Origin of the sequence: Brachybacterium sp. (assembly GCF_036379615.1) — a bacterium.
Taxonomy (GTDB): Bacteria; Actinomycetota; Actinomycetes; order Actinomycetales; family Dermabacteraceae; genus Brachybacterium.
Window position 1 is genome coordinate 56,118 of record NZ_DASVGJ010000036.1, and the last position, 94,334, is coordinate 150,451.

91 protein-coding genes (1 of these 91 only partly in view) are annotated in these 94,334 nt (G+C 70.8%); 43 read left to right on the forward strand and 48 right to left on the reverse strand.

The window, feature by feature from the left end; genetic code table 11:
- From VF289_RS06780 to VF289_RS06810, 7 genes are all read left to right on the forward strand, one after another.
- Positions 1–1,429 carry the 3' portion of a glycoside hydrolase family 65 protein gene (locus tag VF289_RS06780; protein ID WP_330882387.1) on the forward strand. The gene continues 1,118 nt to the left of window position 1, outside the view, so the window shows 1,429 of its 2,547 coding nt (coding positions 1,119–2,547); its start codon lies beyond the left edge, outside the window; its stop codon occupies positions 1,427–1,429.
- A 98-nt stretch (positions 1,430–1,527) separates the two neighbouring features.
- A complete protein-coding gene (locus tag VF289_RS06785; RefSeq protein ID WP_330882389.1) occupies positions 1,528–2,727 on the forward strand; it encodes a YihY/virulence factor BrkB family protein in 1,200 nt (399 codons plus the stop codon).
- The gene (def, locus tag VF289_RS06790; RefSeq protein ID WP_330882391.1) at positions 2,724–3,290 is read left to right on the forward strand and encodes a peptide deformylase; all 567 of its coding nucleotides are present in this window, start codon (positions 2,724–2,726) and stop codon (positions 3,288–3,290) included. Before VF289_RS06785 ends, def begins: the two co-directional genes overlap by 4 nt.
- Positions 3,291–3,434: 144 nt before the next feature.
- Positions 3,435–3,860 carry a Rieske (2Fe-2S) protein gene (locus VF289_RS06795; RefSeq protein ID WP_330882393.1) on the forward strand — a complete coding sequence of 142 codons (426 nt, stop codon included), beginning with the start codon at positions 3,435–3,437 and terminating at the stop codon, positions 3,858–3,860.
- Between the two features lie 7 nt (positions 3,861–3,867).
- Positions 3,868–4,749, forward strand: coding sequence for a tRNA (guanosine(46)-N7)-methyltransferase TrmB (gene trmB, locus VF289_RS06800; RefSeq protein WP_330882394.1), 882 nt, complete (start codon positions 3,868–3,870; stop codon positions 4,747–4,749).
- A gap of 34 nt (positions 4,750–4,783) precedes the next feature.
- Complete coding sequence (locus tag VF289_RS06805; RefSeq protein ID WP_330882396.1) at positions 4,784–5,833, forward strand: LCP family protein; 1,050 nt, start codon at positions 4,784–4,786, stop codon at positions 5,831–5,833.
- A gap of 58 nt (positions 5,834–5,891) precedes the next feature.
- Positions 5,892–6,257, forward strand: coding sequence for a DUF4235 domain-containing protein (locus VF289_RS06810; protein ID WP_330882397.1), 366 nt, complete (start codon positions 5,892–5,894; stop codon positions 6,255–6,257).
- Positions 6,258–6,352: 95 nt separating this feature from the next.
- Here VF289_RS06810 and phoU read toward each other — a convergent pair whose 3' ends face one another.
- Complete coding sequence (phoU, locus tag VF289_RS06815; RefSeq protein WP_330882398.1) at positions 6,353–7,033, reverse strand: phosphate signaling complex protein PhoU; 681 nt, start codon at positions 7,031–7,033, stop codon at positions 6,353–6,355.
- A gap of 173 nt (positions 7,034–7,206) precedes the next feature.
- Here phoU and VF289_RS06820 point away from each other — a divergent pair, with 173 nt between their 5' ends.
- Entirely contained in the window at positions 7,207–8,562 is a 1,356-nt protein-coding gene (locus tag VF289_RS06820; protein WP_330882400.1) for a sensor histidine kinase, read from the forward strand.
- Between the two features lies 1 nt (position 8,563).
- Positions 8,564–9,253 carry a response regulator transcription factor gene (locus VF289_RS06825; RefSeq protein WP_330882402.1) on the forward strand — a complete coding sequence of 230 codons (690 nt, stop codon included), beginning with the start codon at positions 8,564–8,566 and terminating at the stop codon, positions 9,251–9,253.
- A 111-nt stretch (positions 9,254–9,364) separates the two neighbouring features.
- Here VF289_RS06825 and VF289_RS06830 read toward each other — a convergent pair whose 3' ends face one another.
- Positions 9,365–9,865, reverse strand: a complete 501-nt coding sequence (locus VF289_RS06830; protein ID WP_330882404.1) for a hypothetical protein — start codon at positions 9,863–9,865, stop codon at positions 9,365–9,367.
- A 293-nt stretch (positions 9,866–10,158) separates the two neighbouring features.
- On the opposite strand from VF289_RS06830, the gene VF289_RS06835 reads away from it, so the two are divergent.
- Both VF289_RS06835 and VF289_RS06840 read left to right on the forward strand, forming a co-directional pair.
- A complete protein-coding gene (locus VF289_RS06835; protein ID WP_330882406.1) occupies positions 10,159–10,641 on the forward strand; it encodes a CarD family transcriptional regulator in 483 nt (160 codons plus the stop codon).
- A gap of 14 nt (positions 10,642–10,655) precedes the next feature.
- Positions 10,656–11,408, forward strand: coding sequence for a 2-C-methyl-D-erythritol 4-phosphate cytidylyltransferase (locus tag VF289_RS06840; protein WP_330882407.1), 753 nt, complete (start codon positions 10,656–10,658; stop codon positions 11,406–11,408).
- 58 nt (positions 11,409–11,466) lie between these two features.
- Here the strand turns inward: VF289_RS06840 and VF289_RS06845 are convergent, their stop codons facing one another.
- Together VF289_RS06845 and VF289_RS06850 are read right to left on the reverse strand one after the other, a co-directional pair.
- Positions 11,467–11,778, reverse strand: a complete 312-nt coding sequence (locus VF289_RS06845; RefSeq protein WP_330882409.1) for a hypothetical protein — start codon at positions 11,776–11,778, stop codon at positions 11,467–11,469.
- Between the two features lie 10 nt (positions 11,779–11,788).
- On the reverse strand, positions 11,789–12,544 hold the full coding sequence (locus VF289_RS06850; protein ID WP_330882411.1) for an IspD/TarI family cytidylyltransferase: 756 nt from the start codon (positions 12,542–12,544) through the stop codon (positions 11,789–11,791).
- Between the two features lie 177 nt (positions 12,545–12,721).
- Here VF289_RS06850 and VF289_RS06855 point away from each other — a divergent pair, with 177 nt between their 5' ends.
- The 3 genes from VF289_RS06855 to ilvA are packed head-to-tail and all read left to right on the forward strand — an operon-like array spanning position 12,722 to position 14,912.
- The gene (locus VF289_RS06855; RefSeq protein WP_330882413.1) at positions 12,722–13,039 is read left to right on the forward strand and encodes a PTS lactose transporter subunit IIB; all 318 of its coding nucleotides are present in this window, start codon (positions 12,722–12,724) and stop codon (positions 13,037–13,039) included.
- Positions 13,036–13,593, forward strand: a complete 558-nt coding sequence (gene ispF / locus VF289_RS06860; RefSeq protein WP_330882415.1) for a 2-C-methyl-D-erythritol 2,4-cyclodiphosphate synthase — start codon at positions 13,036–13,038, stop codon at positions 13,591–13,593. The genes VF289_RS06855 and ispF overlap by 4 nt, the downstream gene beginning before the upstream one ends.
- Positions 13,590–14,912, forward strand: coding sequence for a threonine ammonia-lyase IlvA (gene ilvA / locus VF289_RS06865; RefSeq protein ID WP_330882417.1), 1,323 nt, complete (start codon positions 13,590–13,592; stop codon positions 14,910–14,912). The genes ispF and ilvA overlap by 4 nt, the downstream gene beginning before the upstream one ends.
- A 117-nt stretch (positions 14,913–15,029) precedes the next feature.
- On the opposite strand, the gene galE is transcribed toward ilvA, so the two are convergent.
- Together galE and VF289_RS06875 are read right to left on the reverse strand one after the other, a co-directional pair.
- Positions 15,030–16,034, reverse strand: coding sequence for a UDP-glucose 4-epimerase GalE (gene galE, locus VF289_RS06870; protein WP_330882419.1), 1,005 nt, complete (start codon positions 16,032–16,034; stop codon positions 15,030–15,032).
- 81 nt (positions 16,035–16,115) lie between these two features.
- A complete protein-coding gene (locus VF289_RS06875) occupies positions 16,116–17,576 on the reverse strand; it encodes a GuaB1 family IMP dehydrogenase-related protein (protein ID WP_330882421.1) in 1,461 nt (486 codons plus the stop codon).
- A gap of 1,172 nt (positions 17,577–18,748) precedes the next feature.
- Between VF289_RS06875 and VF289_RS06880 the strand changes: the two genes are divergently transcribed.
- A complete protein-coding gene (locus VF289_RS06880; protein ID WP_330882423.1) occupies positions 18,749–20,281 on the forward strand; it encodes an LCP family protein in 1,533 nt (510 codons plus the stop codon).
- A 72-nt stretch (positions 20,282–20,353) separates the two neighbouring features.
- Here the strand turns inward: VF289_RS06880 and VF289_RS06885 are convergent, their stop codons facing one another.
- Positions 20,354–21,781, reverse strand: a complete 1,428-nt coding sequence (locus VF289_RS06885) for a mycothione reductase (RefSeq protein WP_330882425.1) — start codon at positions 21,779–21,781, stop codon at positions 20,354–20,356.
- Between the two features lie 204 nt (positions 21,782–21,985).
- On the opposite strand from VF289_RS06885, the gene VF289_RS06890 reads away from it, so the two are divergent.
- The 3 genes from VF289_RS06890 to VF289_RS06900 all read left to right on the forward strand — a co-directional run bounded on the left by VF289_RS06890 (position 21,986) and on the right by VF289_RS06900 (position 26,187).
- Positions 21,986–24,361 (forward strand): excinuclease ABC subunit UvrA, encoded by a 2,376-nt coding sequence (locus tag VF289_RS06890; RefSeq protein ID WP_330882427.1) that lies wholly within the window; start codon positions 21,986–21,988, stop codon positions 24,359–24,361.
- Positions 24,362–24,422: 61 nt separating this feature from the next.
- Positions 24,423–25,265, forward strand: a complete 843-nt coding sequence (locus VF289_RS06895) for a putative RNA methyltransferase (protein ID WP_330882429.1) — start codon at positions 24,423–24,425, stop codon at positions 25,263–25,265.
- A gap of 103 nt (positions 25,266–25,368) precedes the next feature.
- Positions 25,369–26,187, forward strand: a complete 819-nt coding sequence (locus VF289_RS06900; protein ID WP_330882431.1) for an HAD family hydrolase — start codon at positions 25,369–25,371, stop codon at positions 26,185–26,187.
- A gap of 63 nt (positions 26,188–26,250) precedes the next feature.
- Here the strand turns inward: VF289_RS06900 and VF289_RS06905 are convergent, their stop codons facing one another.
- From VF289_RS06905 to sucC, 6 genes are all read right to left on the reverse strand, one after another.
- A complete protein-coding gene (locus tag VF289_RS06905; protein WP_330882433.1) occupies positions 26,251–27,069 on the reverse strand; it encodes a hypothetical protein in 819 nt (272 codons plus the stop codon).
- Positions 27,070–27,242: 173 nt separating this feature from the next.
- Positions 27,243–28,133, reverse strand: coding sequence for a C40 family peptidase (locus tag VF289_RS06910; protein ID WP_330882435.1), 891 nt, complete (start codon positions 28,131–28,133; stop codon positions 27,243–27,245).
- A 189-nt stretch (positions 28,134–28,322) separates the two neighbouring features.
- Positions 28,323–29,042 (reverse strand): metal-dependent transcriptional regulator, encoded by a 720-nt coding sequence (locus VF289_RS06915; RefSeq protein ID WP_330882437.1) that lies wholly within the window; start codon positions 29,040–29,042, stop codon positions 28,323–28,325.
- 74 nt (positions 29,043–29,116) lie between these two features.
- Positions 29,117–29,899 (reverse strand): CPBP family intramembrane glutamic endopeptidase, encoded by a 783-nt coding sequence (locus tag VF289_RS06920; RefSeq protein ID WP_330882439.1) that lies wholly within the window; start codon positions 29,897–29,899, stop codon positions 29,117–29,119.
- A 416-nt stretch (positions 29,900–30,315) separates the two neighbouring features.
- Positions 30,316–31,206 carry a succinate--CoA ligase subunit alpha gene (gene sucD / locus VF289_RS06925; protein ID WP_330882441.1) on the reverse strand — a complete coding sequence of 297 codons (891 nt, stop codon included), beginning with the start codon at positions 31,204–31,206 and terminating at the stop codon, positions 30,316–30,318.
- Positions 31,207–31,218: 12 nt separating this feature from the next.
- Positions 31,219–32,388 (reverse strand): ADP-forming succinate--CoA ligase subunit beta, encoded by a 1,170-nt coding sequence (sucC, locus tag VF289_RS06930; RefSeq protein WP_330882443.1) that lies wholly within the window; start codon positions 32,386–32,388, stop codon positions 31,219–31,221.
- A 270-nt stretch (positions 32,389–32,658) separates the two neighbouring features.
- On the opposite strand from sucC, the gene VF289_RS06935 reads away from it, so the two are divergent.
- The 3 genes from VF289_RS06935 to VF289_RS06945 all read left to right on the forward strand — a co-directional run bounded on the left by VF289_RS06935 (position 32,659) and on the right by VF289_RS06945 (position 34,113).
- Complete coding sequence (locus VF289_RS06935) at positions 32,659–33,024, forward strand: hypothetical protein (protein ID WP_330882445.1); 366 nt, start codon at positions 32,659–32,661, stop codon at positions 33,022–33,024.
- A 14-nt stretch (positions 33,025–33,038) separates the two neighbouring features.
- Positions 33,039–33,578, forward strand: coding sequence for a hypothetical protein (locus VF289_RS06940; protein ID WP_330882447.1), 540 nt, complete (start codon positions 33,039–33,041; stop codon positions 33,576–33,578).
- Between the two features lie 115 nt (positions 33,579–33,693).
- On the forward strand, positions 33,694–34,113 hold the full coding sequence (locus tag VF289_RS06945; RefSeq protein ID WP_330882449.1) for a VOC family protein: 420 nt from the start codon (positions 33,694–33,696) through the stop codon (positions 34,111–34,113).
- Between the two features lie 26 nt (positions 34,114–34,139).
- Here VF289_RS06945 and VF289_RS06950 read toward each other — a convergent pair whose 3' ends face one another.
- Positions 34,140–37,031, reverse strand: a complete 2,892-nt coding sequence (locus VF289_RS06950; RefSeq protein WP_330882451.1) for a UvrD-helicase domain-containing protein — start codon at positions 37,029–37,031, stop codon at positions 34,140–34,142.
- Positions 37,032–37,126: 95 nt separating this feature from the next.
- On the reverse strand, positions 37,127–37,462 hold the full coding sequence (locus VF289_RS06955; protein WP_330882453.1) for a hypothetical protein: 336 nt from the start codon (positions 37,460–37,462) through the stop codon (positions 37,127–37,129).
- A 61-nt stretch (positions 37,463–37,523) separates the two neighbouring features.
- On the opposite strand from VF289_RS06955, the gene VF289_RS06960 reads away from it, so the two are divergent.
- On the forward strand, positions 37,524–38,684 hold the full coding sequence (locus tag VF289_RS06960; RefSeq protein ID WP_330882455.1) for a lysylphosphatidylglycerol synthase transmembrane domain-containing protein: 1,161 nt from the start codon (positions 37,524–37,526) through the stop codon (positions 38,682–38,684).
- 56 nt (positions 38,685–38,740) lie between these two features.
- Here the strand turns inward: VF289_RS06960 and VF289_RS06965 are convergent, their stop codons facing one another.
- Genes VF289_RS06965 through VF289_RS06975 form a run of 3 tightly spaced genes read right to left on the reverse strand, consistent with a single transcriptional unit; the run spans position 38,741 to position 40,495 of the window.
- Positions 38,741–39,217, reverse strand: coding sequence for a hypothetical protein (locus VF289_RS06965; RefSeq protein WP_330882457.1), 477 nt, complete (start codon positions 39,215–39,217; stop codon positions 38,741–38,743).
- The gene (locus VF289_RS06970; RefSeq protein ID WP_330882459.1) at positions 39,207–40,280 is read right to left on the reverse strand and encodes an alpha/beta hydrolase; all 1,074 of its coding nucleotides are present in this window, start codon (positions 40,278–40,280) and stop codon (positions 39,207–39,209) included. The genes VF289_RS06965 and VF289_RS06970 overlap by 11 nt, the downstream gene beginning before the upstream one ends.
- Entirely contained in the window at positions 40,277–40,495 is a 219-nt protein-coding gene (locus VF289_RS06975; RefSeq protein ID WP_330882460.1) for a BldC family transcriptional regulator, read from the reverse strand. The genes VF289_RS06970 and VF289_RS06975 overlap by 4 nt, the downstream gene beginning before the upstream one ends.
- A gap of 324 nt (positions 40,496–40,819) precedes the next feature.
- On the opposite strand from VF289_RS06975, the gene VF289_RS06980 reads away from it, so the two are divergent.
- Positions 40,820–41,020 (forward strand): DUF3073 domain-containing protein, encoded by a 201-nt coding sequence (locus VF289_RS06980; RefSeq protein ID WP_330882462.1) that lies wholly within the window; start codon positions 40,820–40,822, stop codon positions 41,018–41,020.
- Between the two features lie 142 nt (positions 41,021–41,162).
- On the opposite strand, the gene purM is transcribed toward VF289_RS06980, so the two are convergent.
- The 7 genes from purM to VF289_RS07015 all read right to left on the reverse strand — a co-directional run bounded on the left by purM (position 41,163) and on the right by VF289_RS07015 (position 47,397).
- Entirely contained in the window at positions 41,163–42,326 is a 1,164-nt protein-coding gene (purM, locus tag VF289_RS06985; RefSeq protein ID WP_330882464.1) for a phosphoribosylformylglycinamidine cyclo-ligase, read from the reverse strand.
- Entirely contained in the window at positions 42,323–43,813 is a 1,491-nt protein-coding gene (gene purF, locus VF289_RS06990; protein ID WP_330882466.1) for an amidophosphoribosyltransferase, read from the reverse strand. Before purF ends, purM begins: the two co-directional genes overlap by 4 nt.
- Before the next feature lie 53 nt (positions 43,814–43,866).
- Entirely contained in the window at positions 43,867–44,280 is a 414-nt protein-coding gene (locus VF289_RS06995) for a hypothetical protein (protein ID WP_330882468.1), read from the reverse strand.
- A 5-nt stretch (positions 44,281–44,285) separates the two neighbouring features.
- Positions 44,286–45,083, reverse strand: a complete 798-nt coding sequence (locus VF289_RS07000) for a copper homeostasis protein CutC (protein ID WP_330882470.1) — start codon at positions 45,081–45,083, stop codon at positions 44,286–44,288.
- Complete coding sequence (locus VF289_RS07005) at positions 45,080–45,511, reverse strand: sterol carrier family protein (RefSeq protein WP_330882472.1); 432 nt, start codon at positions 45,509–45,511, stop codon at positions 45,080–45,082. The genes VF289_RS07000 and VF289_RS07005 overlap by 4 nt, the downstream gene beginning before the upstream one ends.
- 1 nt (position 45,512) lies before the next feature.
- Positions 45,513–46,811: an adenylosuccinate synthase gene (locus VF289_RS07010; RefSeq protein ID WP_330882474.1), complete on the reverse strand. Its 1,299-nt coding sequence runs from the start codon at positions 46,809–46,811 to the stop codon at positions 45,513–45,515.
- 160 nt (positions 46,812–46,971) lie between these two features.
- Positions 46,972–47,397 carry a DUF3151 domain-containing protein gene (locus VF289_RS07015; RefSeq protein ID WP_330882476.1) on the reverse strand — a complete coding sequence of 142 codons (426 nt, stop codon included), beginning with the start codon at positions 47,395–47,397 and terminating at the stop codon, positions 46,972–46,974.
- 54 nt (positions 47,398–47,451) lie between these two features.
- Between VF289_RS07015 and VF289_RS07020 the strand changes: the two genes are divergently transcribed.
- Positions 47,452–49,314 (forward strand): phosphotransferase, encoded by a 1,863-nt coding sequence (locus VF289_RS07020; protein WP_330882478.1) that lies wholly within the window; start codon positions 47,452–47,454, stop codon positions 49,312–49,314.
- Positions 49,315–49,377: 63 nt separating this feature from the next.
- Positions 49,378–49,803: a D-aminoacyl-tRNA deacylase gene (dtd, locus tag VF289_RS07025; RefSeq protein WP_330882480.1), complete on the forward strand. Its 426-nt coding sequence runs from the start codon at positions 49,378–49,380 to the stop codon at positions 49,801–49,803.
- A gap of 16 nt (positions 49,804–49,819) precedes the next feature.
- Here dtd and VF289_RS07030 read toward each other — a convergent pair whose 3' ends face one another.
- Complete coding sequence (locus tag VF289_RS07030) at positions 49,820–50,503, reverse strand: HAD hydrolase-like protein (RefSeq protein ID WP_330882481.1); 684 nt, start codon at positions 50,501–50,503, stop codon at positions 49,820–49,822.
- Between the two features lie 115 nt (positions 50,504–50,618).
- On the opposite strand from VF289_RS07030, the gene VF289_RS07035 reads away from it, so the two are divergent.
- Both VF289_RS07035 and VF289_RS07040 read left to right on the forward strand, forming a co-directional pair.
- Positions 50,619–51,365: a phosphoglyceromutase gene (locus VF289_RS07035; protein WP_330882483.1), complete on the forward strand. Its 747-nt coding sequence runs from the start codon at positions 50,619–50,621 to the stop codon at positions 51,363–51,365.
- Positions 51,366–51,586: 221 nt separating this feature from the next.
- On the forward strand, positions 51,587–52,213 hold the full coding sequence (locus tag VF289_RS07040; protein ID WP_330882485.1) for a C39 family peptidase: 627 nt from the start codon (positions 51,587–51,589) through the stop codon (positions 52,211–52,213).
- Between the two features lie 67 nt (positions 52,214–52,280).
- Here VF289_RS07040 and VF289_RS07045 read toward each other — a convergent pair whose 3' ends face one another.
- On the reverse strand, positions 52,281–53,903 hold the full coding sequence (locus VF289_RS07045) for a helicase HerA-like domain-containing protein (RefSeq protein WP_330882487.1): 1,623 nt from the start codon (positions 53,901–53,903) through the stop codon (positions 52,281–52,283).
- Positions 53,904–54,011: 108 nt separating this feature from the next.
- On the opposite strand from VF289_RS07045, the gene VF289_RS07050 reads away from it, so the two are divergent.
- Entirely contained in the window at positions 54,012–55,052 is a 1,041-nt protein-coding gene (locus tag VF289_RS07050) for an acyltransferase domain-containing protein (RefSeq protein WP_330882489.1), read from the forward strand.
- 9 nt (positions 55,053–55,061) lie between these two features.
- Here the strand turns inward: VF289_RS07050 and VF289_RS07055 are convergent, their stop codons facing one another.
- Positions 55,062–55,673 carry a helix-turn-helix domain-containing protein gene (locus tag VF289_RS07055; protein ID WP_330882491.1) on the reverse strand — a complete coding sequence of 204 codons (612 nt, stop codon included), beginning with the start codon at positions 55,671–55,673 and terminating at the stop codon, positions 55,062–55,064.
- A gap of 173 nt (positions 55,674–55,846) precedes the next feature.
- Here VF289_RS07055 and VF289_RS07060 point away from each other — a divergent pair, with 173 nt between their 5' ends.
- On the forward strand, positions 55,847–57,634 hold the full coding sequence (locus VF289_RS07060) for an MDR family MFS transporter (protein ID WP_330882493.1): 1,788 nt from the start codon (positions 55,847–55,849) through the stop codon (positions 57,632–57,634).
- Positions 57,635–57,641: 7 nt separating this feature from the next.
- Positions 57,642–58,739 carry a GNAT family N-acetyltransferase gene (locus VF289_RS07065; RefSeq protein ID WP_330882495.1) on the forward strand — a complete coding sequence of 366 codons (1,098 nt, stop codon included), beginning with the start codon at positions 57,642–57,644 and terminating at the stop codon, positions 58,737–58,739.
- 177 nt (positions 58,740–58,916) lie between these two features.
- Here the strand turns inward: VF289_RS07065 and guaA are convergent, their stop codons facing one another.
- The 3 genes from guaA to VF289_RS07080 form a co-directional block, all read right to left on the reverse strand.
- The gene (gene guaA / locus VF289_RS07070) at positions 58,917–60,527 is read right to left on the reverse strand and encodes a glutamine-hydrolyzing GMP synthase (RefSeq protein ID WP_330882497.1); all 1,611 of its coding nucleotides are present in this window, start codon (positions 60,525–60,527) and stop codon (positions 58,917–58,919) included.
- A gap of 125 nt (positions 60,528–60,652) precedes the next feature.
- The gene (locus VF289_RS07075; RefSeq protein ID WP_330882499.1) at positions 60,653–61,072 is read right to left on the reverse strand and encodes a DUF3817 domain-containing protein; all 420 of its coding nucleotides are present in this window, start codon (positions 61,070–61,072) and stop codon (positions 60,653–60,655) included.
- 3 nt (positions 61,073–61,075) lie between these two features.
- Entirely contained in the window at positions 61,076–61,993 is a 918-nt protein-coding gene (locus tag VF289_RS07080; RefSeq protein WP_330882501.1) for an SURF1 family protein, read from the reverse strand.
- 188 nt (positions 61,994–62,181) lie between these two features.
- On the opposite strand from VF289_RS07080, the gene pta reads away from it, so the two are divergent.
- From pta to VF289_RS07095, 3 genes are all read left to right on the forward strand, one after another.
- Entirely contained in the window at positions 62,182–64,290 is a 2,109-nt protein-coding gene (pta, locus tag VF289_RS07085; RefSeq protein ID WP_330882502.1) for a phosphate acetyltransferase, read from the forward strand.
- Positions 64,287–65,612 (forward strand): acetate kinase, encoded by a 1,326-nt coding sequence (locus tag VF289_RS07090; protein WP_330882503.1) that lies wholly within the window; start codon positions 64,287–64,289, stop codon positions 65,610–65,612. Before pta ends, VF289_RS07090 begins: the two co-directional genes overlap by 4 nt.
- Positions 65,613–65,886: 274 nt before the next feature.
- Positions 65,887–66,453, forward strand: a complete 567-nt coding sequence (locus VF289_RS07095) for a hypothetical protein (RefSeq protein WP_330882504.1) — start codon at positions 65,887–65,889, stop codon at positions 66,451–66,453.
- A 31-nt stretch (positions 66,454–66,484) separates the two neighbouring features.
- Here the strand turns inward: VF289_RS07095 and VF289_RS07100 are convergent, their stop codons facing one another.
- The 4 genes from VF289_RS07100 to VF289_RS07115 form a co-directional block, all read right to left on the reverse strand.
- The gene (locus VF289_RS07100) at positions 66,485–67,234 is read right to left on the reverse strand and encodes a hypothetical protein (protein ID WP_330882506.1); all 750 of its coding nucleotides are present in this window, start codon (positions 67,232–67,234) and stop codon (positions 66,485–66,487) included.
- A gap of 144 nt (positions 67,235–67,378) precedes the next feature.
- Positions 67,379–67,912, reverse strand: coding sequence for a hypothetical protein (locus VF289_RS07105; RefSeq protein WP_330882508.1), 534 nt, complete (start codon positions 67,910–67,912; stop codon positions 67,379–67,381).
- A complete protein-coding gene (locus VF289_RS07110; RefSeq protein WP_330882510.1) occupies positions 67,909–68,904 on the reverse strand; it encodes a hypothetical protein in 996 nt (331 codons plus the stop codon). Before VF289_RS07110 ends, VF289_RS07105 begins: the two co-directional genes overlap by 4 nt.
- A gap of 16 nt (positions 68,905–68,920) precedes the next feature.
- On the reverse strand, positions 68,921–70,030 hold the full coding sequence (locus tag VF289_RS07115; protein ID WP_330882512.1) for a GuaB3 family IMP dehydrogenase-related protein: 1,110 nt from the start codon (positions 70,028–70,030) through the stop codon (positions 68,921–68,923).
- Positions 70,031–70,110: 80 nt separating this feature from the next.
- Here VF289_RS07115 and VF289_RS07120 point away from each other — a divergent pair, with 80 nt between their 5' ends.
- A complete protein-coding gene (locus VF289_RS07120; RefSeq protein ID WP_330882514.1) occupies positions 70,111–70,725 on the forward strand; it encodes a hypothetical protein in 615 nt (204 codons plus the stop codon).
- A 74-nt stretch (positions 70,726–70,799) separates the two neighbouring features.
- Here VF289_RS07120 and VF289_RS07125 read toward each other — a convergent pair whose 3' ends face one another.
- Entirely contained in the window at positions 70,800–71,516 is a 717-nt protein-coding gene (locus VF289_RS07125) for an exonuclease domain-containing protein (protein WP_330882516.1), read from the reverse strand.
- Positions 71,517–71,700: 184 nt separating this feature from the next.
- Between VF289_RS07125 and VF289_RS07130 the strand changes: the two genes are divergently transcribed.
- The gene (locus tag VF289_RS07130) at positions 71,701–72,135 is read left to right on the forward strand and encodes a VOC family protein (RefSeq protein ID WP_330882518.1); all 435 of its coding nucleotides are present in this window, start codon (positions 71,701–71,703) and stop codon (positions 72,133–72,135) included.
- Between the two features lie 51 nt (positions 72,136–72,186).
- Here VF289_RS07130 and guaB read toward each other — a convergent pair whose 3' ends face one another.
- Positions 72,187–73,686 (reverse strand): IMP dehydrogenase, encoded by a 1,500-nt coding sequence (gene guaB, locus VF289_RS07135; RefSeq protein WP_330882520.1) that lies wholly within the window; start codon positions 73,684–73,686, stop codon positions 72,187–72,189.
- Between the two features lie 297 nt (positions 73,687–73,983).
- On the opposite strand from guaB, the gene VF289_RS07140 reads away from it, so the two are divergent.
- Entirely contained in the window at positions 73,984–75,624 is a 1,641-nt protein-coding gene (locus VF289_RS07140; RefSeq protein ID WP_330882522.1) for an inorganic phosphate transporter, read from the forward strand.
- 67 nt (positions 75,625–75,691) lie between these two features.
- Here the strand turns inward: VF289_RS07140 and VF289_RS07145 are convergent, their stop codons facing one another.
- From VF289_RS07145 to groES, 5 genes are all read right to left on the reverse strand, one after another.
- Positions 75,692–76,513, reverse strand: coding sequence for a hypothetical protein (locus VF289_RS07145; RefSeq protein ID WP_330882524.1), 822 nt, complete (start codon positions 76,511–76,513; stop codon positions 75,692–75,694).
- Positions 76,510–77,505 (reverse strand): pseudouridine synthase, encoded by a 996-nt coding sequence (locus VF289_RS07150; RefSeq protein WP_330882526.1) that lies wholly within the window; start codon positions 77,503–77,505, stop codon positions 76,510–76,512. Before VF289_RS07150 ends, VF289_RS07145 begins: the two co-directional genes overlap by 4 nt.
- The gene (locus VF289_RS07155; protein WP_330882528.1) at positions 77,502–78,203 is read right to left on the reverse strand and encodes a hypothetical protein; all 702 of its coding nucleotides are present in this window, start codon (positions 78,201–78,203) and stop codon (positions 77,502–77,504) included. Before VF289_RS07155 ends, VF289_RS07150 begins: the two co-directional genes overlap by 4 nt.
- A 345-nt stretch (positions 78,204–78,548) precedes the next feature.
- Positions 78,549–80,135, reverse strand: coding sequence for a chaperonin GroEL (groL, locus tag VF289_RS07160; RefSeq protein WP_330882530.1), 1,587 nt, complete (start codon positions 80,133–80,135; stop codon positions 78,549–78,551).
- Positions 80,136–80,140: 5 nt separating this feature from the next.
- Positions 80,141–80,437 carry a co-chaperone GroES gene (gene groES / locus VF289_RS07165; RefSeq protein ID WP_330882532.1) on the reverse strand — a complete coding sequence of 99 codons (297 nt, stop codon included), beginning with the start codon at positions 80,435–80,437 and terminating at the stop codon, positions 80,141–80,143.
- 576 nt (positions 80,438–81,013) lie between these two features.
- Between groES and VF289_RS07170 the strand changes: the two genes are divergently transcribed.
- The gene (locus VF289_RS07170; RefSeq protein ID WP_330882534.1) at positions 81,014–81,187 is read left to right on the forward strand and encodes a hypothetical protein; all 174 of its coding nucleotides are present in this window, start codon (positions 81,014–81,016) and stop codon (positions 81,185–81,187) included.
- Positions 81,188–81,256: 69 nt separating this feature from the next.
- On the opposite strand, the gene VF289_RS07175 is transcribed toward VF289_RS07170, so the two are convergent.
- From VF289_RS07175 to VF289_RS07195, 5 genes are all read right to left on the reverse strand, one after another.
- Complete coding sequence (locus VF289_RS07175; RefSeq protein ID WP_330882536.1) at positions 81,257–82,111, reverse strand: metallophosphoesterase family protein; 855 nt, start codon at positions 82,109–82,111, stop codon at positions 81,257–81,259.
- Positions 82,112–82,271: 160 nt separating this feature from the next.
- Positions 82,272–82,844 (reverse strand): molybdenum cofactor biosynthesis protein MoaE, encoded by a 573-nt coding sequence (locus VF289_RS07180; RefSeq protein ID WP_330882538.1) that lies wholly within the window; start codon positions 82,842–82,844, stop codon positions 82,272–82,274.
- Positions 82,841–83,389: a MogA/MoaB family molybdenum cofactor biosynthesis protein gene (locus VF289_RS07185; RefSeq protein WP_330882540.1), complete on the reverse strand. Its 549-nt coding sequence runs from the start codon at positions 83,387–83,389 to the stop codon at positions 82,841–82,843. The genes VF289_RS07180 and VF289_RS07185 overlap by 4 nt, the downstream gene beginning before the upstream one ends.
- Complete coding sequence (gene moaC / locus VF289_RS07190) at positions 83,386–83,934, reverse strand: cyclic pyranopterin monophosphate synthase MoaC (protein ID WP_330882542.1); 549 nt, start codon at positions 83,932–83,934, stop codon at positions 83,386–83,388. Before moaC ends, VF289_RS07185 begins: the two co-directional genes overlap by 4 nt.
- A complete protein-coding gene (locus tag VF289_RS07195) occupies positions 83,931–85,238 on the reverse strand; it encodes a molybdopterin molybdotransferase MoeA (protein ID WP_330882544.1) in 1,308 nt (435 codons plus the stop codon). The genes moaC and VF289_RS07195 overlap by 4 nt, the downstream gene beginning before the upstream one ends.
- A 191-nt stretch (positions 85,239–85,429) precedes the next feature.
- On the opposite strand from VF289_RS07195, the gene moaA reads away from it, so the two are divergent.
- Both moaA and VF289_RS07205 read left to right on the forward strand, forming a co-directional pair.
- Positions 85,430–86,530, forward strand: coding sequence for a GTP 3',8-cyclase MoaA (moaA, locus tag VF289_RS07200; protein WP_330882546.1), 1,101 nt, complete (start codon positions 85,430–85,432; stop codon positions 86,528–86,530).
- Positions 86,531–86,591: 61 nt separating this feature from the next.
- Positions 86,592–86,876 carry a MoaD/ThiS family protein gene (locus VF289_RS07205; protein WP_330882548.1) on the forward strand — a complete coding sequence of 95 codons (285 nt, stop codon included), beginning with the start codon at positions 86,592–86,594 and terminating at the stop codon, positions 86,874–86,876.
- 2 nt (positions 86,877–86,878) lie between these two features.
- Here the strand turns inward: VF289_RS07205 and VF289_RS07210 are convergent, their stop codons facing one another.
- The gene (locus VF289_RS07210; RefSeq protein WP_330882550.1) at positions 86,879–88,069 is read right to left on the reverse strand and encodes a ThiF family adenylyltransferase; all 1,191 of its coding nucleotides are present in this window, start codon (positions 88,067–88,069) and stop codon (positions 86,879–86,881) included.
- 319 nt (positions 88,070–88,388) lie between these two features.
- Here VF289_RS07210 and VF289_RS07215 point away from each other — a divergent pair, with 319 nt between their 5' ends.
- The 4 genes from VF289_RS07215 to VF289_RS07230 all read left to right on the forward strand — a co-directional run bounded on the left by VF289_RS07215 (position 88,389) and on the right by VF289_RS07230 (position 94,304).
- On the forward strand, positions 88,389–89,378 hold the full coding sequence (locus VF289_RS07215; RefSeq protein ID WP_330882552.1) for an ABC transporter permease: 990 nt from the start codon (positions 88,389–88,391) through the stop codon (positions 89,376–89,378).
- A gap of 7 nt (positions 89,379–89,385) precedes the next feature.
- Positions 89,386–90,402 carry an ABC transporter permease gene (locus VF289_RS07220; RefSeq protein WP_330882554.1) on the forward strand — a complete coding sequence of 339 codons (1,017 nt, stop codon included), beginning with the start codon at positions 89,386–89,388 and terminating at the stop codon, positions 90,400–90,402.
- Positions 90,395–92,494: an ABC transporter ATP-binding protein gene (locus VF289_RS07225; RefSeq protein ID WP_330882556.1), complete on the forward strand. Its 2,100-nt coding sequence runs from the start codon at positions 90,395–90,397 to the stop codon at positions 92,492–92,494. Before VF289_RS07220 ends, VF289_RS07225 begins: the two co-directional genes overlap by 8 nt.
- Before the next feature lie 91 nt (positions 92,495–92,585).
- A complete protein-coding gene (locus tag VF289_RS07230) occupies positions 92,586–94,304 on the forward strand; it encodes an ABC transporter family substrate-binding protein (RefSeq protein WP_330882558.1) in 1,719 nt (572 codons plus the stop codon).
- The last annotated feature ends 30 nt before the right edge of the window (positions 94,305–94,334 follow it).

Here is a 94,334-nt window from a genome sequence, read left to right on the forward strand (position 1 = left end):
CGGATCGGGCTACGAGGGGCACTACTTCTGGGACAGCGAGATCTACGTGGTCCCGTTCCTCACCTTCACGCAGCCGCGCTGGGCGCGCAATGCGCTGCGCTTCCGCACGAACCTGCTGCCCAAGGCTCGGGAGCGGGCGCGGGAGCTGAACCAGCGCGGGGCCCTGTACCCCTGGCGCACGATCAACGGCGACGAGGCCTCGGCCTATTACGCCGCGGGCACCGCGCAGTACCACATCGATGCCGATGTCGCCTACGCCTTCGCCCAGTACGCCGACGTCACCGGCGACCTCGACTTCCAGCACCGCGACGGGGTGCAGGTGCTGGTGGAGACCGCCCGGATGTGGGCGGATCTCGGCTTCTGGCGGCTGCGGACAGATGGTGGCGCGAGCTTCCACATCAACGGCGTGACCGGCCCCGACGAGTACACGACCGTGGTGAACAACAACATGTTCACCAACGTCATGGCCCGCTTCAACCTGCGCCGCGCGGCCCGGGCGGTGCGCGAGCTGCGGGAGGCTGACGCGAGCGCCTACGACGTGCTGCGGGTCGAGCTGGGTCTGGACGAGATGGAGCTCGAGCAGTGGGAGGACTGCGCGGAGGGCATGCACGTGGCCAAGGACTCCTCGCTGGGGATCCATCTCCAGGAGGATCGCTTCCTGGAACGGGAGATCTGGGACCTCTCCAGCACTCCTGAGGAGGCCTTCCCCCTGCTGCTGAACTTCCATCCGCTGGTGATCTACCGCTTCCAGGTGCTCAAGCAGGCGGATGTGGTGCTGGCGCTGTTCCTGCGCGGCAGCGAGTTCACCGCCGAGGAGAAGCGGGCGGACTTCGAGTACTACGACCCGATCACCACCGGTGACTCCTCGCTCTCCGCCGTGGTCCAGTCGATCATGGCGGCGGAGGTCGGGCACCAGAAGGCGGCGCTGGACTACTTCCGCGCCGGACTCTTCGTAGACCTCGGGAACCTCCACCACAACACCTCGGACGGCGTGCACATCGCGTCCGCCGGCGGGGTCTGGAACGCGCTCGTCCACGGCTTTGGCGGCATGCGCCACGACGAGGGACGCCTCTCCTTCGATCCGCGCCTGCCGGCCGACTGGCCCGAGCTGTCCTTCCCGCTCACGGTGCGCGCCTCCCGTTTCCGCGTGCGCCTGGTGCGCGAGGAGATCTCCTTCACCCTCGAGTCCGGGGACGAGATCGAGGTCACGGTGCGAGGCGAAGCCGTCACGGTGGGTGCCGCGGGCGTCTCGGTCGCTCTCGCCGACCAGGGCCCGCTGCTCGATGATGCGGTGCTGGCCAGGCCGGTCGGTCTGGGCGATGAGCGCGCCGACGGCTCGATCATGACCTCCTTCGTGCCGACCGACCCCGACGATCCGTGGGCGTACCCGGTCGCGGACGACCCCGACGACATCATCGAACGGAGCTGACGGCGCGGTGCCGCACCCTCACCGCGCCCGCCTGGTGGAATAGGCTCCACCCGCGCCCGTCCCGGGCGTCCCGCCCCTGATCCCGGAGCAAAAGCACGGTGAGAGCCTCCCGCCCGCCCAGGCCGCAGCCGGTGGTCGAGATCTCCCGACCCCGGCTGAGCATCCTCCATGTCCTGAACCGGGTGCGGATGCGGCTGCTGGACATCCAGGTGTGGGACGTGGCCGGGACGATGACGTTCTATCTCCTGCTCTCGCTGTTCCCGGGGGCGGTCGCCGTGGTGTCCCTGATGTCGCTGATCGGCATCGAGGTCGAGACCCTCACAGCGCTGTCCGGGATGATCACCGAGATCTTCCCGACCCTGGACCCTCGCCCCTTCCTGTCCGCGATCCGCGCGGTCTCCTCCACCAGCGGTGGTGTGCTGGGGCTGCTGCTGGGCACCCTCGGATCGCTGCTGTCGGCCTCGAACGGGGTCGCCGCCTTCCATCGTGCGCTGCATCGGGTCTTCGACACCCGGGAGGGCCGCCCCTTCCTCTGGTTCCGCACGATCGTGTTCGGAGAGACGATGCTGATCGTCTCGGTGGTGCTGCTGGCGGTCGGAATGATCATCGTGGGGGGCGAGGCCTCGCAGCGGATCGGTGAGGTCGTCGGCATCCCGCGGATCGCCTTCGCCGCCTGGAACCTCGTGAAGTGGCCGATCCTCCTGGTGATCCTGATCATCGGGGTCTCCCTGGCCTACTACCTGTTCCCCAACGTGCGGCTGCCCCGCTACCGGCTGATGACCCTCGGCTCCATCGTGAGCGTGCTGGTGCTCTTCGGCACCGCGCTCGTGGCCGGGCAGCTGCTGGTCTATGCGACCCGCTTCGCGGAGATCCTCACGGCGCTCAACGGTCTCATCGCGATCCTGATCCTGATGTGGCTGGCGAACATCGTGGTGATCTCCGGAGCAGCACTGGACGCGGAGTTCCTGCGCGCCCGCCAGATCGCACTCGGCCTGGACGCCTGGCACCATCTGGAGCTCGCCCCCCACGCCACCCACACCCTGGACTTCCTGGCCGGCGACGCGGCCCGGGCCGAGGAGCTGGGACGTCTGGTGGCCGACGCCGCGCGCAACGGGCGATCCCTGGAGCAGCGACGCGGACCGTGGATCGTCGACGCCCGCCATCCGCTCGCGGTCAATCCGCCCGCGCGCCGCCGCCTCGTCGAGGAGGCCGCCCCCACCGCCCCCAACCACCCCGACGGTCCGGACGGTCCCGACGGCCCCGACGGCCCGCCCCGCACAGGAGAGACCCACGAATGACCATCCGCCCGATCACGATCGTCGGCCATCGTGCCCTGGCCCAGCGCACCCGACGGGTCCGCGAGGTCACCGACGAGCTCCGCTCCCTGGTGGCGGACATGTTCGAGACGAACGATGCCGCCTCCGGCGCCGGTCTCGCCGCACCGCAGGTCGGCTCCCGCTGGCGCCTGTTCGTCTACTCCTGCCCGGATGCGGGGGGAACGCTGCAGCGCGGGGTCGTGCTGAATCCCGTGCTCGAGCGCTTCGGCGGGATCGCCCTGGACGCGGAGACCCTCGAGGGCTGCCTCTCCGTGCCCGGCGAGGGCTATCCCACCGCTCGTCATCGCGGCGCCCGGGTCACCGGCACCGACCTGGAAGGGACGGAGGTCGTCGTCGAGGACGAGGGCGGGGTGCTCGCCCGCGCGCTGCAGCACGAGGTCGATCACCTCGAGGGCTCGCTCTACCTCGATCGGCTGTCGCCCGCGCGCAAGCGCGAGGCGCTGGATGCGGTGCGGGACCGGGGGTGGCGTGCTCGCGGCATCCTCACCTGGGATCCCCGAGAGCTCGAGGCCGCCGACGTGTGAGTCCACTCCCCGGCGCGGACCACCAGCGCGGGCCGTCGGAGGCCGCGCGCTCCGAGGGCATCCGCGCAGCCCACCGGCGTCCGAGCGGTCACACCGGTCCAGCGCCCACAGCTCGCTCACCGATGAGCTGGCTATCCTGGCGGCATGGAACGTCCGTGCCTCTCCCGCCGCCATGCCCTCCTGCTCCCCGCCACCGCGGCCGGGGTCGGTGGTCTCGCAGCCTGTGCGCCCGAGGACGAGGGCTTCGGCACCGCGGAGCCGCTGCGGGCTGACGACGGCGCGATCCCGCTGGACGACATCCCCGAGAACGAGAGCACCCTGGTGAACTTCGGCGGCGAGCAGCCCTTCGTGCTGCTGGTGCGCGGCACCGGGGACGAGCTGGCCGGATATTCCGGCTACTGCACCCACAACGGCTGCGCCCTGCGTCAGGAGCAGACCCAGCTCGACTGCCCGTGCCACGGTTCGCGCTTCGATGCGACGAACGGGGAGGTCCTGGTGGGCCCCGCCACGCGCCACCTGCCCGAGGTCGCCGTGTCCGTGCAGGACGGCCTCGTGCGCCGTGAGCGGTGAGCCGTCGATGACCCCCGCATCGACGCCCTCCTCTCCGGGATCGGCGCCCTCCTCCCCGGGGCCGAAACCCGCGCAGACCCATCGAGACGTCGTCTCGTTCGTCCGTCGTGGCGAGCGGCTCAGCCAGGGCCGGCAGAACGCCTGGGACCGGCTCTCGCCGACCTATGTGATCGACCCGCCGCGCGGGCACCGCGACACCCTGCCGGCGAAGGGCAGCCGTCTCGACCTGGAGCAGGTCTTCGGCAGGCGCGCGGAGCTCGTGGTCGAGGTGGGCAGCGGCACCGGCGACAACATCGTCGCCGCCGCGCTCTCCCATCCCGAGCGCGACCATCTCGGCGTCGAGGTGTACCTCCCGGGGCTGGCGCAGACCCTCAGCCGGGTCGAGCGCGAGGGGTGCCCGCCGAACCTGCGCATGCTCCCCCTGGACGCGCAGGGAGCGCTTCCCGCGATGCTGCCCGAGGAGTCGATCGACCAGCTGTGGGTGTACTTCGCCGATCCATGGCCCAAGCAGCGCCACCACAAGCGCCGTCTGATCAATCCTCCGTTCCTCGACGCGGTGCTGCCGCTGCTCGCCGACGGCGCCGCCTTCCGCCTCGCCACCGACTGGGCCCAGTACGCCCATCACATGCGCTCCCACCTGGACGTACGCTCCGAGCTCGCCCTGCTTCATCCCGACGGCCCGGCCCCCTCGGGGATTTCCTCCGATGCGATCCCGCCGAACATCCCGAGCACCGGGTGGGCACCACGATTCGAGGGTCGTGTGAAGACCGGCTTCGAGAACAAGGGCCGGGCCGCGGGACGCTTAATATGGGACCTTGCGTACACCCGCGTGCCCCGGCGCCCGGTGACGGACTGGGCCCCGGGCATCGGGGCGCCGACGGCACCGTGAGAGTCTTCGTCGGCACCGTGAGAGAGGGACACGAATGACCGACCCCGCCGATGTCGATCTCCCCGCCGACTGGGAGGACGACGACCAGCCCGAGCCCGGGCGCCGACGCGGGCGCCGCGCCGCCCTCATCGCCCTGGGCCTCGTCGCCGTGCTGGTCCTCGGCGTCGGCCTGGTCATCGGGAACTATCTCCGAGGCCTCAACGACTCCTACGAGAAGCGCACCGTCGTGGAGATCACCCGCGGAGCCTCCGACGGCGAGCGCCCCGAGTCGATCGACGGGGCGGGCCGCAACTTCCTGCTGCTGGGCTCCGACAAGCGCTCCTCCGAGGACGCCGCCTCGGAGGGGGTCAGCGGTGAGCGCTCCGACGTCATGATGCTCGTGCACGTCTCCGACGACAACGAGAGCGTCTACATCACGTCCTTCCCCCGCGATCTCTACGTCGACGTCCCGGGGCACGGCAAGGACCGCATCAACTCGGCCCTGGCCTATGGCGGTGTAGGACTCGCGGTGACCACGGTCGAGAACTACACCGGGGTCCCCATCGACCATGTCGCGCTCATCGACTTCGACGGCATCGAGGGACTCGTCGACGCTCTCGGCGGGGTCGACGTCGACGTGCCGGTCTCCTTCGAGGCGGGCGGTCACCAGTACACCGAGGGCACCCAGAGCATGAACGGCGAGGAGGCGCTGACCTTCGTCCGCGAGCGCAAGCAGTTCGCCGAGGGCGACTTCCAGCGCAACCGGAATCAGCAGGCGGTCCTCAAGGGCATCGTCGACAAGCTGATCAGCGCCGATACCCTCAGCGACCCGGGCCGGCTCGCCGAGACGATCGACACGATCTCCCCGTTCCTCACCACGGACTCGGGACTCAGCTCCTCGGCGATGGTCGAACTGGGCCTGTCCCTGCGCAGCGTCCGCAGCGGCGACCTCTACTACCTCGCGGTCCCCCACAGCGGCCCGACCACGACCAGCGGCGGCGCCAGCGTGGTCGGCACCGACGAGGAGGGGATGGACGTGCTGCGGGAGGCGCTGCGCACCGACGACATGGGAACCTACTACGCTCAGCACGCAGGAACCTTCTGATCATCCCGATCTCCTGCACCGGCTGGACCGCCGGTCACCCCGACGCCTGGAGGAAACAGTGGCAAATCCGCTCGTGAGCATCGCCGTCCCCGTGGCCGGAATCCTCGCCGCCACGGTCGGCAACAAGGCCGCCGCGGCGGCCTGGGGTGCCGTCTTCGGCGAGGACGCCCCCACCGTCAAGGCGCAGAAGTCCGCACAGAAGGACGTCGTCAAGCGGCGGAAGCAGGCGAAGAAGGACGGCGCCTCGAAGGCCGAGATCGCCGCCATCAAGGATCCAGACGACGACCAGCCGGTCTGGAAGATGATGCTGTGGGCCACGGTCTCCGGCGTCATCCTGCAGGGCCTGCGCGTCGCCGCCAAGCGCGGGGCGAAGGCTGGGACCGAGCGGCTGACCACGCGGCGTCCCCGCCCCAACCGCGGCTGAGCGGTCCTCGCCACCGCCTCACACAGGAGGGCGCCCCGCATCGCTGCGGGGCGCCCTCCTGCGCGTCAGAGCCTGCGAGCCAGGGGTGATGCGGCTCAGAACTCCGGGACGTCCACGCCTTCGCTGAGCGTGTCCAGAGAGTCGCCGGTGACCAGGAAGCCCACGCGGCGCACCAGCGAGACCGCATGATCGCCGATCCGCTCGTAGAAGCGGATCAGCAGCGTCAGGTCGATGACCTGGGCGTGGGTGTAGAGCTCGTCGGGGCTGCTGGAGATCTCGCGCGAGATCTGGAGCATCAGGGCGTCGAGCTCGTCGTCCTGCTTCTCGACCTGCGCCGCGAGCGCCAGATCTCGGTTCTCGATCACCTGGGAGGCGCCCTGGAGCGCGGTCAGGCCGAGCTCGGACATCCGGGCGATCTGCGCGCGGTGCTGCTCGGGCACCGCGATGTCCGGGTGCGCGCGTCGTGCGACCAGCGCGACGTGCGCGGCGAGATCGCCCATGCGCTCGAGCGAGGAGCTCATGCGCAGCGTGGCGACCAGCAGGCGCAGATCGGTGGCCACCGGCGACTGCCGGGCCAGCAGCTCGACGGCCTTCGCGTCGAGCTCCACCTGACGCTCGTCGAGGTGCGGATCGGCCGTGACGACGCGCTCCGCCCGTGCCAGGTCTCCTTCGAGCAGGGACGCCGTCGCCCCCTCGAGGGCCGTCCCGACCATCTCGGCCATGTCGAGCAGATCGTCGACGATGTGCCGCAGGTCGCTCTGGTACGCCTCGCGCATGGTGTGTGCTCCTCAATCAGTTGATACCTTCGCCCTGATCATCGCAATCCCGGGTGAACAGACAGCGGCGATCGGTGAACTCGAAGCGTAGTCCCCGTGAACTCCTCGACCCATTGTCGCCGCTCCCGGGGGTCCGTGCGGCCTGTTCGCCTCCTGGGGCCTAGGCTGTGCAGGTGACCCCGACTGCTCTTCTCGTGCTCGCCGGCGCGATCGGTCTGGTGATCGGCGTCGCCGCGACGCTGGCCCTCGCCCGCCCCGCGCGGCAGGAGCCGGCGACACCGGCGTCCCTCGGGCCCGCGATCCCGGACGCGACCTCGGAGGTGCTGGCGATCCTCTCCTCCGCGTACGTCGTGCTCGACGGCAGCGGGGACGTGCTGCGGGCCTCTCCCCTGGCCTACTCCTACGGGATCGTCCGCGCGGCCGAGGGCGACTACCCGCGGCTGGCGAGCGCCGAGCTGGTGGACCTCGCAGCGGACGTCGGCCGCAACGGCGGATTCCGCGACGAGCGCCTGACCCTGCACCGCTCGAGCCAGAGCGATGCCGAATCCGTGATCGACGTGCGCATCGGCGCGCTCGGCGAGCACGGAGCCCTGCTGCTGGCCGATGACCTCACCCGTGCCGTCCGGGTCGAGGAGACCCGACGCGACTTCGTGGCCAATGTGTCCCATGAGCTGAAGACGCCGGTCGGCGCGATCACCCTGCTGGCCGAGACGATGGAGGACGCCGCCGAGGACCCCGACGCCGTGCGCCGCTTCGCCGAACGCATGCAGAGCGAGACGCGCCGCCTCTCCCATCTGGTGCAGGAGATCATCGAGCTCTCCCGGGTCCAGGGCAACTCCGCACTGCCCGATGCCGAACCGGTCGACATCGACGACGTCGTCGAGAGCGCCGTCTCCCTGAACCGAAACTTCGCTCTCGGCTCGAAGATCGAGGTCAGCGTCGGCGGCGCGGCCGGGCTGCAGGTCTTCGGCTCCGCCGCCATGCTCACCACGGCGCTGTCGAACCTGATCTCCAACGCGATCTCCTACTCCGATCCCCGCACCCGGGTGGGGGTGTCGGTGCGCCGCGAGGGCGGGATGGTCGAGATCTCCGTCAAGGACCAGGGGATCGGCATCTCCAAGGAGAACCTCGAGCGCGTCTTCGAACGCTTCTTCCGGGTGGACCGGGCCCGCTCCCGAGCCACCGGCGGATCCGGTCTGGGCCTCGCGATCGTGAAGCACATCGCGAGCGACCACGGCGGGGAGGTCACCGCCTGGTCGATGCCCTCCCAGGGATCCACGTTCACGCTCCGGCTGCCCGAGATGGGCCGCACCGAGACCATCACCGTGGGCGCGCGCCAGGCAGCCGCGGCGGAGGCCGCCGAGTCGGCACGCAACGCGCGACCGGGCACTGCCGAGGCGCCTGACGCTGCGGCGCAGCCGGACACCGGCCCGACTCCGGACCGCGCCACGGCTCCGGACGCTGCCACAGCGCCCTCGCGGGACGCACATACCATGACGACCGAAGACCGGTCCGGGAAGGGACACTGACATGACACGCATCCTGATCGTGGAGGACGAGGAGTCGTTCTCGGACCCGCTGTCCTACTCGCTGCGGAAGGAGGGGTACGAGGTCGCCGTCGCCGACAACGGCACCGACGGACTGCGGATCTTCTCCGCCCACGGTGCGGATCTGGTGCTGCTGGACCTCATGCTCCCCGGGATGAGCGGCACCGAGGTGTGCCGGGAGATCCGCCGCACCTCGACGGTCCCGGTCATCATGCTCACCGCGAAGGACGACGAGTTCGACAAGGTGCTGGGCCTCGAGCTCGGTGCGGATGACTACGTCACCAAGCCCTATTCCTCGCGCGAGCTGCTCGCCCGTATCAAGGCCGTGCTCCGCCGCGGTCAGGACTCCGCGGAGTCGGAGGAGAACTCCACCCTGAGCACGGGGAACATCATGATGGACGTGGAACGTCACGTGGTCGAGGTGCGCGGCGAGGAGATCGCGCTGCCGCTGAAGGAGTTCGAGCTGCTGGAGATGCTGCTGCGCAACGTGGACCGCGTGCTCACCCGCGGCCAGCTCATCGACAGGGTCTGGGGCGCCAACTACGTGGGCGATACGAAGACCCTCGACGTGCACGTCAAGCGTCTGCGCGCGAAGATCGAGGCCGATCCCAAGAACCCGGTGCACCTGGTCACCGTGCGCGGCCTGGGGTACAAGTTCGAATCCGGCAGCTGACCGGCGGAGGAGGCGGACGCGGACAGGGCCTCGCCGGATCTCCGATGCGCAGAACGCCCCGCAGCCGAGCTGCGGGGCGTTCTGCGTGGCACGTGGTGCGGCGGTGAGCACTCAGCTCGCGGCCGGCTCCTCGAACTGGTAGTGCTCGAGGGTGGTCTCCAGCGTGGGCAGGGAGATCGTGGTGACGTAGCCCGCGGCGGTGAGGTCCAGCTCCAGGATCGCTCCGGGGACCACGTCGGCCGCGCCGACCGGGACCAGCTCGCGACCCTCACCCGGGCCGAGCTCCACGGTTCCCTGCGCCGGGACCTGCACCTCGGTGGCGAAGAGGGTGTCGCCCTCGCCGGTCCTGCCCTCCACCTGGACGGCGATCTCCTCGTCGGAGTAGTTCACGACCGTCGCGGAGAAGACCGGGGTGCCGTCCTCCTCGAAGATCAGGACGGCGTTCCGCACCCCGGCGTAGAGGCTGTCCTCCACCATGATGTTCCCGTTGGTGCCGTCGGCCGCCTGATAGAACGCCTTGGTCTGCACCGGGGACAGGTACGTGCAGCCGGTGGCCGCGAGCGCCAGGCCCAGGGCTGCGGCGGAGAGCACGAGACGGCGGGAACGGCGCACTGGGGACTCCTGTTCGATGCCGCTGAGCGGCGGGGACGTTCAGAGAAAGCACTGACAGGGTACCGCACCGCCGACCCCCTTCCGGCGACCGCGGCACCGCGGCGTGACCCGGTCGACGCGCACCATCGCCGCCGCCCCGCACGACGGTTCCCCCGCGGGACGCCGGGAGGTGCTGCAGGTGCCCCGCAGACGCTCTCCCGGTAAGCGCTCGACCGGGGTGAGCCACCAGGTCGGCGCGCATTTTACCACGACCCCTCGGTGCTAGACTGATCGGCGGAAAGGGGACCCACCACATGAACTTTGCCGTCGGCGAGACCGTCGTCTACCCGCACCATGGTGCCGCGCTCATCGAAGAGGTCAAGACCCGCACCATCAAGGGCGAGGACCGCACCTACCTCAAGCTGAAGGTCGCCCAGGGTGATCTGACCATCGAGGTCCCTGCTGCGAACGTCGACCTCGTCGGCGTGCGCGATGTCGTGGACAAGGAGGGCCTCGAGGAGGTCTTCGAGGTGCTCCGTCAGCCCTACACGGAGGAGCCTACGAACTGGTCCCGCCGCTACAAGGCGAACGTCGAGAAGCTCGCCTCGGGGGATGTCAAGAAGGTGGCCGAGGTCGTCCGCGATCTGTGGCGCCGTGATCAGGACCGCGGCCTGTCCGCCGGGGAGAAGCGGATGCTGGCCAAGGCACGGCAGATCCTGGTCTCCGAGCTCGCCCTCGCGGAGAAGACCGACGAGGCCAGCGCCGAGACCATCCTCGACGAGGTCCTCGCCTCCTGAGCACGCCCCTCCCCATGTTGTCCGCACCGATCCGGTCCGCCGCCGTGCGGCCCGTCGTCCTCGCCCTCGCGCCGCGTGCTGCGGGCCTGTCCCCCGGCCTCTCGACGCCGAGCCTCGAACGGCTCGGCGGATCGCGGCTCGTCGATCGCCTGCTGAGCACCCTGCAGGGTGCGGGCCTGCCGACGCCGCTGGTGGTAACCTCGCGGGCCTCCGCACCCCAGCTCCGCGAGGCGCTGGGGCCCGAGGTTCCCGTGGACGCCGTCGCCGGCGATCGTCGTGCGGCGCTGCGTGCAGCTCTCGACCGCACCGAGGAGGAGCTGCTGCTGGTCCACGACGCCGAACGCGCCCTCACCCCGGTCGATGTCGTCCTCGGCGTGCTCTCCGGGCTGCATGACGAGGTCGAGGCCGTGGTGCCGGTGGTCGCGATGACGGACTCCGTCAAGGAGGTCCGCCCCGAGGGCCTGCGCAACATCGACCGCGCCACCCTGACCGGGCTGCAGAGTCCGCGACTGCTGCGCCGAGAGCTGCTGGAGTCGGTGCTCGCGGACGAGAGACCGACCACCGCGCGGGCGGCCGCCGTCGGCGGCGATTTCGGAGGCTTCGACGAGATCCGCACCGCGCTCGAGATCGGCGCGCGCGTGGGGACGGTGCACGGCTCCCATGCCGGTTTCGCGGTGCTGGACCGGCTCAGCCTGTGGCAGGCTCAGATTTCCCTCGGGCTGGCACGGGACACCTCGCATCGCCACGGCCTGGCCCGCCGCAGCTGACTGCCCCGTCAGGGCGCGGCAGACCGCCGTGGCAGGCACAGCGGGCAGCGGGCCCGGCTCAGCGATCCCGTCGGCTCCGCCACACCGTGCGGAACTCCTCCGCCATCCGGCCGGGCTTGGACAGCGTGCGCACGGGCAGGCTGGTCGCGAGCTCACCGGGGTCACGTCGGAGGCGCCGCATCAGGCGCCGGGGCTTGCTGGAGATGCGCTGGCGAAGGTCCGGCAGATACGCCTCGGAGACGTCGAGCCTGGTCACGGCACCGCAACCCGTGCACTGGATCTGGGACACGAAGCGCCCTGCATAGACGACCACGTGCTCCGCCTCCTGATCGCAGGCGGTGCAGCGCAGGAAGCTCTCCTCGATGCTCATCGTCTCCTCCTCACCCGGTCCTCAAACCTAGCGCGCTGACCACGTCCTGGGCCAGGAGCAGATCCTGTGCGTAGGTGATCTTGAAGTTGGTCTCCTCGCCGCGGACCCAGGTCACGGGGATGTCCGTGTACTCCTCGGCGCAGGAGGCGGTGTCGGTGCCCACGAAGCCGTCGCGGGCCGCCGCCTCGTAGGCGTCGAGGATCGTCGCCCCGTGGAAGCCCTGTGGGGTCTGCACTCGCACCAGGGCGCCTCCCCCGAGGTCGCCGCCGGCGGATAGGGTGTCGCCCTCCCCCGCCCCGGCGATGTCGGTCGCGGGGATCCCCGGCACCGCACCACCGCACTCCCTGGCGGCATGCAGCACCGCGGAGACCAGGCCGTGGGAGACCAGGGGGCGAGCGGCGTCATGGATGAGGACCGTGTCGATCGCTCCGCTGTCGATGCGGTCGGCGAGATGCCGCAGCGCCAGCAGCTCCGACTCCTGCCGGGTCTCCCCGCCGGTGATGATCTCCAGCGGGGAGTCGGTCTCGCGGGACTCCACGAAGCGTGCATGCTCGAGGTCCTCCGGGCGGACCACGAACACCAGCAGCCCGATGCCCTCGACGGCGGCGAGCGTGTTCAGACCCCAGCCGGCGATGCTCCGCCCGGCCAGCGGCAGGAAGGCCTTGTTGATCCCGGCCCCGACCCGTGTGCCGGATCCGCCGGCGAGCACCACGCCGGCGGCCCGGCCGTGCAGGCGGCGGGCGCGGGGGCGGCGGGGCTGGTTCACGCGGGCAATCGTAGACGTCCCGTGGTCACTCGTGGATCGTCCAGCGAGGACGTGACAGAATCGACCTCCGCCGGTGCCACCGACGGGCACCGTCCGAGCTGGTGCGGCGCCCGCGGCCCGAGCGCCGCTGACCCCGGTCCCGACCGGCCCCACCCTCTTCACAGCCCAGGAGATCGAATGCTCACCATCGCCATCGTGTGCGGCGCAGGGATCGCCACCTCCGCACTGATCGCTGAGCAGGTGCGCGACCACATCGCCTCCCGCGGCCGCGAGACGCATGTCGTCCAGGCCACGGTCATGGATCTGCTCTCGCCCGACTTCCACGCCGATCTGGTGGTCAGCACCGTGGATCTGCCGGACGCCCTGGGCGTCCCGCAGGTCTCCGGGATGCCGCTGCTGCTCGGCACGAATCCTCAGGTGACGTTCGACGACATCGACCGCCTGCTGGTGCGGATCGAGGGCGGAGGCTCGGACACGAGCAGCGAGGGACGATGACCGTGCCCGCACCCCTGCCGCGGGTGGGCATCGGAGTGGACGTGCACGCCTTCGCCCCTGCCGAGGCCGGGCGCGAGCTGTGGGTGGCCGGTCTGCGCTGGGAGGACGGGCCCGGACTGGCCGGCCACTCGGATGCGGACGTCGCCTGTCATGCCGCCTGCGACGCCCTGTTCTCCGCCGCCGGGATCGGCGACCTGGGGTCGCACTTCGGAGTGGACCGCCCCGAGTGGGCAGGAGCCTCCGGGGCGCGCCTGCTGGGCGAGGCCGCGCGACGGGTGCGGGAGGCCGGCTTCGAGATCGGCAACATCGCAGTGCAGGTGATCGGCAACCGGCCTCGGCTCTCCCGCCGACGCGACGAGGCCTGCGCCGCCATGAGCACAGCAGCCGGTGCACCGGTCACCGTCTCGGGCAGCACCACCGACGCCCTGGGCCTCACGGGACGCGGCGAGGGCGTGGCGGCGATGGCGACGGCGCTCGTCCTGCCGACGAGCCCGGCGGGGGCGAGCTCCCGGATCACAGAGGAAGGCCTGACCGCAGCGGAAGGAACGTCATGACCGAGCCCGCGCACGGCACCGACCTCCCGGTCCGGGCCCCGGATGTGGAGGCCGCCGCCGAGCGTCTCGCTGCGGTGCTGCACCGCTCTCCCCTCCAGCTCAGCGAGCGGCTCAGCGAGCTGGCCGGGGTCCCGGTCTGGCTGAAGCGGGAGGACCTCCAGTCCGTGCGCTCGTACAAGCTGCGCGGTGCGCACCTCTTCCTCGACTCCCTCGACCAGGCGTCACGGGAGGCGGGGGTGGTCGCCGCGAGCGCGGGCAACCATGCCCAGGGCGTCGCCCAGGCGTGCCGCGCCCTCGGCGTGCACGGGCGGATCTACGTTCCCGGCACGACACCGCGGCAGAAGCGTGAGCGGATCACGGCGATCGGCGGTGACCTGGTCGAGCTGATCCTGATCGGGGACACCTTCGACGATGCCGCCGAAGCCGCGGCCGACGATGCCGAGCGGACCGGCGCCACCCAGGTCCCACCCTTCGACCATCCGATCATCATGGCCGGCCAGGGCACCGTCGCCCTCGAGGCGGCCGAGCAGCTCCGCGTCGAGCATGGTCGCGAGCTGGGGACCATGGTGGTGCCCGTGGGCGGGGGCGGTCTGCTGGGGGGAAGCGGTGCCTGGCTGCGGGAGCGGAGCCCGGCGACGCGTATCATCGGGGTCGAGCCCGCCGGCGCGGTCTCGATGGCCGCGGCGCTGCGGGCCGGACGCCCGGTCACCCTCCATGAGATGGACCGCTTCGTCGACGGCGCCGCCGTGCGCCGGGTGGGCGCCGGTCCGCTGCGGATGGTGCAGGCCATCGACCCCGAGCTGGTCTCGGTGGAGGAGGGCGCGATCTGCACGGAGATGCTCGAGCTGTACCAGGTCGAGGGGATCATCGCCGAGCCCGCGGGGGCGCTGGCCGCCGCCGCGGTCGCGACCGGCATCATCGAGCACCTGGGGCGTGGCGGGCTCGATGCCGCCGATCCGGCGGAGGAGACCGGTGATGTGGTGGTGGTCGTCTCCGGTGGCAACAATGACGTCTCGAGGTATCACGAGGTGGTGGAGCGCTCCCTCGTGCACGAGGGGCTCAAGCACTACTTCCTGGTGACCTTCCCGCAGGAGCCGGGCGCGCTGCGTCGATTCCTGGACCGGGTGCTGGGACCGAATGACGACATCGTGCTGTTCGACTACATCAAGCGCAACAACCGCGAGGAGGGTCCTGCCCTGGTGGGTCTCGAGATCGGCGACCGCGAGGACCTCGAGCCGCTGATGTCGCGGATGGCCGCCTCGAACATGGAGATCGAGCGGATCGACCCCCATGACCCGATCTATCGCTATCTCACCTGAGCTCACCTGGACGGGTCCCTCGCGACCGCGCCGGAGGCGGGTGAGGGTTGCTGGCGCCGAGGAGACGTCCGGGCGCGAGCGGCCGGTCCCCGCGCGAGGGACCGAGCCGTCGCCGGATCAGGCCTCCGGGTACGCCTCGACGTCCGGAGTGATCGCGGCTGCGGCCTCCCGTGCCTCGACGGCGGAACGGACGATGTCGTCCAGTCCGTGCTCGGACTTCCACCCCAGCGTGCCGGCGATGCGGTCCCCGGAGCAGACCAGCCGGGCCGGATCCCCGGCGCGGCGCTCCCCGATCTCCGGGGTGATCTCGATGCCCTTGGCGCGGGCGATCGCGTCGATCACCTCGAGCACGCTCGATCCCTCGCCGGTGCCGACGTTGAAGGTGCGGTGGGGACGCTCCTCGCCGCGCAGGTAGTCCAGCGCCGCGATGTGGGCGTGGGCGAGGTCGAGGACGTGCACGTAGTCGCGGATGCAGGTGCCGTCGGGGGTGTCGTAGTCGTCGCCGAACACGATCGGGGACTTCCCCTGCTCGAGACGGTCCAGGACGATCGGCACCAGGTTCATCACGGCGGTGTCGGCCAGCTCGGGCCATCCGGCTCCGGCGACGTTGAAGTACCGCAGAGCGACGCTGCGCATGCCGTGGGCCCGCTCGGCATCGGCGAGCATCCACTCCCCCACGTACTTGGTCGCCCCGTAGGGGTTGATCGGCTGCGGGGAGAGGTCCTCGGTGACGAGGTCGACGTCCGGCACACCGTAGACGGCGGCGGAGGAGGAGAACACCACGTCGCGCACCCCGGCGCTCGCGCAGGCGGAGAGCACATTGGCGAGCCCGCCGATGTTGTCGTGCCAGTACATCTCGGGGTTCTCGACGGACTCCCCCACCTGCTTGTGAGCGGCGAAGTGGATGACCGAATCTGCGCCGGAGGCCCGCATGGCGAAGGCCAGCTTCTCGCGCGCGTCCGGCTGCGTCACGTCGAGCTCGAGAAGCTCGGCCCCTTCTGTGCGATGGAGCAGGCCCGTGGCGAGGTTGTCGACCACGATCACCTTCTGCCCCTGCTCCACGAGGAGTCGCACCACGTGCGATCCGATGTATCCGGCGCCACCTATCACGAGAGTCGTCATGCGCGGGATCCTACCGGGAGCCGGATGCGCCGCAGCACCGGACCGCGCCGCCGGAGCGGTCAGGTCAGCGGCGCGGTCCCGTCAGGTCCAGGAGCTGGCGACGGGGCGGCCCTCGTTGTAGCCGGCCGCGCCCTGCAGTCCGATCACCGCACGCTCACGGAATTCGGCGGTGTCGGAGGCACCGGCGTAGGTGTAGGAGGAGCGAACCCCGGCGGTGATCTCGTCGAGCAGGTCCTCGACCCCGCCCTTCCCCTCGGAGAGGTACATGCGCGAGGTGGAGATGCCCTCCTCGAACAGTCCCTTGCGGGCGCGGGCGAAGGCATCCTCGTGCGCGGTGCGGTGGGAGACGGCCCGCTTGGAGGCCATGCCGAAGGACTCCTTGTAGCGGCGGCCGCTCTCGTCGGTGCGCATCTGTCCTGGCGACTCGTAGGTGCCGGCGAACCAGGAGCCGATCATCACGTTCGAGGCGCCGGCGGCGAGCGCGAGCGCGACGTCGCGGGGGTGGCGCACGCCGCCGTCGGCCCAGACGTGACCGCCCAGTCGACGGGCCTCGGCAGCGCACTCGAGCACGGCGGAGAACTGGGGGCGTCCCACTCCGGTCATCATCCGGGTGGTGCACATGGCGCCCGGCCCGACGCCGACCTTGACGATGTCGGCACCGGCCTCGATGAGCTCCCGGGTGCCCTCGGCGGTGACGATGTTCCCGGCCACCAGGCGCACGGCGGTGCCTTCGCGGGGGCCCAGCACCGCACGCGCGCCGCGTAGCGCCTCGAGCATCTTGTCCTGGTGCCCATGGGCGGTGTCCAGCACGATCACGTCGGCGCCGACCTCGACCAGGTCCCGCACCCGGGCGGTGACGTCCGCATTGACTCCGACGGCGACCGCGACGCGCAGTCGGCCCTCGGCGTCGGTCGCGGGCCGGTAGATGGTCGAGCGCAGCACTCCGGTGGCGGTGAGGATGCCGCGCAGCACGCCCTCGTCGTCGACGACGATCGCGGCGTCATGGTGGGTGGCGGCGATCCGTGCGTGCAGCCGTGCGGGCTCGACGGCGAGGTCCGACGGGCGCAGCACCGGCACGTCCTCGCTGAGCACCTCGCCGACCTCGGAGAACGAGTCACGGCCGGCGATCTCCTCGGCGGAGACGGTGCCGAGCGGGCGGCGCTGATCGTCGACGACCACCACGATGCCGTGCGGGCGCTTGGGCAGCAGATCCGCGGCCTGGCCGAGCGTCCCGGAGACGGTGAGGGTGAGCGGATGGTCGACCAGCAGATCCCGGGCCTTCACCGAGCGGACGATCGAGTCGATCCGTTCCGGGGAGAGGTCCTGCGGGAGCACGGCCAGGCCCCCACGACGAGCCATCACCTCGGCCATCCGTCGACCGGTCACGGCCGTCATATTGGCCGCGACCAGCGGGATCGTGGTGCCTGTGCCGTCATCGCTGCCGAGGTCCACATCGAAGCGGGAGGTGACGGCGGAACGATTGGGGAGGAAGAAGCATTCGTCGTAGGTGAGGTCCGTCGACGGAGTGTGAAGAAGACGCATACAGCCAGGATACGGATTCTCGGCGTGCTCCCTGCGACGCACCTCCACGAGGCCCTCACAGGCTGATGCGGGATGTCCGGGAGGGAGAATCTAGGATGGGGCGCATGACGGACCCCACCCCGGACACTCCCCGCAGGCGCCGTCGGTCCGGCAGACACCAGCAGCCGGCCCGGCGTCCGCAGACGCCGCCGCTGCCTCCGGAAGAAGCACGCCGGAATCGCGACGCCGCGTTCGGGGGATCGAATCCCAAGCGCACCTGGCTCGGCGGCGGTTCGGCGGAGTCCGCTCCTTCGGCCTCCTCCGCCTCCTCGGCCGCAGAACCTGCCGCTGAGGTGACCTCCACGATCGTGCCTGCTCCGGCTGAGCGCCCTGCGGCAGCGCCCAGCGCTCCGAAGCCCACGACCCCGGAACACACCGCGGCCCCGACGCCGGGCCCGGGCAGCGACGCACAGCGCCCGGTGGCCCCGCAGCGCCCGCGCGGGCGACGCGCCGCCTTCCCGGTCGAGCAGCTCGGCGGGACGGCCGCCGGTGCGTCGCGCAGTGCGTCCTCCCCCGGCCCGGCCTTCCCTGGCTCCCCGGGTGCGGCCCCTGAGCGGGAGTCATCCACCCTCGGCACGGAGCATGCCGGCGCGGCAGGATCGTCCGACGGCGTCGCGGCCGCCTCGGCGTCCCGGGGGCGGCGCCGCGCGGCCCTGCACCCCGAGCCTCCCACCGAGCAGAACCTCTGGTCGGTGGGCTCACCCGATTCCCCCGCACAGGACGCCGCCCAGGAGGAAGCGATCGGCGCGCGCGATGGTGCCGTCACCGCGGAGCAAGAGACGGCCGCACGCTCGACGCCCGGGGAGACCGACCGCGCAGACCGTGCTCGGCCGGCGGCCGCCGCCGGTGTCGGCGCGGCTGCCGGCGTCGGGGCGACTGCGGGGGCGGCTGCCGGCACCGCAGCCACAGCGGGTGCCCCTGCCGGAGCCGGGCGCTCCGGCGCCTCACGTTCGAGCGGCCACAGCTCCGGCGGTTCCAGCTCCGGCGCCTCCGGTTCCGGCGGTTCCAGCGGTTCCAGCGGTTCCGGCGGTTCCGGCGGTTCCGGCGGTTCCGGCTCCGACGGCTCCGGCAGTTCCCGCTCAGGCAGCCGTCAGGACCGTTCAGGGTCACTGCCGGCTGTCGCGTTCTGGACCGTGCTCACCTCACTCGTGCCGGGCTCGGGCCTGGTGACGACCCGGATGCGCCGAGTCGGCCTTGCACTGCTGGCGGTGCTCGCCCTCGTCCTCGTGGCCGGCGGCGCGTTCCTGCTGCTCGGTGAGCCCCTGCGCACCGGCGTGATGCTCGCGTCGCGGCGAGGTGTGCTGATCGCTGCGATGGTCACGGTCACGGTCGTGGGGATCGTGTGGGCGCTGCAGATCGTGCTGGCGAACCTCGCGCACTCGACCCGGGAGCGCCTCGCCGGGGCCAAGCGCTATGTGGCACTGGCACTGGCAGCACTCATGGTGGTCGGCGTCGCACTGCCGTTCGGGCGCGGGGTCCAGTCGCTGTGGGCGCTGCAGGGACTGATGGGCTCCGAGTCGGTCTTCGGCGGCGACGCGCGCGGGGACCATCCGTTCACCTCCAGCAAGGATCCGTGGGCGAACACCGGACGTCTGAACATCCTGCTGCTGGGCCAGGACGCCGGTGCGGACCGCACAGGCACCCGTCCCGACACCCTCATGGTGGCCTCGATCGACACCGCGACCGGACAGACCGCACTGTTCTCCATCCCGCGGAACCTCGAAGGGGTCGAGTTTCCCGAGGGCACGGCGGCAGCCGAGGTGTTCCCCGACGGCTTCGACTACTTCGGCCGGAATCAGAACCTGATCAACGCGGTGTGGACCTGGGCGGAGGATCGTCCGGACCTCTTCCCGAATGATCCGGAGCCGGGCCTGACGGCCACGCGGTGGGCCGTCGAGGAGACCCTCGGCCTCGAGATGGACTACTACGCGATGGTGAACCTCCAGGGCTTCGAGGATCTCGTCGACGCCCTCGGTGGGGTCGAGATGGTCGTCGAGCGCCGAATCCCCATCGGCGGCGGCGCCTCCGAGGTCGAGGGCTACATCGAGCCGGGAGAGCAGACCCTCGACGGCTTCCACGCGCTCTGGTACGCCCGCTCCCGCGAGGGGTCCAACGACTTCAACCGCATGTGCCGCCAGCAGCGCATCGTGCGAGCCGTCTCCGAGGAGGCAGATCCGACCACTCTCGCCCTCTCCATCCCCCGACTGGTCAACGCCACCGAGGACAACATCGTCACGGACATCCCGGTCTCCAACCTGGATGCCTTCGTCGATCTCGCCCTGCGGGTCAAGGACGGCGGCTTCACCTCCTACCCGATCACGCAGGATGTCACCTTCTCCGGGAATCCGGATTGGGAGTACCTCGAGGAGTGGACCGCCGCCTCCATCGAGGACTCGATGGAGCAGGACTCGCCGGAGTCCGTGCTCGGGGACACCGAGCCGGGCTCGACCGAGCCTGCGGAGACGGGCACGCCGCCGGAGGACGAGGAGGAGACCGGCTCCGAGGGGGCCGGGTCCGAGGAGACCTCGGGCGAGGAGGAGCCCGGCTCCGGATCGGAGGAGGGGGAGGACTCCGAGAAGACCCCTGGTGACGGTGAGAAGTCGAACGCGAAGCCCGAGATCGAGAAGGACCCGCTGAAGTCCTGCCTCCCCGGCTACGAGGAGTGATCCCGGGATCCGACTGATCCCGGAGCCCGGCTGATCCCGGGATCTGCCAGCGGCTGCTGACCCCTCCGGCTGTCAGTCCACGAGCTGCAGCAGAGCGTTCTCGATCAGCTCGGGCATCGCAGGGTGGATCCAGTACTGCGCGGCGGCGATGTCGCGCGCCGTCTGCCCGGTGCTCATCGCCTGGATCAGCAGCTGGACCAGGGTGGTGGCCTCGGGACCGATCAGATGCGCGCCGAGGATCTCGGTGGTCTGCGCATCGGCGATCAGCTTCACGAACCCCGTGGAGTCCTCCATCGCCCAGCCGTAGGCGATCGAGCCGTACTCCTGGACGGCGACCGCCACCTCGCGACCGCTGCGGCGGGCCTCCTCCTCGTCCATGCCCACCCAGGCGACCTGCGGGTGGGTGAACACCCCGCTGGGAATCGGCATGGTGTCGGAGCGGCGCAGCTGCTCGGGGTGGAGGATGTTGTGCCGCACGATGCGCTGCTCGTGGTTGGCGACGTGCTTGAGCTGATGCGGGCTGGAGATGTCGCCGAAGGCCCACAGCCCCTCGAGCGCCGCTCCCCCACCGAGCACCCGCTGCTGGGCGTCGACCAGCACCCGGCCGTCCTCGGAGATGTCGATCCCGGCGGCGGTGACGTCCAGGAGGTCGGAGTTGGGGCGGCGGCCGACGGCGACCAGCAGCTCCTCCGCCTGCACGAGGCCCTCTTCGCCGTCGCGCTCTCCCCTCAGCTCGACGCCCTCCGCGGTGCGTCGCACCGCGGTGGTGGAGAAGTGCGTCTCCAGGGTGAGGCGCTGGCCGAGGAGCTCGGTGAGCCGTGCGGAGATGTCCGCGTCCGCCGCGCGCAGCACTCGCCCGGAGCGGGCGATCAGCGTGACCTCGACGCCGAGCGAGGAGAAGATGTGGGCCATCTCCACGGCCACCACCCCGGAGCCGAGGATCGCGAGCGAGGCAGGCAGCTTCTCGATCCGCATGATGGTGTCCGAGGTGTGGGCGGCGACCTCGGCGAGGCCGTCGATGGGCGGCAGCACCGGACGGGACCCGGCACCCAGGACGATCGTGTCGGCGGTGAGGGTCCGCTCGCTCCCATCGTGCCCGAGCACCCGCAGCCGGCGCTCGCCCACGAAGCTCGCGGTCCCGCGCAGCAGGGTGAGGTGGGCATTGTCCGGGTGCTCCCGGCGGTACTCCTCGCCCCCGGCGGAGATCGGGTCGATGCGGCCGAAGATCCGGTCCCGGATCGCCGGCCAGTCCACGTGCTGCAGCTCCTCGGTGAGACCGAAGCGGGCGGAGTCCTCGGGGGTGTGCGCGAGGTTCGCGGTGTGCACGAACATCTTGGTGGGGATGCAGCCGAGGTTCAGGCACGTGCCGCCGAACACATGGTCCGGGCCCACCCCCCGGTCGATGTACACGATGCTGCGGTCCGCGAACTCTGGGCCGGGGAAGGAGTTGCCTGATCCGGAGCCGATCAGAGCGATGTCGTAATGCGTCGAGTCGTCCATCGGCCCAGGCTAGCCGCCTCCGGGAGCGGGTGGCAGAATGACGCGGGCGCACGTGACCGCCGTCCCTGACCCGCGCCCCAGTGCCAGGTCCAGTGCCCCGTCCATGAGCCATGTCCCTGAGCGCCTTGCCCGTGCCGCGTCCCCGCGTCACACCCCGAGCCGCGTCCCTGGTCCGGGTCGCCGTCCCCGATGAGGAGTCCGCTGATGTCCTCCCCCGCCCATCCCGCCGATGCCCACGACCTGATCCGGGTGCGCGGCGCCCGGGAGAACAATCTGCGCGACGTCTCGCTGGACATCCCCAAGCGTCGTCTCACCGTCTTCACGGGAGTCTCCGGCTCCGGCAAGAGCTCGCTGGTCTTCGCGACCATCGCCGCCGAGTCCCAGCGCATGATCGACGAGACATATCCGGCGTTCGTGCAGGGCTTCATGCCGTCCCTGGCCCGGCCGGACGTGGACGAGCTGCAGGGCCTGACCACCGCGATCATCGTGGACCAGGAGCGGATGGGGGCGAACGTGCGCTCCACCGTCGGCACCGTCACCGATGCCAGCTCCTACCTGCGCACCCTGTTCTCGCTGCTCGCCACCCCGCATGTCGGCGGGCCGGGCGCCTACTCCTTCAACGTCCCCAGCGTCACCGCCTCCGGGGCGATGACGGTGCAGAAGGGCGCGAAGACCATCGCGGAGAAGGCCACGTACTCCCGCGTGGGCGGCATGTGCCCGCGCTGCGAGGGCATGGGGCGCGTCTCCGACGTCGACCTCGCCGAGCTGTACGACGAGGAGAAGACGCTCGAGGAGGGCCCCTTCACGATCCCGAACTACGCCCCCGGCGGCTGGTACGTGAAGATCTTCTCGCAGTCCGGCTTCTACCCCGCGGACAAGCCCATCAGGTCCTTCACGAAGCGGCAGCTGCACGACTTCCTGTACAAGGAGCCCACGAAGATCTCGATCGAGGGCATGAACATGACCTACGAGGGTCTGATCCCGAAGATCCAGAAGTCCATGCTGAACAAGGACCGCGAGTCGATGCAGCCGCATGTGCGCGCCTTCGTGGACCGGGCGGTCAGGTTCATCACCTGTCCCGAGTGCGAGGGCACCCGCCTGGCCGAGCACGCGCGCACCTCGTTGATCGACGGGGTCTCGATCGCTGAGGCGACCGCCCTGCAGATCACGGAGCTCGCGCAGTGGGTCGAGGCGCTGTGCGCCCAGCACAGCGGCCCGACGGTCGCACCGCTGCTGACGAACCTCTCCGCCCTGCTGGACTCGTTCGTGCGGATCGGACTGGGCTACCTCTCCCTGGACCGTCCCTCCGGGACGCTCTCGGGGGGCGAGTCGCAGCGCACCCGGATGATCCGCCACCTCGGCTCCGCCCTGACCGATGTCACCTACGTCTTCGACGAGCCCACCATCGGTCTGCACCCCCACGACATCACGACCATGAACGAGCTGCTGCTGGCGCTGCGGGACAAGGGCAACACGGTCCTCGTCGTCGAGCACAAGCCCGAGACGATCGCGATCGCGGACCATGTCGTCGATCTCGGACCGCGCGCCGGCACCCACGGCGGTCAGCTGCAGTTCGAGGGCGACGTCGCGGGACTGCGCGCCTCCGACACGCTGACCGGACGGCACCTCGATACGCGCATCGCGCTCAAGGAGCAGGTCCGCGAGCGCACCGGTGCGCTCGAGGTGCGGGGCGCGGACCAGCACAACCTGCAGGACGTCGACGTCGACATCCCGCTCGGGGTGCTCAGCGTGATCACGGGCGTGGCCGGCTCCGGCAAGAGCTCGCTCGTGCACGGCTCGCTGCCCCACGGTGCCGACGTCACGGTCGTGGACCAGTCCGCGATCCGCGGCTCGCGACGCTCGAACCCCGCGACCTACACCGGGCTGCTCGACCCGATCCGCAAGGCCTTCGCGAAGGCGAACGGGGTCAAGCCCTCCCTGTTCTCGCCGAACTCGGAGGGTGCCTGCCCGGTCTGCAAGGGTGCCGGCGTCATCTATACCGAGCTGGGTTTCATGGAGACCGTCACCACCCCCTGCGAGGAGTGCGAGGGGCGCCGCTTCCAGGCCTCCGTGCTCGAGCACACCCTGGGAGGCAAGCACATCGCCGAGGTGCTGCTGATGTCGGTGGAGGAGGCGCGCGCGCACTTCACCTCCGAGGGGGCGAAGGTGCCGGCCGCCGCGAAGCTGCTGGGCCACATGGATGACGTGGGGCTCGGCTATCTCACGATCGGCCAGCCCCTGACCTCGCTCTCCGGCGGGGAGCGCCAGCGGCTCAAGCTCGCCACCCATCTGGGAGACAAGGGCGGGATCTTCGTGCTCGACGAGCCCACCACCGGACTGCACCTGTCCGATGTCGAGAACCTGCTCGCCCTGCTGGACCGGCTGGTGGACACGGGCCGGACGGTGATCGTCATCGAGCATCACCAGGCGGTCATGGCCCACGCCGACTGGATCATCGACCTCGGGCCCGGTGCCGGGGCCGAGGGCGGTCGGGTCGTGTTCGAGGGCACACCCGCGACGCTGGTCGCGGAGGCCGAGACCCTGACCGGACGGCATCTGAGGGAGTACGTGGGCGGCTGAGCACGTCGGGGGTGTGCCGCCTGGGCCGCACCCTGCGGGCGGCGGACGTACCCTGACTGCTGTGTCCCGTCCGCAGCCCGTGCTCCCCCTCGCCCTGTCTCCCTGGCTCGAGGCCCTGGCCTGCCCGTTGTGCCGACAGCCGCTGCGCCTCGAGGAGCGGACGCTGCGCTGCCCGGGCCGGCACAGCTTCGACCTGGCCCGGGCCGGCTACGCCTCGCTGCTCACCGGCGCCCGCGCCACCAGCGGGGACGATGACGACATGGCCCGGGCCCGGGACTCCTTCCTCGCCACCGGCGCCTATGAGGGGCTGCGGGAGGCGCTCTGCGAGCTCGCCCCCGGGGCCGCACGTCGGATCCTCGACATCGGCGGCGGCACGGGCTATTACCTCTCGGGCCTGCTGGACCACCTGCCTGCCGCGCAGGGCATGGTGGTGGACACCTCGGTGCGTGCGCTGCGCTTCGCCGCCCGCGCGCATGAACGGGCGGCCGCAGCCGCCTGGGATGTGTTCTCCCCGTTCCCGCTGCGGGACGGGACGGTCGATCTGGTGCTCGACGTGTTCGCGCCCCGCAATCCGGCCGAGTTCGCGCGGGTGCTCGCCCCGGGCGGCCATCTGCTCGTGATCCGGCCTGCCGCGGACCATCTCGCCGAATTGCGGGCGCTCGTTCCGGGGATGGTGGGACTGGACCCGCACAAGGAGGAGCGGCTGCACACCTCCCTGGACCCGCTGTTCAGCACCGAGGAGCGCCGGGAGACGCGCTTCCCGCTCACGCTCTCGGCCCGATCCGCCAGGGATCTGGTGGCGATGACGCCGAGCGCGCGGCACGTGGACGAGGCGTCCCTCCAGGGGATTCTCGCCGGGACGGTCACCATCTCGGTGGTGGCGAGCCTGCACCGGCGTCGCTGAACCGAGCCTGCACCGGCGTCGCTGGGCCGGCCCGGCAGCACCCACCCCGCGCGGCCGCTTAGGCTGGAGCCTTCCCGTGCCCTCTCGCCCTGAAGGAGCGTCCGTGGCTGATCGCCGCTGCGTGTTCATCGACTTCGACGGAACCTTCGCCCATCAGGGCGTCGCCCCTCTCGCCCATGCCGCGGCGGTCAGTGCCGCTCGGGAGAACGGCCATGCGGTGCTGCTGTGCACCGGGCGGCCGGCCTCCATCGTGGCCGACGAGGTGGCCGCGCTGTTCGATGGCGTCGTGGCCTCGGCAGGTGCCTGGGTGCGGATCGGCGACCAGCAGCTGGAGGACCGCCGCTTCCCCACCGAGCTCGGCCGGCGCGCGGTCGAGGTGCTGCTCGGCCACGACGTCACCTTCGTGCTCGAGACCCCCGAGGCGCTGCTGTGCACCCCTGGCTCCGCCGAGGAGCTGCGCAGCAGGGTGCGACCCGCCCCGCCCGAGGGGGTCGGCCGCGGGTTGCAGGACCTGCTGGACGCGATCGCCCTGCCCGAGGAGCTCGCATCGCATTCCTTCGCGAAGATCTCCGTGTGGGGCTCCCCGGTGCCGGTGGAGGATCTCGCAGCGGAGATCGGTCCCGAGGTGGGGGCCCTGCCGAACTCGATCAGCGCGGGGGTGAGCTCCGGGGAGCTGCATCTGACCAGCATCGACAAGGCCGACGGCGTGCGTCGGGTCGCCGCCCACCTGGGGATGGATCTCGCGGCGACCGTGGGGATCGGCGACGGGATGAACGATCTGGGGATGCTGCGGGCCACCGGCACCTCGATCGCGATCGCAGGAGCTCCGGCAGCGGTGCTGGAGGCGGCCGACGGCGAGGCGGTGCCCGGGCCCCAGGAACATGGGATCGTCGTCGCCTTCGAGCGTCTCGGCCTGCTCTGAGCCGCTCCAGCCCCTGCTCACCCTCCACGCCACCACCGCGTCACCCGCGCCCATGGCGAGCAGTCAGCGGCGGTGCAGCCCCATCAGCACCACCCCGAGGGACATCACCAGCGCTCCGGCACCGAGCAGGATGACACCCTGCGGTGTCAGCGCAGCCTGGAACTGCCCCTGGAACTGCTGCACGATCGGGCCGAGGAACACCGCCTGATCCACGGCATCGGGCACCACCTGCTCGATCCGCGCCGCGAGCCACCACACACCGGCTCCGGCCAGGATGCCGCAGAGGCCTGCGAAGGCGAGCAGCGTGCGGCGGTGCGCTCCGATCAGCAGCGCCGCCACCACCAGCACCGCAGCGGCGGGACCGGCCCAGGCAGCCCATGGTGTCACCGACGAGACTGCGGTGAGCAGGGGCACATCCGGGATGGTGGCCAGGGTGACGGTGGCGTCATCGGGGCGAGGGATGGCGATCGGGAGGTGCTCCTCGACCGGGGTGAGTATCCGATCGATCGCCGGGGCCAGGTCGACGTCGAGGTCGGAGGGCCCCGGCGTGAACAGGGCGTGGTGCAGCTCGACCATGGCGGCCTCCCAGAGGGTCCCGTAGACCTCGGTCCCGGTGAGGTTCTCCGCCTGCTCCTCGGCCAGCGGCGTCAGCTGCTCCTGAACCCATCCCGGGACCCTCTCGTCCCCCAGGATCTCCTCGACCGCGCTGTCGCTCATGGTGCGCTGGAACTCGGGATCATCGGCGAGCGGCACGGTGACCGCCAGGAAGCCGTCGCGCTCGACAACGTGGTCGTGGAGCCAGACGGCGGGCAGCCAGATGGCGCCGAGCACGGCGGCGGCCAGCAGCAGGGCGACGGCGAGGAGATCACGGACGGAATGCACCCGCTCACGGTACCGGGCCTCCGCGGTGCCGGCCTGCCCCACAGGCAGGCCTCCACAGGAACCTCACGGTTCGCGGTGGTCACTCCAGGAGACGTCCCCCGGGAGTCGTCCCCGGGAATGGGAGCGGCCCCGCTCCCTCGAGGAGGGGGCGGGGCCGTGAGCGAGCGGGACGATCAGCCGACGCGGATGAAGGTCCAGCTGCCGGAGTAGATGTTGCGCTCGGAGGTGTCCACGCGGCTGTTGCCGGCGTCGACGAACTGGTTGCCACCGGCGTAGATGCCGATGTGACCGGGCTTGTAGACCAGGTCGCCGGGCTGCGCCTGCGAGCGGGGGATGACGGTGCCGACGGCGGCCTGGTCGCCTGCACCGCGGGGCAGGTTCACACCGTGCTGGGCGTAGACCCACTGGACGAAGCCGGAGCAGTCCCAGCCAGAGGTGGAGGTGCCGCCGTAGACGTACGGAGTGCCGATCCCGGAACGGGCGGTGGCCAGGATCGAGCTGCCCTTGCCGGCGGACGGCGCCGGGGCGGACTCCTGCGAGGAGGACTCCTGCTGGGACTCGTCGGAGGACGAGGAGGTCTCGCCCTCGGAGTCGTCGGCCTGGGTGCTGTCGCCCTCGGTGCTGGAGCGCTCCGAGGAGCGGCTGGAGCCGTCGTCCTCGCGGGTCTCGGTGCCGGTCTCCTCCTGCGCAGCCGCTTCCTCGGCGGCCTGGCGCTCGGCGGCCTCGGCAGCCTCAGCGGCCTCCGCTGCGGCGATCTCCTCCTCCGTGGGGCCGACCTCGATCGAGATGGCGCCTGCGACGGGGGCGAGAGCGGGCTCGGCCTTCGCGTCCGCACCCTTCTCGGTCGCGGGGAGGCCGACGGCCGGAGCGACGGCGGGTGCCAGCATCGCCGGAGCGGCATCCGCCTGGGGGGCGTCGGCCTGGGGCTCGGCGGTGGCGGCGGAGGCGCCGCCGAACAGCATCGCGGCGGCCATCGCGGCGCCGGCACCGGCGCGACCTGCGCGGGACACCGGGGTCACGGCGCGCACCGGGCGACGGTGGGTGGAGTGAGCAGTCTTGGTCACGTATGGCTCCCAGCCCCGGGGCACTGCCCTCGCGCGAGTGGACGTCTCGCATCCCGATCCGGTGCGCGACGGGGCTCTCCGGGGGGAATGCCGGGACTCTTCGCGTCCTGGCACGCCCTCGACAGTAGGGGGTGCGAGGGCCGAACGTCAGGGTGACTGGAAGGTTCTGGGGAGAGCTTGACGGAGCCTTTACCCGGCGTCGAGCGCGGTGACGTGGAGCTGATCGGCGACGACCTCGGTCACTGCGACCTCGCCCCCCTCCGGGCTGCTGAGGACGATGCTCCCGCCGACTCGCTCCACACCCACCTCGGTTCCCGGAAAAATGCCGTGACGTGCGAGTTCGCCGAGCAGCTCGACGTCGCTCTGCACGCGTTCGCCGATCCTCTCCAGGCGCACACGCAGGTGCTGCCCGTCGGCGACGGCCTCGCTCAGCTCCTGGCCGGGGTTGGACAGGGCTTTACCCATCTCGGTGGCCTGAGTCTCCTCGATGCCGAGCGCTGCGAGCCCGGGGATCGGGTTGCCGTAGGGGTCGACGTACGGGGGTGCCATCTGCAGCGCGAGGCGCTTCTCGACCTCGAGGCTCATGACGTGCTCCCAGCGGCATGCCTCCTCGTGGACATGGGCGTAGTCCAGCCCGATGACGTCCAGCAGGTGCCGTTCGGCGAGCCGGTGCTTGCGCATCACGTCGGTGGCGACCGCGTTGCCCTGTTCGGTGAGCCGGATCCGTCGCTGGTCGTCGAGGTGCAGCAATCCGTCCCGCTCCATCCGAGCGACCGTCTGGGAGACCGTGGGGCCTGAGTGGCCCAGTCGCTCGGCGATCCGGGCCCGCATCGGGGCGACGCCGGCTTCGTGGAGCTCGAACACCGTCTTCAAGTACATCTCGGTGGTGTCGATGAGATCTCCGGACACAGGGTCCCCTCCTTGGTCGGGCGCACAGCAGGCTGAGAACAGTTTAGTCGCCCGCCTGACAGACCGGTCCCGATTCAGCCCAGGGCACCCAGCAGGTGGAGACCGACGAGAAGCCCGTTGAGGAGCACATGAGCCAGCACACAGGCCCAGAGCCGCCGCCAACGACTCCAGATCACCCCGAGGGCGATCCCTGTGGTCCCCTGCAGTGCGATCGCCTGCAGGGCGTTCGCCCACAGAGGCCCCTCTCCGTGGGAGCCGGAGTGCATGAGGCCGAAGAGGAGGGAGGCGCAGAGGATGCCGGTCCAGGGACCGGCGAGAGCCTCCAGGCGGGTCTGCAGCAACCTGCGGAACAGGACCTCCTCGCCGAGTCCGGCGGTGACCGCCGTCGCCGTCGCCGCGATGATCAGCATCGCCGCAGGGGGCCAGGTGCTAGGCGGTGCCGGCGCGAAGGGGCCGAGGTTCGAGAGCACCCCGAGCACGAGCACCGGCGCCAGAATGATCCAGGGCGCCGCCCGAGGCCGGCTCACCTCCACGCTGTGCCCGCCTCGACGACCCAGCACGCCGAACACGAGCACCGGCACCACGACGAACATGGCGAACTTCAGCAGCACGTAGTCCTCGGGCAGGGGCAGCAACGGCACCAGGAGCGTGAAGCCGATGGCCAGAGCGGCCAGCCCTCCGGTCTCTCCGAGAGCGCGTGCTCGGCGGCGCACCGTGACCGAGCTGCCACCTCGCCCAGTCGGCAGCAGCAGCGTCAGCACGATCGTGAGAGCGGCCGGGACCAGCAGCAGCGGCAGGGCCCTCGGCGCGTACCCGGGATCGGCCGAGACGACGACGCCCTCGGGGGTGCGGAGCATCGTCACCGTGAACGCGAGTGCGAAGAGTCCGAGCAGGCATCCGAGAACGACAGGGTGATCGGTGCGTGCGCCGGATGACGGGCGCGAGATCGGATCCGAGGAAGCGGGACTCATGAGCCAACGGCGCTGCGGCAGAGTGCCGAGCCCGAGTCCGAGCCGGAGACCGATACAGAGGCAGAGGGGGAACCGCGCATGAGGATATCCTGCACGGCGCTCGAGGCCAGCGCCTCCGCCATCAGGAGGAGATGCCGCCGCAGCAGTGCACGGACGCCACAGACGCCACAGACGCCACAGACGCCACAGACGCACGATGCCCCGGATCCTGAGCGGATCCGGGGCATCGCCGAGGGGTCCTGTCGCCAGGTCCCGCCATCGGACTCGTCGGCCTCAACCGGCCGAGCCGCACATGCCGGCTCTCAGGCCTGGCCCTTCATGATCTCGCGCATGAGATCGGCGGTCTCGGTGGGGGTCTTGCCCACCTTGACGCCGGCGGCCTCGAGGGCCTCCTTCTTGGCCTGCGCGGTGCCCGCGGAGCCGGAGACGATGGCGCCGGCGTGGCCCATGGTCTTGCCCTCGGGGGCGGTGAAGCCCGCGACGTAGCCGACGACCGGCTTGGTGACGTTGGCCTTGATGTACTCGGCCGCACGCTCCTCGGCGTCGCCGCCGATCTCGCCGATCATCACGATGCCAGCGGTCTCCGGATCGTTCTCGAACGCCTCGAGGGCGTCGATGTGGGTGGTGCCGATGACCGGGTCGCCGCCGATGCCGATGGCCGTGGTGAAGCCGATGTCGGAGAGCTCGTACATCATCTGGTAGGTCAGGGTGCCGGACTTGGAGACCAGGCCCAGCTTGCCCGCACCGGTGATGTTCGAGGGGGTGATGCCCGCGTTGGACTTGCCGGGGCTGATCAGGCCCGGGCAGTTCGGCCCGATGATCCGGGTGGTGCCCTTGGCCTGCGAGTAGTTGAAGAACTCGGCGGAGTCCTTGACCGGGATGCCCTCGGTGATGACGACCAGGAGCTCGATCGCCGCATCGATGGCTTCGAGTGCGGCGTCCTTGGCGAACTTCGGCGGCACGAAGACCACCGAGACGTTCGCACCGGTGGCCTCCATGGCCTCGGCGACGGTCCCGAAGACCGGGACCTCCGCGCCGCCCTCGAAGGACACGGACTGGCCGGCCTTGCGCGGGTTCACGCCGCCGACGATGTTCGTGCCCGAGTCGAGCATGCGCTGGGAGTGCTTCATGCCCTCCGAGCCCGTCATGCCCTGGACGATGACCTTGCTGTTCTCATCGAGAAAGATAGACATGTCGGGTGCTGCTCACTTTCCTGCGGCGGCGAGCTCGGCGACCTTCGCGGCGCCGCCGTCCATGGTGTCGGCCTGGGTGACGAGGGGGTGGGCGAAGTCGGCGAGGATCTTGCGACCCTCCTCGACGTTGTTGCCATCGAGACGGACCACGAGCGGCTTGGTCGCGGCGTCGCCGAGCTTCTTCAGCGCGCCGACGATGCCGTTGGCGACCGCGTCGCAGGCGGTGATGCCGCCGAACACGTTGACGAACACGGCAGAGACCTGCTCGTCGCCGAGAATGACGTCGAGGCCGTTGGCCATCACCTCGGCGGAGGCGCCGCCGCCGATGTCGAGGAAGTTCGCGGGCTTGACCGTGTGCTTCTCACCGGCGTAGGCGACCACGTCGAGGGTGGACATGACCAGGCCCGCGCCGTTGCCGATGATGCCGACCTCGCCGTCGAGCTTGACGTAGTTGAGGTCCAGGGCCTTGGCCTTAGTCTCCAGCGGGTCCTCGGAGGAGACGTCGACGAGCTCGGCGTGATCCTCGTGGCGGAACTCAGCGTTGTCGTCGAGGGTGATCTTGCCGTCCAGGGCCACGATGTCCCCGGCACCGGTCTTCACCAGCGGGTTCACCTCGACCAGGGTGGCGTCCTCGTTCTTGTAGACGTCCCAGAGCTTCTGCAGCACCGGGGCGACCTTGTGCGCGGTCTCTTCGTCGAAGTTCGCGGCCTGCACGATCTCCGCAGCCTTGGCCTCGTCGATGCCGATGGTGGGGTCCACGGCCACACGGGCGAGCGCCTCGGGGCGCTCGACGGCGAGCTGCTCGATCTCCACGCCGCCCTCGACCGAGCACATGGCCAGGTAGTTGCGGTTCGCTCGGTCCAGCAGCAGCGAGAAGTAGTACTCCTCGGCGATGTCGGCCCCGGCCGCGATCATGACGCGGTGCACGGTGTGGCCCTTGATGTCCATACCGAGGATCTCGGAGGCCTTCTGCTCCGCCTCCTCAGGGGACTTGGCGATCTTGACGCCGCCGGCCTTGCCACGACCACCGGTCTTCACCTGCGCCTTGACGACGACGACCGGCGTGCCGAGCTTCTCTGCTCCGGCCTTGGCGGCTGCCGGATCCTCCGCGACGACTCCTCCGAGCACGGGCACGCCGTGCTTCTCGAAGAGATCGCGGGCCTGGTACTCATACAGGTCCACGGGGTGCGTTTCCTCTCGATGTCGGCAGTGGGCGGCAGGCCGCACTGGCCTCGATGCCACCCCTGGGAACAGGCTCAGGGTATCGCTTCTGCCTCGCCCCTCGGGCCACCGCGCCCGGTGTGCGGGGAGTCTCACTCCGTCGGCCGTGCACCGGCCCGACGGGTGTCGGCTGACTCGGCGCTCGGGCCCGCCCACCCGCGCCGACCCGCGGCGACCGGGCGCCACCAGACGGAACGGGGCGCGCCCAGGCGGGGCGACTACCATGACGGGATGAGTCGACGACCCCGCAGCCTGGTCCAGCGCGTGCGCGATCACATCGGGTTCAGTGTGGTCGCGATCGGCGTGCTGTTCATCGTGCTGCGCCTGCTCGGGGTGCGCTCGACCTTTGCCGGCTTCGCGATGTCCGTGGCCATCACGCTGGCCCTGAACGTGGGGCTGTCCTACTACCAGGAGCACCGGGCACGGAACCCGCGACCGCAGCGACAGGTGCGAGGCGGCGGTGACATCCGCTTTCGCGAGGACGACCGACGCCACGATCCCCGGGACGTCGATCACAGGGACATCCGCACCCGGGACGTCGATGACCGGGAGCGCACCACACCGCGGCGCCGCGCCCCGCGCGACGAGATCCGCTGAGCCGAGGAGACGTCATGGCCGACTGGAAGACCTACGCGAAGGCCGCACGGAACACCGCGCGCAGGCAGGCCCCCGGAGCGAAGGACGCCGCCCGTCGAGCCTCCGACCGGGCAGGCGACTACGCGCGCGCCGCCGGGAAGGCGGTCGACGGGGGGCGGCGCAGCGACGAGGCACCGCGACGCACGACCAGCGACGACTCCGGCTCCCCGACCTCGTCGCCGTCGAGTTCGACGACCTCGGCCCCGCGACCCGCCGTGGACGGCGCGCACCTGCGCAAGGAGGCCGCTGCCTATTACACGGTGGCCAGTCGGCGCATGACCGCGGCGAACATCGGCCCGCGGATCATGCGGTCCCTGCGCGATGCGCTGCTCATCGGGCTCTCCCTCTTCGTGATCTGGGCAGTGCTCGCCGCCGCAGGAATCCCGATCCCCTTCACGACGGTGCTGATCATCGTGGGGTTGATCGTGGTGGTCAGCTTCGGCACCGGGCTGTACGCGCAGTGGCACCGCTCCCGCGACGCTCTCGAGAACACCGAGGATCCGCGCGAACGCTGAGCGGTGAGAGCGGGTGCAGGCCCACCTGGGACGTTTTGCCTCCCCCGGCCCGCAGCCCGGTGGTGCACCGGAGCGGTCACCGCCTCGAGGGGTCCCGGCCGGGTACCGTCACCCCATGACCTCGACCCCGTCCTCCGGCGCCGGCCTGCACCACCTCGAGCTGTGGACCGCGGACCTCACCGTCTCCGAGCCCGCCTGGGACTGGTTGCTGACCTCGCTGGGGTGGGCGCCCGAACGGGTCGAGGGCTGGGAGCTGGGACGCATCTGGCGCCATCCCGACGACGCCTATCTGGTGCTCGAGCAGTCCGCGGACGTGCTCGGCGAGCGCGCCGAGCGTCGCTCCCCCGGAATGAACCACCTGGCCCTGCGGGTCGCCGACCGGAGCACGCTGGACGCGATACGGGCCGCGGCGCCCCGCCACGGCTGGCAGGAGCTGTTCGGTGACCGATACCCGCACGCCGGCGGCGAGAACCACACGGCCTGGTACGGCGAGGACCCCCACGGCCTCGAGGTGGAGCTCGTCGCGCCGCTCTGATCCGAACGGGGAGCAGAGCCCGACGGTCAGAGTTTGGTGATCGCGGCGTACCGCAGCACCAGGCGCTTCGTGCCGTGCGGGGCCTTGAACTGCACCTCGATCTGGGTCTTCTCGCCCTGACCGGCGACCTCGGTGACGGTCCCCATCCCGAAGGAGTCGTGGGTGATCCGATCCCCGACGGCGAGCTGCGGCAGCTTGTCCACCGGGGTGGCCTTGCGACCCGACCCCATGCTGGGGCGCTTGATGTCGCTGCGCCCGCCGCCGATCCCGCCGCTGAAGGAGGGCCCACGACCGGTGCCGGGTCCGCCGCCCCCGTAGCCACCTGAGCCTCCCCCCGAGAAGCCGGAGCCGCGGTGGCCGCCGCCGAACCCGGCACCGCTGAGCGTGGACCCGGCGCGCGCGACGTCCAGCACCGCCTCGGGGACCTCGTCGAGGAATCGACTGGCGGGCATGTACTGGGTCTGCCCCCACAGAGCGCGCATCTGGGCCCGGGTCAGATAGAGCTTCTCGCGGGCACGGGTGATGCCCACGTAGGCCAGGCGCCGTTCCTCCTCGAGCTCGTCGGGATCGCTCAGCGTGCGGTTGTGCGGGAAGGTGCCGTCCTCCATCCCGGTGAGGAACACGACGGGGAACTCGAGCCCCTTGGCGGTGTGGAGGGTCATCAGGGTGACGAACTGATCCTCCTCGCCGGGGATCTGGTCTGCATCGGCCACCAGGGAGACCTTCTCCAGAAAACGGTCCACGAGGCTCGCCTCGGGGTCATCGGGAGCAGCCAGCGCCGCCTCCGGTGCGATATCGGCACCGGGAACCTGCGCGACGGTCGTGGTCGCACCGGGGCCGACCCCAGCGCTGTCGTTCTCCGTCGACCCATCGGTCCCCGCAGCGCTGTCCGTCCCCGCAGCGCTGTCAGCCTCCTCAGCGCCGCCGGTCCCGCTCACCCCGCCGGTCTCCCTCTCGTCCTCGTACTCACTGGCGACGGCGTCGGCCTCCTCCATCTGCGCCTCGAACTCGGCGGCGACGCTGATCAGCTCGGCGAGGTTCTCCAGGCGGGACTCGTCCTGCGGATCGTCACTGCCCTGCAGCTCGGCGTCATAGCCGGAGCGCCGCAGGATCGCCTCGAGCAGGTCCGCAGGACCGGTGCCGTCGGCCGCGAGCTGCTGGAGGTCCTCGAGCATCGCCACGAAGGTGCGCACGGCGTTCAGCGAGCGGGTGGCGATGCCGGGGGCCTCCTCGGCGCGGCGCAGGGCCTCGCCGAAGCCGATCCGCTCCCGTTCGGCGAGCATCGCGATCGCCGCCTCGGCCCGATCTCCGATGCCGCGCTTGGGGACGTTGAGGATGCGGCGCAGGTTGATCTCGTCGGCCGGGTTGGTGAGCACCTGCAGGTAGGCGATCGCGTCCTTGATCTCGCGGCGCTCGTAGAAGCGGGTGCCGCCGACCACCTTGTACGGCAGGCCGACACGGATCAGCTGGTCCTCGAGCGCGCGGGACTGAGCGTTGGCGCGGTAGAAGATCGCAATGTCGCCGGCACGACGGCCGTCGTCGACCAGGGCATCGATCTGCCGGCCGATGTACCGCGCCTCCTCCCGCTCGTCGTCCGCGACGTAGAGCGTGATCTTCTCGCCCTGCCCCTGGTCGGTCCACAGGTTCTTCTTGCGACGCCCCTCGTTCTCCTCGATCACCGAGTTCGCGGCGGACAGGATGTTCTGGGTGGAGCGGTAGTTCTGCTCCAGCACGATGGTGCGCGCGGTGGGAAAGTCCTGTTCGAACTCGACGATGTTCCGGATCGTCGCGCCGCGGAAGGCGTAGATCGACTGGTCGGAGTCGCCCACCACGGTGAGGTCGGCGTGGGGGTCCTCCCCCACCAGTTCCCGCACCAGCTGGTACTGGGCGGTGTTGGTGTCCTGGTACTCGTCCACCAGCAGGTGGCGGAAGCGGCGGCGGTAGCCCTCCCGGATCGCAGGGTTCTCCCGCAGCAGCGTGACGGTCAGGCCGATGAGGTCGTCGAAGTCCACCGCATTGGCCTGGCGCAGCCTCTCGGTGTAGTTCGTATAGATCTTCGCGAGGGTCCGCTCGAAGGGGTTCTTCGCACTCTCGGCCTGGTCGGCGAAGTCGATCGGGTCCGTCAGGTCGTTCTTCAGCGTGGAGATGCGAGAGGCCAGCGCCCGCGGGGCGTGCTTCTTGGTGTCGAGCTCGAGGTCCTTGGCGATGGTGGTGATCAGCCGCAGCGAGTCGGCGCTGTCGTAGATCGTGAAGGAGCTCTTCAGCCCGGCCGCCACGGCATCCCGGCGCAGGATCCGCACGCAGGCGCTGTGGAAGGTGGACACCCACATGCTGCGGGCGACCGGTCCCACCAGCTCGCCCACCCGCTCGCGCATCTCGGCGGCGGCCTTGTTGGTGAAGGTGATGGCGAGGATCTCTCCGGGCAGCGCCTCCCCGGAGCGCAGCAGGTGGGCGATGCGCCGGGTGAGCACTCGGGTCTTGCCGGAGCCGGCGCCGGCGACGATCAGCAGCGGGCTGCCTCGGTGCTCGACCGCTTCACGCTGCGCAGGGTTCAGCCCCTCGGTGAGCTCACCGAGGTGCGGACGCTCCCGCTGCGCGTCTCCCCCTGCCCACGACGGAGCACCGGCGGCCGCGCGCTCCGCCGGGTGCGGTGCATCGGACAGCTCGGCCAGGGGCTGCGGCACCCGGTCGCTCTCCGGCGGCGGGGCATCATCCTCGGGCGCCTCGTCGTGGGGCGGCTCGTCATACGGCGGTTCATCGTAGGGGGGCTCCTCGAGCGGCGGCCGGTCCTGCGTCGCCCCTCCCGGCCCGGGCGCTCCCCCGGACCCCGCCCGGTCATGGGCGGACGGGGTCACCGAGACCCCGTCGAGGCGGCGGAAGGCATCGGGCAGCGAAAGATCGTCGAAGAGAGAGCTCATGGGGTTCCAGGATAGGGCCGGGCCCGACAGCACGGATGCTGTCGGGCCCGGTGTGGACGGAGCAGAGGTGAGGAGGGCCCGTTCGGGCAGGTGTCTCAGACGAACACGGCGATGACGATGTTCGCGATGATCGCGGTGGGGATGCCGAACCACACCGGCGACGGGGTCTCGGTGCCCTTCTTGTGCGCGACGAAGGCCAGCGCCACGGCGACCAGTGCGACCACGAGCTTGATCCCGAGCTTCATATGGTTCGGGTCCCCGCCGATCGAGACCAGCGCGGCCAGGACGATGCCGAAGACGAGCGCGCCCGCGGTGGCGTGCGCCATGCCCTTGTTCGGCTGGCGGGTACGGGCAGCTGCCACCCAGGTGCCGAGCGCCACGGCCCAGCAGATCATGTGCAGCACGACGAAGAGGGAGATCAGAAAGGACATGACACCATGTTAGATCCTTCCGCCTGAGAGGTCTCTGCTCGCCCCGTGCGAGAATCACCGCATGTCAGCGGCCCCCTCCGACTCTCCCGATCCGTCCGACGGCTCCGCCTCCGACCGTCGTGACGCGGCGGGCGGCACCCACGAGCCGGAGCACCTCGGATGGCTGCCGCAGGACCTCGCCCAGCTCGACGCCGAGCACCCCCCTCGGCTCCCCCGGGGCCGTCTCCTGGCCGGCCTGCTCTCCGCCGCTCTGGTGATCGCCCTGCTCGCCTGGGCCCTGCCGTGGGCCACCGGAGCGAGCTGGACGCAGATCCTCGGCACGCTCGGCGACCTCCCCGCCTGGGCGGTTCCCGCCATGGTGGCGCTGGGGGTGGGAGCCCTGCTGCTGGAGGCGGTGACGGTGCGCACGGCGCTGCCCGGTGCCCGCTGGTCCGGAGCCCTGTGGGGGCACTCCGCGGCCGGGGCCACCGCCCTCGCGCTGCCCGGCGGGACCGCTCTCGGACTGGGTCTGATGGCGTGGATCCTCCGCCGTACAGGGCTGGCGCTGCCGGTGATCCTCACCGGCATCGTCGCCGCCTCCCTGGTGGAGATGGTGCTCACCTCGGTGCTGGTCCCGGTCCTCGGTCTCGGGGCCTACGCGCTGAGCTCGGCGATGGCCCCCGCCGGGATCTCCCTGCCCGGGGCCCTCTGGGCGGCGCTGCTGGCCGTGCTCGGCGCGGCGCTGTCCCTGGTCCTGACGGCCGTGCTGCTGCGCAGAAGAGTGCTGACCTCCGTCCTCGCACAGCTCGGCGCGGTGGTTCCCGAGCACCTCCGCGAGGGGATCCTCCTCCAGCGGGACGCCCTGGTGCGGATGCTCCGCCGACGCCCGCTGCCCCTGCTGGTCCCGACGCTCGGCGCCCGGGTGCTGCAGTGGCTCGCCCTGGTCATCGCGATCGAGGCGGTCGGCGCCGAGGTCCCGCTGCTGCTGACCATCGCGATCTTCGCCCTCGGCCGCGTGCTGTCCCTGGTGCCGCTCACGCCCGGCGGCGCAGGCATCACCGAGGCGGTCGGCGCGGCGGCGCTGGTGGGTCTGGGCGTGGCATCGGCCGACGCCGCCGGTGCGATGCTCCTGCTGCTCGTGACGATGCTCGTGGTGCCGCTGGTGGCCGGTGCGCTCGGGATCATCGCGGCGTTCACCCGCTCTGTGGACGGGCACCCCGCGCAGATCCGCCGCCGGCGGTGATCATGCTGGCGGGCATGCTCGCCCGGTCACGACGGGCCTCGTCGTGACGGGCCCGGTCACTCGCCCTCGTCATAGTCGGGGGTCTCGATGCCGAGGGAGTGCGAGGGGTGTGCGAGGAAGCCCTCGTCGGTGCCGGGGAGCAGCGGATACCCGCCGATGCTCGCACCATGCTCGGTGCCCACGAACGCGGCGACATCCGCGACATGGAGATGCGCCTCATCCCCCTTGCCGAGGAACCCGGCGCCGGCGTAACCGCCCAGGCGCCGACCGCTGCTCCGCTCTGCGGCCAGAGCCGCCTCGTCCAGCCGACGTGCGCTCGCCCGCAGGCCGCTCGCGATGCGCCCGAGCTCGGGGTACTGCTCGAGCGTCCAGCGCTCATGCACCTGCTCACCCAGATCCCGGGTCCCAGGGTCCTCCGCCCGGGAGAGCTCCACGAGGGAGTTGGCCAGGCGGAGCCGCAGGATCGTGAGTCGGTCGGCGGCATGGCGCAGCGAGTCCGCCTGCCCGCGCATCGAACGCGGCTCAGAGGTCATCGAGGTTCTCCTTCGCACTGCGGGCCGATGCCGACGTGTCAGGATGCTCGGCGTCTCGGGGCGACCTCATCGTAGGCGCTGCCTGGACGGAGGTCATCAGCCAGTCGTCCAGGAGCGCGACCGCCCGGGAGCGGGCATCGGCGTCGGAGAGGAAGACATCGTGGCGGGCTCCTGCGATCGCCTCCCTCCGCACGTGCGGCCCCAGGCGGGCGGCCGCCGCGGCGAGCGAGTGCACGTCCAGCACCGAGTCCGCGCGGCGCATCTCCTCGGTGAACCTCCGCCCGAACCGGGACCGCTCCGCATGGAGCACGAGGACCGGGATCGGGAGGGGACCGGCGGTGGCCAGACGGCGCTGGCCATCGATGATGGCGCTGAGCGTGACGGCCGGGAAGGGATGGCCCCCAGGAGGCTTCAGGGCGAGGTCGTACTCGTAGCGGCCCCCGAAGTCACGGTGGGTGGAGCGGGCGTAGTGGGTGGTGCCCGAGGGGAAGATCGGGCGCCGATGCAGGCGTTCGGACAGCAGCCGCACGGGCGCCTGCGCGAGTGTGCGGGTCACCGGACCCAGATGCATCTCGAGCCATGGCGAGTTCAGAGCCAGTGCCCGCACCGTCCCGGGATGGCGCTGTGCCCACAGGGCCGCGGTGAGTCCCCCGGTCGAATGGGCCAGCAGCACCGGCGGTCGCTCCCGCCCGATGATCCTCAGGGACGCGTCGATCTCGGCGTCATAGCGGTTGAGATGGTCGATCTCGGTGGCGGTCTGGCCGGGCAGCAGGCTGCGCCCGTGCTTGCGCAGGTCCAGCCCCCAGACGTCGTGCCCACGACTGCCCAGATGCTCCATGAGCTCCCGGTCGAGGACGTAGTCGGACCAGCCATGCATCAGCAGGATCGGCGGCGGCGCGCTCGTGGCAGGACCGGCAGCTCGGGCGGGATCGACAGCTCGGACGGCACCCGCCTCCCCCGAGTCGCGGTGAATCAGCGTGGCGACCAGCGGGCCCTCGTCGTCGGAGCCCAGCTCGATCCGGTGCGTCCGATACCCCTCCCCCAGGAGCGGGTCCGTGCTCACACGTCCTTGGAGCTGTCCCGCAGCAGCTCGACGACCTCGTCCCGTCGGTAGCGGCGGTGACCGCCGAGCGTGCGCATGTAGGTGAGCTTGCCGGCCTGCGCCCAGCGCGTGACCGTCTTCGGGTCGACATGGAACATCTTGGCGACCTCGGCGGGAGTCAGCAGCTCAATGGTTTCCTCGTCACCCGGTGACGGGTACTCCGTGGATCCGTTCATGGGGCGTGTGACCTTTCACTGCGGGCAACGGCGCACCTGCCCAACCCCGACCGGTCTCGGGCAGGCACCGGGATACAGACTAGTCGGTAAGAAGGGGTTGCACGTGACCATCCCGCCCCAAGAGAAGGGTATTCGCTGAACCGCTCGGACGAGCCCCTGCCGCCTCGGGCCGGGTGCTCAGCAGTCCAAAGGGATGTCCGGCACGTCTCGCGCCTCGGAGTTCGCCGGACGGCGGGCCGCTCATGTACCCTGAGTCCACGAAACTAATGCCATCTTCCGGGTCGACAAGAACACCGGGCAGCCGACGCACAGGGGGTCAGATCCATGGGTCGCGGCCGACAGAAAGCCAAGCACACCAAGGTGGCTCGGGACCTCAAGTACTACAGCCCGCCGACCGACCTCACGGCTCTGCAGCGCGAGCTGCAGTCCCAGCGTGACGAGGTCTCCCGCGCCGGCGGAGACGACCGGGCCGAGGACAGCGACGACTGGGCCGACGAGGACGCTCCGTCCGCACATCGCCGCTGAGGACGCACCGGCATCACGCCGGGACCACCGTGACACCGCACGAGGGCCGACCTGATGGTCGGCCCTCGTGCTGTCTGCGGAGGAGCTGAGCACAGCGGCTCCGGCGGGTCCAGCCGGGACGGGCAGGACCCGCCGGAGTCGGTCAGGACCAGCCGGGGTGCTGGCCGGTGAGCATCACGGCGCCGCCGTCGACGCCCTTGGCGCCCGCGACCACGTGCTCGAGCGCGGCGCCCGGTTCCGGCAGCGAATCCTCGCCGACGACCTCGCCGATCACCCGGGCGCCGAGTCCTCGCTCGGACAGCACCGCGAGCGTCGCGTCCGCCCGTTCGGGGTCGACCAGTGCGACCATCCCGATCCCCATGTTCAACGTGCCCTCGAGATCCAGCTGGGGCACCGAGCCCCAGTGCGCGACCTGCGAGAACACTGATCCCGGCTCCCACCGGGAGCGGTCGACCCGGGCGGCGAGCCCGCGCGGCATCACGCGGGCGAGGTTCGCGGCCAGTCCCCCACCGGTGACATGGCTCAGCGCGTGGACGGCTCCGACGGTGCGGACATCCTTCAGCACCGCGAGCAGGTCGGCGGTGTAGATCCGGGTGGGCTCGAGGAGCTCCTCGCCCAGGCTGCGACCGAAGTCCGCGACCTGCGCGTCCAGCGCGAGCCCTGCCGCCGAGACCACGGCGCGGACCAGGGAGTAGCCGTTGGAGTGCAGGCCCGAGGCGTCCATCCCGATCACCACGTCGCCGGCCCGGACCCGGTCGGGGCCGAGCAGCGCGTCCGCCTCGACCACGCCCACTGCGGCGCCGGCCACGTCATAGTCCTCGGGGGCCATCAGACCGGGGTGCTCGGCCGTCTCGCCGCCCACCAGCGCGCAGCCTGCCAGGCGGCAGCCCTCCGCGATCCCACGGACGATATCGGCGATCCGCTCGGGCTCCACCTGACCACAGGCGATGTAATCGGTCATGGCCAGCGGCTCGGCGCCGACGACGATGATGTCGTCGACGACCATGCCCACCAGGTCCCGACCGATGGTGTCGTGGATATCCAGCTCGCGGGCGATCGCGATCTTGGTGCCCACGCCGTCGGTCGAGGAGGCCAGCAGCGGGCGGCGGTAGTCCTTCAGCGCGCTGACGTCGACCAGGCCGGCGAAGGCACCGATCCCGCCGAGCACCTGCGGGCCGTGCGTCGCCGCGACCGCTTCCTTCATCAGCTCGACGGCACGATCACCGGCGGCGGTGTCCACCCCGGAGTCGGCATAGGTGATCCCGGCGGGGCGGGAGTCCTGAGGGCTGGGGCTGGTGGTGTTCATGCATCCTTCTCGGCGACGGCGGCTCCGGGCTGAGGAGCCTGGATGATGCCCTGGGCGCGGGCCACGGGCTCGGGCAGGGTGACGGGGTATTTCCCCGAGAAGCAGGCGGTGCACAGCGCGGACTCCGGCTGCCCGGTGGCGGCGACCATCCCCTCCTCGGTGATGTAGCCGAGCGAATCGGCGCCGAGAGAGCGGGCGATCTCCTCGATCCCGAGGCCGTTGGCGATCAGCTCCGCCCGGGAGGCGAAATCGATTCCGTAGAAGCAGGGCCAGCGCACCGGCGGGGAGGAGATCCGCACGTGGACCTCGGCGGCTCCGGCCTCCCGCAGCATCCGCACCACGGCCCGCTGCGTGTTGCCGCGCACGATCGAGTCGTCGACGACCACCAGGCGCTTGCCCTCGATGACGTCTCGCAACGGGTTGAGCTTGAGACGGATGCCGAGCTGGCGGATGGTCTGGGAGGGCTGGATGAAGGTGCGGCCCACGTACGCGTTCTTCACCATTCCCTGGCCGTAGGGGATGCCCGACTCCTGGGCGTAGCCGATCGCGGCGGGCGTGCCGGACTCCGGGGTCGGGATCACCAGATCCGCCTCGACGGGATGCTCGCGGGCCAGCTGACGGCCCATCTCCGTGCGGGCCTCGTTCACGCTGCGCCCGGCGATGTGGGTATCGGGACGGGCGAGGTAGGCGTACTCGAACACGCAGCCCTTGGGCTCGGGCGGCATCACCTGCTCGGAGCGCAGGCCCTGCTCGTCGATGACGATCATCTCGCCGGGGGCGACCTCGCGCACGAAGCTCGCACCGCAGATGTCCAGGGCAGCGGTCTCCGAGGCGACGACCCATCCACGGTCCAGCCGTCCCAGCACCAGCGGCCGGATCCCCTGCGGATCCCTCGCGGCGTAGAGCGTGGTCTCCGTCATCAGGGTGAAGCAGTAGGCGCCGTGGAGGCGCGGCATCAGCTCACGCAGGGAGTCCGCGAGGGACCCCTCGGTGTTCAGCAGCGCGGTGACCAGGGCGGTGTCGGTGGTGTTGCCGCGAGCTATCTCCCCGGTGCGCGGGGTGCCGTGGCGCTCTTCGATGAGATCCAGCAGCTCCTCGGTGTTGACCAGGTTGCCGTTGTGGGCGAGCGCCACAGTGCCCTCGGGTCGGGGGCCGAGCGCCGGCTGGGCGTTGGACCAGACAGAGCCGCCGGTGGTCGAGTACCGGGTGTGACCGATCGCCATGTGACCCTGGAGGCCGCTGAGCGCGGCCTCGTCGAAGACCTGCGAGACCAGCCCCATGTCCTTGTAGACCAGGATCTGAGAGCCGTCGCTGGTCGCGATGCCGGCGGATTCCTGCCCGCGGTGCTGCAGCGCATACAGCCCGTAGTAGGTCAGTTTCGAGACGTCCTCGCCGGGGGCGAAGACACCGAAGACTCCGCAGGCATCCTGCGGACCCTTCTCCCCGGGGAGCAGGTCATGGGAGAGTTTTCCGTCGCCGCGAGCCACCGGACCATAGTGCCACAGGCGGATCCTCGGCCGTCATTCCGTCCGCTGTGGGATCAGCGACGTCGCGAGCCGGAGCCGCGATGCTTCAGCGAGTCCACGAGCGCCGCGATCGCCGCGAGCGGCAGGCCGACGAACACGGCGGCGAGCAGCACGTAGTTGAGCACCCCGCCGATGTCCGCGAAGGCGAACAGAGGCGCACTGAGCAGCGCCGCGAGCGCGGGCACCGCGATCGCGAGGGCGACCCAGAAGCCCAGGGTGGGGGTGCGCCCGCGACGGACGTACAGGCTGGTGCCCCCGTCCTCGGGCCGGGCCTCCTCGCCCCCCGGGACGTCGTCGGCCGGCGCGGCGTCGTCCGCCGTCCCGGCGTCGTCCGCCGTCTCGGCCTCGTCCGACGATTCGGCGTCGCCCGGCATGTCGACTTCGTCCGGCGTCTCGGCGTTCTTCTCAGGGACGTTCACAGCGCTCACAGCTCTCAGAGTTCTCCAGCGGCATCGACCGCCGCGGCGACGATCGCCGGGTCGGTACGGGTCTCAGGGGCTCCGGCCTCGACCGGGGCACCGGGGCGCCGGCGGGCGGACAGGTGGATGTCGGCGACTCCGGTGCGGCCCACGAGGTCACCGAGATCGGCGGGCCGCACCCCGCCCCCGGCGCAGATGTCCAGCAGGCCTTCGGCGGCGTCGACCATCGCGGCCAGGTCCTCGGCGCCGTCGAGGGCTCGGGGGGCGCCTCCGGAGCTGAGCACCCGGTGGGTCCCGAGGCCGAGCAGGGTCCGCACGGCCTGCTCCCGCTGCGAGCGGTCCGCGAGGGCGTCGACCGCACGATGCACGGTGAGGGTGACGCCTCGCAGCGCGCTGCTGCCGGCGGTGAGGGCTCCATCGCGGACGGTCTCGAGCGCCGCGATGTCCAGCTCTCCCGCTTCCGTGAGCGCCCCGAACACCACGCCGGCGGCCCCGGCGGTGACCGCCTCCCCCGCCTGGCGGGCCATCAGGGCGATCTCCTCGGCGCCGTAGGCGAACTCCTCGGGACGGTCCAGGAAGTCGCCGTGCTCGGCGCGGGAGCGGATCAGCACGTGCACATCGAAGTGCGGCTTGGCATCGCGCGCGGCCACCAGGGCGGCGGCTCGGGAGGTGCAGGCCTCGACCAGCTCGGCAGGCGGGGTGAGGCCCCCGCGGGCGAGGTCCACGCACAGCTCCACCCGATCGGCGCCGGCGTGTGCGGCGACCTCGAGGCCGGCCAGGTCCTCGACGGCGATCTCGACGTTGATGCTCATGACTTCTCGGTTCCCGCGTCGGTCCCCGCGCCGCCGCGCTCCCGGGCGGTGCGCACGATCCAACGCGGACCGAGCAGCGGCAGCAGCTCGCTCAGGTCGCTGCGCTCCCCGCTGGCGCGGACGCGCCCGTCGGCCGCCGCCTGCTCCCAGTCGAGATCGCCGCTCACCAGCGCGAGCCAGGTCGCGGCGTCGGTCTCGACCACTGCGGGCGGGGTACCGCGAGTATGGCGGGTGCCCGCGATGGCCTGCACCGCCGCGTAGGGCGGGACCCTCAGCTCGACGGCGCCGCCGGGATGCTCCTCGGCGAACATCTCCAGGGTGTGCCGGACGGCTGGGGCGAGGACGGCTCGGCCGGCGTCCTCGGGCGAGCTGGCCCACGAGCCGAGGGCGCTGCGCCCCGCCTCGCGATCGGTACGACGGGTCACCACGTCAGCCTGCCACCGCCGGCAGCAGGTCGTGGACGGCGATGGTCGCGGCGCGGTCGGGGCCCACCCCGATGGCGCTGATCCGGCAGCCTGCGAGCTCCTCGAGACGACGGACATAGGCGCGGGCGTTCTCGGGCAGCTCCTCGAAGGTGCGGGCCTCGGAGAGGTCCTCGGTCCAGCCCGGGAGCGTCTCGTAGACGGGGGTGGCGTGGTGGAAGTCGGTCTGCGTCATCGGCATCTCGCGATGGATCACGCCGTCGACGTCGTAGCCGGTGCAGATCGGCACCTCGTCGATGCCGGTGAGCACGTCGAGCTTGGTCAGCACGATGTCGGTGAAACCGTTGATGCGCACCGCGTGGCGGATCATCAGCGCGTCGTACCAGCCGCAGCGGCGCGGGCGCCCGGTGTTCACGCCCACCTCGCCGCCGACCCGCTGCAGGTACTCGCCCCACTTGTCCTCGAGCTCGGTGGGGAACGGTCCGGCACCCACCCGGGTGGTGTACGCCTTGACGATCCCGATCACCCTGTCGATCCGGGTGGGGCCGATGCCGGTGCCCGTGCAGGCACCGCCCGCAGTGGGGTTGGAGCTGGTGACGAAGGGGTAGGTGCCGTGGTCGACGTCGAGGTAGGTCGCCTGGCCGCCCTCCATGAGGACCACCTCGTCACGGTCCAGGGCCTCGTTGAGCAGCAGCGTGGTGTCCACCACCATCGGCCGCAGCCGCTCCGCGTACGAGAGCAGGTTCTCGACGATCTCCTCGACCTCGACCGCTCGACGGTTATAGAGCTTGACCAGCAGCTCGTTCTTCTGACGCAGGGCGCCCTCGATCTTCTGGCGCAGTATCGACTCGTCGTAGAGGTCCTGGACGCGGATGCCGAGGCGGCCGATCTTGTCCATGTAGGCGGGGCCGATGCCGCGCCCGGTGGTGCCGATGGCGCGCTTGCCCAGGAAACGCTCGGTGACCTTGTCGAGGGTCTGGTGGTACGGGGCCACGATGTGCGCATTGGCGCTGATGCGCAGCCGCGAGGTGTCCACCCCGCGGGAGGTGAGCATCTCGATCTCCTCGAACAGCGCACCGAGGTGCACCACCACACCGTTGCCGATCACGGGCGTGACCTGCGGGGAGAGGATGCCCGCGGGAAGGAGCTTGAGCTCGAACTTCTCTCCGTCGACGACCACGGTGTGGCCGGCGTTGTTGCCTCCATTGGGCTTGACCACGTAGTCGACCCGCTCTCCGAGGAGGTCGGTGGCCTTGCCCTTCCCTTCGTCACCCCACTGGGCTCCGACGATTACGACGGCGGGCATGGCGACTCCTGGGAACGGGAACAGAGAAGAACAGGACTGTCCTTCGGTCGGGCGGGCGGCGCCGCGCAGTGCACGGGCCGCGAGGATCCTACCAAGCAGTCCAGCACACGCTCTGGACGTGCAGCCGTCGGCCCTGACGCCCCCGGCTGCTCGAGCCTCTTCAGCCCAGCAGGCTCGGGTCGGCCTCGCGCAGGAAGGCGGTCACACGATCGGCCTCGGCCTGGTCACCGAGCCGACGGGAGGTCTCCCCCAGCATCGCCAGCGCGCGCAGGAAGCCGCGATTGGGAGCGTGGGAGGCGGGGATCGGGCCCTGGCCGCGCCAGCCGGACTTGCGCAGGGCGTCCAGGCCGCGGTGATAGCCGGTGCGGGCGTAGGCGTAGGCGGCGACCTCCTCACCATCGCCCAGCGCATCCTCGGCGAGCGTCGCCCACGCGAGAGGGGAGTCGAGATGGCGGGCGACGACGTCCGTCGGATCGCCGTCGACCAGCTCTTCGGCCACCTGGGTGTCGACGAAGTCGTCGGGCAGTCGGGTCTCGGGAATGCCCAGGAGGTTCCCGCTGGTGAGGTTATCGGTACGATCAGCCATGACAGCATCGTAGGCGGTGTCGCCCGATGACCACATGACCAGAATGATTCATCCATGTCACACACGCAGGACGGCTCCGAGCTCCTCACCGGGCCCGGTGCGGGAGGGCTGCTCCGCTCGGCCGTCGGGAACTCCGGTGGAGTGCTGCACAGCTGGCAGCTCGATCATGTCGACCACCGGCCGGGACGCAGCACCAAGGCGCTGTACCGGACGCAGGTGTCCTGGCCCGAGCTGGATGGCCCGCAGGCCCCGGCCCGCGAGGAGCTCTTCGGCGCGAGCGCCCATATCGGCGAGCGCGAGAAGAATCTCTACGTCGCCGAGCAGACCCTGGTGATGACCGACGGCGACATCAACGTGCGCGTGTGGCGCTACCCCCACGATCCCTGGCTGCCGATGCTCCCGCAGGTCTGCTACCCGGACATCGTCGGACGCACCCTCCATGATCTGGGAGTCTCGATCGGGACGGACCCCTCCGTGCCGATCGCCATCGATGTCGTCTCCTACCGCCCCGGCCGCCGTGCAGTGCTGCGCGTCTCCCAGGGAGACCGGGCCCTGTACCTCAAGGTCATGCAGCCCCATCGCAGCGGCGAGATCGTGGACCGCCACCACCGTCTGCTCGCGGCGGGCGTGCCTGTGCCCGAGGTGGTCGCCCACCACAACGGGCTGGTCGTCCTCGCGGAGCTGCCGGGCCGTCCGCTCGCCCGTGCCGTGATCGACGAGGGCGTGGACTCCTGCCGCGCCGAGGACCTGGTGGCCCTGCTGGACCGGCTCCCGGCCTCCATGTACTCGTTGTCGCTGCGCCCGCCGTGGACGGATTCCGTCGAGTTCTACGCCGGGATCGTCAGCTCCTCCGTCCCCTCGCTCGGACCGCGGCTGGATTCCCTGGTGCGCGCGATCCGCGACGGTCTGGCCGCCCTGGAGCAGCGGATGGACATGCGCCCGCACGACGTGGTCCACGGGGACTTCTACGAGGCACAGGTCTTCGTCGAGCACGGGAAGGTGGTGGGCCTGCTCGACATCGACACCGTGGGCCCGGGCCGCCGGGCCGACGACCTCGCCTGTCTGCTCGCCCACCTCAGCGTCCTGGCCGACTACGGCAATGCCGGCCGCATCGACCGCGCCATGCAGGAGCGCGTCGAGGAGGCGACCGGCACCTGGCACGAGATGTTCTCCGAGCGTGTCGATCCCACCGAGCTGGCCCTGCGCTCCGCGGGCGTGGTGCTGTCCCTGGCGACCGGCCCCCACCGCCAGCAGGAGGCGTCCTGGGAGGCCGCGACCGAGGCGATCGTGCGCGTCGCCGAGGAGTGGGTCGCCCAGGCCCGTCTGGCCGAGACGCGACGGCGCGAGGCCGCGGTCGCCGCGCAGGCGGCGAACGGCCCGGTCACCGGCTCACGTCCCGTCGAGCAGCCTGCTCCGGCGCTGGAGCCGACGGGGGTGCGTCAGGCGCCGCCGTCCACCGCACCTCCCGCCGTGCGTCCCTCGGTCGCCCCGCAGCACGGGGCCTCGGCACCCGCGCAGCAGTCCGCACCGCCGGTCCGGTCCGCGCCTCAGCAGTCCGCACCGCCGGTGCAGTCGAATCTCACGCAGGCCGCGCCGGCGCAGTCGGCTCCGCCGCAGGGCGCACCACTGCGCTCTGCGCCGACGCAGCCGCCGGCCCCGCCGCCCGCACCGCATCGCCACGGGCCGGTGCAGCACCCGGCCGCGCCCCAGCAGTCGGCACCTTCGCTGCAGTCCGCTCCGCAGCCGTTCTCGGCACCGCCCGAGCACACCGGGCCCCCGCCCCAGCCGGCCGCGGATCGCGAACCGACGCCGGTCACCCAGCCGCTGCCGCCCCAGGGAGCAACCGGCAGTGACCTCGACGACGGCGACGACTCCCCCACCCAGGAACGACGGATCGACTCGATCCTGCCCCGCTGACCACCGGCGGACCTGTCACCGGCTCGTCGCTGCCCACTCCACTGGCTGTGTCACCATCAGGGCATGCGTGCAGTGCTCCAGAGAGTCGACGGTGCCCAGGTCGAGGTCGACGGCGAGGTGATCGGGGCCGTCGAGGGCGAAGGGCTCCTGGCCCTGGTGGGCGTGACCCACGAGGACGGTCCCGAGCAGGTCGCGACGATCGCCCGCAAGATCTGCGAGCTGCGGATCCTGGACGGCGAGCGATCCGTCCTGGACGCTGGCGCTCACGTGCTGGTGGTCTCCCAGTTCACCCTCTACGGCGACGCCCGCAAGGGACGTCGGCCGTCATGGAGCGGCGCCGCTCCCGGTGCCGTCGCCGAGCCGCTCGTGGACGAGGTCGTCGACGCGATCCGTGCACGCGGGGTCACCGTCTCGACCGGCCGCTTCGGCGCCACGATGCGTGTGGGGCTCACCAACGACGGACCCTTCACGATCCTGCTCGAGGCCTGATCCCCGGCGGGAGCGCTCAGCCCAGCATCAGCGCAGACAGCTCGGCCACGGTCGCGACCCGCGGAAGGTCGGCCGCCTGCTCGAGCGGACCGCCGTATCCCCAGCCGACCAGCAGCGCGAGGATCCCGTGCTCTGCGGCACCCTCGGCGTCGTGGATCCTGTCCCCGATCATCACGGTCCCGGTCCTGCTCTGCGGAGCATTGGCGAGGTCCAGGCGCTCGAGAACGCTGCCGATCACCGCCGACTTGTCGTTCCTGCCCGAGGCGCGGTCGGTGCCGCCGATCACCGCGAAGCGGTCCGCGAGACCCTGGTGCTCGAGCAGGCGGCGCGCCGTCGTCTCGGGCTTGTTGGTCGCGATCGCGAGGGTGCGCCCTGCCTCGGCGAGCTCGTCCAGCAGCTCTGGGATCCCCGGGTAGGGCGGGGCGTCGAGCAGGCCGTGGGCCCGGTAGTGCGCGGCGTACGCCAGGCGCAGCTGCTCGGAGCGCTCGGCGCTCAGCCCGAGGGTCCCGCGGAAGGAGCTCGACAGCGGAGGCCCGATGAACGTGCGCAGCACCTCCGGCTCCGGGAGCGGCTCGCCGCAGATGGCGAAGGCGTGGGCGAGACCGTCGAGAATGCCGGGACCGGAGTCCACGAGCGTCCCGTCCAGATCGAGCAGGACCACGGGGATGTCGACGAGGGAGCCGGGAGCTGTGCTGAGCATGGGGCGACCCTAGCCCGGCGCATGGGGCGACCTCAGCCCGGCCGCCGCGGCCGGCGAGCTCGACAACCAATGAGCAGGGAGCGCATCCGTCCTCCTGCGACGTTAGGCTGGGGCCATGACCTACACACTCGTGCTGCTCCGCCACGGCGAGAGCGACTGGAATGCGAAGAACCTGTTCACCGGCTGGGTCGATGTGGCCCTCACCGAGAAGGGCCGCCTGGAGGCGACCGAGGGCGGTGACCTCCTGAAGGAGGCCGGGATCCTCCCCGATGTTGTGCACACCTCGCTGCAGCGCCGCGCCATCATGACCGCGAACCTCGCCCTCGACGCCGCGGACCGCCACTGGATCCCCGTCAAGCGCGACTGGCGCCTGAACGAGCGTCACTACGGTGCCCTGCAGGGCATGGACAAGGCCGAGATCCGGGAGAAGTACGGCGAGGAGCAGTTCATGGCCTGGCGCCGCTCCTACGACACCCCGCCGCCGGAGATCGAGTTCGGCAGTGAGTTCAGCCAGGACCAGGACCCGCAGTATGCGGACCTCGGCGACCAGCTGCCGAGGTCCGAGTGCCTCAAGGACGTCGTCGAGCGCTTCCTGCCGTACTGGGAGGAGGGCGTCAAGCCCGACCTCACCGCAGGGAGGACCGTGCTGATCGCCGCGCACGGCAACTCGCTGCGCGCGCTGGTGAAGTACCTCGACGGCATCTCCGACGAGGAGATCTCCGGCCTGAACATCCCCACCGGCCAGCCGCTGGTCTACGAGCTGGACGAGGACTTCCAGCCCGTCGAGAAGGGCGGTCGCTACCTCGACCCGGTCGCCGCGAAGGCCGCCGCCGAGGCCGTCGCGAATCAGGGCAAGAAGTGAGCTGAGCCCGTCGCTCCACGTCGGCGCCCCCTCCCTGCGGAGGGGGCGCCGACGTGTTCTCCCGTCCTCTCGCGCCGGCCCGCGGGTCCGAGCCGCCGGGTGCGTGTCAATGGGCAGACCTCCCCATCCGTCGCCCTTCCCCCAGGCGTCCATCCCTGCATAGCGTCGGGGCGCCGGTGAACCGGCAGCACTGTCCCCGAAGCACGGACGAGGTACTCCCCATGACGACCATCGCTCCCGACCGCAGGACGTTCCTGAAGACACTGGGGGTGACCGCTGCGGCCGGCCTCGGCACGCTCACCCTCGCCCCCCGCGCCTCCGCCGCCGGCGAAGTGGTTCTCCCCACCACCTACCAGCAGCAGCCGAACGTCTTCTACTGCGGGCCGACAGCTGTCGCGATCGCCCTGAGCGCGACGGTGCGACCCCCAGGCCTGGACACGCTCGCCGCCGAGCTCGGCACCACCGACAACGGCACGAACTTCGGCGCCGTCTCCCCCGTGCTCACCGGTCGGCTGGCCGACGCGACCTACCGCGACCAGTGGATCGCGGGCACGAACGCCACCCAGGCCGATGCGGATCTGCTGTGGGAGCGCGCCACGACCAACGTCGACACCGGCTATGCGACCGTCTGCAACTGGTGGGTCGTGGCCGGGGACTACCCGAACTGGGGTGGCAACACGAGCGACATCTTCCACTTCGTGACCATCGACGGCTACGACTCCGCTCACCGGACCCTGCGCATCGCAGATCCTGCAGGTTCCACGCTCACCGATGCGCTGCCCAGCCACCACTGGCTCACCGTGGAGCAGGTGGCGACCTACTGCGCCGGTCGCGGCTACTTCTGGTGAGCCGCCGTCGCCCATGACGCATCGGCCCCGAGGTCAGCTCCTCGGGGCCGGTGCCGGCCGCCGGAGCTCAGCGCCGCTTGCGGGTGCCGAACAGTCCGCGGGTGATCTCGCGGCCCAGCACGGTGCCGGCCGAACGGAGGAAGGACTTCACAGCGGGCTTCTCGAAGAACCCCGGGTCCTCCTTCTTCGTCCTGGTCGTCGGCACCTTCTCCGCCGAGCCTCCCGAGGCGGCGGACTTCTCCGCCTCGGCGTCCTCGAGCGCCGCCGCATCCTTCTCGGCCCGCGCGGCGAGGATCTCGTAGGCGGATTCGTTGTCGACCGCCGTGCCGTATTCCTCCTGCAGCGGCGAGGCGGCGACGGCGGCGGAGATGACCTCGGTGCCCGCGGGATCCATCGAGGATTCCGGGGCGCGCACCGCGGTGATCGCGACCGGGGTCGGGGCGCCGTCCTCGCTCATCACCGTGACGATCGCCTCGCCGGTGCCGAGCGCGGGGATCACCTCGACCAGGGCGTGCTCAGAGGTGGGGAAGGTCGACGCCGTCGCCTTGAGCGCCTTGGCGTCGTCGGGCGTGAAGGCGCGCAGCGCATGCTGGACGCGATTGCCGAGCTGGGCGAGCACGTCGCCGGGGATGTCCTTCGGGGTCTGGGTGATGAAGAAGATGCCCACGCCCTTGGAGCGGATCAGGCGCACTGTCTGGACCACCTGGTCCAGGAACGCCTTGGAGGCGTCCTTGAACAGCAGGTGGGCCTCGTCGAGGAAGAAGACGAGCTTCGGCACCTCGGCGTCGCCCACCTCGGGCAGGTCCTGGTAGAGCTCGGCCAGCATCCACATCATGAAGGTGGAGAACAGCGCCGGGCGGGAGGCGACCCCGGGCAGCTCCAGGCAGGAGATGATCCCGGTGCCGTCCTCGGCCTTCCGCAGCAGCTGCTGCGGGTCGAAGGCGGGCTCGCCGAAGAAGTCGTCCGCCCCGGAGGCCTCGAAGGCGGTGAGGCTGCGCAGGATCACCCCGGCGGTGGCGGTGGAGATCCCACCGATGCCCTTGAGCTCGTCCTTGCCCTCGTCGGAGGTGAGGAACTGGATCAGGGCGCGCAGGTCCTTGAGGTCCAGCAGCGCCAGGCCCTGGGCGTCCGCGTAGTGGAAGATCAGCCCGAGCGAGGACTCCTGGGTCTCGTTGAGCTCGAGCACCTTGGACAGCAGCACCGGACCGAAGTCGCTCACGGTGGTGCGGATCGGCACGCCCTCGCCCTGTCCCCCGAGCGTGAAGAACTCGGTCGGAGCGGCGCGGGAGACCCACTCCTGGCCCCGGGCGGCGGCGCGTGCGGTGAGCTCCTCGGAGGGCTCGCCGGGCACTGCGATGCCGGAGAGGTCGCCCTTCATGTCCGCGACGAAGACGGACGCCCCGGCGTGCGCCGCCTGCTCGGCGATCACCTGCAGGGTGCGGGTCTTGCCGGTGCCGGTGGCGCCGGCGATCAGGCCATGGCGATTCAGCATTCCCACCGCCAGGTTCACCGGGACGGCGGCGTTGGGCTCCTCGCCCTCGATCATCGCGCCGAGGTGGATCCGGCCGCCCTCGAAGGCGTAGGCATCGCGCACCGCGAGGGCTGAGGGGCTGAGCTCGCCCTCCGAGGGCGCAGCGGGGGCGGCCGGTGCCTCGGGGGTGGGGGCGGTGTCGTCGTTGTTCGTGCTCATTTTCGGGCTCCTCCTGCGTCGGCGCAGGCCGACGTGTGCGTGGTCTCGACCCTGGAATCGTAGCGGCCCAGCTCACATCCGGCGGCCGACGGGCGCTACCGTGTGCGCATGACCGATCGTCGTGATGCCCAGCTCGAGGTCCTCGGCGATCCGCCGCAGGCCCTCCGCGCCCTGTCCCCGCTCTCCCCCGCCGAGGTGCGGGTGATGCTCACCGCGCCGTCACGGCCCGCGCTGCTCGAGCAGCTCGGGATCACCGGCGCCGACGCCGCGGAGCTCGGCCCGCTCGCCGACGCCGCCGCGGCCGACCACGAGCTGCTCGCGGAGATCACCGAGATCGCCGATGCGCTGCGGTCGGCGGCAGGGCTCGAGGTGCCGGCGCTCGACCTCGCCGCGCAGAAGGAGCACCACGACGCCCTCCAGCAGCGGCTCGCTCCGGGCGAGGGGCTGCTGCCGATCCTCGCCTTCCTGGTCTCGACCTCGACGGTGCGCGCGTGGCATGCCGCTCGAGGCCTCGACGAGCAGCTCTCCTGGCGGGTGCTCGCCGATCTGGGCCAGCAGATGCGGGTGCACCGGCGCGGCACCGAGCAGCTCGGGCTCCATCAGCTGAACTGGGTCACCGGCAACTGGGCCGGCCGCCTGGTGCACCTGGGCCGCCTGCAGTTCGACCTCAGTCGTCGGCGCGTGGCACGACTGGAGCAGGGCGCCGAGCGGACGGGACCGGACGAGCCGCAGCGCTGGGTGATCGGCACCCACATCCCTGCCACCGGGCCGCTGGATCCGAAGTCCGTCGAGGAGTCCTTCGCGGCGGCCACCGCGTACTTCACCGCGCACTACCCCGACCTGGGGCTGGACCGGCCCGCCGGGGCACCTGCCTTCGGCCACGAGTTCACCTGCGACTCCTGGCTGCTCAGCGACGAGTTCGCGGAGATCGCCGGCCCGGAGTCGAACCTCGCCCGTTTCGCCTCCCTCTGGGAGCGGATCGGCAGCGATCCGCACGGCGGCGACGGCGCGCTCTTCTTCGTCTTCGGGAAGCGGCCGCCGTTCGATCCGGCCGCACTCCCCCGTCGTACCCGTCTGGAGGCCGGAGTGGCCGAGCGCCTGGCCGATGGCCGCGGCTGGACGACGGGCAGCGGGCGACTGGTGCGCTGAGGGCTCGGCTCAGAACACCGAATCACCCTCGTCGTAGCGGTCGAGCACCTCGTCGAAGGCGCTGCCCAGGTCGATGCCACGGGCCATGGACACGGCGAATGCGGTGCGGGTGACGGCGAAGCCGATCTGGACCGAGAGCGTCGCCTGCTCCTGCGCATGCTCCTCGTCGAGGGCGGCGGCGAGGGTCTCGACCATCTCCGTCTGCACCGACAGGAGATTGCCCGAGGAGAGGGTGTGCAGCTTCGGCTCCGAGGCCATCACCTGCTTCTTCAGCTCCCGCAGCTCCGGGTCCACGGGTGCGGCCGCGAGCGCCTCGCGCATCACCGAGCGCAGCGCCTCCCGGGGGCCGAGCTCCGCGATCCTCGCCCGCAGCTTCTCGGAGATCCCCTCGCCGCTCTGCAGGAGCACCCCGATGATCGCGGATTCCTTGGTGGTCCAGTGGTTGAAGAAGGTACGGGTGGAGACCCCCGCCCGCTGCGCGATGGCCTCCACGGTGACTCCGGCCAGTCCGTGCTCGTGGACGAGTTCGAGGGCGGCTCGATGCATGGCCAGGCGGGACTGGCGCTTCTTCAGCTCGCGCAGTCCGAGACTCTCCTCTGGCGGTGTCTTCTCGTCGGTCACGCCCCCATCGTAGGTCCGACAGATCACAGAACCTGCATTCACTGAAATAGTGCAGTCACTGCAACAGTTCGTTAGCATGTCATGCCGAGGCCCACTGGCGCGCCTCGACCACGGGACGCCCGGAAGGGCCCTCCCACCCGTCACCTCCGCACCCCGCTCTCCCGAGGAGTTCAGTGAGCACGCCACCGTCCAGCGCGTCGTCCGCGGCACCGTCGACCGCGCAGTCCGCAGCACCGTCCGCCGCGCCATCCACCGCCCCGTCCGCCGACGCCCCCGCCTTCACGGGCCTGGACCGTCAGGGCACGCTCGTCTTCGTCGGCCTCATGCTGGGCATGTTCGTCGCCTCCCTCTCGCAGACCATCGTCGGCCCCGCGATGCCCCGCATCGTCGGCGAGCTCGGCGGGATCGAGCACTACAGCTGGATCGCGACCGCTGCCATGCTGGTCTCCGCCGTCTCGGTCCCTGTGGTCGGCAAGCTCTCCGACCTCTACGGACGGCGCTGGTTCTACCTTGGCGGCCTGGCGATCTTCATGCTCGGCTCGGTCCTGGCCGGCATGGCCCAGGGCTTCTGGTTCCTGGTCTTCGCCCGCGCCGTGCAGGGCCTCGGCATGGGCACCCTGATGCCGCTGAGCCAGACCATCATCGGCGACATCATCCCGCCCCGTCAGCGCGGCAAGTATCAGGGCATCATGGGCGCCGTCTTCGGCGTGACCTCGATCGCCGGGCCGCTCATCGGCGGCCTGGTCACCGATCACCTCGGCTGGCGCTGGCTGTTCTACCTGACCCTGCCGATCGGTGTCGCGGCCTTCGCCTTCATCCTGAGGTTCCTGCACCTGGAGAAGGCCGATCAGCACGGCAGGGTCGACTTCGCCGGCATCCTCACCCTCACCCCGGGGCTCGTCCTCGGGCTGCTCGCGACCACCTGGGGCGGCGGCGACTTCGCCTGGACCTCCCCCGTGATCCTCGGGATGTATGCGCTGGCCGCTGCCTTCCTGATCGCCTTCGTGATCATCGAGACCAGGGTCGAGGAGCCTCTGCTGCCGATGCACCTGCTGCTGCGACCCATCGTCGCCCTGTCGGTCGCAGCATCGTTCGCGATCGCGGTCGCCATGTTCGGCGCGATCATCTACATCCCCGTCTACGCGCAGGGCGTCATGGGCGTCTCCGCCACCCGGTCCGGCATGATCCTGGTCCCCCAGTCGGTCGCCATGATCCTCACCTCGATCATCGTGGGCCTGCTGATCTCGAGGACGGGGCGCTACCGACCGTTCCTCATCGCCGGCGGCATCGTCATGGTGATCGGCTACGGCCTGCTGGTCGCCCTCGAGCACGGGGACTCCCAGTGGCATCTCACCCTGGCGATGATCGTGATCGGCCTGGGCCTGGGCCTGTCGATGCAGGTGTACACACTGATCGTGCAGAACGCGGTCGCGCGGCGAGAGCTCGGCACGGCCACCGCGGCGATCCAGTTCTTCCGCAACATCGGCTCGACCGTGGGCACCGCGGTGCTCGGCACCGTGATGACCGCCTCGATGTCCACCTCGATCACCACGCAGATCCAGGCGCTGCCCGCGAAGGAGCTCGCCGCCCTGCAGGCCTCCGGCGGCGCCGACGTCTCGGGCCTGGAGAACGCGGCGCTGGACCCCTCCGCCCTCTCCGATCTGCCCCCGATCCTCGTCGAGCCGATCCGGATGGGCATGGGCGAGGCGATGCACATGGTGTTCCTCACCGCCGTGCCCTTCGCCGTCGTGGCGCTGGTGCTCTCGCTGTTCATCAAGCACGTGCCGCTGCGCGAGACCGTCGAATCCGCCGACGAGCTCGCCGTCCGGCCGGGTGCCGACGCGGCTGCGGAGCTCGGCGGCACCGGCACCGAGCCGGAGGACCTCCACCCCCGCACCGGCCCGATCCCGGTGGTCGAGGCGGAGGAGCCCGAGAGTGCGGCTGAGGTCGGCGTGAAATAATTGGCGGATGCTGCTGACCGATCACGTCCCGCCCACGATGCCCACCTCCCTGGAGGGCCGGCTGACCACCAGGGTGCCCATCGAGGCGGACGTCGACGCGGTCGTCGCGCTGGTCACCGCGGACATCCGCCGACACACCCCGGACGGGGCGGCCGACGAGGCCGGGGTGCGCTCGCGGATGGTGGGGCTGAAGTCCTGGGCCCGTCGACAAGTCGTGGTGGTGCCCGTCTCCGACGACGGCTCCCCCTCGCTCGACCAGGCCCCCGTCGGCTGGATCGCCCTGGAGGACCGGGCCACCGGCCGCACCAACGTCCAGTTCGTGATCGCCGAGGACGCCCCTGAACGGGACGCCCTCGCCGCCGCGCTGCTGGACTGGGCGGTCGAGGTGGGCGGCTCTTTCGCCCGGGCCCGCGGGGTGGAGCGCACCCAGCTGGACGCCGATGCGAACGAGCTCGACACCGACCGCGGCCGCCTTCTCCAGGCGGCGGGCTACTCGATGGTGCGCACCTGGCTGCACATGCGGCGGCCCGTCGATCCCGCCGAGGCCGACCAGCTGCCCGCACCGCGCGCGGGCACCCGGGTGCGGCAGGTGCACCGCCACGAGTCCGGGCTCCCCATCGCCCAGGACGTGCGCACCGTGCACCGGATGCTCGAGGAGTCCTTCGCCGACCACTTCAACTCCTACCGGGAGTCCTTCGCCGAGTTCGTCCAGCGTCTCATCGAGAACCCCGAGGAGGCGGGCTGGGACCACTGGTGGATCGCCGAGATCGACCGGGGCGGCGTCTGGCTGCCCGCCGGAGGCCTGGTCGCCGCCGTGGTCCCGAGGACCGAGACCCTGGGCGAGGGCACCTACCTCGAGTACCTGGGCGTGCATCGCTCCGCCCGCGGGCACGGGATCGCGAAGGCGCTGCTGAACGCCTCGATCCTGGACGCCATCGAGCGGGGCCGCACCCACGTGGACCTCGAGGTCGACGACGACTCCCCCACCGGCGCCGACGGACTCTACGGTGCGATGGGCTGGGAGTCCTTCGAGCGCACCCGGTCCTGGCACTCCTCGGCACCGACGCACCCCTCGCGCCTGCTCGAGCCGCCGCCCCAGCACTGAGCGGCCCCGCAGCTCCGGCTAGCGTGTCGTGCCCGGCCAGCGTGACGAAGCGGGGGGAATCCCGGCCGGATTCCCCCCGCTTCGTCACACTCGCGAGCTCTGTGGGCGATGCTCTGTGGGCGAGCTCTGCGGGCGATGCTCGGCGACTCAGCGCGCCTCACGCCCGGTGGGTGCGCCTCACTCCCACTCGATGGTGCCGGGGGGCTTGGAGGTGATGTCGAGGGTGACGCGGTTGATCTCGCTGACCTCGTTGGTGATGCGGGTGGAGATCTTCGAGAGCACGTCGTAGGGCACCTTGGCCCAGTCCGCGGTCATCGCGTCGTCGCTGGTGACGGGGCGCAGCACGATCGGGTGTCCGTACGTGCGGCCGTCGCCCTGGACGCCCACGGAGCGCACGTCCGCCAGCAGCACGACGGGGCACTGCCAGATGGTGCGATCCAGGCCCGCGGCGGTCAGCTCGGCGCGGGCGATCGCGTCGGCCGCGCGCAGGATGTCCAGGCGCGCCTTGGTGACCTCGCCGATGCTGCGGATGCCGAGGCCCGGGCCGGGGAACGGCTGGCGCCAGACGATCTCGTCGGGCAGGCCGAGCTCGGAGCCGACGGCACGGACCTCGTCCTTGAACAGGGCGCGCAGCGGCTCGACCAGTTCGAAGGAGAGGTCCTCGGGCAGGCCGCCCACATTGTGGTGGCTCTTGATGTTCGCCGCGCCCTCGCCGCCGCCGGACTCGACGACGTCCGGGTAGAGGGTGCCCTGGACCAGGAAGGTCTTCGGTGCGGAGGCCGCGGTGTGGGCTGCCTCCCCCATCCCCTCGACGACACCCTGCTCGCGCAGGATGTCCGCCTGGGCCTGCTCGAAGCTGCGGATGAACTCGCGGCCGATGATCTTGCGCTTGGTCTCGGGATCGGTGACCCCGGCGAGCGCGGTGAGGAACTGCTCCTCTGCATCGACCATGACCAGCTTCGCACCGCCGGTGGAGTCGCCGAAGGCCTGCTCGATCTGCGCGGACTCGTCCTGGCGCATGAGGCCGTGGTTCACGTACACGCAGGTGAGGCGGTCACCGATCGCGCGCTGCACGAGCGCGGCGGCGACGGCGGAGTCCACGCCGCCGGAGAGGCCGCAGATCGCGGTGCCCTCGCCCACCTGGGCGCGGATCCGCTCGAGCTGCTCCTCGATGACGTTGCCCGTGGTCCAGGCCGCCTCGATGCCCGCGCCGCGGTGCAGGAAGTTCTCGAGCACCTCCTGGCCGCGGTCGGAGTGGCCCACCTCGGGGTGCCACTGCACGCCGTAGAGCCGCTTCTCGGTGTTCTCGAAGGCGGCGACGGGGCTGCCGGACGAGGTCGCGACCACCTCGAAGCCCGCGGGGGCCGCAGTGACGGAGTCACCGTGGCTCATCCACACGTTCTGCTCGAGATCCTGGCTGCTGAGCAGCTGCGAGGTGCCGTCGATGCTCTCCAGTCGGGTGGCGCCGTATTCACGCACCCCCGTCGGTGCGACGGTGCCGTCCAGCGCCGCGGCCATGGACTGGAAGCCGTAGCAGAGCCCGAGGACCGGCACGCCGGCCTCGAGCAGCGCCGGGTCCAGGCGCGGGGCGCCCTCGGCGTAGACGGAGCTGGGCCCGCCGGAGAGGATGATCGCGCGAGGCTGCTTGGCCAGGATCTTCTCGGCGGGCATCGAATGCGGGACGACCTCGGAGTAGACCCGGGCCTCCCGCACGCGGCGGGCGATGAGCTGTGCGTACTGGGCGCCGAAGTCGACGACGAGGACGGGGCGCTGGTCGGTGTCGTTCACCCGGCCGAGTCTACGTGCGAGGCCACCCCGCGGGCGCTCGCGTCCGGCCCGCGAGGGCGCAATCCTCGTCACGCTCCGCGTCGTGCGTCGTGCGTCGGCTTCCCGCTTCCGCGCGGCCGGTGCGCTCAGGAGCGGGCGTCGTCGGCCGACCGGGCCTCGTCCTGCAGGGTGGGCCGACGGGCGAGGTCCGACTCGACCTTCTGATGGGTCCAGCGCTCCCCGAAGAAGGACAGCACCGGGATCACGCCGAAGAACATCAGCAGCAGCATCCGCGGCAGGCCCCAGCGCATCTTGATCCACAGGTCGAAGGCGAGGACCACGTAGACCATGTAGATGAGGCCGTGGATCGGGGACCAGGTCTTGGAGATCTGGGTCCAGGTGTCGGAGGTCGTGGTGAACGGTCCCTCGCCGCCGAACACGACGTAGCGCATGATCATGATCGCCACCAGCACCAGCAGCGCGATGCCCTCCACGATGGAGGCCACTCGGAAGCGGGCGAACGAGGTCCTGGCGGCGGTTTCGTCGAGGGGGCGGGGTGCGGGCACGGGTCACACGTCCTTGTCGGTGGGAGAGGGAGCGGCCGACGGGGCGGCCGGGGAGCGAGAGGAGCCGACGCCGGCCGGCGCAGGCTCGGTGGACACGTCGACAGGCTCGTGCGAGTGGTCGTCGGGCTCAGCGGCGCCGCCGTCGGGCTCGTGGAGCATCTCCTCCATCGCCTCGCGGCGATCGGCGACCTCGTCGAGGTGCGCGGCACGGACCGAGCGCCACCACAGGTAGAGGAAGAAGCCGCCGAACAGCACCCACTGCAGGGAGTAGCCGATGTTCTGCCAGTTCAGTCCACGGGAGAACTCCGACTCCGCGGCGGGCAGGGGCTGCAGGGCACCGGCCGGATCCTCGAGCGCGACATAGCCGGCGAACATCGGCGAGCCCCACTCGTTGACCAGCAGAGGAGTCGCGATCTCGGCGGCGACGCCCTGGTCCACACCGCTGGAGGCTGCCTCGCTGGCCTCGAGCCGGCCACTGATCTCGACCTCGCCCTGCGGGGGCGCGGGAGCCATCGAGGGATCCACCTCGCCGTCGGCACCGGTGAGCTCCGCCGCAGGGAGCCAGCCACGGGCGACCGGGAGGCGGGCCTGCGTGCCGTCCTCGAGGTCCAGCAGCAGGGAGGAGACGACGAGCACCGCCTCGGTGCCCCCGATGTTCCTGGCGGGCACGACCACCTGTTCACCGGGCACATAGCGGCCGGTCGCGGTGACGGTGTCGCCCACGATCGAGTTGGTGACGGCATCTCCCACCCCGACCACGTCACGGATGTCGCCGAGCTGCTGGGAGCCGGCGGCGTCGGCCGTGATCGCCTGGTGGGCGCGGTCCCACTGCCAGGTGGCGAGCAGACCGCACACCACGGTCGCCACCACCATCAGGGCGAGCAGCCCCAGGAATCGGGGGCGGAGGGCGACGCGGAGCATCCCCCCATGGTACGAGCCGCCGCTGGGACGGACCCCGGGCAGCGACCTCTCTCACACCCTTTCCCGTCAGCTCGCGCACCCGTCCCCGTCAGCCTCCCCGATGCCATCCCTCGACCACCTCGCCCCCGGTGGAGATCCGCACCCACTGGTCCCGTCCCACCGGCCGATCCCGCCTCTATGCTGGAGCCGTGTCCCAGAGTGTGTATATCGCCAGCCCGGAGGGAATGACCGGCAAGTCGATGGTGGCTTTCGGTCTCCTCGAAGCCCTCGCCTCGCGGTCCGACCGCGTCGGGGTGTTCCGCCCCGTCGTCCAGTCCGATCGCTCCCGTGACTACGCCGTCAACCTGCTGACCAGCCACCCCGCGGTCGACCAGGCCTACGAGGACGCGATCGGGGTGGACCATCAGCTGGTGCTCTCCGATCCCGACACCGCGCACGAGCGGATCCTGGCCCGTCATCGCGAGCTCGCCGAGCGCTACTCGGTGCTGGTGGTCCTGGGCTCGGACTACGACGACCTCGCCAACCCCACCGAGCTCGCCTTCAACGCCGAGGTGGCCGCCAACATGGGCGCCCCCGTGGTGGTGGTGCTGTCCGGCCTGGATCGCAGTCCGGACCAGATCGCGGCGCTGGCCGCCGTCTCCGTGGGCGAGTTCGGAGGCCATCACGCGCTGCCGATCGCCGTGGTCGTCAACCGGGCCGAGACCGGATCGCTCGATGCGATCCGGGACGCGGTCTCCGCGAAGGTCCCCGGCCCGCTGGTGGCCGCGATCCCTGAGAACCCGGTGATCCTCGCCCCCTCGGTGCAGGAGCTGAAGGACTCCGTGGGCGGCACCCTGCTGCAGGGGAATCCCGAATGGCTGGAGCGTGTCGCGGTGGGCACGGTCATCGCCGCGATGAGCCTGCCCAACGTGCTCAGCCGCCTCACCGAGAACTGCACGGTCATCGCGCCCGGCGATCGCTACGACCTGCTCCCCGGCCTGGTCATGGCGCAGCAGTCCGGCACCTTCCCGGCCCTGTCCTCGATCGTGCTGACCGGCGGCTACGACGTGCCCGAGGAGGTGAGCCGATTGATCTCCGGCGTCCAGCAGGACCTGCCGGTGCTGGCCACCGACCTCTCCACCTTCGAGACCGCGGTGAAGGTCGCGAAGTCCCGCGGCCGGCTCGACGTGGCCAGCCCGCAGAAGATGGATGCTGCCCGCCGCGCCGTCGCCGAGCACCTGCCGATCCCGGAGATGCTCAGCGCCCTCGAGGTGAGCCGCAGCGAGGTCGTCACGCCCATGATGTTCGAGTTCGAGCTGCTGGCCCGGGCCCGAGGGGCGAAGAAGACCATCGTGCTGCCCGAGGGGGACGAGCCGCGGATCATCGCCGCCGCCGAGGCGATCCTCGCCCGCGGTGTCGCCGATCTGGTGCTGCTGGGCGAGGAGAACTCCATCCGCGCGAAGGCCTCCCAGCTCGGTCACGACATCTCCGAGGCCCGCGTGGTCTCCCCCCAGGACGAGGAGCACGTGGAGCGCTACGCCGCGGAGTACGCGCGGCTGCGGGCGAAGAAGGGCGTCACCCTCGAGCAGGCCCGGGAGAAGGTCCAGGACGTCTCCTACTTCGGCACCATGATGGTGCAGCTGGGAGAGGCCGACGGCATGGTCTCCGGCGCGGTCCACTCCACCGCCCACACCATCCGGCCCTCCTTCGAGATCATCAAGACCAAGCCGGGCGCGAAGATCGTCTCCTCGGTGTTCCTGATGGCGCTCGAGGACCGTGTGCTGGTCTACGGCGACTGCGCGGTGAACCCCGATCCGACGGCCGAGCAGCTGGCGGACATCGCGGTGCAGTCCGCCGCGACCGCCGAGCAGTTCGGGATCGACCCCCGCATCGCGATGCTGTCCTACTCGACCGGCACCTCCGGCACCGGCGCGGACGTCGACAAGGTCCGCGAGGCCACCTCCCTGGTGCGCGCCGACGCGCCGCAGCTGGACGTCGAGGGCCCGATCCAGTACGACGCGGCGGTGGACGCCTCGGTGGCGAAGACCAAGCTGCCGGACTCCTCGGTCGCCGGCCGCGCGACCGTGTTCGTCTTCCCGGACCTGAACACCGGCAACAACACCTACAAGGCCGTCCAGCGCTCGGCCGGGGCGATCGCCATCGGCCCTGTCCTGCAGGGGCTGAACAAGCCGGTCAACGACCTCTCCCGCGGAGCGCTCGTCGACGACATCATCAACACCGTGGTGATCACCGCCATCCAGGCCCAGGCGGCCGATGCCGAGACGGCCGCGACGAACGAGACGAAGGAGAACGCATGACCTCCCCCTCCCCCGCCGGTGCTGCCAGCTCGTCGTCCGTCGGCACCGCGTCCGACGGCACCGCGTCCGACGGCACTGCGTCCGACGGCGCCGAGCACGTCCCGGGCCTGCCGGACGCCGCGACGGTGCTGGTGCTGAACTCGGGCTCCTCGTCCCTGAAGTTCCAGCTGCTGGACCCGGTCGCGGAGGAGGTCTTCGCCTCCGGCGTCGTCGAGCGGATCGGTCTGGACGGCGGGGTCGCCCGCCTGGAGACGGGCTCGGTCACCCAGCCGTTCCAGGGCGAGGTGCCCGACCACGTCGTCGCCATGGAGGTGGTGATGCGGCTGTTCGAGGAGGCCGGGCTCTCCCTCGAGGAGGCGAACGTGGTGGCGGTCGGGCACCGGGTGGTGCAGGGCGGTGCGCGCTTCTCGGCGCCGAAGCTCATCGACTCCTGGGTGCGGGACCAGATCGCGGATCTCGGGGCGCTCGCGCCGCTGCACAACCCGGCCGCGGTCGACGGCATCGATGCGGCCCGCAAGCTGTTCCCCTCGATCCCGCACGTGGCCGTCTTCGACACCGCGTTCTTCACCTCGCTCCCCGAGGCGGCACGCACCTACGCGCTGAACAAGCAGGTCGCGGACGAGTACCGCATCCGCCGCTATGGCGCCCACGGCACCAGCCACCGGTACGTCTCCGAGCAGGTCACCGAGCATTTCTCGGCGAAGGGGAAGGACGTCTCGGATCTGCGCCAGATCGTGCTCCACCTCGGCAACGGCGCCTCCGCCTCGGCCGTGCGCGGCGGAGAGCCGGTGGACACCTCGATGGGGCTCACCCCGCTCGAGGGCCTGGTGATGGGCACGCGCACGGGAGACATCGATCCGGCGGTGTACGCGCACCTCTCGCGCAGCGCGGGGATGGGCATCGACGAGATCGACACCCTGCTGAACAAGCACTCCGGGATGCAGGGATTGTGCGGGATGAGCGACTTCCGCGACATCACCGCCGCGATCCGTGACGGGAACCAGGATGCCGAGCTCGCGATGCAGGTGTACGTGCACCGGCTGCGCAAGTACGTCGGGTCCTACGCCTTCGTGCTCGGCGGTCTCGACGCGATCGCCTTCACGGCGGGGATCGGCGAGAACGTGCCGGAGGTGCGCGAGCGCCTGCTGGCGGGCCTCGAGGGATTCGGCATCCAGCTGGATCCCGCGCGCAACGCCGAGCGCGCCAAGGGCGTGCGGGTCATCTCCACCGACGACTCCCCCGTCACGGTGCTGGTCGTTCCCACCGACGAGGAGCTCGCGATCGCTCAGCAGTCCCTCGAGCTCGCCCGCGCACAGAGCTGAACGGACGCCGCCGACGAAGAGCGGTCTCCCGTCGGCCGGGCAGGAGCGTCGCATGGTCGACGTGGCGGACACCGCGATCATGAGCTTCGGCCCGGCGACCTCCGCGGTCCTCGAGGCGCGTGCCCCTGCACCCACGGGCTCGGCCGCCCCGCACGTGTGGTGACGCGCGCGGTCCTCCCCGCCGGCCGTCCACCGGGGAGTCCTCCCCATGGGCGGAACGCTCCCGGGGCCCTACTCTGAGTGCAACCGTTCCGCACAGCGCAGGGGGATCTCGATGTACCAGCAGCCTCAGGGCTATGGCCAGCCGTACGGCGACGCCCCGCCGCCGCGCCGGCGCCGTGGCCTCAAGCGAACCATCTTCGGGGTGCTGGGGATCCTCGCCAACGGCGTCGGCCTGGTGGTGATGCCGTTCCTGGTCGGCATGATCGGTGCCGTGCTCACCGTGGGGGCCTCGCAGAACCTCACCGCACTCGATCCTCAGCACGCCACGATCGAGGGGGACTCGATGCGCGTCTACTCCCTCGCCGTCCCTGCGGAGCACACGGGCACCGTGGAGTGCGCGGTGACCGGCGGCGACGCCGTGCTCACGTCGGAGAGCTCCGACTACTCCGTCGGGACGATCGACGGCACCGACTACTACGACGTGTACGACCTGCAGATCTCGGGCAGTGACGAGGTGACCGTGGAGTGCACGGGCACGGAGGCGCTGGGGCTGTGGGATGCCGGCATGGGCGGGACCCTCATCAGCTTCGGCATCGGATTCCTGGTGCCGGTCGTGCTCGGTCTGCTCTCCGTGGCGCTGACGATCTGGGGGATCGTGGCGCTGGTGCGTTCCACCTGAGCGCGCCCGCGGCCGTTCCGCTCCGAATCGGTCAGCCGCGGTTCTCCTCCGCGGGGCTCGCGATGTCCGCCTCGTCGGCGCCCTTCCCCTCGGCATCCGCCCCGGCCTCGAAGAGCCGAGCGCTGCCACTGGTGTACAGCGAGGTCGGCGTATACCCCGCGTAGACCGAGGTGGGCGTGTAGACCGGGGTCGAGGTCTCGAGCGCCTCGCCCAGCGGCTCGACCGCCCGCTGCGGCGAGGGCGAGAGCGGGGTGGTTGAGAGCCGGGCCGTCAAGTTCACCGGCGCGGCCGACGCCACAGGCTCGGTGGCAGACGCAGACGATTCTCCGGAGACCACCGGTTCAGCCGGTTCCCCAGTCTCTACAGGCACAGCCGACTCGGCCATGACCGCCGACTCCGCCGGCACAGCGTCCTCACCAGGTCCTGCAGCTGATCCGGTCGCGGCCTCCTGCTCCACCTCGTCACCGACGACGCCCTTGACCTCATGCTCGTCGGCGGGCGCGTCGACGTTCTTCTCAGAGCTCTCCTCGGTCGCAGCGTCCTCGAGTCCCGCATACCGCATCGTCGGGATCGGGTCCCGGTCCTCGGCGAGTTGGAGCGCTTCCTCGAGCGTCGTCGGCTGGGCCGTCTGCGGCCGGGGGCGCGGCCGTGACGAGCGGGGGCGCCGGCGCGGAGAGTCTCCGGAGAAGGAGTCGTCCTCGGACTCCTTGCCCGACTGCTTCATCGCGAACTGCACCAGCGCGAACACGACGACCATGACCACGACGCCGAAGAACTCCATGGAAGGCCCCTCCCCCGAACTCTCCTGAGGCAGATCATTGTGCCACTGCCCACCAGTCGGCATCGCACACCGGCCCATCGGCGGCGCACCACGACCTGCCGGCGGCGCACCTCGCGACCTGCGGGCGGTGCGCTCCGCGTGCTGTCAGCGGCGCAGCTCTGCGGCCCGTCGCTGCCCTGCCTCGAGGCAGGCGATCGCCCAGCCCTGATGGTCGTGGATCAGCTCGTCACGCCAGGGGATGCCGAGCACCTCGGCCATCTCCCAACGATCCTCGATGCTGAGGTCACGGAAGGGGGCGCTCGGGACGCTCAGCCGGCCGCCGTCCCGCCGGGAGTCGTCGTCCGATGCCGCGCCACCGGTCCGGGAGCGGGCGCTGCGGGCAGGCTCGTCCTTCCGGACCGGCCTCCGCGCCCCACCGGCCTGACGCAGCAGGGTCGGCACGATGAACAGCAGCCAGAGCACGAGCGTCAGAGGCAGGAATCCCGTGACAGGTCGCAGCAGCCACGGCACGATGTACGGCACCATCTCCGCGCGCAGGGTCCACGGCGCGAAGGGCAGCAGCACCACCAGTGCGAGCACGGCGGCGAGGAGCAGCAGGAGCAGTGCGCGGACCAGCAGCTTCCCGCCGTCTCCCCGCGTGGGCCGTTCCGTCTCCAGGGCGCGGTCGCGGTTCATCATGAGCGGCCACCGTCCGTCCCTGCCTCGTCGTCGGCCGCAGTCCTCGTGCCCTCGGCCTCAGCGCCCGCCTCCGCGGATCCCTCGCCCGTGCTCCCTGAGCCTCCGCCCGCACTGCGCTCGGAGCTGTACAGAGAGGTGGAGGTGTACACGGAACCGGAGTAGCTCGGCGTCCACCCCGGTGCTGACAGGTGGTCCCCGTCGGCAGCGTGCTCGGCGGTCTGCTCCTCGCCCCGGAGTGCCGGGCCCGCATCACGCAGCGGCTCGGCGCGGGACGCGACACCGCCCGCCTCCTCGACGACGGGCTCGGTGCCGGGCGAGGCATCACCAGGCGCCTCGGGCACCGGCGGGGTGCTGGGCGCGACACCACCGGGCTGCTCGGCGCGCCGGACACCAACAGGTCCCGTGTGCACCGCGCGCAGGATCTCGAGGACACCGCGGGCACCACCCGCCGTCTCGAAGTCCGTGTGCCAGGGCAGCCCGGCCGAGCGCGCCATCTCCCGCAGCTCCTCGACGCTGATCCGGAGACGACCGGTGTCCTGCTGGTCCTGCGCCAGGATCCGTCCGTCGTCGGAGAAGATGATCTCCTCCCCGCGCACCGGGCGGGAGCGGCGTGCTCCCTCAGCCGTGCGCGGCGAGCCAGCAGTCTGCGATGCGCTGTCGGCCGATGTGGCCGCAGCCGCCTCGTCGGCAGCCTGGGCCCTCCTCGCCGAGAACCACGGCAGCACGGCCAGGATCACGATCAGGATGACGGCCACGGACGGCGCGAAGCGGTTCCACAGCAGGTCCTGGAGGATGTAGGGACCCCGTCCGTCCAGCAGGACCCGCACCCAGATCTGGACGCTCTGGCCTGGCGTGGGAAACGGACCGTAGAACGGCCCGAACAGCAGGAGCATGCAGACTGCGGTGGTCAGCAGACCCAGTGCCAGCACCACCAGCGGGGGCAGCGCACGACGGGTCCGCGCGATGCCGCGACCGCCGGTCACCTCGCTCATAGGCCGCCCCGACGGTTCACGAGGTCGTCACGACCTCGATGCGCTGGAACTCCTTCAGGTCGAGGTAGCCCGTGGTGGCCATCGCATGGCGCAGCGCGCCGACGAGGTTGGTGGTGCCGTCTGCCGTGACCGAGGGGCCGAAGAGGATCTGTTCGAGCGGCCCGGCGGTGCCGACGGGCACTCGGTGGCCGCGGGTGAGCGTGGGGTGGTGGGCCTCGCTGCCCCAGTGGTGACCGCGCCCGGGTGCCTCTTCGGCGCGGGCGAGCGCCGCGCCGACCATGAGCCCGTCGGCGCCGCAGGCGATGGCCTTGACCAGGTCGCCGGAGCGGCCCAGTCCCCCGTCGGCGATGACGTGCACATAGCGGCCACCGGATTCGTCCATGTAGTCGCGGCGGGCCGCGGCGACGTCAGCCACCGCGCTGGCCAGCGGGACGGAGATGCCGAGGGTCTCCTGGGTGGTCTGGGAGGCGCCGCCGCCGAAGCCGACCAGCACGCCGGCGGCACCGGTGCGCATCAGGTGCAGCGCCGCGGTGTAGGTGGCGCAGCCGCCGACGATCACCGGGACGTCGAGCTCGTAGATGAACCTCTTGAGGTTCAGCGGCTCCCGGCCGGTGGAGACGTGCTCGGCGGAGACGGTGGTGCCGCGGATGAAGAACAGATCCACTCCGGCGTCCACGACCGTCTTCCAGTGCTCCTGGGTGCGCTGCGGGGACAGCGAGCCGGCGGCCGTGACCCCCGCATCGCGCAGCTGCTGGAGCCGATCGCGGATCAGCTCGGGCTTGATCGGCTCGTCGTAGACCGAGCGCATCACCTCGACGGCCTCGTCATCGGCGGCCTGGGCGATGCGGTCGAACTGCGCGGTCGGGTCCTCGTAGCGGGTCCACAGGCCCTCGAGGTCCAGCACCCCGAGGCCGCCGAGCCGGCCGAGCTGGATCGCCGTCTCAGGTGACATGAGGGAGTCCATGGGGGCGGCGAAGATCGGGATGTCGAAGTGGTAGGCGTCCACCTGCCAGGAGGTGGAGACGTCCTCCGGGTCCCGGGTGCGCCGGGAGGGGACCACCGCCACGTCGTCGAAGCTGTAGCTGCGGCGTCCCCGCTTGTTGCGGCCGATCTCGATCTCGCTCATCACGTCGGGCAGTCTACCGTCGCCGTCCCCCGCCCCGATCCCCGGGGCTGGCCAGGCGCGTCGCGGGCTACCGTGGCCGGATGCACCCCGACGACGCCCCCGGCCAGGATTCCGGCCCCGGCCCTTCCTCGGACCTCGCCCGGACCCCGCGACTCGACGCGCACGGAATGCCCGCAGGGACAGTCGACGGCGGGGAACCGGACGCGCAGTCCGTCCGCGAGCGCGGCCCCTCGCTGTGGGCACCGGCGCTGGTCGCCGTCGCCGGTGTCGCACTGACCGTGCTCGCGGTCGTAGAGCTGGTGCAGCCTCCCCCGGCCGCCGGAGAGGCACGGCCGATGGGCCCTCTGGCGCTGGCCGCGGCACTGGCCCTCGGCGGTTTCTCCCTCGCCCGGCAGCTGCAGCTGCTCGGCCTCGCGACCTCACGCTCGCGTCGCCGCGCGGCCGGAGCCGAGCTGCCGGAGGCGCCCTGGCAGCTCACCGAGGAGCATTCCCTGCACGGCATCTGGGTGATCGGGACGGGTGCCTCGGTCGCGCTGATGGGGCTGCTGGGGCTGTGGTCGCTGTGGGACGGGCGGCCCTCCGGCCTCGAGCCCGGCTGGCCGCTGCTGCTGGTCGGTGCGCTGACAGCCCTCGTCGGCCATCTCGTCCGGGTGCGCACCACCGAGGCGTGGGAGCGCGCAGGAGAGGCGCCGTGACCTGCTCGCGCAGGTGACCTCACGGGTCGGGCGTCGGGCAGGCGACCTGGTCAGGCAGGTGAGCTGGTCTGTGGTCAGAGCGGCCAGGCGGTGTTGACGTCCGGGGTCTTGCCCTTCTTCGTGAGCCACTCGTTCATCCCCTCGGCCCAGCGTCGGTGCCAGCCCGTCTGCTCCCGGTGCAGATCCTCGAGCGTCGAGCCGGCGACCTTCGGATACGTGGCGGCGATCGCGCGCACCACGTCCAGAGTGGCGGAGACGTCGACGTCGGCGGTGTGGAGGCGGCCATCCTGCTCGAGACCGTAGTGCGCGAGCACATCGGTGAGGGTGCGCTTGCCCTTGCGGTATCGGTCCACGCCGCGGTCCACGACGAGTCCGTCGATGACCGGGGCGATGTCGTGGCCGAGCCGCTGGGTGAGGGTGGGCAGGCCCAGGCGGGTCAGCTCGTTCTCGAGGATCGAGAGATCGAAGCTGATGTTGAAGGCGACCAGCGGGACGTCCTTCGCGAGGGCGTCGACGATCATGGTGGCGACCTCGTCGAGCGCGTCGGCGGCCCTCATCCCATGGGCTCGGGCGTGCTCGGTGCTGATGCCGTGCACGCGCTGCGCCGGCTCGGGGATGTCCATCTCGGGGTCGATCAGCCAGGTCGCGACGGTCTCGTTCTCCCGGCCCGGACCCACCGAGTGGACCAGGGCGACGGTGACGATCCGGTCGCTCGCCACGTTCGTCCCCGTGGTCTCGGTGTCGAAACCGAGCAGGGGGGCATCGATCCAGGAGGTAGTGCTCGCGCTCATGCGCCCAGCCTAGACGGGACCGCCGACGCCGGCGGCCGCGGGCCCGGCACTGTGGACAGAACGGAACGGGGGACTCTGCGGAACGGGGGACTCTGCGGAACGGTGGACACAGCGCCGCAGCGGAGGAAGGATCACCCGTGCCGTTCCCGGATCCCCGGACGGCACCCCTGGCCGAGGAGCTCCCATGCCCGCACCCGCGCTGTACCTGCACCTGCCCGGCACCGCCGCCGAGGCGCTGGAGTTCTATCGCGGGGTGTTCGGCGGCGAGGTCCAGCAGTTCACCTTCGCGCAGTTCGAGCGGACCGACGGCCCCGCCACGGCGATCGCTCATGGGCAGCTGGCCGGCGCGGTGGACCTGTTCGTCTCCGATGCCGGTGAGGCGGATGAGCCGTTCACCGCACGCGGGCTCATGGTGGCGCTGCTGGGCACTGCCGAGCCGACGACGCTGCGCACCTGGTTCGCCTCCCTCGCCGAGGGAGGCGAGGTGGTGGATCCGCTGCAGCGACGCCCCTGGGGAGATTCCGACGGGCAGGTGCGGGACCGCTACGGGGTGCAGTGGCTGATCGGCTACCAGCACGGCACCGACGCGGCGGCGCAGGCCGCGACCACCGCGGACTGAGCGGTCCGCCGTCGGTCCGCTCGCCGCGCCGTGTCGCGCCTCCGCCCCGGCTCAGTGCGAGCTGTAGTTCGGGGCCTCCATGATCGCGGCCATGTCGTGGGGGTGGGACTCCTTGAGTCCGGCCGCGGTGATGCGCACGAACTGGCCCTTCTCCTTGAGCTCGGGCACCGTGTTCGCGCCGACGTAGAACATCGACTGGTGCAGCCCGCCGGTCAGCTGGTGCACGACGGAACCGAGCTGTCCCTTGTAGGAGACACGGCCCTCGATGCCCTCGGGCACGATCTTGTCGTCGCTGGGGACGTCGGCCTGGAAGTAGCGGTCCTTGGAGAAGGACTTCTTGCCGCGCGAGGACATCGCGCCGAGCGAGCCCATGCCGCGGTAGGCCTTGTACTGCTTGCCGCCGACGAGCACGACCTCGCCCGGGGACTCCTCGGTGCCCGCCAGCAGGGAGCCGACCATGACGGTGTCCGCGCCCGCGACGAGCGCCTTCGCGATGTCGCCGGAGTACTGCAGGCCGCCGTCGCCGATCAGCGGCACCCCGGCGGGGCCGCAGGCCTTGGCGGCCTCGTGGATCGCGGTGATCTGCGGGACGCCGACGCCGGCGACCACGCGGGTGGTGCAGATGGAGCCCGGCCCCACGCCGACCTTCACGGCATCGGCCCCGGCGTCCACCAGCGCCTGCGCACCGGGGCGGGTGGCGACGTTGCCGCCGATCACCTGCACGTCGCGGAAGGCGGGATCCCCCTTGAGGGTGCGGATCATCTCCAGCGCGAGGCGGGCGTGACCGTTCGCGGTGTCCACCACGAGCACGTCCACGCCGGCGTCGCGCAGCGCCCCGGCCCGCTCGAGGGAGTCCCCGAAGAAGCCCACGCCGGCGCCGACCAGCAGGCGGCCCTGGCCGTCTTTGGAGGCGTCGGGGAACTGCTCGGACTTCACGAAGTCCTTGACCGTGATCAGCCCGGTCAGCCGGCCCTCGGCATCGACCAGCGGCAGCCGCTCGCGCTTGTTCTTGCGCAGCATGGCGGTGGCCTGCTCCGGGGTGACGTCCTCCGGAGCGGTGAACAGCTCGGTGGTCATCACGTCGGCGACCTTGGTGCTGGCCCACTCGGCGACCGGGATGAAGCGCAGATCGCGGTTGGTGCAGATGCCGATGAGACGCTCATCGGCGGCGACCACCGGCAGGCCGGAGACGCGGAACTGGCCGCACAGGGCGTCGAAGTCCTCGAGGGTGGCGTCGGGGCCGATGGTGACGGGGTTGGTGATGCGACCGGTCTGGGTGCGCTTGACGAGGTCGACCTGGTGGGCCTGGTCCTCGATCGAGAGGTTGCGGTGGAGGATGCCGATGCCGCCGTGCCGGGCCATCGCGATCGCCATCCGCGACTCGGTGACCGTGTCCATCGCGGCACTCGCCAGCGGGATCCGCAGGGAGATCTCGCGGGTGAGGCGACTGGTGGTGTCCGCCTCCGAGGGGATCACGTCGGTCTCCCCGGGCAGCAGCAGCACGTCGTCGTAGGTGAGTCCGATGAAACCGAAGGGATCCGCGCTCGTCATGGATCGATGGTAGCGGTGCGGACCGGGACCGTGCTGTCTCGCCCACCACAGCAGAGCTTCCCGCTCAGACCTCTGACCTGCGACGTCCCGCAGAGTGGGCGGGATCACGCGGGGTCAGCAGGCGCGAGCCCGACAGGTCGCGTTCTTCGGAAGCGCGGTCCCGGCGCACCGGATGTTCTCGCGATGTTCACCCTGGACGCGTTGACGGCCTAGAGTGGCCGCGCCCCCTCGCGGGGAGTGTCTGCTGCCGTTGCGCACCCGTCGCTCTCCCTCCTCCTCACCCCAGGGACACCGACGATGCCCGGCACTCCCCCTCAGACGACCTCCGATGCCCCCTCCGGCGCGGGCTTCCTCGGCCCGGACCGCAACTGGCATCTCGGCGCCGGCCTGATGACGCTGGCGACCGTGGTCGCCTTCACGATCTGGTCCTTCTCCCACACCGGGACCGACGTGAACGCCTTCCTGCTCGTCCTCGCGATCGCCTTCGGCTTGTTCATGGCGTTCAACATCGGCGGCAACGACGTCGCCAACTCCTTCGGCACCAGCGTCGGAGCGGGAACGCTGACCATGAAGCAGGCGCTCGTGGTCGCCGCCGTGTTCGAGGTCTCCGGGGCGATCCTCGCCGGCGGTTCCGTCACCGAGACCGTGCGCAGCGGCATCGTCGACATCGACGGCATGCACATGGACCCGCTGTCCTTCGCCTACATCATGATGGCGGCCCTGCTGGGTGCCGCCGTCTGGCTGCTGCTGGCCACCCGGATGGGGTGGCCGGTCTCGACCACCCACGCGCTCATCGGCGGGATCGTCGGTGCCGCGGTCACCACCGGTGCGGTCACCGGGACCGGTGGGTTCGAGATGGTCCAGTGGGGGGAGATCGGTCAGATCGCGATCTCCTGGGTCCTCTCCCCGCTGCTCGGCGGCATCGCCGCGTACCTGCTGTTCGGCGCGATCAAGCGCCACATCCTCGCGCCTGCCGCGCGCGCCATCGCCCTTGGCTCCCGCGGTTTCGACGACTCCGAGGACGACGACGAGGACGAGGACGAGGACGAGGACGAGCAGTCGCGCCACGTTCCCGGCTATGAGCGCGTCTCCGAGCTCCAGCAGTCCGCCTTCGCCGAGTCCGCCGCACTGGACCTGACGCCGGGAAGCCCGGGGGCGGAGCTCGCGGAACAGGCCTCGCACCTGTCCAAGAAGGAGCGCAAGTCAGCACGCAAGGTCGAGCGTCGGGCCGCTTACCACGCGCTCGAGAAGCGCGTGCCCCCGCTCGCCGCGGGTGCCGCCGTGCTGCTCGCGGCGATGCTCGTCTTCAAGGGCCTGAAGAACGTGGGACTGGACCTCACGCTCGGCAGCGGCGTGCTGCTGCTGGCGATGCTCGCGATGGCAGTGTGGATGGCCACCACCGTGTTCGCCCGCGCCCTGAAGAAGCAGTCGATCTCCCGCGCCACCTTCATCATGTTCAGCTGGATGCAGGTCTTCACGGCCTGCGCCTTCGCCTTCAGCCACGGCGCCAATGACATCGCCAACGCCATCGGTCCCTTCGTCGCCGTCCTCGATGTGCTGCGCACCGGCGCGATCGGCGAGGAGGCCGCGGTGCCGGCGGCGGCCCTGGTCGCCTTCGGCATCGCCCTGGTCTCGGGACTGTGGTTCGTGGGCCGCAAGGTGATCCACACCGTGGGCTCCGGTCTGACCGCGATGCACCCCTCCTCCGGCTTCGCCGCCGAGCTCGCCGCCGCCACGATCGTGCTGCTGGCCTCGGTGCTCGGGCTGCCGGTCTCCTCGACCCACATCCTGATCGGTGCTGTGCTCGGCGTCGGGATCGTCAACCACGCGGCGAACTGGAAGCTGATGCGGCCGATCTTCCTGGCCTGGATCATCACGCTCCCCGCCGCGGCCGGCATCGGCGCCGTCGTGGTCCTGGTGCTGCGCGCGGTCTTCTGAGGCGCACCGGAACCGCCTCGCAGCAGCGGTCTCCGCGCCGTCCGTCAGATTCGCCGGGTCTGCGGCCTCAGGGCCCGGGGTCCCCATCCCTCCGCGGCTCCTTGCCGCCGAGGACGCGCCGCACCCTGTCGAACTCGGCCTGGAACGCGGCGTCGTCCTCCGCGTACTCCTCTTGCCAGGGCATGCCGAGCCGCTCCGCCAGCTCGCGACGCTTCCGCTCCCGACGGGCGCGGCGCAGCTCCTGCACCACGAGGCCCCGCGACGGCGCCGGGCGCAGCCCGGCGGCGGCCTGGAGGACGCGCAGGCCGTCGAAGGCGGCGTCGTCCCAGCCGCTCTCGGGCACCACCCACTGCCGCAGAGGCGCCTCGTCCTCGGCGTCACCGCTCGGCCCCGCCCCCGCTGGTCCGTCGCCCAGCGGTCCGGCGCCGTGCAGCCCGATCAGCGCCATTCCGCCGCGCTCGGCGTCCCCTGTCGCGTAGCGGACCTGGCCGAGCGTGCCCCGATCGGTGATGCGCAGCCCCCGCCGCAGGGCGAGCGTGCCGGTGCGGTCGTCGAACAGCACCACCCGATGTGTCAGCACCAGCGGGACCAGCGCCCACAGCGCGAACAGCAGCCACAGGGCGAGGGCGCCCAGCAGCAGCTGTGCCCACGCGGGGGCGAGGAGCTGTTCGAGCAGTCCGTCGTGCCCGCCGCGCAGCCGGGTGCTCCGCCATTGCTGGAGCGCCGCCCCGCCGAAGGGGCTCAGCAGCAGCGAGACCAGGGGCAGGCCGATGAGCGCGCCGGGCACGTAGCGGGAGCGGACGCTGGGCCCCACGATGACCGCTCCCGACCGGGTGCGTCGCGGCGCGGGGACCGCGCCTGCCGATTCGAGGGGTCGGGGATCTGTCACCTGGACAGGGTACGAGACCCCGGGGTCAGCTCCCGTTCGCTGGTGAACTCCCGGCGCTCCGCCGTGAACGGGTCCTCGAAGGCGAGGCGGCGCGCGAGCAGCTGCAGGGGCATCCCCGGCTCCGGGACGGAGTGGGGATAGAGGTCCTCCCCCAGGATCGGGGCGCCGCGCGCAGCGAGCTGGACGCGCAGCTGGTGGGTGCGTCCCGTGCGCGGTGCGAGGCGCAGGTGACGCACGTCGTCCTCCCGCGTGGAGAGCACCTCGAGGACGGTCTCGGCGTTCGGCTCGCCCGGCAGCACCTGGGTCCTCAGCTCACCCCGTTCCTTGATCAGGCGGTCCCGCAGCACGGCCCGCTCCCCCGCAGACAGCGCCAGTGTGCACGCCGATGTCCGTGCCACAAGCGCCTCGTACTCCTTGTCCACCTCCCGGTCGGCGAAGAGCCGCTGGTAGGCAGGTCGCTCCTCGGGACGGATCCCGAAGGCGAGCACACCCGCGGTGCGCCGGTCCAGACGATGCAGCGGCACCAGCTTCTCGATCCCGGTCTCGCGGCGCAGTCGCACCAGTGCGCTGGCGAGCACATGCGCCCCGCGGGGCATGGTGGCCATGTCATGCGGTTTGTCGATCACCAGCAGGTGATCGTCCAGGTGCAGCACGGGGAGCTCGACGTCGGGGATCGCCTCGGGGCGCAGCTCGCGGTGGAACCACAGCTCATCGCCAGGTCGCACCGGGTCCTCGACGTCCCAGGCCCGACCGTCGGCGTCGACGATCTCCCCGGCGGCGAAACGAGCGGTGAGCGCGGTGGCGCCCGGGTCCGCGAGGGCGGGGAAGCGTGCCTGCAGAGCCTCGAGGGCTCCGGGAGCCTCGCCGTCGGCGGTGATCCCTGCGGGCACCAGCCAGCGCACCGCATCCAGCCCGTGGCGCTGTGCCAGGGGCGGGGGCCGACGCCGCGACCGGCGTCGGGCTGCACGCCCGGGTCGAGCTCCCGTGCTCACAGACCCCACACGATGAAGGTGAGCAGGTTGTGTCCGATGTAGAACAGCAGCAGCACGGCCAGGAGCAGATTGGGGTGCCGGTCCACGAAGCTCATCGCCTGGGGCGCCTGCCGGCGCAGCTCGGCGGGGGTGATCGCATCGATGTGCTCGATGCGCACCCCTGCCTCCCGCGCTCGGTGCAGCGCCATCTCCTGGGCGCGGGGGCCGAAGAACCGGCTGGAGACGGCCAGGAGCCGGCGGTCGTCGGGGTCCATCACGTACACGCCGTCGTACGCGGTCTCCGGGGCATCGAGCATCTCTGCCGGTGTGGCGCCGCGATCGATGTCTCTCGCAGCGATGACCAGACCCACCTCGTCCCAGCGCACCGGGCGGGTGCGGCGGAACAGGCTCCGCAGTTCGAAGCCCTCCGCGTCGAGGTGCAGCCAGGAGGTCAGCACCCGCAGGCACGCCACCGTCACCATCGCCGCGACGAGCCCCCAGAGGATCAGCGGGAGCGTGAACACCAGATCGTGCATCAGCGCCGGATCCCGCCACAGCCGCTGGCCGACGAAGCTGATGATCACCAGGAACTCGAGCACCACGACGAAGACGAACCCGACCACCAGCGTGCCGACCACCACGGAGACGGGTGGGCCGAAGGTCCGGGTGGGGAGGTGTCCATCCTGAACCGGCGTCGACGAGTCCGGGATGCTGATCACCACTGTTCCTCCGCCCGTCGACCCGATGTGACTCAGCCCATCTTAGGCCGTGCAGCGACAGTCCGGTGACGGCGCGCCCCGTGGCGGACAGGGCACGCCGTCGCTCCCGACCAGCACTGATGGACGGACGACCGCAGCCCGACGTCACCGCCCGCGCTGCACCGAGCGTGCTCGGGGTCAGCACGCTCGCCCCGCCCACCTCGTATCCCTCGGCGCCCGTCTGCGTGAAGCCCCGGACCCCGCCGGGAGCGGTCGCCGCACGACGACAGGGGCGGACGGTCCGGGTCTCCCCGGGCCGTCCGCCCCTGTGGAACGGGTGCCGACCTTCCGGTCAGCGCACCTCGATCACTCCTGCTCGTCGTCCTTCTTCTCGATGACGAGGGTCTCGGTCGTCAGGACCATGCCCGCGATCGAGGCCGCGTTGCGCAGTGCGCTGCGGGTGACCTTCACCGGGTCGATGATCCCGGCGGAGACGAGGTCGATGTACTCGCCGGTCGCGGCGTTCAGACCGGTGCCGATCTGAGCCTCCTTGACCTTCTCGACCACGACGTAGCCCTCGAGACCCGCGTTCTCGGCGATCCAGCGCAGCGGCTCGACGACGGCGCGGGCCACGGCGCGGACGCCCACGGCCTCATCGCCCTCGAGGCCGAGGCCGTCTGCGAGGACGGAGGACGCCTGGACGATGGCGCTGCCGCCACCGGCCACGATGCCCTCTTCGATGGCAGCGCGGGTCGCGGAGACCGCGTCCTCGATGCGCATCTTCTTCTCCTTGAGCTCCACCTCGGTGTGAGCCCCGACCTTGATCACGGAGACGCCACCGGCCAGCTTCGCGAGGCGCTCCTGGAGCTTCTCGCGATCCCAGTCGGAATCGGTGTTCTCGATCTCGGCACGGATCTGTGCGACCCGGTCCGCGACCGCCTGGTCGTCACCGGCGCCGCCCACGATGGTGGTGGAGTCCTTGGTGATGACCACGCGGCCGGCCTGGCCGAGCACGTCGGTGTCGACGGTCTTGAGGTCCAGGCCGAGGTCGGAGGTGATGACCTGAGCACCGGTGAGCACCGCGATGTCCTGCAGCATCGCCTTGCGGCGGTCGCCGAAGGCCGGAGCCTTGACCGCGGCACCCTTGAAGTTGCCGCGGATCTTGTTGACGACCAGCGTGGACAGTGCCTCGCCGTCGACGTCCTCCGCGATGATGAACAGCGGCTTGCCACCCTCGACGACCTTCTCCAGCAGCGGCAGGATGTCCGCCACGGCGGAGATCTTGCCCTGGTGCAACAGCACCTGGGCGTCCTCGAGGACGGTCTCCTGGCGGTCTGCGTCGGTGACGAAGTGCGGGGAGATGTAGCCCTTGTCGAACTGCATGCCCTCGGTGAAGTCGAGCTCCATCGCGGTGGTGGAGGACTCCTCCACCGTGATGACCCCGTCCTTGCCGACCTTGTCGAAGGCCTCGGCGAGCAGGTCGCCGATCTCGCGGTCCTGGCTGGACACGGAGGCGACGGAGGCGATCTGCGCCTTGCCGTCGACCGGGGTCGAGATCTCGGCGAGCTTCTCCGAGAGCGCGTCCACGGCCTTCTCGATGCCGCGCTTCAGGGCCGACGGAGCGGCGCCGGAGGCGACGTTGCGCAAGCCCTCGTGCACGATGGCCTGAGCGAGGACGGTGGCGGTGGTGGTGCCGTCGCCGGCCACGTCGTTGGTCTTGGTCGCGACCTCCTTCGTGAGCTGCGCGCCGAGGTTCTCGTAGGGATCCTCGAGCTCGATCTCACGGGCGATGGTCACGCCGTCGTTGGTGATGGTGGGGGCGCCCCACTTCTTGTCGAGGACGACGTTGCGGCCGCGGGGGCCGAGCGTCACCTTGACGGTGTTGGCGAGCTTGTCGACGCCGCGCTCGAGGGCGCGACGCGCGTCCTCGTTGTACAAGATCTCCTTGGCCATAGGGTTCAGGCCTCGATGATCGCGAGGATGTCGCGGGCGCCGAGGACGAGGAACTCGTCGTTGCCGTACTTGAGCTCGGTGCCGCCGTACTTGGAGAAGACGACCTTGTCACCGACCTTGACGTCCATGGGGACGCGCTCGCCCTTGTCGTCGAAGCGGCCGGCGCCGACGGCGACGACCTCGCCCTCCTGGGGCTTCTCCTTCGCGGTGTCCGGGATGACCAGGCCGGAGGCCGTGGTCTGCTCGGCCTCGAGCGGCTTGACGACGACGCGATCCTCGAGGGGCTTGATGGAGACCGACATGCGGCTCACTCCTTCATGAAGAGATGTGACTCTGCGTGAGTTATTGGGTGGCGGGATCGGTTCCCGATCGTCGTCGCGGTGCCGACCGGGGGGTGATCCCTGCGGCAGTCTCTGGCACTCTCGGCCGTCGACTGCCAACGAGGGCAACTGTAGGACCTCGGCTGGCACTCATGCAAGACGAGTGCCAGATGCACGCTCTCAGCAGATCTCCCCCCGTCCCTCGAGGGACCCCCTCCCACCTCCGAGCGAGCACCCTCGCACCTCTGCCTGCGGCACCCGCTCAGGAGGCCCACCTCGCCGTGGGCGTCGAGCCCGATCGAACACACCACGATCAACGGGAGGGGCACGCCCGGCATGCTGTCGCATCGACCAGCACTCTCCTGGCACCCGGAGAGATTTCGCGGATCAGGCGACGAGCACCAGGTCACACCCTTTTTGTGAAGCGGGCAACTTATGACCGAAAAGCCATGACGACAGCCTTGTCAAGGGGATAAAAAGAGGGTGTAGATCTTGCCGGAGCACCTGCGATCCAGGGCTTCGACGGTCACGCCACTCCTCTCCGAAAGGGCATCGATCATGACCTTCTTCCGCACCCTCAGCTCCGCTCTGGGCCGCCTCTCCGACCGCATGCAGGGCCAGGACGTCGAGCGCGATCAGCTCGTGCCCACCGGTCGATTCAACAGTGACGTCGCCGCGATCGCCCGCTCCCACTCCAGCCAGGGGATCAGCCCCATCGGGATGGACCGCTGAGCACCCCCCGCTGACGAAGCCCTTGCAGACCACGTCTGCGAGGGCTTCTGCACGTCCGGGGCGGCCCGCTCAGCGGCCTGCGGCCGCGACGATCTGCGCGACCTGCTCGGGCGTGAAGCGGTAGACCGGTGCGTCCAGGTCGCCGAGCACGTCCCCCCGGTTGGGATGCACCGCGCTGATCACCCGCGGCGCTCCCTCCCCGAGCTCCACCACACTCGCACCGGACAGCGCGAGCGACTGCTCGTGCGCACCCTCGGCGAGCGGGTCCACGACGTTGGTCACTCCTGGCGCCACCTGGACGGGGATCCCGCCGATCGCTCCCGTCATCGCATGGTGGTAGTGACCGGAGAGCACGATCTGCACGTCCGAGCCCTCGAGCACTGCCTCGAGCTCCGCGAGTCCGTCGAGATCCAGGGCGCGCAGCAGCGCGGTCGCGGCGACCAGCGGAGGATGATGCATCGCCAGCACCGTCCCTCCCGGCACGGGATGCTCCAGCACGTCACCCAGCCATGCGAGCTGCTCCGGCTCGAGATGCCCGTACCCGGCCCCGGGCACGCTCGTGTCCAGCACCACCACGCGCCCTCCGCCCGGCAGCTCCTCGACCCGGTCCTGCCGCTCGACCAGCCGCTGGCCGGGAGCGATGTCCGCACCGTAGACGGCGGAGACGTCATGGTTGCCCATCACCACCACGAGCGGCGCCCCGAGTGCCGCGGCGAATGGGTCGAGGATCTCGTGCAGCAGCCGATAGCTCCCGCTGGTGCCGTCCTCGGAGGCGTCCCCGGTATGGACCACGACGTCGATGCCGCGCAGGCTCTCGAGCCGCTCCAGCAGGCCGCGCAGGGCCGCCGCGGTGTCGATGCGGTCATAGTGCCGCGCCGCGGGATCGCCGTACAGATGGGTGTCGGTCAGGTGGAGGATGCGCATGTCGGAACCGTATCCATCACAGGTGTCCGGAGGGTGAAGTCGCCTCCCGCTTCAGCCCTGCCTTCTCGCTGATCTCCTGCCGCTCGTGCCTCGCAGCACGTCGATCAGCCCAGCACCTTCCCGACTGATCTCCTGCCGCTCGTGCCTCGCAGCACGTCGATCAGCCCAGCGCCCCCACCCATTCCGTCTCCCCATCGTCGAAGATCTGGTGCTTCCATATGGGCACCCTCTGCTTGACGGTGTCCACCAGGTCGTCGCAGGCGGCGAAGGCCTGCTTGCGGTGAGGGGCGGCCACGGCGCACACCAGGGCCGAGTCGCCGATCTCCAGGGGACCGTGGCGATGAGCGACGGCGACCAGGGAGTCCGGATAGCGCTCGGCGATCTCGGAGGCGACCTCGGCGATGACCTCCCCGGCGGTGGGATGCGCGGAATACTCCAGGCGCTCCACCCCGCGACCGCCGTCGTGATCACGCACCACGCCGTCGAAGGTCACCACGGCACCGCACCGCGGATCGGCGACCGCCGCGATCACCCGCTGCAGCGACAGCGGGGTCTCGCTGATCTCCGCGAGACGGACCCGGACAGTGGTCTCGCCCATCGCGGGGTCACCAGGGATGTGGAGGCCGCCGCCCGTGGCATCAGCGAGCGCGGCATCGGCGAGCGCGGCGTCACCTCCCGCCGCACCGAAGGGGGTCCTGCCGCGGGAGGGGTCGGAGGGATCGGTGGTGCTCACGCGTGGTCCCCTCCGTCGCGCTGCTCCAGCAGGTGGTCCAGGAGCGGGTCGAGCACCGCGATGCCGTCCTCGACGCCGCCGCGGGAGCCCGGCAGGTTGACCACGAAGCTGCGACCGGCCATTCCGGCGACGCCGCGGCTGAGCAGCGCCGTCGCCTTCTTCTGCACGCCGCGTCGGCGCACCTCCTCGAGGATCCCGGGCATCTCCCGATCGATCAGCGGTGCTGTCTGCTCGGGGGTGACGTCGCTGGGGCTGATCCCTGTGCCCCCGGAGGTGATGATGATGTCGATGTCGTCCCCGATGGCTGCGGCGAGCGCCCGCCCGACCTCCGGTCCATCGCTGACCACCAGCTTGTCCACGGAGTCGAGATCGCGCCCGCGGAGCCATTCCTGCAGCCGGGGCCCGGTGCGGTCCTCGTAGGTGCCGTCGGCCGCGCGCGTGGAGGCGATGAGGATCCGGGCCGTGCCGTGCAGAGCGGGACCCTCCGCGGGGTCCGCGCGCGCCGTGCAGTCCTCGTCGCTCCGTCGAGCCGGGACCTCCTTCATCCCTGGTCCTCCCGTTCTGTCTCGCCGCGAGTCTTTGCCTCGCCGCTGGTCTCCGACCCGCCACTGGTCCCCGCATCGGCGCGGCTCCAGTCCCCGCTCTTCCCGCCGGACTTCGAGAGCACCTGAACCCCCTCGATGGTCGCGAGGTGGTCCACCGCCTTGATCATGTCGTACACGGTCAGCGCCGCGACGGTGGCGGCGGTGAGCGCCTCCATCTCGACCCCGGTGACGCCTCTGGTGCGCACCCGGGCGATGATCTCCACCCGGTCCTCGCGGGGCACGAGGTCCAGCTCGACCCCGGACAGCGGCAGCGGATGGCACAGCGGGATCAGGTCCGGGGTGCGCTTGGCCCCCATGATCCCGGCGATCCGGGCCGTGGCCAGCGCCTCCCCCTTGGGCAGGTCGCCGCTGGCGATGCGTCCGACGACGTCGGTCCGGGTGCGCAGCACCGCCCGAGCGGTCGCCTCGCGAGAGGTGACGGCCTTGTCCGTCACGTCGACCATGTGGGCGGAGCCGTCGGCCCGCACGTGCGAGAGGTCGTTCATGAGTCTCCTCCGGGGATCAGCAGGGTCTCGAGCAGGTCGCCGTCACGGACCAGGGCGGTCCCCGGTGGCACGCGGACCAGCGCGTCCGCGGCGGCATACCCGCCGATGAGGTGGGAGGAGGCGCCGCCCACCAGGCGCACCCGTCCCGACGGAAGCACTCGGGCGCGTCGGTACTGGTCCAGCGCCTCCGGTGAGCTCTCCTCGGCCTCGAGCTGCAGCGGGAGGCGCAGCCGCCGGCGCTCCGGGGCCCCGAGAGCGGGTCTCGCGATGAGCTCGCAGCTGAGCAGGGCGGAGACGGGGTTGCCGGGGAAGGCGAGCCAGGGCACCCGGCGGCCGTCCACCTCGACGGTGCCGATGCCCTGCGGGCCGCCGGGCTGCAGGGCGAGCGTCGCGAAGGCGAGGATGACCCCGTCGTGCGCGGCGGCGTGCCGCACCACCTCGTAGGCGCCCATGCTCACGCCTCCGCTGGTGACGACGAGCTCGGCATCCAGGGCACGGATCTGCGTGCGGAGATGCTCCAGCAGGGTCTCTGCCTCGTCCGGCACGACGGCGGTGTGCACCACCTCGGCGCCGGCGTCGGTGAGCGCTGCGGCGAGCCCTGGCCCGTTCGCATCGAACAGGGCGCCGGGGGCGGGGGCCCCGGTCCGTGCAGGGCGCACCTCGGAGCCTGTGGACAGCACGATCGTGCGCACTCGCGCGCGGACCGCGATGTCGCGCACCCCGCAGGCCGCGAGGTGGGCTATGCGGGGTGGGGTGAGCAGACGGTCCTCGCGCAGAACGGTGTCCCCGCGGTGGGTGTCCGAGCCGCGCCGGCGCACGAACCGTCCCCCCTCCACGGACGCCGGAGTGAGGGTGACGCTCGTGGTCTCGGCGGTGACGGAGCGGGACCGGACAGCGCCGGAACGGACAGCGCCGCTCGCGGCAGCTGCGGCGAAACGACCGTCGGCGCTCTCCTCGACCGGGACCACCAGATCGGCCCCGTCCGGGAGCGGGGCGCCGGTCATGATCGGGCGCGCCGTGCCGGGCTCGAGGACGCCGGGTCCGTCCCCCGCAGCGATCACCGGACCCAGCGGAAGGGTCACGGCGACGCCGGCCCCGGCGAGGTCCCCGGCGGCGAGGGCGAAGCCGTCCATCTGCGAGTTGTCGAGGCCCGGGACATCGACCCGTGCGCGCTGCTCGGCGACGGCGACCCGGCCGACGGCACGCCCGTCGAGCGGAATCACCTCGGTGCCGCTCACGGACCCCAGCAGGGCGGCGGCATCCGCCACATGATCGGTCAGGGGGATCCGCTGGTCACCGGACATGGCGTGTTCACTCCTCGGTGCCGGGCTGCTCGAAGGCGCCGCACGGGGTCTGCACCCCGCGGCGTCCCTTCAGTATGGCGCGCCCGCGGGACCATCGCTCCGCCACCGCGGCAGCTGACCGCCTATCCTGGGAGCAGATCCCGGGCGCAGATCCCGTCCGGGACCGGACCGCAGCGGAAGGAGGTGAGCGCATGGCGTCGCGCCGCATCTCCCTGGGGATGCCGACCCCGCGCAGGACCGACGAGCAGACCACGTCCCTGCCGGACACCTCGGATCGGCCCGCGACCTCCGCGCTCGCCGATCGCTTCGGCCGTGAGGCGACCGATCTGCGGCTGTCCCTCACGGACTTCTGCAACCTGCGCTGCACCTACTGCATGCCCGCGTCCGGGATGACGTTCCTGAAGAAGGACCAGCTGCTGAGCGTGGACGAGGTGGTGCGCCTGGTGGGGATCGGCGTGGAGCGGCTGGGCATCGAGCAGGTGCGCTTCACCGGCGGCGAACCGCTGACCCGCCCCGACCTCGAGGAGATCATCGCGGGAGTGGCCGCGCTCCCCCGGCGTCCGGACATCTCGCTGACCACGAACGCGATCGGGCTCGATCATCGGGCGGGACCGTTGCGCGCGGCCGGGCTGGACCGGATCAACGTCTCGCTGGACTCGGTGGTCTCGGAGACCTTCGAGCGCCTCACCCGGCGTCCCCTGCTGCACCGGGTGCTGGCCGGTATCGACGGCGCCCGCGAGGCGGGCCTGGACCCGATCAAGATCAACACGGTGCTGCTGCCCGGGGTCAACGATCTCGAGCTCCCCGACCTGCTGGACTGGTGCCTGGACCGGGGACTCCAGCTGCGTGTGATCGAGCAGATGCCGTTGGATGCGGACCACATCTGGGACCGCGGCGAGATGGTCACCGCCGGGGACGTCCACTCCATGCTCGCCGGCCGCTTCACCCTCGCCCCGGTGGCCGAAGCCCGCAACGGCGCACCCGCCGAGCTCTTCGAGGTGACTGACAGCGCCGACGGCCGCCACCGCGGCCGGGTGGGCATCATCGCGTCGGTGACCCGTCCCTTCTGCGCCGACTGCCGCCGCACCCGCCTCACCGCCGAGGGTCGGGTGCGCACCTGCCTGTTCTCTCGCGAGGAGACCGATCTGCGCGGCGCACTGCGCTCCGGCGCTGAGGACGAAGAGATCGCCGAGATCTGGCGCGCCGCCCAGTGGGGCAAGAAGGCCGGCCACGGCATGGACCGGGAGGATTTCGTCCAGCCGGAGCGCCCGATGAGCGCGATCGGCGGATGAGGACGCTCAATGGATGGGGACGATCGACCGTTGAGGGAGATCGACGGATGAGAGAGAGGTGATGACCACGGAGGACAAGGAGTCCGACCTCACCGCCTCGGTGCCGCAGGTCAGAGTGCGTCTGTTCGCCGGCGCCGCCGCTGCGTACGGAGCGGACCAGGTGCAGGTGAGGGCCCGCACGCTGCAGGGAGCAGTCGACGCTCTCCGGTCCGGCGCCTCGGACGACGCCGTACGGGTGATCGAGCGCTCGAGCCTGCTGCTGAATGCAGTGGCCTGCACGGATCGCGATCGGGTGCTCGTCGACGGCGATCGCGTGGACGTCCTGCCGCCCTTCGCCGGGGGCTGAGTTCAGCCCGCCGGCGTCGCCGTCACCTCGACCGCGCTGCCCTCGACGGCGCTGAAGCCTCCGCGCAGGGAGCGAACTGTGATCCCTCGCGCAGCAAGAGCACGCTGGGTGCTCGCCGAGCGGGAGCCGGCCGCGCAGTAGAGCAGCACCCCCTCAAGCGCTTTCGCCGCACTGTCGTCGGCCGCTGCGAGCACCACCCCCATCGGCATGTGCTCCGCACCGCGGATCATGCCGCCGGTCAGCTCGTGCTCCTCACGGATATCGATCACCCGCACCCCGTTCTCCAGCAGGCCGGGCAGCTCGGCCACCGTCACCTCGTCGGCAGCCGGTCCCGTCGGCCCCGGGAGCCCGCAGGTGGCCATCACATCCTCGATCGCCTCGACCGGACGGCGCTGCGGATCCCGCGCGAGGGGCAGCTCGTCCCAGCGGGCGCGCAGTGCGTCGAACAGGGCGAGCTTCCCGAACAGCACCTCCCCCATGCCGGCGAGCACCTTCACCGCCTCCATCGCCATGGTCGAGCCGATCACTCCGCACAGCATCCCCAGCACCCCGGCCTCGGCACAGCTGGGCACCTCACCCGGCCGCGGCGGCACCGGATGCACGTCCCGGTAGGTGACACCGCGCCCGCCCGCCCCCCAGAACACGCTGACCTGGCCGGCGAAACCGAGGATCGACCCCCACACCAGCGGGATGTCCAGCAGCTCACAGGCATCGGAAGCCAGGTAGCGGGTGGGGAAGTTGTCAGTGCCGTCGAGCACCAGGTGATGACCTTCGAGCATCTCGAGCGCATTCTCGGGAGTGACCGCAGCCGCCACGGCGCGCACCGTGATCTGCGGGTTCAGCGCCTGCAGATGCTCCGCGGCGGCCACGGCCTTGGAGCGGCCCACGTCCGCCTGCGTGAACAGCACCTGGCGGTGGAGGTTGGTCGCGTCCACGGTGTCCGGGTCGAACAGGGTGATCTCCCCGATGCCGGCGGCTGCGAGATAGCTCAGCACCGGGGCGCCGAGCCCCCCCGCGCCGATCACCGCGACCCGGGCGGCCGCGAGCCGCCGTTGCCCCTGAGCTCCCAGCTCGGGCAGCCGCACCTGGCGGAGGTAGCGCTCCTCGGTGACCGCGGGGGGCAGCGCGCTGACCGAGCGGTCACGAATATCCGGGAGAGCACGGCTTTCGGCCCCGGAACGGCCCTCATGCACAGTGCCTCCGAAAACTCCATGTCTTTCCACCATGTGAGGTAGTCTCCCCCACGGCCACGCACTGTGGCGGCCGGATACCGATGGATAACAATTCGGCCATGGAGCCGTGACGAGCGCGAAGATGCGACTCGGGGTGCCCTACAGTGCAGAAACCTGCTCAGAGGATCCGCACAGTGGCGGACCGAGCCCCGATCATGTGAGGAATCCTGACGATGCGATCACGTTCGTCTGCCTGGAGGCGTCTGAGCCGCTGCGATGTCGTTCAGACGCACCCGGTCTCCCGTGCGATCGTCACCGACTCCGCCCCGGGAGTCCGTGAATGACCAAGTACATCCTGCGGCGGTTCGTCAACTACCTCATCCTCACGGTGGTCGCGACCGTCTTCGCGTACATTGCTGCGAGCCTGTTCTTCTTCCCCCGACGGCGCTACCTCGGGATCAATCCCCCGATCCCGGAGGAGTCGGTCGACGGCATCCTCAGCGCCTACGGAGTCAATGACAAGGATCCCGTCCTGCTGCGCACCTGGTGGTGGATCGAGCGGGTCCTCTTCGAACCGCTGACCGAGAAACTGGGTCAGGACCTCCAGGGCAACTGGGTGGTCCTCGAGATCATCGGTCGTTCTGGGCTGAGCCTGCGCCTGCTCCTGCTGGGCGCCCTGCTGGCAGCGGTCCTCGGCGTCACGCTCGGCGTGTGGGGGGCAGTGCGCCAGTACAAGGCCTCGGACCAGATCGTCTCCTACGCCTCGTTCATCCTCATCTCCACCCCGACCTTCGTGGGCGGCGTGATCCTGATGATTCTGGCCACCAACTTCAACCAGCTGCTGGGTTTCCAGGCGATCCGCTTCACCGGTCCCTACACGCCGGGCATCACGGGCTTCTTCCCCCAGGTATGGGACGGGTTCGTGCACCTGCTGCTGCCCACGATCGCCCTGACGTTGTTCGGTGCCGCCGGGTACTCGCGCTACCAGCGCTCCCTGATGCTCGACGTGCTGGGCAGCGACTTCATCCGCACCGCCCGGGCGAAGGGCGCGACCCGCAACCAGGCGCTGGTCAAGCACGGCGTGCGCGTCGCGCTGATCCCGATGTCCACCTACTTCGCCTACAGCTTCGGCACCCTGGTGGCCGGCTCGGCCTTCCTCGAGATCATCTTCTCGTGGGACGGCATGGGCAAGTACGGCATCGTCGCCGTGCAGACCTCCGACGTGAACGCGCTGGCCGGGAACGTCTGCTTCACCGCGATCCTGCTGCTGTTCAGCTCCACCCTGTCCGAAGTGCTGTATGCGGCACTCGACCCGAGAGTGAGGGTCTGACATGTCGATGAGCACTCAGCCTCCCGCTGACCACAGCTCGGATCTCGCCAGCGATATCGAGCCCACCGCGACCCTGATCGCCGATAAGTCCGGACAGTCCGCCGAGGAGAAGCAGAAGCCGCATCGTCCGATCTCCCGCAGCCGTCTGGTCTGGCGCCGTCTGAAGGGCAAGCCGAACTTCTACATCGGCGGCGCGATCGTGGCTCTGATCGTCGGCTTCGCCCTGTTCGGCGACTTCTTCAACATCTATGAGCAGGGCCAGCAGGACGTCTTCAACTTCAACTCCCCGCCCAGCGCCCAGCACTACTTCGGCACCGACGCGATCGGCGTTGACCTCTACGCCTCGATGACCTCGGCGCTGCGGAAGTCGCTGCTGATCGGCTTCCTCGCCGCGCCCACGGCCACGCTGGTCGCAGCGATCATGGGGTCGCTTGCCGGGTACCTCGGCGGACCCTTCGAGATGTTCACCAACTGGCTGATCAACCTGCTGCTGGTGCTGCCGGTCTTCTACGTGCTGATGATCGTCTCCCCCGCCATCGCGGACCCGAGCAACCTTCCCGCTGCGCTCCAGTGGCTCGGGTTCCTTCCCGCCTGGGGGCTGCTGGTCATCGCGATCGGGCTGTTCAGCTGGATGATCATGGCCCAGATCGTGAAGAACCAGACGAAGTCGCTCAAGGAGCGCGAATACGTCAAGGCCGCGCGCTACATGGGCGTGAGCACGCCGACCATCCTGCGTCGCCACATCGTCCCCAACGTCGCCTCGCTGCTGATCATCGACGGTGCCCTCGGCGTGGCCATGGCGATCCTGGCCGAGACCTCGCTGTCCTTCTTCGGCCTGGGCATCCAGGCGCCGGACGTCTCCCTGGGCACCCTGCTGCAGGACGGCACCGGCGCCGCCGTCTCCCGCCCGTGGCTGTTCGTGATCCCGGCGGCCTTCCTGGTCGCGCTGCTGACCGGCGTCGCCCTCGTGGGCGATGCCCTGCGCGACGCCATCGACCCCACCAGTGAGGTGAACCGTGCCTGAGCCTCTGCTGCAGGTCAAGGACCTGACCGTCACCTTCCCCAACTCCACCGGCGGTGTGCGCGCCGTGCGTGGGGTGGACTACACCGTCGACGAGGGCGAGTTCCTCGGCATCGTCGGCGAATCCGGTTCCGGGAAGTCCGTCTCCTCCCTCGCGGTGATGGGACTGCTGCCGAGCTCCGCGAGGATCGACGGGGACATCACCTTCCGCGGTGAGTCCCTCCTGGGGATGAGCGATCGTGCGCTCTCGAAGCTGCGCGGCCGCGACATCGCGATGATCTTCCAGGATCCGCTCTCGGCACTGACCCCGGTGTACACCATCGGCCAGCAGATCCGGGAGGCCCTGACTCTCCACGACAAGAACCTCCACCCGCGCACCGCCGAGAAGCGGGCGGTGGAGCTGCTGAAGATCGTCGGGATCCCGGCGCCCGAGCGGCGCGTCAAGGCCTTCCCGCACGAGTTCTCCGGTGGCATGCGCCAGCGGGCGATGATCGCGATCGCGATCGCGAACGATCCGACGCTGATCATCGCCGACGAGCCCACGACGGCGCTGGACGTGACGATCCAGGCACAGATCCTCGAGGTGCTGCAGAAGGCCAAGGAGGTCACGGGGGCGGCCGTTGTGCTGATCACCCACGACCTCGGCGTTGTCGCCGGAAACGTGGATCGCGTGGCTGTGATGTACGCGGGCAAGCTGGTCGAGAAGGGCCCGGTCGAAGAGGTGTTCCGCGCCCCGCGGATGCCGTACACGATGGGCCTGCTGCGCTCGGTGCCGAACATGCTCACCGCCGGCAAGGAGCGGCTGGTCCCCCTCGAGGGGCGCCCGCCGAACCTCGCCGAGCTGCCTCCGGGCTGCCCCTTCGCGGATCGCTGCCCCGCGGTGCAGGAGCGCTGCCTCACCACGGAGCCGGAGCTGCTGACCGTGCTCGACGACGGTCGCGAGGCCGCCTGTCACCGGGCCGACGAGATCGCGGCGGGCACCCTGAAGCCCTCGGACATCTTCCCGCGTCCTGCCCACGAGGAGCGGGCGCTCAAGACCAGCGGCGACCAGCAGCCGGTGGTCCGCGCCGAGGACCTGGTGCGCCACTTCCCGCTGTACAAGGGCTCGGTGTTCCGTCGCGTGGTGGGCGCTGTGAAGGCCGTCGACGGGGTGGACTTCGAGGTTTTTCCCGGCGAGACCCTCGGCCTGGTGGGCGAGTCCGGTTCGGGCAAGTCCACCACGGCACTCGAGATCATGGAGCTGGTCAGCCCCCAGCGCGGCAGCCTCGAGGTCAACGGCAAGGACGTCGGGAAGCTCTCGAAGGCCGAGCGTCTGGCGATGCGGCAGGACGTGCAGATCGTCTTCCAGGACCCGATGGCAGCGGTCGATCCGCGAATGCCCGTCGGTGACATCATCGCCGAGCCCCTGACCGTCCACCGCGTCCCCCGTGCGGAGCGGGACCGGCGCGTGGTCGAGATGCTCGAGCTGGTGGGCCTGGCGCCGGAGATGACCGACCGCTACCCGCACGAGTTCTCGGGCGGTCAGCGCCAGCGCGTCGGCATCGCGCGCTCGCTGATCACGAACCCGAAGGTGCTGGTGCTGGACGAGCCCGTCTCCGCTCTGGACGTCTCGGTGCAGGCCGGCGTGATGAACCTGTTGGAGGACCTCCGCGAGCGGTTGAACCTGTCCTACTTGTTCGTCGCTCACGACCTCGCGATCGTCCGGGAGATCGCCGACAAGATCGCGGTGATGTACCTGGGACGGATCGTGGAGTACGGCCCCGTGCAGGAGGTGTACGAGAACCCTCGTCACCCCTATACCCGTGCGCTCATGAGCGCGGTGCCGGTACCGGATCCGCTGATCGAGCGTGAGCGCCGTCGGATCCTGCTCACCGGTGATCTGCCCAGCCCCGCCGAGGACATCCCGGGCTGCAACTTCGCCTCCCGGTGTCCGCTGTTCCGGATGCTCGACGAGGGCCGTCAGGCGAAGTGCCTCGGCGATGACCCGGCTGCCCTGCCCCACGGCGGCTCCCGGGTGGCCTGCCACCACGTCGACGAGATCGGCCGTCTGGACGACGCCGACATCTCTGCCCTGTCCCCCACCCCAGTTGACTGAGACTCCGCGTCCCAGCACCTCAGACCGCAGTACCCGCCCACGACCCAAGACCCCGTGCTGAGCTGCACAACACCCAGGAAGAGAGAAACCCATGAAGATCACGAGCACTCGTCGTCTTTTCCTCGCCGGCACCGGCGTGGTCGGTTCCGCCGCCGCGCTGGCCGCATGCGGTGGCCAGGCCACCGAGGAGGAGCAGCAGTCCCAGGCTGCGGAGGAGAACGAGCAGGCCGCTGAGGAACAGGGTGAGCTTCCCGGCACCGCCTGGGAGCGCATGGAGTATGACGAGGTCCCCGACGGCGGGACCCTGCGCAAGGCAATCCTCACCTTCCCGGCCAACTGGAACCGTGCCCACGTCGACGGCAACAACGCTGATACCGCCGAGATCTACTACACGATGGGTGAAGACTCCGTCATCATCGTCGACGAGTCCGGCAACAAGACCTTCAACCCGGACTATGTCGTCTCGGCGGAGCTGACCAGCGAGGACCCGCAGACAGTCTCTTTCAAGTACAACCCGGACGCGAAGTGGGACGACGGCTCCCCGATCGTGGTCGATGACCTCATCGCCGAGTGGAAGGCCACCAACGGTTCGAACGAGGAGTTCCTCGTCGTCTCCACCGTGGGCACGGAGCAGATCGAGTCGATCACCCAGACCGATGACGAGTTCTCCGGCGAGATCGTCTTCTCGAGCCCGTACATCGACTGGATCACCTTGGTGCACCCGGGCGGTCCGGCCTCCTCCTATGCCGACCCGGCCACCTTCAACGAGGCGTACGTGAGCGAGCCGCGACCCGGCAAGGGCCCGTTCACGGTCGACAACCTCGATCAGTCCGGCGGCGTGGTCACCCTCAAGCGCAACGAGCACTGGTGGGGCCGTGCGCCGAAGCTCGAGTCGATCATCTTCCAGGTGGTCGATCAGACCACCCAGCCGCAGTCCTTCGCCAACGGCGAGATCGACTGGCTGGACGTGGGCACCGGTGACGTGCTCACTCAGGCGAAGACCCGTGAGGATGCGGTCATCCAGAAGACCAACGGTCTGACCTGGACGCATCTGACCATCAACGCCAAGGGCGGCGACGGCGCTCTCGAGGACGTCAAGGTCCGTGAGGCGATGGCACGCGGTATCGACCGCGACGCGATCGGCCGCGCTGTGGTGGGCCCGCTCGAGGCTCCCGTCGTGCTGGTGGACAACTTCGTCTACATGCCCGGCCAGGAGGGCTACGAGGATTCCTTCGGGGGTCTGGAGTTCGATCCGGAAGCGGCGGGCGCTCTGCTCGACGAGGCCGGTTGGACGCTTGAGGGCGACCAGCGCACCAAAGACGGGAAGACGCTGGATCTGAGCATCATCATCCCGGCGGACACCAAGTCGAACTCCGATCGTGCCCGTCAGGTGCAGACGAATCTCAACGAGATCGGCTTCAACTGTGAGCTGCAGACGGTCCCTGCCGACGGCTACTTCCCGGACTACGTCCAGCCGAAGACTTTCGACATGGTGACGTTCTCATGGGTCGGTACCGCCTACCCCGAGTCCTCGTCGGTGAACCTCATGTACCCGCTCGATTCGGGGCAGAACTACACCAACTTCGCCGATGACCGGCTCGGCCCCCTCAACGAGGAGCTGAAGGCGGCCTTCGACCTGGAGGAGCGGCACCGGATCGCCAACGAGGTCTCGACGGTGATCGCGGAGTCGTTCGTGGTCATCCCGTTCTACGCGACACCGAACATCGTGGCCATCAAGGAGGGCGTCGTGAACACCGGTGCCTCGCTGTTCGAGACCACCGACTGGACCCAGGTCGGTATCAAGGCCTGATCGCCTGGACCTGAGGAGGGGCCGGGCCGC

Bases quoted from the DNA above. Each gene is read 5' to 3' on its own strand.
- def (WP_330882391.1), top strand. From the start codon at position 2,724: ATGACCATCCGCCCGATCACGATCGTCGGCCATCGTGCCCTGGCCCAG.
- VF289_RS06795 (WP_330882393.1), top strand. From the start codon at position 3,435: ATGGAACGTCCGTGCCTCTCCCGCCGCCATGCCCTCCTGCTCCCCGCC.
- trmB (WP_330882394.1), top strand. From the start codon at position 3,868: ATGACCCCCGCATCGACGCCCTCCTCTCCGGGATCGGCGCCCTCCTCC.
- VF289_RS06805 (WP_330882396.1), top strand. From the start codon at position 4,784: ATGACCGACCCCGCCGATGTCGATCTCCCCGCCGACTGGGAGGACGAC.
- phoU (WP_330882398.1), bottom strand. From the start codon at position 7,033: ATGCGCGAGGCGTACCAGAGCGACCTGCGGCACATCGTCGACGATCTG.
- VF289_RS06825 (WP_330882402.1), top strand. From the start codon at position 8,564: ATGACACGCATCCTGATCGTGGAGGACGAGGAGTCGTTCTCGGACCCG.
- VF289_RS06835 (WP_330882406.1), top strand. From the start codon at position 10,159: ATGAACTTTGCCGTCGGCGAGACCGTCGTCTACCCGCACCATGGTGCC.
- VF289_RS06840 (WP_330882407.1), top strand. From the start codon at position 10,656: ATGTTGTCCGCACCGATCCGGTCCGCCGCCGTGCGGCCCGTCGTCCTC.
- VF289_RS06845 (WP_330882409.1), bottom strand. From the start codon at position 11,778: ATGAGCATCGAGGAGAGCTTCCTGCGCTGCACCGCCTGCGATCAGGAG.
- VF289_RS06855 (WP_330882413.1), top strand. From the start codon at position 12,722: ATGCTCACCATCGCCATCGTGTGCGGCGCAGGGATCGCCACCTCCGCA.
- ispF (WP_330882415.1), top strand. From the start codon at position 13,036: ATGACCGTGCCCGCACCCCTGCCGCGGGTGGGCATCGGAGTGGACGTG.
- ilvA (WP_330882417.1), top strand. From the start codon at position 13,590: ATGACCGAGCCCGCGCACGGCACCGACCTCCCGGTCCGGGCCCCGGAT.
- galE (WP_330882419.1), bottom strand. From the start codon at position 16,034: ATGACGACTCTCGTGATAGGTGGCGCCGGATACATCGGATCGCACGTG.
- VF289_RS06875 (WP_330882421.1), bottom strand. From the start codon at position 17,576: ATGCGTCTTCTTCACACTCCGTCGACGGACCTCACCTACGACGAATGC.
- VF289_RS06885 (WP_330882425.1), bottom strand. From the start codon at position 21,781: ATGGACGACTCGACGCATTACGACATCGCTCTGATCGGCTCCGGATCA.
- VF289_RS06890 (WP_330882427.1), top strand. From the start codon at position 21,986: ATGTCCTCCCCCGCCCATCCCGCCGATGCCCACGACCTGATCCGGGTG.
- VF289_RS06920 (WP_330882439.1), bottom strand. From the start codon at position 29,899: ATGCTCCGCACCCCCGAGGGCGTCGTCGTCTCGGCCGATCCCGGGTAC.
- sucD (WP_330882441.1), bottom strand. From the start codon at position 31,206: ATGTCTATCTTTCTCGATGAGAACAGCAAGGTCATCGTCCAGGGCATG.
- VF289_RS06935 (WP_330882445.1), top strand. From the start codon at position 32,659: ATGAGTCGACGACCCCGCAGCCTGGTCCAGCGCGTGCGCGATCACATC.
- VF289_RS06940 (WP_330882447.1), top strand. From the start codon at position 33,039: ATGGCCGACTGGAAGACCTACGCGAAGGCCGCACGGAACACCGCGCGC.
- VF289_RS06945 (WP_330882449.1), top strand. From the start codon at position 33,694: ATGACCTCGACCCCGTCCTCCGGCGCCGGCCTGCACCACCTCGAGCTG.
- VF289_RS06950 (WP_330882451.1), bottom strand. From the start codon at position 37,031: ATGAGCTCTCTCTTCGACGATCTTTCGCTGCCCGATGCCTTCCGCCGC.
- VF289_RS06955 (WP_330882453.1), bottom strand. From the start codon at position 37,462: ATGTCCTTTCTGATCTCCCTCTTCGTCGTGCTGCACATGATCTGCTGG.
- VF289_RS06960 (WP_330882455.1), top strand. From the start codon at position 37,524: ATGTCAGCGGCCCCCTCCGACTCTCCCGATCCGTCCGACGGCTCCGCC.
- VF289_RS06965 (WP_330882457.1), bottom strand. From the start codon at position 39,217: ATGACCTCTGAGCCGCGTTCGATGCGCGGGCAGGCGGACTCGCTGCGC.
- VF289_RS06975 (WP_330882460.1), bottom strand. From the start codon at position 40,495: ATGAACGGATCCACGGAGTACCCGTCACCGGGTGACGAGGAAACCATT.
- VF289_RS06980 (WP_330882462.1), top strand. From the start codon at position 40,820: ATGGGTCGCGGCCGACAGAAAGCCAAGCACACCAAGGTGGCTCGGGAC.
- purM (WP_330882464.1), bottom strand. From the start codon at position 42,326: ATGAACACCACCAGCCCCAGCCCTCAGGACTCCCGCCCCGCCGGGATC.
- VF289_RS07000 (WP_330882470.1), bottom strand. From the start codon at position 45,083: ATGAGCATCAACGTCGAGATCGCCGTCGAGGACCTGGCCGGCCTCGAG.
- VF289_RS07010 (WP_330882474.1), bottom strand. From the start codon at position 46,811: ATGCCCGCCGTCGTAATCGTCGGAGCCCAGTGGGGTGACGAAGGGAAG.
- VF289_RS07015 (WP_330882476.1), bottom strand. From the start codon at position 47,397: ATGGCTGATCGTACCGATAACCTCACCAGCGGGAACCTCCTGGGCATT.
- VF289_RS07020 (WP_330882478.1), top strand. From the start codon at position 47,452: ATGTCACACACGCAGGACGGCTCCGAGCTCCTCACCGGGCCCGGTGCG.
- dtd (WP_330882480.1), top strand. From the start codon at position 49,378: ATGCGTGCAGTGCTCCAGAGAGTCGACGGTGCCCAGGTCGAGGTCGAC.
- VF289_RS07030 (WP_330882481.1), bottom strand. From the start codon at position 50,503: ATGCTCAGCACAGCTCCCGGCTCCCTCGTCGACATCCCCGTGGTCCTG.
- VF289_RS07035 (WP_330882483.1), top strand. From the start codon at position 50,619: ATGACCTACACACTCGTGCTGCTCCGCCACGGCGAGAGCGACTGGAAT.
- VF289_RS07040 (WP_330882485.1), top strand. From the start codon at position 51,587: ATGACGACCATCGCTCCCGACCGCAGGACGTTCCTGAAGACACTGGGG.
- VF289_RS07045 (WP_330882487.1), bottom strand. From the start codon at position 53,903: ATGAGCACGAACAACGACGACACCGCCCCCACCCCCGAGGCACCGGCC.
- VF289_RS07050 (WP_330882489.1), top strand. From the start codon at position 54,012: ATGACCGATCGTCGTGATGCCCAGCTCGAGGTCCTCGGCGATCCGCCG.
- VF289_RS07065 (WP_330882495.1), top strand. From the start codon at position 57,642: ATGCTGCTGACCGATCACGTCCCGCCCACGATGCCCACCTCCCTGGAG.
- VF289_RS07080 (WP_330882501.1), bottom strand. From the start codon at position 61,993: ATGCTCCGCGTCGCCCTCCGCCCCCGATTCCTGGGGCTGCTCGCCCTG.
- VF289_RS07090 (WP_330882503.1), top strand. From the start codon at position 64,287: ATGACCTCCCCCTCCCCCGCCGGTGCTGCCAGCTCGTCGTCCGTCGGC.
- VF289_RS07095 (WP_330882504.1), top strand. From the start codon at position 65,887: ATGTACCAGCAGCCTCAGGGCTATGGCCAGCCGTACGGCGACGCCCCG.
- VF289_RS07100 (WP_330882506.1), bottom strand. From the start codon at position 67,234: ATGGAGTTCTTCGGCGTCGTGGTCATGGTCGTCGTGTTCGCGCTGGTG.
- VF289_RS07105 (WP_330882508.1), bottom strand. From the start codon at position 67,912: ATGATGAACCGCGACCGCGCCCTGGAGACGGAACGGCCCACGCGGGGA.
- VF289_RS07110 (WP_330882510.1), bottom strand. From the start codon at position 68,904: ATGAGCGAGGTGACCGGCGGTCGCGGCATCGCGCGGACCCGTCGTGCG.
- VF289_RS07115 (WP_330882512.1), bottom strand. From the start codon at position 70,030: ATGAGCGAGATCGAGATCGGCCGCAACAAGCGGGGACGCCGCAGCTAC.
- VF289_RS07120 (WP_330882514.1), top strand. From the start codon at position 70,111: ATGCACCCCGACGACGCCCCCGGCCAGGATTCCGGCCCCGGCCCTTCC.
- VF289_RS07125 (WP_330882516.1), bottom strand. From the start codon at position 71,516: ATGAGCGCGAGCACTACCTCCTGGATCGATGCCCCCCTGCTCGGTTTC.
- VF289_RS07130 (WP_330882518.1), top strand. From the start codon at position 71,701: ATGCCCGCACCCGCGCTGTACCTGCACCTGCCCGGCACCGCCGCCGAG.
- guaB (WP_330882520.1), bottom strand. From the start codon at position 73,686: ATGACGAGCGCGGATCCCTTCGGTTTCATCGGACTCACCTACGACGAC.
- VF289_RS07140 (WP_330882522.1), top strand. From the start codon at position 73,984: ATGCCCGGCACTCCCCCTCAGACGACCTCCGATGCCCCCTCCGGCGCG.
- groL (WP_330882530.1), bottom strand. From the start codon at position 80,135: ATGGCCAAGGAGATCTTGTACAACGAGGACGCGCGTCGCGCCCTCGAG.
- groES (WP_330882532.1), bottom strand. From the start codon at position 80,437: ATGTCGGTCTCCATCAAGCCCCTCGAGGATCGCGTCGTCGTCAAGCCG.
- VF289_RS07170 (WP_330882534.1), top strand. From the start codon at position 81,014: ATGACCTTCTTCCGCACCCTCAGCTCCGCTCTGGGCCGCCTCTCCGAC.
- VF289_RS07175 (WP_330882536.1), bottom strand. From the start codon at position 82,111: ATGCGCATCCTCCACCTGACCGACACCCATCTGTACGGCGATCCCGCG.
- VF289_RS07185 (WP_330882540.1), bottom strand. From the start codon at position 83,389: ATGAAGGAGGTCCCGGCTCGACGGAGCGACGAGGACTGCACGGCGCGC.
- moaC (WP_330882542.1), bottom strand. From the start codon at position 83,934: ATGAACGACCTCTCGCACGTGCGGGCCGACGGCTCCGCCCACATGGTC.
- VF289_RS07195 (WP_330882544.1), bottom strand. From the start codon at position 85,238: ATGTCCGGTGACCAGCGGATCCCCCTGACCGATCATGTGGCGGATGCC.
- moaA (WP_330882546.1), top strand. From the start codon at position 85,430: ATGGCGTCGCGCCGCATCTCCCTGGGGATGCCGACCCCGCGCAGGACC.
- VF289_RS07205 (WP_330882548.1), top strand. From the start codon at position 86,592: ATGACCACGGAGGACAAGGAGTCCGACCTCACCGCCTCGGTGCCGCAG.
- VF289_RS07215 (WP_330882552.1), top strand. From the start codon at position 88,389: ATGACCAAGTACATCCTGCGGCGGTTCGTCAACTACCTCATCCTCACG.
- VF289_RS07220 (WP_330882554.1), top strand. From the start codon at position 89,386: ATGAGCACTCAGCCTCCCGCTGACCACAGCTCGGATCTCGCCAGCGAT.
- VF289_RS07230 (WP_330882558.1), top strand. From the start codon at position 92,586: ATGAAGATCACGAGCACTCGTCGTCTTTTCCTCGCCGGCACCGGCGTG.